The following is an 88928-nucleotide window of genomic DNA, read 5'->3' on the forward strand; positions in this document are numbered from 1 at the left end:
TTACAGTTTTTAATCTATTATTTACGTAATTAAGCACATTTTAAAGGATGCCTAGCGCATCCTTTTTAACATATTTCATGTTCTTGTTGGTCATTACATCCCCAAAATGCATTCAGGGTCAGACGTCGTCCTGTTACATTTAATGACTCAAGCCTTGTGCGTTCGGGCCAATCTTGCGCGGCAGTTAATGCTACTTATTATCGAGTAATGCCTGGGCTTCTTGTTGCCAAGTAGTAAACCCTCTGATTTTTTCAAACGGTTTTAACGACTCAGTCTTACTTGCTGGAATGTTGGCTAGATCTTCAAGGCTGGTAAAACCTGCATCAGCAAGCTTTTGCTGGATCACCGGACCAATACCCTTTATTGAAGCAATAGTTGGTGCCTTTTGCAGTGTTTTTGACTTTGTTGTTTTTGCTACCGTTTTTGATTTTTCGGTGCTCTTATCATCCACTTTAACCGTGGCTTTTTTCGAGGTTTTTTTTGTCGGCTTTACAACATTATTAGCTTTCAGATGAAGCTTTTCAACCAGTTCTGTTGGCAATTGGCCAATTATTTTATCTTGTGCTTTGTGCACAGACTTCATTCGTCCGTCAAACTCATTGTGCAACTGAGCCAATTTTTTATGGTAGTTTTTATCAATTTTTTTAATTAACTTACCTGCAGTTTTGCCTGTATCTTTACTCAAGGCTTTAACCTGAGACCGTAGTTCGTCGACTTGCTTTTGTAGTTCTTTTTGGCCCGACTTCAGCTTGGCATTGATGTCTTCAAGCATGCTTTTGTCTTTTACTTTGTCACTTTTCACTTTCTTTTTTGCTGGATCTTGATTTTTTTTTGACACTTTAATATTCTCCAAAGCTATATGAGTCCAAGGACTTCGATTGTTAATCTCGATACAAAGATAGCCTATGTTTGCTTTACCTGCCTAGGCTAAGACAAATCTAAATGACTTTCTTACTTTTGTCCTTTGCTTGGCGATGCAAAAGCAACACGACTGTGGGCCAATACAATGTAGTCTACCGACAAACAATATGCATAATTTTGTCACCAGTCAATTACGTTTTAATTTAGCACTGAATTATTGTATGCGATCGTATTAACGTTTAACTTGACCAAGTAATTCCGAATCAAATGGTTGACCGCATATTAGTTCAACTTCAATTGTTGTGTCTCCCTCATTTACGATTTTGTTGCCGCACCTTAGAAAACATCGGCTTTGAGAATGGTCGAGCTGATAGAAAATAATGCAATAACGATTAGAAGTTTAAAGCTATAGCTGTTTTTCATAGATATTCCATCTTATGTTGATTGATGAAATGTAATAGATATCTCAGACCTTTTTCAACTCAGTCCAGTCTATCCACTATAGCGGTATGCAGATTCTACTCATACCTTCGCTTAATACTAAGTTCAACCGTTGCAATTACATGAATATTAGCGCTTATATCTTGTTCCTGTGTATCTTGTTTAGCCTCAGCGCTATATTCATCTTGTGCTAGCTGAGTCTGTATTAAAAAACCCATTTTTGATGCTTTAACATTCATCGCGTTACGTAGTAATTGTTTAGCCTGTTGCAGCGTTTCTGCCTCTTTTTGTACTTTCACCAATACTGGCGCACCGTGATGATGTTCGACCAATATGGCATCAATACCTTGGTTTCTATGCACCGGATTATAAGCAATATCCGCTAAGCATTGTAACGCTTGTATATTTGCGTTTTCAAAAGCCTTACGGCCTTTTTGCATTAACGTAGATTGGGTTTTAACTGGCTTATCTAGTCTTGTTTGCGACAGTTCGATAGCATCTTCTGACTGGTCGATACCAATGTATTTTCTGTTCGCTAAACTTGCTGCTACGCAGGTCGTTCCGCTGCCACAAAAAGGGTCTAATACAAGGTCATTTTGATTAGTAACAAGTGCAATAATTCGTTCCAATAGCAGCAACGGTTTTTGGGTTGGGTATCCCACCCGCTCTCTTGCCTTTGGATTCAGGTAAGGAATATCCCAAACGTCACTTAAGGGCACACCTTGCTTGGCATCGGCCTGTTTAATACTACCTTGTTCGTCGCGAGCGTAGATAGATTTGTTGTGCTTATCGCGGGTTCGTCTTTGCAATATTTGGTCGAGATTGGTTGCCTCTGAATAAGGCATAAAAACTTTGTTGAAGGTAAAGTCGTGCGTTTTACTATAAAAGTAGATGTTTTGATGGCTTGGCAAAAGCCCTTTTTTAGCATTGGACCAGCGTTTGTATTGCCATATAATTTCCGATTGGAAATACTCAGAGCCAAACACATCATCAAGCACACCTCGAACAATATGATTAGCCATTTTGTCACAGTGCACAAAGATACTGCCTGTATCTTTTAATAAATCTCGCATTTTTAGGATCCGTTGGTGCAAAAACTCAGCATAGCTAGACTTTTGCTTCCAAGTATCATCAAAACTAAATTCTTTGGTCCGCTGCCGATTTTTAAGCTTGTGTTTACGCTCAGTAAAAAACGGGGGGTCTAAATAAATCAAATCAACCGATGAATTGGCAATTTCATTCATTTTTTGTAGACAGTCACCTAGCAATAACTGGTTGGTCGTGGTGGTCATTGTAGGTGAAGTTCTCCGCTGGTCCAAAAGATGTAACGCTACGCAAGACACATGTTACCCATGGGCCTGATATACAAGCAAGCATTTTAAAAAGTTGTTTATGCAAAATTAACTCACTATGATGGAAGAATGAAAACAAGTTGGAACGCAGCTTTATGAAGCCTAGGTTAATGAAATTTGAAGTGCTCATTGCAAGCAACGTTGGTGTCACTTTCAACAAGAGGTGTGTAAGTTATTAATAACTCAATCACTGATAATCCGAATAGTCCGCCGCAAGGGGGTAATAAATTCACAGGATGGCTTGGTGACTCACTGCTCAGTATCACCGGCTGGAAGTTCGAAGGAGAATTACCACAGCACCCTAAACTGGTGTTAGCTATTGCACCACACACCTCAAACTGGGATTTCTTTTTAGGTGTCACCTTGTTGTTTGCCCTGCGAATCAAAATCCGTTTTTTAGGAAAGCACAGCATTTTTGTACCCGTGGTCAAACAGTTGCTTGAATTAATTGGGGGCATACCTGTTAACCGAAAATCAGCTCGCGGTGTGGTTGGTGAAGTAGTGAGTCAATTCAATGCACAAGAGAAAATGGTTTTAGCGGTTGCTCCTGAGGGAACTCGTTCTCCTAAATTTCCTTGGAAAACCGGTTTTTTAGCCATTGCACATCAAGCAAAGGCCCACATTATATTAATTGGCTTTGATTATGAGCGCAAACGCATTGTGTTTGGGCCTGTATTTTTGAGTCAAGGTAATTTCGAGAACGACATGCAAAAGGTATATGGTTTTTTCTCTACAATCACTGCCAAGTACCCTGAAAATGTGGTTTTTCCGAAAGACAGGTAATGCTATGAAAAAGGGCTTCAATTGAAGCCCTCAAAAATTGGCCACCAGAACTTACTTAGACGGATTAATTAGGAATTTTTCACCCGTCTTCTTTGCATTATAGCGCGCAATATTTGCAGGCTGCATAGCCTCTTCTAAGCTAATTTCGTCACTAAAATCGAGCGCAAAAGTAGTGTTGATTTCATCGGCCACTCGTTTATGCATAGCCACTACTTGGGTAATTTCTAACTTACCTAAGAAACGCATTAGCAACCATCCGCCAATTCCCCAAGTCATGCCATACGCTCGGTTTAAGACACTCGGCGAGAAGTCCAGTCCACCGTAAATATAAACTTGTTTATTTTGCGCTGAACCATAGGTATTAAAGCCCGTTGCGTCTTTACTTCCAACCGCTTCCATTGCCGTTAAAATATCGCTCACTACCGTACCGCCACCAATTGCGTCAAACGCGAGCGTCGCACCCGTCGCATTGATGGCTTTGTATAAATCCTTCTGAAAGTTTTCAGCGCTTGAATTAACAACATACTTTGCACCCAACGCTTCCAACATATCGACTTGTTCTTGTTTACGAACAATGTTTACCAAATCAACCCCGGCTTGAATGCATATTTTATTCAGCATAATGCCCAAGCTCGACGCTGCCGCAGTATGCACTAATGCCTGATGACCTTCTTGACGCATCGTCTCAACCATACTGAGGGCAGTTAGTGGATTGACAAAAGACGATGCCGCCTGTCTTGGCGTTGTACCTTCATTATGCACAATGCAAGCTTGAACTGGTACACAGCAATATTCGGTATAGGTAGCACCTGAAAGGACGGCAACCGTTTTACCAATTAACGCTTGGGCCTGAGGGCTATCACCAGCGGCGACGACAGTTCCCGCACCTTCATTACCGATTGGTAATGTTTGATCTAGGCGTGGTTTTACTTTTGATAACATACCTTTATGTAACGGTGCTTTAAGTGTTTTACCGTCATCAGAAAAGCTCGCTGCACGTAAGTCAGCTGGACCAAACATTGGCCACATATCGGATGGGTTAATCGGTGCAGCTTCAATTTTAACAACAACTTCGTGAGGTTTTGGCTTAGGTACATCAACTTCTACTAATGAGAATGAAAGTTCACCCTTGGATGAAATGGTACTAAATAGCTGTTTTGATTTGGTCATTTGAATTTTCCTTTTAAACGTTGTTAAGCCGGTTGTTGTTTACTAGTGATAAAGCTTCTTTTTGAAGAGTGCAGCTTGTGGCTGTTTATATTTATAGCCATATTGACGCTGTATTCATCACCCTTTTCACAAAAATAAGGCACAGAAATGCGCTGATATCGTAGTAAAAAAATAACATGCTGAAATGGCGCTGGCTAGTCAAACAAAATGTTATATGACTATCACCAAAATCAATTTCAATACTGAACTTTATAACGCTGCGTAATTGGTGAATGATTTATAAAGCCTTGACTAAGCAGGGCACTATTTTACACTGAGGGAATGCTTCCTTCAGAACGTTTAAGTCTAATGTCATCATTAAAAGTAAAGTTTTCTAAAGAATATCTTGTGGTCGCACAAAACGTCTCAGGAAGAAATTTGAACGTACCCGTGTATAAGTTTGTCAGCAATGTGCCCGGCCCCAAAGTGTATATCCAAAGTTCAATACACGGTGCCGAAGTTCAAGGAAACGTGGTCCTGCTTCATCTTCTCAAAGAACTCCAAGGTGCGCCACTGCGAGGAGAAGTTACGTTGGTTCCCAACTGCAACCCAGTCGGTAGTAATTTAAAGTCAGGAGAGTATACATTGGGGCGTTTCGATCCGGTTAACGGCCAAAACTGGAATAGAGCCTACCACTACAATAAAGAATTAATTTCTGAATTTGCCGATAAAATAAATCCTGATATGGATATCAGTGAATTGAAGCAAGAATATCGCAGCAGACTGAGAGTGTCGATTGAAGAAAGGTTAAACAATGAATGGGGACTGGGACTGGCCGAGTGTTTAAACCTAAAATTGCAACTCATGGCACTAGAAGCGGATATCGTTTTAGATCTTCACAACGGACCTGTTTCTACTCGACATATTTATGTTCCTGAGTATGCCAGAGAATCAGCTAAATATTTCAATATTCCGCATGTAATCTTAATTAATAACGTATTTTCTGGGGCTTTAGATGAAGCCACATTTTGTCCTTGGTGGTGTTTAACGGAGTCCTTGATAGAGCGCTTTCCTGATTCCGAGTGGGACTTTGGGATTGAAGCGTTTACAGTTGAAATGGGTTCTCAAGAAGTCATCGATTTTGATGCCGGCAAGGCCGATTCCAAAGGGATCCTTTCATACTTATCATACAAAAAATGTTTTGAAACGCCCTTACAAAAGCCCGAAAATATAACACGTTATGGCGTCTATCTAAGAGACTATAAGATAATGTACAGCCGTTTTGGTGGGATGGTCGAATATGTAGCAAAGCCAGGGCAGTTTATTAAAAAAGGTGAATTGATGGCGCAAGTGCTTAACATTGATTTACTTGATGATGAGCAAGCCATTAGTTTTGTCAAAGCACCATGTGATTTAATACCCATATTGCACTTTCCATCGGCCAGTGTGCTAGGTGGCACACAATTGTATAAGTGTTTTACCAATTACTTTGAAATTTAATTTTAAGCAAATGAACCCAGCTATTATTCTGCCTAATTAGCGTCTAAGAACCGACGTTAATGCGTTAACGCAGTAATCGACATTCTTTCTATTGCTGCCATGTCCCATTAAGCCTATACGCCAAGCTTTTCCAGCTAGTTCACCTAAACCGGCACCTATTTCTAGATCGAATTCATTGAGTAATTGAGCTCGGGTTTTAGCATCTTCAACCCCATCAGGAATACCAACCAAATTAAGCTGCGGTAAGCGGTAGGTTTCTTCAACTATAAACTCAAGACCTATATTTTCTAGGCCCGCTTTAAGTGCCAAGTGCATATCAGCATGACGCTGCCAAGCTGCTTGTAACCCCTCCTCGTGCAAAATCCGTAACGATTCATGCAAGGCATATATGCTATTTACGGGCGCAGTATGGTGGTAGGCACGCTTTCCGCCTTGACCCCAGTAGGCCATAACGAGCTCCATATCTAAGAACCAACTTTGCACCTTGGTTTTACGGTTTTTAATAACATCAACGGCTTGTTGGCTAAATGAAATAGGAGATAAACCAGGTACACAAGATAGGCATTTTTGCGTGCCTGAATAAATAGCATCTACTTGCCATCCGTCTACGTCAAGGTCAATACCGCCTAGAGATGTCACCGCATCGACTATGGTCAAGCAGTCGTATTGCTTTGCCAATGCGCACATAGCCTTTGCATCGTTACGCACACCGGTTGATGTTTCTGCATGCACAAAAGCAACGGCTTTGGCATCAGGATTGGCTTTTAGGGCGTCTTCCAATTTATGCAGGTCTGTTGGCTTACCCCAATTGTCTTGCACCATAACGGCGGTTGCACCACAACGTATAGCGTTTTGCTGCATACGGCCACCAAACACCCCGTTTTGGCACACTATTACTTTGTCGCCAGGTTCTAATAGATTAACAAATACAGATTCCATTCCAGCAGAGCCAGGAGCAGAAACAGGCATTGTTAGCTGGTTTTCAGTTTGAAAAGCGTATTGTAGTAATAATTTCACTTCATCCATTAATTGGATAAATGCAGGATCTAAGTGCCCAACCGTTGGACGAGATAGTGCGTTTAATATACGAGGGTCGACATCTGAAGGGCCCGGACCCATCAATGTTCTGAAAGGTGGAATAAAAGTAGTAAATTGGGCTTTCATAAATAACCTACACCTTATTTTTTAATGTATGAACCATGTTACCTTGATCCTCTTATCTAACAAGGTCTTGATAGCCGGAATAAACAAAATGAATAGTAACTTAGCAAAAATAGTTGGCAGTCAATCAGTGATCATTTATGGTCTAGGTATAATTATTGACAATAACAGCCAGCATGTAAAAAGAGGCCATTAAGCCGCCTTGGATGCATACAAACAGTTTAGGGATAGTAATAATAATGAAGCTAAGCATTAATGCAAAGGCAGCAAGGCATACTGCAAAAAAACCACAAACGTCTTTAACATATTCAATTATAGGAAGTTTACTTTTACTAAGCGCCGCATTTTCTGCGAGTGTACTACACGCAAAAGAAGCACAGCCCGCAGCTTCTGTTAGCAAAGAGCTAAACGGTATCGCACATCCTCACTTTCAAGCAGAGGATATTTTTGAGCTTGAGTACGCGGCTGATCCTCAAGTGTCACCGAACGGCCAAGATATTATTTACGTGCGACGATCAAATGACATTATGACCGACAGCACTCGCTCCAGCTTATGGATTGTTGATGCTAATGGTGAAAGCCATCGTCCCATTGTTTCCTCACAAAAGAATCATTATTCTCCTCGCTGGTCGCCCAACGGTAAACGTCTAGCGTTCGTTTCCGATTCAGAAGGAAAACCACAACTTTATGTGCGATGGATGGACACGGGTCAAACAGCCCTAGTTACCAACGTAGCCTCTTCCCCATCATCTATTGCTTGGGCACCCGATGGTAAAAGTATTGCGTTTACCATGAATGTTAAGTCGGACGAAAAACCATTTAAAGTGAACATGCCAGAAAAACCTAAAGGTGCGCAGTGGGCAGAACCATTTGAATATATTACCAAAGCAAGATATCAAGCAGATGGTCAAGGTGTGCTTGATCCGGTATTCACACAAATCTTCGTTGTTCCTGCGGAAGGCGGCACGGCTCGACAGCTGTCATCAGGCAACTACCATCATCGCGGTTCACTGAGCTGGGCAACTGATAGTCAACAGATCTACTTTTCAGCTAATCGTTCAGATAACTGGGAATATGAACCTGGTGAATCGGATATTTTTGCCCTCGATATGAACCGAAAATTCACTCAGTTAACCAAGGCTGCTGGCAGTGAAAACAATCCGAAGGTGTCCCCTAACGGCGAATACATAGCTTACTCAAAACGAGATGATAAAAAGTTAGCCTATCGCAATACCTATCTACATGTAATGGAAGTCAGTGGTGAAAATGATCGTAATTTGTCGGCTAACGTCGATAGTTCACTGTCTAATTTTCATTGGAAAGATAGCGCCGGGCTTTACTACCAGCAAATGCTCAGAGGTATTACACAAATTGATTTTGTAACGCTGTCGACTGCAAAGCATAACAAGGTAACTGCTGGCCTTGGCGGTACAACACTGGGAAGACCATATACTAGTGGCACTTTTGATTATGCCAGCGGTACTTTTGCCTTCACCAAAGGAAGGCACGACCGCCCTGCCGATATTTATGCGCTGCAAGGCAAAAAGCAAAAACAACTAACCCAATTGAATGAAGATTTATTAGGGCATAAAACATTGGGTGCTATTAACGAGTTTACTTACGCATCGTCAATAGACGGTGAAGAAATTCATGGTTGGTATATCTTGCCACCTGACTATGACAACACTAAAAAGTATCCTTTAATTACTGAAATTCACGGTGGTCCGCATTTGGCATATGGCCCTCACTTTTCTGCTGAGTTACAGCGCATGGCTGCAGAAGGTTATATCGTATTTTATAATAACCATCGAGGAAGCACTGGCTATGGCGAGCGTTTCGCCCTTTTGTTGCAAAACAAATATTCATCAAAATATGACTTTTCTGATCACATGTCAGGGATCGATGCGCTAATTGATAAAGGCTTAGTTGCTCCTGAAAAGCTATACATTACCGGGGGCTCTGCTGGCGGCATTGCTGCCGCTTATGCGATTGGATTGACTGACCGATTCAACGCAGCAGTAGTGGCTAAACCTGTTATTAATTGGTTGTCTAAAGTACTTACAGCCGACAGTGGTATATATCAAATTCCGTATCAATTCCCGGGCTTGCCATGGGAAGAAGTTGAGCATTATTGGGAACGGTCACCGCTGTCGTTAGTGGGTAATGTAGCCACGCCAACAATGTTAATAGTAGGGGTAGAAGATAAACGCACGCCCATGTCTGAAGCAGAGCAATATTATCAAGCACTCAAGCTTCTAAAGGTCGATACCGTGTTGGTTAAGGTGCCCGGTTCGTCACATAGTATAGCGAGCAAACCTTCACGCTTAGTGGCTAAAGTGGAGAATATTTTAGCTTGGTTTAAGAAGTATGAATAAGCGATATCTACGTATTTATACTTCGCTGGCCGCAATTGCGAAGTAGCTAGGGTCCGTAGCTGACTCAATTTATACATGTCTTGTATTATTCTTGGGTATAGAACAAGTATCTTGTGTATTTTTTCAACGCGGTGTAATGTTAAAAACTGGAAGAATTGTTGCCAACTTAAACACACTAAAAATTCGTTGTTGAGGCTTGATTGGCTTGTTGAATTTTTACTAATGTGTATAAACGTAACATCAATGAGCGCTATTTGCACCTGGGGGAGTCATTAACTTAATGTTAAGATACACCGCTCCAAAACCAATATTCAACTTGCTAGTACTCCTATTCATGCTGGTTCCCAGTCATGTGTTTGCTGAAACTAGTCACGTGTTGCGTCTTCTAGTTTGGGAAGGCTATGCGCCTGAGGCACAACGTGAACAATTTATACAACATATAAAAGATAAATATTCGGTTCAGCTTACTCTCAAGGTAGAGTACATCGCAGAAGCTGAGGATGGTTTTGAGGCTCTACGTTTAAAAAAGACGGACATCGTCAGTCCTGCGCACAACAGGATCAATGATAAACGCTTTCGAATGATTGACTCAGGGCTGTTGCTTCCTTTAAATCTAGATAATTTACCTAATTACAAAGAACTTAACCCGTCCTTCAAGCAGTTAAATCACTTAGTCAAAGATGGCGTACATTATGGTCTGCCATTTGCGTGGGGGCCTTACGGCTTAGTATACAATACTGAGATGTTTGATAAAGCGCCTGATAGCTGGAACGTGCTATGGGAACCAAAGTATCGCGGACAATATAGTATTGCTGATTATGGCGAGATTAATGTCTATCTGACAGCGTTAGCAATGGGCTATAGCGCCGCTGCTTTGGCTGATTTTGAACAACTAAATAACCCCGCATTTAAAACCAAACTCGCAGCGTTGGTGCGCAATACACAATCACTTTGGGTAGGAGTCGATACCGCAGACGATCTGCAACACAAAGCCTTAGGGTCCTCATGGGGTTTTGCACTACCTGGATTAAAACAACGAGGTGAAGTTTGGAAATGGGCTCATCCTAAAGAAGGCGTGCCGGGCTGGATTGATAATCACGTTTTGAGTAGGGAGTTGGCCTATAACCCCGTGTTAAAACGCATAGCAGAAGAATGGCTTAACTTTACCATTAGTGCCGAATTTCAAGCTCAGGTGCTAGTGCAAGGTTTAAGCACTAACCCTGTCAATATGAGAACGGTCGAATCTGCGACAACGGAGCAAAAACAAGGCTTTTACGCAAAATCGCTAAATGATCCTGAGGCAGTTATCGTCTTGATGCCTGAACTCGACCGTAAAACTCGCAACGGGATTGATAATTTATGGAATAAAGCGCTGAAGAAACGGCAAGTCGAGAGCGAGGGTAGCCATAAAAAATGACAATCAGCAAACGTCCGTTTACTGATAGCCTTTCATATACACTGGCTAAAAATTGTATTCTGGTCACTCTAATTGTTGGCTTTTTACTCAGCTTTCTGCAAATAGGTCTTGACTACCTTCGTGAGCAGGACGCTATGGAGAAATTTGCAACAGAAATTTTGGCCGCTAATCAGTTTGCCGCTGCTGACGCTTCCTTTCACTTAGACTCACCCGCGGCAGAAGAAGTAGCTAAAGGGATTCTGCAATATCACTATATCACATCCGTTAGTATCACTAATGAATCGCATGAAATACTCGCTCAACGCAGTTCTCACTTAGCTACCGATAAAAAGCATACTCAGAAATATGACATATTTGGTGAGATTAAGGAGTTTAATCACGTTCTATATTCGGCGACCGGAGAGAACATTGGTAACTTAAGCATTTACATAGATCCGGCTTTAGCCTCTGAAGGCTTCGTAGACCGTTCGCTATTGGTGCTCATTTCGGGTTTGGTACGAAATATATTAATGGCCTTCATTCTTGTTTTTGTCTTCTATCTTATCGTTACGAAAAAGGTTATCGCTGTCAGTTCTGCCCTCAAAGATTTAGATCCAAGCAACCCCGGTAATAATCATATACCTGTGCTCAATGTTAAAAAGAAAAATGAACTAGACGATTTAGGGGAAGGTATTAATCGAATGTTGAGGATTATGTCTAGTGACATTCAGGAGCGTGAACGACGAGAGCAGGATCTTTATACTAGCCAAAAAGAACTGACCTACCAAGCTAATCATGACGCATTGACTGGTTTAGTTAATCGCCGAGGATTTGAAATTTTATTAAATCAGGCGATGCAAAGTAAACAGCCTGAGTTTGTTTTCTGTTACGTCGATCTCGATCAGTTTAAGATCATTAATGACACCTGTGGGCATATAGCGGGTGACGAATTATTACGCCAAATTGGGCATCTACTCAACAGTCATATTCGAAGCAACGACGTATTAGCGCGATTGGGCGGGGATGAATTTGGTATTTTAATGCAGTCTTGCAATATCAAGGACGTCGGTTTAATCGCGCAAAAACTGATTGATCAAATTGGTCAGTATAGATTTTTTTGGGAAGGAAAATCCTTTGCAATTACGGCAAGCATTGGTATCGCGTCACTGACTCAAACAATTAAAAACACCACCGATTTACTGCGTGATGCAGATATTGCGTGTTATACGGCGAAAGATGCTGGTAGAAATTGTTTTCGCATTTATCAGGAAGGCAAATCGGACACATCGCGGCTGCATGGCGACATGGAATGGGTGAATAAAATTAATCACGCCCTAGAAAACAATGACTTCTGCCTTTACGCTCAAAAGATTGTACCTAACATAACAACAACTGAAACGGGCCTTCACTATGAAGTGCTTTTGCGCATGCTTGATGATAATGGGGGGATTATCCCACCCAACGCTTTTCTGCCGGCGGCAGAACGTTATCATCTAATGACCAAAATTGATAAATGGGTGATTGAACATCAATTCGAATATTTATTTATGCACCCAGAGCATCTTGCAGAACTGGAACTTTGTTCAATTAACATATCCGGTCCGTCGTTAACAGCGCCTGAGTTTCAGCAAACAGTAATCGATAAACTTCTGTATTATAAAATTCCGGCTGCCAAAATCTGCTTTGAGATAACAGAAACAGTGGCTATCTCCAATCTTACTGACGCCATCGCCTTTATTGATGCAATGCATGAGAAAGGCTGCCGCTTTGCTCTCGATGATTTTGGTACTGGATTATCCTCATTCGCTTACTTAAAATACCTACCAGTTGATTATTTAAAAATTGATGGTGTTTTTATTAAAGGTATCGTCGAGGACCCTATTGATTATGCTATGGTCAAGTCAATTCATGAAGTGGCGACAGTGATGGGTAAAAAGACGGTGGCAGAATTTGTCGAGAACAGTGATATCGAATTAAAATTAAAAGAAATTGGGGTTCATTATTCACAAGGATACGGTATTGCTAGACCTTGTCCGATAGCAGAATTAGCCGGCAATATGTGACGATCAATGAACCTAATGCAAAGACTGCTTCGGATTGCCAAATAGCACTTTAAATTTCGCCTTAGGGCCTCTTGCACTGAGAACACCTCTACCTAAGTAAATCCACTGATGAAATGTAATTGTAAGTGGGTTATTACTATTTATCTGCTCGACAATGCCGTATTTACAAGGTTCTGTTAGTTTTTCCTCAGTAAAAGTACCAAATAATTTATCCCAAATTATAAGGACTCCTGCGAAGTTTTTGTCGATGTAGTCCGAGTTAATAGCATGATGCACTCTATGATGTGAAGGCGTATTAAATACTTTTTCAAACCAGCCTAGCTTATTCACTATTTGTGTGTGAACAAAAAATTGATACGCCAAATTAAGCGCTACCACGGTAAATACAGTAATGGGATCAAAGCCTATTAATATCATGGGTAGCCAAAACAACCACATACCCGCGATCGGATACATTAAGCTTTGCCTAAAGGCGGTGCTAAAATTCATTTTTGTCGAGCTGTGATGGACGACATGCGCAGCCCATAGCCAATGGATATGGTGCGATGCTTTATGAAACCAATAATATAAAAAGTCTTGCACTATAAATGCGCTCATAACGGTTATGGCAGACAGTTCTATATCAAATAATCGATAATCGTGAAGCCAATAAAAAAACGGCATTAGCAAAAGCAACGCAATTGCGTCAGACGCTTGGTGCATAAGCGCAAGCACGCTATTCGCCATACTGTCCTTGATATCGTAATAGTGTCTATGCTTAATAAATTCATACGTCACAAAAAGAATAAAGATAGGACTAAGGGCGAGTAAAATAATCTCGATAGTCATGCAAGCTCCTCTTCAAACCAAATAGCTACTATGCGCATCATCGGTGCCAATAATTTGCTCTTAAATTTGGCGCTAAGCATATTGATCTCCATAGTAACGCTGTTATTACCTTTAATCTTACCTACATCTTGTCTTTTAATGACTAACAATCGCAGATTAAAAAAGTCATGTGATTTCTCATTACCGAAAAAGATATCTCTCACTTTTGGAAGTATGGTCAGGATATGCTGTTTTGAGCGTGTTGACATCGTACTTGCAACCGTGATTATTTGATAATGCTACTAGTATATAAAAATATTGCGTGGCAAACTTGTGATAACACGACCATTTTTTAGCTTTAGGCGACAAATGAGCACGCTTGCGGATCATTATTTTTCCAGTAGTCTTGATTACTTAGACACTTTGGGCCTCGACAGCCGGAAAGTGTTAGTGGCTATTAATTTTCATGAGTACAATAATGAACAGCCACGACAGCTTGCGCCTCGAATTAGTTTACGTAGCTATAATGCACTACTTGATTATGCAAAATACAGTTTAAATGAGCCTTTATTCGGTTTTAAACTTGGTCAGCAAATTCGTACCGCTGATTTCGGTGTACTGGGATATTTAATAGAATCGAGTGATAACTTAGCAAGTGCGATTTCAGCTCTTCTTACTTACGATAGTTTGGTGGCTGATATAGGAAAGGCCCAATTTGAACAGCAAGCTGATATTGCTATTATCCGATGGCTACCGGACCCAAACTGCAGTCCGCAGGTTATTTTACGTAACATGACTGCGTGGGTTAGCGTTATTCGTCAACTATTAAACACGCAGTTATCACCTAGTCGCATTTGTTTCACACAAGCATGGCCCGAGGCTGAAACAACAATACTAGCCAACTGGTTTAATTGTCCAATTGAAACCAATGCTCAATATAACCAAATTGTATTCCCTAGCAGCTATTTAACACAGGCTTTTAGAACTGATAACGCTCAAATTAACCTTGCACTTAAACAGATATCAGAGCAACAACTGTCTCGTTTTAAAAGCCAGCAATTAGTCACTGAAAAGATTAACCATTTATTAATGGCTAAAAACGAATTGGACGATTGCACATTAATACGTGTAGCAAGTGCATTGAACATGACTCCTCGAACCTTGCAGCGCCGCTTAAAACAAGAACAAATATCCTTTGCTAACTTACTAGAGCGTGAACGAAAAAGACGATCGCTACTGTATATTGGAAAATACCCTTTGAGCACAACAGCAATAAAATTAGGATTTAATGACCAAAGCTCGTTTAATCGTGCATTTAAACGTTGGTATGGACATAGCCCTTCTCACTATTTAAAAAATAAACTGATGACTATAAAACCGTTATAATAAGTCATTACGGGGCACAGATGCACACTGCTAATACGCAAATAAACAAGGCCATAGATTGCAAAAGCCGATTACTTAGCTAAACGTAAATTTACACGACTACGACGTTATCCATCGCTTGCGCCTTATAGCGCTCGAACAAAGCGGTAACATCTGGATTAGGCTGGGTTAATTTTTTTTCATTTAAAAAGTCTGGATTGTAAAGCTTTGAATATGAACGCTCACCTAAATCACAAGCAAAGGTTACTATCGTTTTACCAGGGCCTGATGCAGCTGCCGCACGAAGCGCTCCGGCAACATTAAGCGCTGAACTACTGCCAAGCACAATACCATCATTGGCCGCCAAATAATGTGCAACGGTAATTAAATCAGAATCGGGTAAGTTGACCGCATAATCAATTTTGGCCTGACGGAAATTATCGACGGTGCGCATAATACCGATGCCCTCAGTAAATGAGCCACCTTGCGACTTGTATTCGTTATCTTTTAGAAAATTATATATCCCAGAGCCATCCGGATCAACAAGCCAAACTTTGATGTTCTCATTTTGCTGTTTAAGGTAGTCTGAACTTCCCCCAATGGTTCCACCGGTGCCGCAAACGGATACAAACACATCGATTTTGCCTTCAGTTTGTTGCCAAATTTCGGGTCCTGTATGCAGGTAATGAGCGCGATAATTACTTAAGTTTTCAAATTGATTTGCCCACCAATAATTTATATTTTCTTCACCAATGCGTTTAGCCGTATGATAAAAATGCGCTGGATTTTTAAATGGGCAAGGATCGACTAACAGTAACTGTGCACCATGCAGGCTAATTAAGCGTTCTTTTTCGATGGTTTGGCCTTTTGGCATTACCACTTGAAGATTATACCCAAGCGCCTTAGCCACGATTGCAAGTCCAATACCAGTGTTGCCAGCGGTGCCTTCCACTATTGTCATGCCTGGCTTTAAATCGCCTTTTTCTTGGGCATCTAACACCATTTGCAGGGCAGCTCTGTCTTTAATTGAACCACCTGGGTTTTGATATTCGCATTTTACGTAAATATTGCAGCCGGTGAGTGCTGATAGTGATTCTATTTTAAGTAGGTCTGTATTGCCCACCATCTCAGTTAAATTGTTTGCACGCATCACGACGTCACCTCAGTTCAATATGTACAGGCAAGTTAACACATTAAACCATGAATGATAAACACGATTTCACACCTATTTAAGCCGCATTTTAAGCCGTATTATCCTAAGAAAATTAACGATTTATTATTGGTCTCAAACGTTACTGTCCGATCACGCCAATATTTAAACGCATCAACAAATTAGTATGCTATTTATTCACCCGGATGATATTCACGCACGGTATTTTTTTTAATATCTTCTGCATAAAAATACACATCTCTTAATTTTCCAGCTGCATAAAGTGGTGCTTGATCATTAAAATGCGGACTTGCGGGATCACCACTTTGGCCACCTGCGGAAATCGCCTTTGCTTTGACCTTATCACCAAATTCAACTACAGCGACAAAACTATTACCGCGTGTTCCATATATACGTTTGGTATCATTGAATGTACGCTGACCATACGCAGCTAATGATCCCCATCTAGCAGAAGTAAAGCCAACCGGAATACTTGGTGCAGCATCGTCAAAGGGTTGAACAATGTCACCTGTTAAACGCTGAAATCTATTTATCTGGCCCCAAGGCGTTTCTGCGCTGCCAAAATCAGCTATCAGCTTTGCCTTTGCTTCAGATAATGTTAGTACACCAATTTGAGCGGTATACTCAGCTACATACTGACTAAAACTAAGACCCCGATCTGCGGCATTGATTCTCGCGGTTTCATTATCGCCAGCTTTACGTCTGAGCTCTTGGCCCCAAAATACCGCCAGTGATGTTGCTTTTGAGTCGACGCCTGAGCGATGATCCCATGCTCTAAGCAGCGCGATCTGGTCCGCAAGGTCTGCAACTGGAGCAGCATCATACGCTTTGTATAACACCGGCAGCAAAACAGTAAAGGCAGTTAAGTGATCGCTATAGGCTGCCTCAGCCAAACTATCAAGAGTAAAGCCTTGCTTACCGTCGAGTACCTCAATAGCGTGAATACCACGATAATTCTCTGGAAAATTTTCCATATACTTGGGATAGTCTTCAGCTTTGGGACTGTATTTTGGCCCTGCCATCATCCATGGCCAGTTATTGGTATTATTTAAATAACCACTTTTTGGATTAAGACCACTAACGGTTTCTTCGAGTGTGTGCACACCTTTCCAATCTGTATCGGGGTTGCTGCCATCGACCGGTTTTGTCCAGTCAAATGAAGGATCTCGGCGAGGAATAAAATTGCCATGAAAATAGGCAATATTGCCTTCTGCATCGGCAAACAGCGTGTTATTTGAGGAATTGGTATGTAACCGCATCTTCTCTTTGTAGTCGGCGTAGTTTTTGGTTTTTGTGCGACCATAAGACTGCTTTAGTGCGTCAATTGGATTCTGCATTAACGCAACACTGACCCATTTACCATCGAGCTCTCTAACGATAGGGCCGCGGTGGCTATAATAAACTGTAAGCGTTTTTGAGCTTTGTCCCTTTTCGGTTTTATACGGCAAGTTAATTTTTCTTTCGCGTAGTTTTTTCCAGCTATTACCGTGTTTATAATAATGCCCATCTTTACGTTGTTCGACAGTTTCAAGATACTCATCAATGAAATCAGCCCCACTGGAAGTATGCATCCAGCCTGTATTTTCATTAAAGCCCTGATAGATAAAGAATTGCCCCCAAGTAACTGCACCATAAGCATTCAATCCTTCATCGCTGCGCATATGCACTTCAGCGCGGAAATAAAATGAGGTGTGTGGATTAATAAGTAGCAGTGCCTTACCATTTTTGGTGTTTTTCGGTGCGATAGCAATACCATTCGACCCTCGTGGCTCTGTATTAGGGTCTTGAGTGAGTGCAGTAATAACCGCGTCGCCTTTACGTTGACCATAGAAACTTTCAAGCGCCTCTATATTGATGCTTTCGATATCGCCACCAATACTACCTTCAGTGAAAGCCAATGCCATCCAAGGCTCAAAGTGCTTGAGCACTTTGGGAGTGACATCAGGATGAGTGTATAGGTAGTAGTTCAGACCATCCGCCCACGCATTCATCAGTTTTTGCAGATAAGCAGGGCTCTCGCTATACTTCTTTTGCATGTCGACAGGGTCGATATACAGCTTCATGCGAAGGTCACGATATAGCTGACTTTCACCCTCTGATTCAGCTAGGCGGCCCATGGCATTAAGGTAATTGAGTTCAATACGGTTGAAATCATCTTCAGCCTGCGCGTATATCATGCCAAAAACCGCATTAGCGTCAGTTTTGCCATACACATGAGGAATGCCCCATGTGTCACGAGTAATGATGACTTCACCAGCCTGCTGCTGCCACCGCGGCAGATCGCTAGTGTCTGCTACAGAGGCAGAACTGGAAAATACCAAGACCATTATCACAACAAACGATTTCATGCACACTGACCTTTTTTTAGATTTGAGCAACTATATCCGCACCAGCTATTGCTGTAAAGATATGCCTTTAAAGGGCTTTCTTGCGGATATTTTGGCGCTCAGGTGTTAAATTCTGGGTTCATCGTTTTATTCAGCTGGGATTTTCGGACTAATCGACGTTTGTGCACGCAAAAAATCCGCATAAAATACAATAAGTATTTGCATACCGTGTGCATTTATTAGCATACTAATATTATATTTTATACGCTAGGCTGCATTCAAACATGGGTTCCAAAACGATCATTCAAGGTAAATTAATCCACGTCCTCTTTGTTTTTATCCTATCTCATTTTGCACTTAACGTGCACGCTGAGCAGCGGGTAAGTGAACAAGCTCAAACCCGCACGTCCGACTCAGTTGTCGCGCTAACAATGCAAAACATTGCTGGCAATATAGACAAACGAATATCAAGCATGAAAATGTTAGCAAATACCATCGCCAATGACACCCACATTCAAGCATGGGTGAATAACGGATTTGCACCAGCAGATGAAATTATATTACTCAATAAATTAGGTTATTTAGTTAACGAATACGAATTAACAAGTGCTTCCTTTGCCGACATCAACAGCAATAGATATTGGAACCACGAAGGTTTTTTACGAGTTTTGGTACCAGAAATTGATACTTGGTATTTTGCTTACCTAAAAAGTAACGAACAAAATCTAATTAGTGTTTATCACGACCAAAATAATAAACGCGTCGATCTTTATGTTAACTATCGGCAGGACGATGGGAATGGCCTCTCGGGTATTGCGACTTCATTTGAGGGTGTTGTTGATATGTTAGCGAAATCATCACTGAATGAGGATGGTAAGCTGTTCATTGTTGATAGCACAGGTAAAATACAGGTGCATTGTGACCCCAAAGTTGCAGGCAAAGTTACGTTGCAACAGTTGTATTCAGAGGCAAGTGCAAAGACTCTGCTTACACCTCAACCATTCAACTATGTCGATAGCACAACAAGCAAAAAACAGTATTTAGTATCAAGCTATTTGGTATCGAGCTATATCCCGAGTATGAATTGGTTTGTGGTTGCGCAAATAGAAGGTGGATAGAAGGTGGCTACAAGGTGGATAGAAGGTGGCTACAAGGTGGCTACAAGGTGGATAGAAGGTGAATTGTATTAAACGAGGCATAAACATGTCATTATTATAGCGTAAATTATTATTCTGTTAATACCCGTTAGCACCTATAAATGCCCATAAATAAGAGCGAAGATATCGATATGCAAAAAACACTGGTGCTCACCGGCGGTAGTTCAGGGATTGGCTCAGCAATTGCTGCTAAGTTTGAAGCCAATGGCTTTACTGTGTTTAATTTAGATATTCAGCCCGGGGTGCATGGTCAATTTATTGAATGCGACGTTAGAAATCATGATGCTGTGTGTCATATTATTACTGATATCGCGAGCAAACATAGCATTAACGTACTTATATGCAATGCAGGTAAGCATGTTTCTGCCAATATTGAAGCAACCTCTGAAGCTGACTTGTTAGCCCTGTTTAATCTAAACGTGAAGGGTGCATTTTCAGCAACGCAAGCAGTTTTGCCTGCAATGAAATCCGGTGGCGGCGTGATCCTTTATGTCGCCTCTGAGCAGGCGCTTGTAGCAAAAACAAATTCCTTCGCATATAACTTAAGCAAACACGCATTAGCGTCCATGGCAAAAACGACGGCTGTGGATTATGCGAAATTCAATATTCGTGCAAATGCATTGTGCCCCGGAACAATAGAAACGCCGCTATATCACAATGCGATTGATCGATATTGTGAGCAAAGTGGTGCTGATAAAAACGCAGTTCATGCGCACGAAGCAGCACTGCAACCCCTGGGTCGCATTGGCCAACCTGAAGAAGTGGCCGCGATGGCTTATTTCTTAGCATCAGATGATGCTAGTTTTGTGACCGGCAGTTTGCAAGTCATCGATGGCGGCTATACGGCGGCTTAATGAATGAAAATTATTATTGATCCGCACGTCCATTTGTTTGATTTAGAACAGGGTCAATATGACTGGCTAAAGCCTGAGTTTCCTCCTCAATGGTTGGATAAAAACAACATTTGTAATAGCTATAATGATACCGACTTACAACAGCAGACAGCATTTTCAATTGCTGGGTATGTTCATATTGAAGCGGGTTTTGACAATAAAAACGGTCATCGTGAACTCACAAATGTGGAGAACAGAGCAAGTCTGCCACAACGCTCAATCGGCTTTATCGATATTACGCTTGCACCCAAAGAGTTTATCATTGAACTGGATAATCAATGGCAACACCACAGCGCGGCGGGTATTCGACATATAGTAGAAGCGATGGACGTGATCGAAAATTCGACAGACCTATATAAGCACGATGCCAAATCCGCAAATGATCTTGCTACAACAACGTTGTTAGGAAATAAAAATTCGTTTATAAATTTAGGTGCTTTAGAAAAACGTAATGGTATATTTGAGCTGCAATGCGATGTTAACAATCGCCAGCTAGTAGTGCAGATTTTTAGTTTTTTTCAGCATCTTCCAAATTTACAGTTGGTACTAAATCACGCGGGCTTTGCGCCACCAGCATCAGACCTTGATGGGCAGCCTAACTCGGCCTTTAGTGACTGGAAAATAAACAGTCAGTTATTGGCACGTTTGCCTAATATCGCGGTAAAATGTTCGGGCTTTGAAATGCTCGAACGGGGTTATAAGAAAAGCCAAATACACGCTGTGTTAGCGCACTGTATTGATGTGTTTGGTCATGCCAATGTCATGCTCGCGAGCAACTTTCCGCTATGTGAGTTGGCGTTCAATTACGACGATTATTGGCAACGGATTTTTTCAGTACTTGAGCAAATGATTGCACACGGTTTATTAGATGCCAAGCATGAAAAAGCGCTGTACTTTGACAACGCTTTTCGTATTTATGAGTTCAGCAAAACTAACTTATCGCTAGCTACAAATAGTGACTAAAAACGAGCCCGCTACTTCACAGTAATGTGTGGCGAACGCTTCACAACATCATCATTTAATTCAATACCAATACCCGGTAAATCAGGCACTTTAAATTTACCATTAACCGGTTGGTAATCTTGAATACACAGTTCTCTGTTCCATGACTTAATTGCGTAAGTATGATGTTCGTGAATTAAAAAATTAGGAATAGCGGCTTCTAATTGTAATGCCGCCGCGGTTGCTACAGGGCCACCGCAAACGTGTGCTTGCACTCGAATGTCGTACACATCGGCATAGTCACAGACTTTTTTAGCTTCGGTAAAGCCGCCACATAATCCAACATCAGGTTGCAATACATCAATACTCTGATCTTCAAAGTAGGGACGCACATCCCAGCGATGGTATAAACGTTCGCCACCGGCAATAGGTACTTTTACATTCTGAGATACTTTTTTATGTACCGCAGAATTTAAATAATTCACGGGTTCTTCAAACATCATGCAACCCACTTCTTCAACTATGGAGCCCATTTGAATAGCAGAGGCACATCCCATCAGTGAATGCGCTTCAAAAATAATATCGACGTCGTCACCCACTTCTTTACGAATAGCACGCATCCGGTCACCAAACAGCTTCATTTGTTTTGGTGTAAATAGCTTGGTCCGATCATAACTTGAGTCACCGTTAGCATCGTACACAATAGGGTCAACTTTAACCGCATCATAGCCTTCTGCTATTGCTTTACTGGCGGCTCGCGCGTAATCGTCGGGGGTTAGCATTTTAACGCAGTCTTGGCTCCAATCAAACTGTAATTGGCTAGCATAAGTACGCAGGTCATCATTGGTTTTGCCGCCTAGTAGCTGATACACCGGCACGTTTAATGCTTTACCTTTGATGTCCCACAATGCGGTATCAATAGCGCTCATTGCTGCATATAAAACAGGACCACCGCCCAAACCCCAAAAACTTTCACGTAACATACGAGACCACAGCAACTCAGTTTTAAATGGGTCGAAACCAATCAAAACCGCTTCTACTATTTCCTTAATCATTGCTGCGGCAGCACTATGACCCCAATCATAAGCTAATCCAGCCTCACCAACGCCATGAATACCCTCGTCGGTATGCACGCGTACAAAAACAGGATGCCAAGATGGGCGCTCAGGACAATGAATATCAAAAATTTCTACGTGGGTTATTTTCATTTTTAGGTCTCACAATAAGTTACTTATTGAACGCGATTTTGACTATTATGGTAGCCAAATAGCGCTCGCGTTAATCATTATCTGGTTTTATAAATCAAACTCGGGATAAGCACGTTTTACTCTTCGCATCATCGCTGGCCATGCTTTTTGTCCGCCAGTTAAACCCGTGTGCACAATATTAGCTTGTGCTTGAATACCATCGATTGTGGATTGATGCACTGTTGTTAGCCGATTGTTGGTGTTCTGCATTTTGACTTGTATTTCACAGGCGCGAAGCAAGTCATACATATGCATGAAAGCGTCACCGATAGTATTTCCCAGCGTTAATGCGCCATGGTTTCGAAGCAACATAAAGTTGGCGGTACCTAAGTTAGCTTGTAAGCGTTTGACCTCATCCGGGTTCACCGCCAAGCCTTCATAATTATGGTAACTCATACTGGCCAATGCAAAAGCCGAGTATTGGCTATAAGGTTGCAAGCCTTCGATGTCACTCGCAACAGCAATAGCATCAGCGTGATGGAGATGCAAAACACATTGCGCTTCAGGACGCGCTATATGCACGGCACTGTGAATTGTAAAGCCTGCTGGATTAATTGAGAATGGTGATCCTTTATCAATCACATTACCTTCAATATCAATTTTGACTAGGTTAGACGCCGTTACTTCTTCAAAAGCGAGGCCAAACGCATTGATGAGTAAGTCTTCCGTACCGGGTACACGCGCTGACACATGGGTGTGAATCAAGTCGTCCCAACCGTGCAAAACTAATAGCCGGTAGCAGGCTGCTAACGCTACCCTTGTTTGCCATTCTTGGGATGACACTTTACCTTTTAAATCAATTTGGGGGATGTCGTACATAGCACTTAATTAGGTTGCGTAAATCATGTATTTAAATAATAGCATGCAGATTGTAACGGGATCATTCTTTTAGCAAATTCTTAAGAAGTCTAGTGTATTGCATAAACTGCAATTCAATGAGGATCGTTTGCAATCTGAGCACAGAACTAGTGCTTTATACTGCAGTTACTGCCTGGGGATATTTGCAACTTCGACCCTGTTTTTTCCATTTTTCTTGGCGCTATACAATGCCTTATCGGCTTCGTCAATGAGGTCTTCAATACGATTTACCTTGCTCGTTATGCGTTCTGCAACACCAAAGCTTGCGGTCAACGTTATCGGAGGATGAGCCCCCACAACTGATTTCTGGTTAAGTCCCTCGCAAAGTCGTCTAGTCATAATTTCAGCTTCAACTAAGTCAGTATTTGGCAGTAATATTAATATCTCTTCGCCACCGTAGCGAGCCACAATATCGTCTTTACGCAGCCCACTATTGGCTAAATAATCAGCGACAAACTTAAGACAGCCATCGCCGACTCCATGCCCATATTGATCGTTTACCTTCTTAAAATTATCAATATCCATCATGATAACTGCGAGCGGAAGTTGTCGCTCTCGGGTCTGTTTGAACTGCGCGGTAGAGTATTCATCTAATGTTTGTCGGTTAAACAATCCAGTCAAATGGTCAATTTTAGAAAGCTGTTTTATTTTGTTGCTTTGCTGCTCTAAATCAAGCGCTTTAGTTTCCAGCATTTGATTGCGAACCGACAACTCTTCTGTTTTAAGATTAATTTCTTTCTGCAGATTATTGGTTAAGTGCTCTGCTGTTTGCAACGCACCAAGGTAATGCGATGCATGAATTTGAGATTGCACGAAGAAGAATATAAACAGCCCATATTCAGTAATAAACAAATTATATTGACTAGAATAGGTAGCATATATGTCATTACACACTGCAAGTAATAGGGGCAACAGACTCATCATTAAAGATCGAGAGCCAGGCATTTTTTGGATAATCCCATTGCTAACAATCAGCAGAATGCTTGCCGCAATAAATAATAATATCGATTGGTATACAAGCAAATAGAGCATCACTATTTGCATGGGTAATAGCCAAGTAGCCAAGATAGTGATTATCAATATGCCATAATTTACTTGTACAAACTGCACATCACCTTTAAACGGACAAAGATTCGCAAAGAAATGCACCGCCGCTATTGCTGGCCAAATAATTAAGACGTATTCAAGTTTAGAAATAGTAAAAAATAGCGCAGGGTCTCCTATGAACACGTAAAAATAGTCGGAAGCAACTAAGCCTCGCATTAATCCTGCAAAGCCTAATATTACTAACAAAAGTAGTGTTTTTTCCTTTGGTCGTTGAGCATAAAAAATTAAATTTTGCATAACCACAAAAACACCAACACCAACGATTAATATTCTAATCGCCAAGTCGATGTAGATACTTCGGCTTGCTTGCTCATGTTCTTGTATCACTGGGACCGCGAATAAACCAGCACGGACAGACGTATGACTGGACAAGTAAATAACAAGGGTGCCTTTGTTACTATCAGTCGGTAAATCTAAGATTGTGGTTCTGTAGCGTTGTTCTTGGTCCAGGCCATCTTTGGATATTTTACCTGAATTGCCAAGATAGCGACTGCTTCCATCTGCGTTTACCCACCAAGCTTGCCATGCATCACTGACACTGCGCATATGAATAGCGGGTTGCTCAAACACTCCCTCTAGCCCATCTATTTCAAGAAGATAAGTGCCATAACCATATACAAATGGCTGTGTGTTGTGCACATCCTTTTCAACGATATTTTCTAAAAAATCTAGTTTCCGGATAATTCTGATTGGATATTTATGGCTATCTAACTCATTTAAGGGCAACCATTCGCCCCAGTAAAAACCCCAGGGGCCGTCCAGTTTAACGTCACCGTCTTGATACTGCTGAGATACGTTAATAGTAGGAATAGATTGCGCGCTAGCATGAACACAGAGGGTTGTATTAACAGAAATAGCCAAACAAACTAAGAGCACACGCACCAAAAGGCATTGTTTGCTGAAAAATGTGGCTTTTTGAGGCATAAATTATTCTTAGTGTACTGCTAAAAATCGGGATAGTTAGGAGAGTAAACGTAATACTTGCCGTATGCAACAAACGTAAAATCACTCAAATAATCTACGATTGCCAGAGCGCAAAGTTGATGCCGCTCTTTTATTTAAGACCGGGACGATAACGGCGCTCTACCTGCTTTTCTAACTCAGCGCGTTGAAACAACACGCGCCGTTCTTGTTGTGCAACAAACATCTCCATTTGGTCATTGTAGTGCACCGAATTGCTGTCCTTTGTAGCCGAACCATACTGATGGATGGCGTCACTTTGAACCACTCCATTTTTATCCCAAGACACGAACATCATAAAGCCGTCGCCAGCAATGTTTTCAATTTGTCCATTTTGGTCCATTTCCTGACCATAAACCGCACGCAAAATATCAGGCCCGCCACTCATTGGCAGATTCTTTTCACCTCGTTTTAAACGATATACGTCACCATAAGGTGGTGTATAACTGCCGTGATATTTGACTAATACAGCGACCGCTTTTTTGAAGGCTTGCGTGATTTTGTGCATCTCTACTGGTTTGCCATTGGCTTTTTGTATAGGAGCCATCGTCAGCACCGCTAGAGCCGCTTCATGATTATCTTGGTGAGTTGAGAGGTTCCAACTGCGCAATGCATCCAGAGCGCCTAATTCAATTTGGCTTAAGTCGACGCTTTGTTGTTGCGCTAGCCATTTATGGAATACCGTGATTTGATAAGAGTTTGGATGATAGAACAAGTCATATTTCACTTCCTTAAAAAGTCCCTTAGATATCTTCTTTACGCCTTTTAATTTTTCCTCAATTTGTAACGCACGGTTAGTCACAAAGGTCTCAATTCCCATCGACTCAGGGTATTGGCTTTCTTGCGCATCATCATCGCCATCAGTCGCTAGCCAAGGTGTGTTGTTGGCATTATAAACTAGCCCAGAACTCGGATTGACTGTTTTTGGCATAGCAGAAAAGTCATGAAATTCAGTCCAAATTAAATCCGAACGATCACCCGGTAGAATTCTATCCCATTGCCATCCATCGATGCGCTTGGGGAACTTTGCGTTATAATAGTGTGCGATATTGCCGGCTTTATCTGCATATACAAAGTTAATACTGGGCATGCTATTTAATTTCAAAGCCGCTTCAAATTGTTCTTTATTAGTGGCTTTGTTTGCCGCAAACATAAACTCTAAAGTACCCACTTCGTTCATACCGGACCAGCGCAGTGCAAATGAACCTCTCTTGGTTGCCATCACCGGCCCATGCTCGGATATATTAATTTCTTTTTTTACAGTCCATCTCAACGGACCGAATAACTTTATGGTCATTTTAGCCACTTTTGTTTTAAACGTTTTCCACTGTCCATCTAGGAGATATTGATTTTCGTTATCAGGGTTGATAGTTAATTGATAAATATCCACTAAATCAGGCTTATTCACTGTGTTAGCCCAACCCAAATGATCATTGTGGCCATGAATAATTACCGGTGCACCAGGGAAAGTAGAACCCACCATGTTCCATCCCTCCTCACTGTGCAAACGCGCCTCATACCAAGCAACTGGGCCAGAGAGAGGTTGGTGACTATTGATTAATAAATGCGTGAGCCCGTCTTCTGAACGATGTGGAGCGACAGCAATACCTTGACTACCAATGGGCAATGCGTTGGTGGGTTGCCAAATAAGTGCATTTTGCGACTTAGCAACCTCGGGCGGCACTGCAAGGTTAACTAAATCACTTAGTATCTGGTCAAAGCCATAAAACATCGGCATTTTAAACGTAAAGCCCGCGATAATATCTTTGCCTGTCGCGGGTAAAAAGTAGCGGCTGACATGTTGTGGGTTCTGAGCTGCATATAGGTTCACACCATCCGCATAGGCTTGTGCGATTTGTTTGATCTTTTCTGGTACTTGCCTCTCATAATTTGCGTTGACGGCATCCCAGACACCCATAAATTGAACCACGAAATCGGTCTCTGTAGCCTGATATCCTATTTCAGCAGCCAATGTACCCCGCGTTGCAAGTAACACGGATTGAAGCGTTTCAAAATCGTCTTCACTTTGTACATAGCCCAATCCAAATGCAGTATCGATATCCCTGTTGCCGTAAATATGAGGAATTCCGAGCCCGTCGCGCATGACTTCAACATCATACTTTGTGGCCTTAGCTATGTACGCGCGAGTGTCAGGCATACTTGGCAGTGTTAGGTAAGCAATGCAGAAAACACAAGCAATGACCGATACCAATATATACCCGAACCATTTTAGTGAGATGTATTTCATTGATGAGTACTTTTCTTGATAGATAATTTATAGGCTTGAGAGCACTTTAACAGCCTTCAAGTCACAAAGGCTAAAATAAGGTAACAAGACATAGTTACCTTGTGATTAGATTGCAGAAAAGTAATATCATACTTAGCATCTGGACGTATTAACCAGCGAACTATGGGCACAACTTTACAATCAAAAAAGTCCTACCCATAAAATAGTCGGCGTATTATTAATCCATTACCTTAACGTCAACTCTTCAACACCCATGTTATACAATACAAAACCGTAAATATCAGCATACTGCTCAATGGTTTTGCTAATAGGTGTTCCTGCACCGTGACCTGCATCAGTTTCAATGCGAATAAGTACTGGATTATCACCTTCTTGGAATTCCTGCAGTACCGCAGCAAACTTGAATGAATGTGCCGGTACGACTCGGTCATCATGATCCGCAGTAGTGATCATCGTTGCAGGGTATTTTTTACCTGCTTTCACATTATGAACCGGTGAATAAGCTTTTATGTAATTGTACATTTCTCGGCTTTGCTCAGCGGTGCCATAATCGTAAGCCCAGCCAGCGCCGGCGGTGAATGTGTGGTAGCGCAACATGTCCAATACACCAACAGCTGGTAACACAACTTTGGCAAGGTCTGGACGTTGAGTCATTACTGCGCCAACTAACAAACCGCCGTTAGAGCCGCCGCGTAAAGCAAGATAACTACTGCTTGTATACTTGTTATCAATAAGATATTCAGCAGCGGCAATAAAGTCATCAAATACGTTTTGCTTTTGCATTTGTGTACCCGCTTTATGCCATGCTTTGCCGTACTCACCGCCGCCGCGAATATTGGGAACAGCGTAAACACCGCCCAATTCAAGCCAAGCTGCAAGCGTAGGACTAAAGCTCGGTGTTAGGCTAATGTTAAAGCCACCGTAGCCGTAGAGCATTGTTGGGTTTTTACCATTCAGCTCGGTATCTTTGTGATATGTGATGATCATAGGCACATGAGTGCCGTCTTTGGACTTATAAAAAACTTGTTTTGAAACAAATTTAGACGCATCAAACTTTGATGCCGGCTTGTTAAACAGCATCGACTCACCCGTTGCAATATCTAGGGCGTAAATAGTCGTTGGGGTAATGTAATTACTGAATGTGTAATAACTGGTGTTTGCATCGAACTTATCGCCGTTCATGCTGACGGAGCCGATGTCTGGCAGTTCAATTGTGCGCAGTTTTTTGCCTTCTAAATTGTATTGATAAACCTTAGAAATCGCATCCACCATATATTCTGCAAAAATATACCCGCCGGCACTGCTTGGCGACAACACATTGGTCGTTTCGGGGATCAGATCTTTCCAATTCTCGACACTCGGCGCCTTCGCATTTACCACAACAACTTTGCTATTAAGCGCATTGTGATTAGTTGTTAAGTAAAGGCTGTCACCTTTATTAGTAAGCATCGAAACGTCGTTGTCAGTGGTCTCAATAACTGTTTTCCAACCCGCATTTGGATTTGAAAGGTCTTTTAAAAATGCGCGATTACCCGAGGTTGAGTTTGCCGCAGATACCAATAAAAAGCGATCATCCTCACTGACTTGAGCACCAATATAACGGTGTTTTTCAACATCAGTATGACCGTATATCTTGAGATCATCCGCTTGGGGCGTTCCAATTTTGTGATAATAAAGCTTGTGCTGATCGGTTTTTTGACTTAACTCAGAACCCGCCGGTTTGTCATAACTGCAGTAATAAATACCTTCATTTTTGTACCATGACAAGCCGCTAAATTTAACGTTTATCAAGGTGTCGCTAAGTAACTCTGTAGTGTCGGTGTTAATAACATAAACTTGGCGCCAGTCGCTACCGCCAGTAGACGTTTGATAAGCTGCTGTGGAACCATCAGCAGAGAATGACAAACCCGCTAGCGATATCGTGCCGTCATCGCTAAATTTGTTAGGGTCAATAAAAACGGTCGCATCACCGCCGCCTTTTGAACGATAAACAAGGCTTTGATTTTGTAAGCCATCATTTTTATAAAAATACGTGTACTCGCCTTCAGTGAAAGGGGCAGATACGCGCTCATAATCTAGTAAGTCACGCACAACTTTGGCAATTTCTTCACGGTAAGAAATGTTTTCTAAATAAGCCTGTGTGGTTTCATTTTGTGTGTCTACCCATGCTTCAGTTTCTGCACTGCGGTCGTCTTCTAGCCAGCGATATGGATCTGCAACTTGATCATCAAAATAAGTATCAACGACGTCTCCTTTTGCCGTGATAGGGTAATCAACAGTAATAATTTTATATGCTTTTTGTACTACTTCAGACACTTTGGCTTCCTCTAATTTTGGCTAACAAGCCATTAATGTTACTGTGACTGTGGCGGCAACTGCCATTGTCATTGCCAACACCTCTTTGCTTATTGTTTTCAAAAACGATAATGCGCGCGAAAAGCTGAAACTTTTCATCTCTCATTTGCGATTTTAATTAATGCTTGCTGAAACACTTCAGCAGGCTGTCCACCGCTGATCAAGTGTTTATTGTTGACAATGACCGCCGGCACAGATTGCACTCCCGCACTCTGATATTGTTGCTGTAATTGGCGAACGTCTGCTGTAAATCGATCCGACTGCAATACTTTTTTAGCGCCGGCAACATCTAAACCAACACTATTAGCTGTTTTTAAAAGCTGCTCATGGGCGCTTGGATTGCCATTGTTTTTGAAATACAAATCAAACAATGCCAGCTTTAATTCAGTCTGCTTACCCTGAGTTTTGGCCCAGTGTAATAAACGATGCGCATCAAACGTATTATAAATGCGACCACCCCCTCTGTTACCAAATGCATAGCCAACGTCGAGTCCGCGCTGCCTAATAGCGTCTCGATTTTGTTCTGCTTGTTGCTCAGAAATTTGATATTTTTGAGTTAAATGCTCGTTTATTTCCTGCCCTTCGGGTGGCATTTGTGGATTCAGTTCAAAGGGTTGCCATTCGATACTTGCCGTAATATCTGGCGCTACTTCTTTTAAGGCTGCTTGCAGTGCTTTAAAACCGATAATGCACCATGGGCAGGATATATCGGACACAATATCTATCTTTAATTCAGTCGCCATTCTTAATTATCCTTTTCAGTTGTGGATCTTGGACGGTAATAGCAAACACTTATCGAACGATGTCTAAAAGCGCCTTAAACTTATCATCTTTACAGTCTTTTATCATTTCAAACAGGCACATTTCAGTGCTAGTGATGCCCACATCCTTGCTTAGCAATTTGGTAATGGCAGCCTGTTTGTTGGTATCTTCCCGCGAACCTATGCTGTCGACAACGACTTCAATTGACTTACCCATTTGTTTTAAGCCCATCGCAGTTTGGTATACACAAACATGCGCTTCGATGCCACAAATTAGCCAATGTTTAACCCCTACTTTGTTAATTTTCTCAACAAAACGAGGGCTTGCGCAAGCATCAAATGTGTATTTTTTAATGCAAGGATAACTATTTAATAAGGGCCTGATCTCGGATGCTGTTTTGCCTAACTTTTCGGGATTCTGTTCAAGCACTAAGATTGGTAACTCCAGTAAGATGCAGCCTTTAATCAACTTGGCTACATTCTGAAACATCATCTCGCTATTGTGCACAAGATGCGACAATTTACCTTGAACATCGACGACAATAAGACCGGTATCATTTTTATCTAACATCGTATTCTCAATCAAAAAGAAATGAACATAGCTTAGTATATCGCTGTTTTTTTGTCACATTAGATACGCCTTAGATATTAATTGCACAGTAAACACGAAATAGACGAATATTTGATAAGCGAGCATTTGATAAAATAGCATTTGATAAGCTAGCATTTGATAAGCTAACGATGCGTAATCTATGTTAACTAGTTTACGTAATATTTATCAATGTTGTTTGAGAGTGCGCTACCATTACAATTACGCTGCGCAAGCAACAAAGCCAACACAAAATGAGTAATTACATGACAAGCTATTTCGCCAAGCGACTATTTGACGGTCTGCGAATGCATGACAACATGCACTTAGACGTCAGCAAAGGTATCATTTGCAGTATCAAAAAAGCTCACTCCACTCACTTAAAAGCAGATGTAAAGCTAGATGGGTTGGTGTGTGCTGGTTTTATCGATACTCAAGTTAATGGCGGTGGTGGGGTTTTGTTCAATCATGAACCCTCACTTGAAACCCTGGTTGCGATGCTGCAAGGCCATTCGAAATATGGCACAACGGGCATGTTACCAACCCTAATAACGGATAGCAGTGAGGTGATGAAAACAGCAGCCAATGCTGTTGCCGAGGCTATAGCTAAACCCATATCTGGTATCTTGGGAATTCACTTTGAAGGACCGAATTTAAGTAAGGTAAAGCGCGGCATTCATCCGAGCAAGCATGTCAGAACAATCAGTGATATCGATTTAGCCACGTTTACACGCAGTGATATCGGTCGGGTTTTAGTGACTCTTGCACCAGAAAATGTATCACCCGATGTGATCACCGACCTTGTTAACCAAGGTGTTATTGTTTCGTTGGGCCATACGGGCGCAAATAGTGATCAAGCACTTAGGGCGATTGAGGCCGGCGCAACTTGTATCACCCACTTATTCAATGCTATGTCAGGGTTAACAGCAAGGGAGCCTGGACTGATTAACATTGCGTTAAGCGATTTACGCGTAACCGCAGGATTGATTGCCGACTTGCACCATGTCCACCCGCAGAACTGCGCCCTAGCCTACCAATGCATTGGTGCTGAGCGTTTAATGTTGGTAACTGATGCAATGGCACATGTGGGGTCCGATCTGCAAACTTTGGCATGGCTGAATTCAACCATCACCAAAACGGCCGGCAAATTGACATTGGATGACGGCAGTCTCGCCGGTTCGTGTTTAGACATGAACAGTGCAGTAAGAAATATGTATTCTTTGCTGAAGCAACACACCAGATGGACCGACGCAAATGATCTGCTAGGAGATGTGCTCAACATGGCGAGCCAGGTTCCAGCCCGCCTGTTGGGTATTCAAGATAGAGGAAAGTTACTTAGCGGAAATAAAGCTGACTTCGTGTTACTTGACGACGATATGCGTATGAAAGGATGCTGGATACACGGAGAAAAAGTGTCAGGCAATTGACTCACATAATCTTGCTAATGATAGCGGACGTTCATTTAACGCTGAATATCCGCTTTTGCATCAACTGCTTTTTATAACCTGATTTTCATAAACTGATTTTCATAAAGTGCTTTTCATAAAGTGCTTTCATGAACAACTTTTGCTGAACTACTTCTCGCCCAACCATTCCACTCTGAATAAATCTCGACGTTTGTCCAAATAGTTGCGCACCGAGCCTTCATTCTGAAGCTTTGTTAGTTTGTCAAAATCAAGGTCAACAATGAGCGTCATTTCAGTATTTGGTGTCGTTTCAGATACAATGGCGTCATGCGGAAAAGCAAAATCAGAGGGTGAGAATACTGCTGTTTGGGCATACTGAATATCCACATTATCCACTTGTGGTAAGTTTCCTACGCTGCCCGCAATAGCCACATAACATTCATTTTCAATCGCCCTAGCTTGCGCACATCGACGCACCCGCAGGTAGCCATTTTTGGTGTCCGTCCAAAAAGGGACGAACAACACTTGAATATCTTGTTCGGATAGCAATCGCGCTAATTCAGGAAATTCAACGTCGTAACAAATCAGAATACCAATTTTACCAAAATCAGTATTAAACGATTGCAACTTGTTGCCCCCCTTCATTATCCATTCTTTCTTCTCATGGGGCGTTAATTGCAGTTTATATTGGCTTTCAATTTTGCCATCACGGTGGCATAAATACGCAACGTTAAACAGCTCATCATCTTCAACAACAGGCATTGAACCGGCAATGATGTTGATATTGTAGGATACCGATAAACGCGAGATAGCGGTTAAAATTTCTTCTGTATATTCAGCTAAATGCCAAATAGCATCAATTGAACTTTCACCATCACTCAAGCCCATTAGCGGTGCATTGAAAAACTCAGGAAACAAAGCGACATCACACTTATAGTCAGATAATGCGTCAACAAAATATTCTACTTGTTGCAGTAGCGCTTCTACGTTCTCAAAGTAACGCATTTGCCATTGCACACAACCTACTCTCGCCGATGAACGCTTACCGCCTAACAAGTTTGGCTTCTCAGCATCGAAGTACATATTGTGCCACTGCAATAAGGTGGCATAACCTAACGAGTCTTTATCCTCGGGCAAATACGCCTTCATGACCTGTTTTACGTCAAATCCGTTGGACAATTGAAAAGTCAAAATAGGATCGAAAATATCTTTCGATTTAACTTGTTCGATATACTCATACGGTGTCAGTTCTTTTGCATATTGAATGTAGTTTGGAATACGACCACCGGCCATAATCGAGCGCAAATTCAAATTACGCACTAACTCTTTGCGCGCCTCGTACAAGCGACGACCTAAACGCAAGCCTCGATATTCTGGCGACACAAAAACATCAACACCATACAACACGTCACCATTTGGATCGTGCGTAGTGATATAAGCGTCACCGGTTATTTCTTCGTAGGTATGCTTGTCACCAAATTGTTCATAATCAACAATAACTGACAACGCAACCGCAACAACTTTGCCTTTGTCATCAATGCAGATTTGCCCATCGGGGAAGGTAGAAATTTGGGCTTTAAACTGCTTGAAAGGAAGCGTACCACCCACTCGCTGATATATCGCGTCCTGCAGCTCCCTGATATCGTCATAATCGTCTAATGTAAGGTGTCTAAGCTCTAGTAAGTGCTCACCTTCTTCATTTGAATTTACTGGTTCTCTGGTTGGCATGTGATCCTCAAAAAAATACCGATGTCAACAATGACACCAACAGTTTATCAGGTATTGGTCGCTTTAATAGTCGAAGTTTAGATTTACCAAACTCGATTCGAATTGATGCTCTGGCCTTCATCACCGCGATCAGCGTAGGCCGAACACGCCTTCTATTTCTTCCAAAGAACGTCCTTTGGTTTCTGGCAGCATTTTATATATTAATACAAAGCCGACGATCGCTAAGAGGCCATAAATCAAGAATGTAATGGCTGTACCCAAATTGGCCAACTCCCAGGGAAACAATAATTGCACACTGAAGCTAACAGCACTATTGACTGCACCAATACAGGCAATACCGACGCCGCGCAGCCTATTAGGTAGAATTTCTGCAAGCAGCACCCACATCACAGGGCCAAGTGAGACGGCAAAAGAGGCAACAAACCCCAATATACCAATCAATACGATAACTGAATTGATTGTCACTGCGGCCTCAATTAACACAGATTGATGTTCACGTGCATCATCTTCACCGAGCAACTCGATAGTCGCGTTTTTAAAGCTGACGTCATTTGAAAAAGTTTTCCCTAAAATAGGCATTAGTTTACTTCGGTGATCTGGACTTTCAATAGACTGAATAGAAGATTCGGTAAGCTGGTAGCTTGCATTGTGAAAACCGTAGGAGGCGATGGACATACTAATGAACACACCGGCAAGACCAATCAACATTAATGGTTTCCGGCCTAATTTATCAATTAATAGCATGGCGACAATGGTAAATACAACGTTGATAACCCCAACCCAAATGGCCTGCGAAAATGCGGCATTTTGACCAACGCCACTTTGCTCAAAAATACTTGGCGCATAAAAATAAATGGCATTTACACCGGTAGCTTGTTGGCAAATTGCCACCACTAAACCAACTAATAAGACAAATCGCATTTTTTTAGAAAATAAACTTTTAAGTAAATTGAATATAGAGTCTACTTTACCTTGCGCAGCGACATTGCGGTCTGCTTTGATTTCTTCAATAAAATTATCGGCCTGCTCACTCGTCATTGATGGCGCAGTCGCGTTTTTTCCATTAAGCATTAAGAGGACAGATTTGGCCTGAGTTTCGCGATTATTTAAAGCAAGCCATCGAGGGCTCTCAGGAATAGTAAACAACAGCGCAAAAAATATAGATGCAGGAATAATTTCAAAACCCAGCATCCAGCGCCAGACATTGTCCTCGATGCCTAAGGCACTGACCCATGCAGCCGGATTACTCGACAATTGTAATAGATAATAGTTAACAAAATAAGCAACCGAGAGTCCAATAACAATGTTGAGTTGGTTAATAGAAATCATTTTGCCACGTATTTTTGCTGGCGAAATTTCGGCTATATAGATAGGAGCAACAACCAAGGATGCAAAGGCAATCCCGCCTATAATTCGAGCCGTAACTAACATGCTGTAGCTAACCGCTAATGCAGAAAAAATAGCTGACACCACATACAAAAAAGCAATCGCGATAATGACCTTTTTACGACCAAACATGTCCGCAAAAAAACCAGCAAACAAAGAGCCAAATAAGGCACCAAGTGTAGGCGAACTGACCACAAAACCTTGCTGCCAGTCATTCAATTTGAATTCAGTTGTTACAAAGCCAATCACACCAGAAATAACCGATGCATCAAAGCCAAAGACGAAGCCTCCCAGTGCAACGACAATCGCGAAATAAACACTTTTTGACATTAAATTAGCTCTCTTTTACGGCTTTTATTTTTATTTAGTCAGACCAATACTGGCTATTCGCGAGCTGTATCTGACGTTGATTATCTGTTGGTCGCTACTTATTTAAATACGATTTTCACGAAGCTTGCAGCTATTAGCCCCGCTCGCCTTTGGATTGTAACCCCGATTAAGCCAATTAGTAACCATAGATGCACAGCTCCGCCGCCTGATCCAGACGCAGTAGGAGGTTCTTGTGGCGCTGGAACAACAACAGCACAACCGGTGCTATCTACCTGTGTACCCGCAGCCGTGCCCGGGCATTGATCATCAGCATCAAGAACGCCATCACCATCACTGTCGACTGACGTCTCGGTATTGTTACCAAAAAAGATATTATCTAAAAATACCGTGCCATTACCTTCTATTTTTAATTGAAAGACCTCGGTTAAATCCACAATACTCGAATAAGTGCTGAGCGGTATGACCAGACTTTGCCAAGACTGCTGGGCGACATCAACGTCAAAAGAGGTTTCAACTGGCCCTGGACTGATAATAAAGATTTTCAATGCCGTGGCGTTTTGTGTCCAATAATCCAGATAGATATTATCAAAGGCAGAAACATCCTGTTTATTATTACCAAAATCAGTACCTTGATAATCCAATGTCGCGTACTTTAGTACGTTATCTCCTTGAATTTGCTCTTGAGTTACGATTGTTCCTTGTTCCCAGTCAGGATTAAAGTCCACACCTTCAATATTTTGATAGCTATCGCTAAATAATGAAATAACCTCATTTTGCGGATTTATTGGTGTCGGTGCGGCTTCTTCCGGCGCGGTAATAAATTGGCAGCCCGTTGCATCAACGTCAGCATTTGGAGGTGTATTTGGACATTGGTCCAAACTATTAACAACCCCATCGTTGTCATCGTCTAGCGCCACTGGTGTGCTTTCATTACATTGCTGCCATTCGTTTGCATCACTAGCAACGCAATGAGCGACGTAGTCTATTTCCATGGTCGCAGTATTTAATTGAGGATCAACATTGCCACCTAATGAACCACCTATCGCTACGTTTAATAGAACAAACATCGGCTCTTCATATTGAGAACAATTTGATAAATCGTGCTGAGCTACAATATTGTTATCCATAAAAAAAGTAATTTCATCGGCAGTCCATTCAATACCATATGTATGAAAGGCCAATACATCAGAGGCACCACCAGGGTAAGTAGGCCGAACTTCACCACCGCAATCACCGACATTGAAGAAATTGGTGATGTAACGATCGCCTGAGTTGGCATACCACTCCCAAACATCTATTTCACCAGCACCCAGGTTGGGCCAATTAACGTTATCGTTATCACCTTTGATAGGGTCTTCTGCAATCCGGTTTTCTAACATCCAAAATGCGGGCCAAGTACCCCCTCTTAATTCCAAAAAGCGAAGTCGAGTTTCAATACGGCCATATAAAAATTCAGCTTTGTCTTTGCTGTTAATCCGACCAGACGTCCAAGAACGACTCACCCCATTTTGACCAGGACAGTTAATATTTTGTCTGCGGGCAGTAATTTTAAGTGTGCCGTCTGACACTTCAAAGTTACGTTGGGCGGAGGTTTCGTCATCGGTGTAACATTGAATTTCATTATTGTAATTGGCTTGAATTTGCGCTGTCCAATTATTCCAATTTACGCCTTCACCGTCGAAACGCTCTATCCAAGAAACCTCCCAACCAGCTTGGCTTTGTGCCAACGGCATGAAGCAAAAAGCAGCCAAAACAGCTGCTTTGCTTACGTGTTTTTTAGTCAATTGTTGGATCAAATTCACAATATCCATGTTCAGAACTCCCAAGATTTATACGCTTGTTCGCTAGGTGCATGTAGCATATATAACAGCCTTGTATAATACGTTATTTAACAATTTATTTACAAGCGGCTTGGGGTGAAGTGGACTTTTAGTAAGACGAGTGAAGCCTGACCTTTGAAGTGCCTTTTGTCACACCCTTTTTGTCACACCCTCTTTGTCACAGCCTCTTTGTCACAGCCTCCTTGTCACAGCCTCCTTGTCACAGCCTCCTTGTCACACCCTCTTTGTCACGACGTACGCAATGTTAACGAATACCGATATTGTTTACGCTCAAGTAGATACTCTTTATGCGTACTAGGACTCCATGAATCATCACCACCCACCCCCATGTGCTGGTGATCTATGTGTAGGTGAATAACGTCATCTTGCACCAACTCATTGGTATGTTTGCTAGTTGTTAAGGTATTTTGTGAATATGCACTAGCGGCAAATAAAAACGCACCCTGCACTTGTAGATTATTGACTTCAAGTTGCTGGCAATCGCTGCGTAAGCCATTATCTGTTGGGAAAATATACCCTGTGTGAAGCTCATTCAAGGCCAAACTATATTGTCCAAAACGTGCAGCCGCTTTACGATCTGGATAGTTTTCAAATGGTCCTAAGCCTAACCAGCTAACCTGCGAGTGGGGCCCTCTGTTGACAGCTAAACTGACCCCAATACGAGGCAGTGGCGGAAGGGCTTCATTTAAGCGCACATCAATATCTATAGTAACAACACCCAAGGTATTAATGTTGTAAATCCACTGCGTTTGCGCTTGCATTGCACTTTTACCTTGCTGCTCATATTCATAATCGAACACACAAGTGACGCGCACATCGTCGCTGGATGATACCGCCTTAATTTGTCGACATGTGCGTTGCCACTTGCCTATGCCCGCGAGCAACCAACGAGTTTGCCACGCATTTGGGTCAAGGTTATCAACCTCACTGACCCCAATGTCGTTATCCAGCGGTGCTCGATAAAAGTTATCCTGTAAACCTTTGGCAATAACCAACTGATTGGCGTGTTCCCATTTGTCTATCAAGCCCGTTTTACGGTTAAAATTGATTATAAAATTAGCCCCTTGGACAGCAATTGCTTGTTCACCATCATTCACCTTTAATGGTATTTGTGAACCGCCTGATTCCACTAGTGGCTGAGTCGGTAGTTTGCTAAAACTCAAGCTGTTTGCCAGGCTCAAGCTGTTTACCAAGCTCAAGCTGTTTACCAAGCTAAACTGTTCTGTTGCCAGCACATGACCCGCTTGCGCAAAACTGCAATCGTTGAGCAGTTCTATATCGATATTGATATGATACTGCTTCCCCGCTGTAAACTCTGAATTGGGTGCGATATCAATAATCACACTGCTCTGAGGGGCAATATTAAGCACGACACTAGCTTGTTCAATTTCAAGGCCGTTTTGCATGAGTCGCCAAATCAGCTTTTCATTGTCGGTGCTCCTAAACACATAATCGCTGAATACACTGAGGCTGTAATGATTGTGATTTTGCGAAAGTTGATCCGGCGCTTTCGCTACTTTCGGCACGAGCGTAAATTGCAGGTGTTGCTGGCTATATTTAGCTTCATACAAAGAGGGGTGTGCAGTGCGATCAGGGAACAATAATCCGTTGATGCAGAACTGACGATCGTTAACATCATCACCAAAATCGCCACCGTAGGCCCAATAGTGAGTGCCGTTTTCATCGATTTTGGATAGTCCTTGGTCAACCCAATCCCAGATGAAGCCGCCTTGCAAACGCGGGTAGTCTCTAAAGGCTTGCCAATAATCGTCAAAATTTCCGAGACTATTGCCCATTGCATGCGCGTACTCACATAAAATAAGTGGGCGTGTTTCCCCCGGTAGACTCAGCCATTTCTTGATTGAGTATTTAGGCACTGCATCGTCTATTACATCGGTATCAACTCGAGAATACATAGGACAAATAATATCCGTCGCTGAGGTGTTCGCTCCGCCACCTTCGTATTGCACAGGACGGGAGGGATCGAAACTTTTTGACCAGGCATACATCGCATTATGGGTTGTGCCATAACCACATTCATTGCCCAATGACCAAATGATAATTGATGCATGGTTCTTATCGCGCTCAACCATCTGTGTATAGCGTGACATAAAAGCGCCAGTCCATTGTGGAGAAGATGCTAAACGCCCCATCGGAAACATACCATGGGTTTCGATATTGGCTTCGTCGACAACGTATAAGCCTAATTCATCACACAACTCATACCAACGCGGGTGATTTGGGTAATGCGCAGTGCGCACAGCGTTGAAATTATTTTGCTTCATCAACTTGATATCAGCAAGCATATCAGCTTCATTCACTACATGGCCGTTTTGTGGATGATGTTCGTGTCGATTTACACCGCGTATTAATATTGGCTTGCCATTGACGCAAAGCTGACCGTTATCAATTGCTACTTTCCTGAAGCCAATATCGTAGGCTTCGACATCAAGGATAATGCCTTTGTCATCTTGCAAACTTACCACGCAGCGATATAAATTAGGAGTTTCAGCGCTCCACTTTTTGGGGTTTTGAATGGCGATATTATGGAATACAATATCCTCCCAACCGCCTTTTTCATCGATGCGTTTATTGTTTGTGCTTTGCGTTTGTGACTCGCAAATAGCAGAATCACCATCAAATACTTGTACGCTGACGGTGTGATTTTTGAGATGCGCTAGTGCAACTCCAGCGGGGGGTTGAATCGCTGTTTTCAGCTGGAGTGTCGCATCGCGATAACAAGCGTCTAAGTCTGTTACAACAAAAACATCGCGAATATAAGTTTGCGGTTTTGTGAGCAAGACCACATCACGAAAAATACCACTTAGCCACCACATATCTTGGTCTTCAAGATAACTACCATCGCTCCAACGAATAACCATTGCCGAGATACGGTTTTTGCCAGCAATGAGGAAGGAACTTAAATCAAACTCACTGGGCAGACGGCTGTCTTGTGAATAACCGACCCACTGGCCATTGCACCACAGATGAAATGCCGAATTTACGCCTTCAAAAATAATATGATTACGCTGGGATAGCTGCTCAGTCGCTATATTAAACTCTGTGCGATACAGGCCCGTCGGATTATCGCTTGGCACAAAAGGAGGATCCACCGCAAAAGGATACTTTACATTGCAATAAATCGGCTTATCAAAACCTTGAAGCTGCCAGTTTGAAGGTACGTTTATCGTTTGCCAGTCATCAACAAACTCGGCGAGTAATGAGTCATCCACATCTTCAGGCTTAGCAATCAATTTAAAATCCCACTGGCCATTTAATAACTGTTTTTGCGGGTGTTGTTTTTGACGAGCATCCGCAACAGTTTTATAACCATTAAGTGGACTGTGAGCTTTCTCTTGATTAACTTGCACCGACAAGGGAGATTCCCAGTCGCGACGTTGAAGAATATGTTGCAGTGACGTCATGATACTCCTTTCTGCTATTGCGGATTCTTTTTGTACGAGTTGATTGCGTGCGACTTTTGCTTTTCGGTTTTTGATAAAACGAAAATAGGGAGGCCCCACAACACCAACACGGCGCACTTCATAGTAATTACTGATGCGCTTCTAAATATAGCTAAATGTTAACCCTTAGGTTATGCTTAAATCTATCTTATTTTTATCCAAAACTCTCATTTTTACTTATGCAAAATACGCTTAAAGACATTTTAGATATTGGTCCTAACTGTTATGAACGCTTCATAGAATCTGCCACCTTGGCAGAAATCAAGCCTTTGGAAATCGAATTAGCAGGTTGTTCAAACTTATCAGGAAGATATTGCGTTGCGCGTACAACACCACCTGATCACACTTTATTTTACACCCTAAGTGGGCAAGGCAAATTAACCACACTTTATAAACAATATGATCTGACACCGAATACATTGGCCATTTTGCCAGCAAGGCAAGCCTTTGCTGTGAGTATAGCGGCTAAGCATTGGGACATTTGTTGGATCAACCTTGCCAACACGGCATGCTGGGAACATGCAGCGTTAAGCGAAGCGCTGGTGTTAGAAAATCAAAAATTCGAACCACTGCACCTCGCCATGGAATTATTATACGCCGAGCCTAGCGCTACTTTGCGTGCAGGTGTGATGCCAATACTTAGCCATTATCTGCACCTACCGTTTAAAGGGCAAACACAACAAGAGCACGCACAAAAAGCCTCTGATGATCGCCTACAAAAGCTGTTTCAAGAAATCGAAAAACGCCTGCAGTTTGATTGGACCATTGATGCTATGTGTAATCATATTCACTATTCATCACCGCATTTGCATCGTTTATGCCAAGCGAAGTTTGGTAACAGTCCAGTACAACAACTAATTCATTTGCGTATACAGCGAGCCAAAACGTTGTTATTAAATACGTCCTGGCCTATCTCTCATATTGCGAGTTATGTGGGTTATCCAAATATCTTTAATTTTTCAAAACGCTTTAAAAAATCCGTTGGGTTATCACCTAGTGGGTTTAGGCATGGTTAGAACTTAATCTCAGCTAGGTATGACGTAGCGTTGGCGGAGAAACAAAATAACTTTGTGCACAATAAAAACCTTCGCCAATTATGGCAACTCCAATGCCACAATTGTTACTCTTCAAGAGGTCGCTTCAAGAAGTCGCTTCAAAAGAAGCGGTTCATCTGCTTTTCCCCTGAAGCCGAGTGGCAGGTCATTATGTCGGCAAGAGGACGCCATGTTGAGTGATCACTGCGCACTTAATCACAACGCTGGTCGGCGATAACAGTAAATATATCTACAATACAACACAGGAGGATGCAGACATTAGCTGGATTCTACTGGGCTGGGACCAAGATATCGGTATTTTGCCCAACCCGATGTATAGTTCTTGGAACTCAGTCACTAAACAGTCATCTGCGTCGCTTCGAAAACGAAGTCTGTTCTCAAAGCGATCAAAGCGGTAAAAGACGCTGCACCGCTAATGTTAGAAATCAAAGATGATCAGGCCAACTCGGTGGAAATCAAAAATTAATAGTTAGAACACTAATATTATTTTACGTATTAAATGTTCTCCATTGGATGTGCTTAAAAAGCAATCCATGACCGATCCTGAAAATGCTTATTTTTTAACCAGCATTAACAGTGAGTATCATGAAGTATCTATTAGGTCATATTAGGGCCTTAAAAATGTCTTTCAATAGGCTTTTTAAAAACTATTAAAGTCATATAAAATAAGGCTTATAAAAGGTTTTATAATTCATAATATGAGTTCTCAATCAACGTATCAAAAGGATCCCATTCATGGTTTTATTGAGCGGAAAATTAAGCAAAGTTGATTTTAATTGAACGTTCAATTAACATAACTGCGGTTGGCATATTATTCCCACACATTAAGAACGTTTACTAAAATACATTGAACAGGAACTTTTATGAAACCTCATTTGCCTATGAAGCAAAGCGTGATCGCACTATCTGTATTATCAGCAATATCTGTAACCTCCCTGTCCGCTATCGCGGAAGAAAGTAACGAACAGCGAGCGGATACCGAACAAAAAAAAATAGAAACTATTCAAGTTACCGGCCGCAGCCTTTCTTATGCAAACAGCACCGTATCATCGGAAATGAAAAAACAGCAAACTCCTATGACCAGCGCACTATCAATTATCGATAACCTGCCTGGTGTATTAGTGAACGAAGGCGACCCCTTTGGATCAGACGAATGGTCAACCAGTATTTCCATGCGTGGGTTTCAACTCGATCTTGCATCTCAGCAAATTGGTATGACTGTCGATGGGATTTCCAATGGCAACTCCAACTACGGCGGTGGTACAAAAGCCAGCCGTTATATCGATACCGAAAATTTACGCAGTATTGAAGTATCTCAAGGTACAGCCGACATAAGCTCTCGTTCTAACGAAGCGCTAGGCGGCACGCTTGATTTTACAACAATACGCCCTAGTTTCGACGAAAAACTAACCGTCAGTACGACTCTTGGTGAATACAACGCACGCAAATTTTACACGCGTTACGATACGGGAGAGATTGCGCAAGACACATTTGCATGGGTGTCAATATCAACGCAGCAAAATGATGACTATATGGACGGTTCAATAACTAACTCACGGGATCATGCTGAGGGTAAAATAATCAGTCGCATTGGCGACGTCGATTTAACTGGTTATTTGAGCTACGACGATGCTGTAGAATTTACTTATCAGCGGGTTTATGGCCTTGAGCAATATGCACAAGACCCTAATTGGGATGGCCTCATCAAAAACTTTACGGGCGTGCCGTATCAAGACCAAGCGTTACGTAAGACTTGGGGTACTGAACGTGAAAACCTTTTTGGTTATTTACAAGCAGACTTTATGCTCAGCGAAGTTAAGGTTAGTACCAACGTTTATTATCATAAAAACAAAGGTATGGGTAAATGGATGCCTTATTATATGGCCGACGTCACAGATGACGGCGCAGGCAATCCGCACTCCGAGCTAGATACTTCGACCACAGCCTTCGGCGGCTCATCAGCGGGCAGTATCTATTTTGTTAATCGTGACGGTCAATCGTTGTCACCTAACGAGGGCTGTGTCAGTTCTATCGGCTACCCTTATGGCGGTGGCGGACCTGAAATCGATCCTGGTTGCTATGAACAAGGTGCTATGCCAGTCAGTTCAAATCGTCATAGTAATTATAGTAAAGAGCGTTACGGCGTAAACGCCGACTTAATTTGGAACACCACGATTGCGGGTATGCCAAATACGGTGCGCGGTGGTTTATGGTATGAAGATTATCAGCGCGATGAAAACCGTAGCTGGCATAAAACCATCGACGCGGCAACTGGCCCACGTTATGAGAACACCCCTTACTGGATCCAGTATAGTCGAGAGTTTCCAGTCGAGACTCTGATGTATTATATTGAAAACGAGATAGATGCGGGTTTTGCTAAATTTCGCTTAGGTGCTAAGAAATTCAACGTTGACGTTACTAAGGAAGATCAGTTTACACCAGCAAATAACTTGAACGTGTCATCTGACTCAGACGCCTTAATATCGGCTGGATTTGTTGCCCCTTTACCCTTGCGCGGCTTGGAAGTATTTGGTGGTTACGCTGAGAACTTTGCTGCAATAAAAGATGGTGTTTTAGAGCGTGACGACACTGACGTGAGCCAAATAGAGCCGGAAACAGCGGATAACATCGATTTTGGTCTGCGTTATTCTACACCTGGTTTTAACGCCAGCTTGACCTATTACAACATAAAGTTTGAAAACCGGATCACGTTTATCAGTAATGAAGACGTCGACGGCATCGACTTCTTAGAAGCAGCTGCCGGCGGATACGTTAACGACGGAGGTGTCGAGTCAGATGGTATCGAAGCATCTTTAGACTATAGACTGACCGATAGTCTGGGTGTTTATATTTCTTATACTAAAAACGACTCTACGTATACCGACAAAGGCTTCCTTGGCAACACCGTATTAGGAAGTGCTCAGGATATGGCCGTGGTCAGCTTTGATTATACCAAAGGCGATTTTTATGCCGGTTTTAGCACAAAATATGTTGGTGAACGTTATTTAGATCAAGCCAATACGCAGGAAACTGACTCTTATGTAGTGAGTGACTTGTACCTGGGTAAAACAGCATATGAATTTGCTGGAGCCATTGAAAGTATGGAGCTAAGCTTCACAATAAACAATGTCTTTGACAAAAACTACCTTGGCACAATTGCGCCTAACGCAGCTTGGATAGGTGCACCGAGAACGGCAACATTTAACGCCAAGTTCGTAATGTAAAAAGCGTAATGTAAAAAGTGTAATGTAAAAAGCGTAATGTAAAAAGCGTAATGTAAAAAGCGTAATGTAAAAAGCGTGGCAAAGGCCACATGCAGTAACAACTGTATGTGGCTACTTCACTAGCATAATAAGGTAAAAAAACGCATGTTTAAATTATTAGCAATTTGCACATTACTTTTCACCACTGCGGTCTCGGCTGGTGCACCAAGTCGTATTTTATTTGGTTCGTGCTCGCATCAAGATAAAGATATTCCAATTTTTAGTAGTATTGTTGATGATGAACCTGAGGTTTTTATCTTTCTTGGAGATAACGTCTACGGCGATACTGAGGATATGTCAGCACTGCAGGATAAATATGACAAACTGGGCGCAAAACCCGGCTTTAAAAAGTTAAAAGCACAGGCTGAGTTAATCGCCATTTGGGATGATCATGATTTCGGTGCTAACGATGCAGGTAAAGATTATCCAAAGAAAGAAGCCTCTCGCCAAATTATGCTTAATTTCTGGGATGAGCCTGAGAATTCGCCGCGTAGAACCAGAGAAGATGGTATTTATACCTCCTATCAATATGGAGAAGGCGATGAAAGTATCCACGTGATTTTACCTGATCTTCGCTGGAACCGAGATGACATTACTCATGTAACAACTGAAGAATATACCAACGTCCGCGAACCTAAGAACATGGGACCTTACAGCGTTCACAGCGATCCAAACGCCAGTATGATTGGAGAAAAACAATGGCTGTGGCTTGAACAAGAACTTAAAAAACCTGCTCGCATAAAAGTGATAGGATCTAGCCTGCAGCTTTTAGCTGACTTTACGGGCTGGGAATCTTGGGCAAATTTTCCCGCGGACCGGCAGCGTTTGTTTTCGCTTATTAAAAAATATAATGTGAATGGGGTGGTATTAATAAGTGGTGATACTCATTGGGGTGAAGTCAGCTACTATGATGAAGACCTAGATTATCCATTATGGGAAATCACCTCGTCTGGTTTGACCCAGGAATGGAAAAACGTGAGTCCAAACAAACACCGCATCGGCAATTTTACCAGTAAGGTTAACTACGGTGCGCTGAATGTTGATTGGGGAAAAGACGATCCCGTCGTCACTTTAGGCCTTTACGATGTGGCCGGCGACGTGCTTAACGAACATCGGTTCAGGCTATCAACGCTGGAACCTTATTAATAAATTAATCATGTGAGAAAGGAATGCCAAAAGTAGGAATGGAGTCAATGCGTCGTCAACAACTGATTGATGCGACGATTGATGTTGTTGCTGAAGTCGGCTTAAAAGGCGCGACTATAAATCTTATTGCAAAGCGAGCAGGGATGTCGTCTGGCATTATTAGTCATTATTTTGGTAGTAAACAGGCATTGATTGAAGCTTCTGTTCGGTATCTGCTTTCTCAACTTAAAATAGAGTATTCGCCAGATAACCCGTATGACCGGCTAATGAAGATTGTTGACCTGAATTTTTCAGGCATACAAAAGGCCGATTCTAGTACTAAGACCTGGTTAAGTTTTTGGGGACAGTCTATGCATGATCCCAACTTATATCGTCTACAAGAGATAAATAAACGTCGTCTTGTGAGTAATTTACGATACAGCTTTAAACAATTATTAGATCCTAAAACGGCGCACGATGCTGCCGAAGTCACCGCTGCATTAATCGATGGTTTTTGGTTGCGCTGTGCATTAAGTCGGGCCAATCAAGAAAAATTCAGCCTAGCGAAAGGATACTGTAAAAAATACATCAACAGTGTACTGGAACAACCCACTGTTATTTAAAAACTTACCAACACCAATCGGAGTTATCGTTGCCTTCTACATTACTTAAAAACTTTATTCATGGTCGCCATGTCGACAACAATGATAACGCCTTTTTTGACGTTATCAATCCTAGCACGGGACAAGTAATCTACGCTGTTGAAACAGCAGGTGAAACGCTCTTAGAACAAACCGTAAAAAGTGCCCAGGAAGGCTTTAAAATCTGGTCTAAAACGCCGGCTATAGAGCGCGCTAGGATACTGCAACGAGCCGCAGCGATACTCAGAGAGCGCAACGATGAACTAGCCAAAATCGAAGTACTCGACACCGGAAAGCCATGGCAAGAAGCAGTAGAGGTTGATGTCCAGACCGGTGCAGACGCAATTGAGTACTTTGCTAATTTATCCACCTCAGTGATGGGCGAACAGCAAAGCGTCGGTAATGATTTCTTTTATACCAGACACGAACCACTGGGCGTGTGTTTAGGAATAGGGGCGTGGAACTACCCTTTGCAAATAGCATGTTGGAAGGCCGCGGCAGCATTAGCGGCAGGTAATAGTATGATTTTCAAGCCATCTGAAGAAACGCCTCGCAGTGCCAGCCTATTGGCTGAAATATTTATTCAAGCCGGCGTGCCCGAAGGCGTATTTAATGTCATCCAGGGAGACGGGGTCGTTGGCAACTATCTGGTTCAGCATCCGGCAATCGCTAAAGTATCCTTAACCGGCGAAGTCGGAACTGGCAAAAAAGTCATGGCTGCAGCTGCAGGCACACTGAAAACGGTAACCATGGAACTCGGCGGTAAGTCGCCATTAATCGTATTTGAAGATGCCGACATTGATGAGGCTGTAACGGGCGCCATGCTGGCGAACTTTTATACGCAGGGTGAAGTTTGTACTAATGGAACGCGGGTTTTTGTGCACAAAGATTGTTATGCCACCTTCATGGAACGCCTGTTGGTGCGTACCCGAGATAATATCCGTGTCGGCGATCCATTAGACCCAACAACCAACTTAGGCGCACTGATTTCCAACAGTCATATGCAAAAAGTATTGGAATACATTGAGTCAGGCAAAAATGAGGGCGCAACGCTGGCCTTCGGCGGTGAACGTATTAAACCACCGGGCTGTGAAAACGGTTATTTCGTGGGGCCAACCATCTTCACCGATTGTAATGACGATATGCGTATTATTCGCGAAGAAATTTTTGGACCGGTCATGTCTGTAATGACATTTGACACCGAAGAAGAAGTAATCCAACGCGCCAATGATACTATTTACGGGCTTGCTGCCGGTATTTTCTGTCAGGACTTACGCCGTGCCCACCGAGTGATAGCGCAATTGGAAGCGGGCATTTGCTGGATTAATGCATATGGCAACTCCCCTGTAGAGATGCCGGTAGGTGGTTATAAGCAGTCCGGTATTGGTCGTGAAAATGGGATAGAAGGTTTCAAGTCATACACGCAGACTAAATCAATTTATGTCGGCATGGAAAAACTTGAAGGTCCGTTCTAATGTCGTCTAATATCACTGATAACTTCGACTATATTATTGTGGGAGCGGGATCAGCCGGCTGTGTGCTGGCTAACCGCTTGACCGAAGATGCCGCTATTTCGGTATTATTACTGGAAACCGGCGGCTCAGACCGCAGCATCTTTATTCAGATGCCGACGGCTTTATCGATCCCAATGAATAGCAAAAAATATGCTTGGCAATTTCATTCCCAACCAGAACCTTTTCTGAATAATCGTGAAATGCACTGCCCGCGAGGCAAAGTCTTGGGTGGCTCTTCGTCTATTAACGGGATGGTGTACGTGCGTGGTCATGCACAGGATTTCGATGAATGGCAGACTCATGGCGCAGAAAACTGGGATTATCAGCATTGTTTACCTTACTTTAAAAAAGCCGAAGACTGGGCTTTTGGCACTGATGATTATCGTTCTGAAGGCGGATTGTTAGCGGTTAATAACGGCAACAATATGCAAAATCCCTTGTATCAAGCATTTGTCAACGCCGGAGTAGATGCCGGCTATATGGCAACCAAGGATTACAATGGTTATCAGCAGGAAGGCTTCGGTGCTATGCACATGACGGTTAAAAAAGGGGTAAGGTGGTCAACTGCTAACGCGTATTTACGACCGGCTATGCAACGACCTAATTTGACCGTGAAAACCGGTATTCAGGTGACTAAAGTGTTACTGGAAGGTAAGCAGGCGGTGGGTGTTGAATTAGTTGAAGGCGACAACAAAACCCAAATATTGGTTAATAAAGAAGTGATATTAAGTGCTGGCCCTATCGGTTCGCCGCATATTTTACAGTTATCCGGTATTGGCCGCACTGAGACTCTTTCGGCGGCGGGTATTGCAACCCAGCATGAACTCCCTGGCGTGGGCGAAAACCTGCAAGATCACCTTGAATTTTACTTTCAGTACAAATGTAAACAGCCTATCACGCTAAACAGTCAGTTAGGCCCATTAAGCAAGCTAGCCATTGGTGTCCGTTGGATTTTATTTAAGACCGGATTAGGGGCAACTAACCACTTTGAGTCCTGCGGTTTCATTCGTTCTAAAGAAGGTGTTGAGTGGCCAGACTTACAATATCACTTCCTACCCGCGGCCATGCGTTACGATGGTAAAAAGGCGTTTAACGGCCATGGTTTCCAGTTACATATTGGACACAATAAGCCAAAAAGCCGCGGCTCAGTAAAAATACAAAATTCTGATGCGCTTACCCCACCCCGTATTCAATTTAATTATTTGCAGCATACAGATGACATTGAGGCATTTCGCGCCTGTGTTAGGTTATCGCGTGAGATTATTGCACAACCCGCCATGGATGATTATCGAGGTGATGAGATCCAGCCCGGCGCCGACATTGTTACTGATGCGCAAATCGATGCATTCGTGCGCGAGACAGTTGAAAGCGCTTATCATCCTTGCGGTACTTGCCGTATGGGCGCTGCTGATGATGAGATGGCCGTGATTGATGCAGAAATGCAAGTACGTGGTTTACAGGGTCTGCGTATTGTCGATTCGTCAGTTTTTCCTACCGCGCCCAACGGTAACCTCAATGGCCCAACGATGATGGTTGCTGAGCGAGCCGCCGATATTATAAAGCAGCAAGTGTTACCCCCAACCGATGTTGCTGTTTATAAAGACCCACAATGGCAACAGCGTCAGCGCGGCGGGCAGATAAAGCGGGATCTGACGTGTTAACGCTGGTCAGCATAGGGATGCTGTTTTTTATGGCTATGGTGGTGTTTATTTTAGCCCGCTGGGGTAATCTCAAGCTTAATGGCCGCTACCCCGTTTCGACGCTTACCTTTGTTGCCATATTGTTTACATCGGGCCTTGATGTGGGGCTGATTATGTTCCCACTGACGGAGTTTCCGGTGTATGCCGATATCCAAAAAAACAGTGAATACGCTTTTACTAACCCATTGGCGATTGAATTTGGCTTCTGGGGCTTCCTAGTCTGGGCAATCTATTTTGTCACTTGCTTTTACTTTTGCGCAATTGAGCCTAAAGTTAAGTTTTTTGAAATTCCTCTGGTTAAGTGGAGCAACAACATTGTCATTATCGGCACCTGCGCCTTTACTGCTCATCTATTGTTTGCCAACTTAAGCTGGTATTTACCTGAGATCGCCGCTGGTGATGGCTTTCCTTGGTACTACGCACTCATTGTCGGTGCCACTATTTTATTTTCAGTTTACTCAAGTACGGATATCAAGTTTGTTAAAATTCTAAGTTTGTCGTCAGGTGGCTTGTTTTTTGCTCTCATTATCGGACTTGGTGGCGTTGCGTTGCTGTCTGACAAGGTGTCAGCTTCGGACTATCTGAGCACCCTGCCACTACTGACTAACTACTTCGCACATTTAGACCGATTTATATTACCGATCAATGACTATCACGCATTTTATTTGTTTTGGTGGTTTGCCTGGAGCATCATGATTGGCCAATTTACTGCCCGTTTTGTCGGCAATATGAGCACACTTAAATTGTTTTTATGCATGCTTATCTGGCCGTCCCTTTCAATCGGACTGTGGTTTAGTGTGCTGTACGTATTCCATTTAAAAGGCTTGCAGACGTCTGGGTTTATCAATCTGGCTATGGTTTTCGTGGGTATTGTTTTTGTGATTAATTCCCTCGACTCGTTAATCCGCTTGTACTCCGATAATATGAACTTAACTGTCGCGCGTTTTGGTAGGTACAAATACATAGGCTTACACGCCTTTTTAATGATGCTGCTGACCGTCCTATTTAGCCTGCAATTTATTAAGATCCAATGGGTTGGCGCTTTGGTTATTGGCATTAGCTTATGTTGTTTTATGTATATTTTACTTGGCAAAAATCAGCAACCTTTACCCAAAACAAAAGCCTTGGTCTCTTTGCCGAGCAACAGAAAATGAGTTAGCGTAAACGTGCCTGGTGGGACTGATTTTTAATTATTTATTAGTTTTGATTGGGCAGATTTATTAGGGCAGACTTGAGGCGTTTAATATCCATGGGCATGTTTCCCATTGCATCCAGTGTAACGTTGTGCAAAGCATTAGAAATAACACGATTGACGATGTTCCAATTCTCTTTTAATTCACAACTACTCGCAATTTGACAGTCACCGCCGTCCGACTTCGCGCATTCAGTTAGTGCTATCGGCCCGTCAATGGCTTCTATAATTTGTGCGATGGATATTTGTTCCGGTTTACTACTCAGTTTATAGCCACCATGAGGGCCTCTAACTGAGGTTACTAAGTCGCTATGAGTCAGAGATCGCATTAATTTACGCATCGTTGGTAGAGACAAGCTAGTCATCTCACATAAGCGCTCTTGCGTAATTAGTTGCTCACAACTGCGCATTTTAAATACCACTAGCAGCGCATAATCTGCCATGCGGCTAATTCTTATCATGAAAGACTCCCTCAAAAAACATATGATTCTTATTTAAGCACTTACAAAAAATATAGTATACCCCACTGGTGTTACTTTTTACTCCAGAATAAAAGCTCACTTTGCTATTTTTTGCACTGTATATCAAACCGCTATTATCAGTAATCCTATGGTGTCGCTAGCCTCACTGAATAACAAAAGCAATACCAATAAATACTAATTTAGTATCGTATTGATTATTACTATTTTGTAGGGTAACATACATTACTAAATTGGTATCATTAATAGCGTTAGAGTCTTACTAAGTTAAATCAAAATCATAGGAGTGGCGACATAACTCAGCACTATTTACTTTTCAAATTACTTTTCAAACTTATATAAAGAGAGTTGATCACTATGAGCGATAACACTGTTATTGATGAGCGTATTAATTCCAAATACGAAGCTGGTTTTATCACCGATGTTGAAATGCAGACATTTGATCCTGGATTAAATGAAAATGTCATTAGAAAAATATCAGCGAAAAAAAATGAACCCGAGTTTATGTTGGAATGGCGCCTAGATGCCTATCGACAATGGTTAGAGATGGAGCGTCCAGCATGGGCACAAGTTAATTATCCAGAAATTGACTTTGACGCCATTGCCTACTACTCAAGCCCGAAAAGCCAAGAAGATGCGCCTAAAAGTTTGGCCGAAGTTGACCCTGAATTGCTACGAACCTATGAAAAATTAGGGATCCCGTTGCATGAGCAAGAGGCTCTGGCCGGTGTTGCCGTTGATATCGTATTTGATAGTGTGTCTATCATCACCACTTTTAAAGAAAAGCTGGCTGAGTCAGGCGTAATTTTCTGTTCACTTTCAGAAGCAGTCATCGAACACCCAGAATTAATTAAAAAATACCTGGGCTCTGTGGTCCCGGTCAACGATAACTTCTATGCGGCACTGAACTGCGCTGTCTTCAGTGACGGCTCGTTTGTCTATATTCCCAAAGGCGTTAAATGTCCCATGGAATTGTCTACCTATTTCCGGATCAATGAAATGAACACTGGACAGTTTGAACGGACCTTGATTATTGCTGATGAGGGTAGCTATGTGAGCTATCTTGAGGGTTGCACCGCACCATCGCGTGACGAAAACCAACTGCATGGAGCCGTGGTTGAGTTAGTCGCTCTGAAAGGCGCACAAATCAAATATTCGACCGTACAAAATTGGTATCCTGGTGACGAAAACGGTAAAGGTGGTATCTATAATTTTGTGACCAAACGCGGTATCTGCCACGACGATGCAAAAGTATCGTGGACTCAAGTAGAAACCGGTTCTGCAATTACATGGAAGTATCCAAGCGTTGTATTACTCGGTGATAATAGCGTCGGTGAATTTTACTCAGTCGCCCTAACGCGCAACGCACAGCAGGCTGACACTGGGACAAAAATGATTCACCTTGGTCGTAATACTCGCAGCACAATTATTTCGAAAGGTATTTCAGCGGGCAAAGGGTCCAACTCATACCGTGGATTGGTTAATATTTCGCCAAGAGCAGAAGGTGCACGCAATTTTACTCAATGTGATTCACTACTCATTGGTGATAAATGCTCCGCTAATACGTTCCCCTATATTGTAAGCAAAAATCCAAGTGCAATAGTCGAACATGAAGCAACAACATCAAAAGTCAGTGACGACCAGTTATTCCTATGCCAACAACGCGGTATAGATCCTGAAAAAGCAGTATCAATGATTGTTAATGGTTTTTGTAAATCAGTTTTCAAAGAACTACCGATGGAATTCGCCATGGAGGCTGGAAAACTGTTAGAGGTAAGCTTAGAGGGCTCTGTCGGATAGTAATCTGAGCAAGACCAAGGCAAATTCATGATACAAATGTCAGTTATAGCAACACGCTGATAAAGACTTTACTAGAATATATAAAAGGTACCAGATGCTAAACATTACAAATTTAAAAGCTAACGTTGATGGCAAAGAGATCCTCAAAGGCTTAAATATTGACGTTAAACCAGGTGAAGTGCACGCAATTATGGGGCCCAATGGAAGCGGTAAGAGTACATTATCCAATGTACTCGCAGGTCGTGATAAATACGAAGCAACCGCTGGAACCATTACTTTTGGAGGCAAGGACTTATTGGCTCTAGAGCCTGAAGATCGCGCTCGCGAAGGCATTTTTCTTGCCTTTCAATATCCGGTTGAAATCCCTGGCGTGAGCAATCTTGAATTTTTAAAAACATCTCTTGAATGTCTGCATGCTTATCAAAATAAACCGCTTTTAAGTGCTGTTGAATTTCTGAAACTGGCTCGTGAGAAATGCAAGCTGGTTGATTTACATACCGACTTTCTTAAGCGCGGAGTCAATGAAGGCTTCTCAGGTGGTGAGAAAAAACGTAACGAAATTATGCAAATGCTCATGTTAGAGCCAAAGCTGTGTCTTCTTGACGAAACCGACTCAGGTTTAGATATCGATGCACTCAAAGTTGTGGCCGATGGTATCAATACCTTACGCAGCCCGGACCGTGCTTTTATCTTGATCACTCACTACCAGCGCTTGTTAGATTACGTTCAGCCTGATTTCGTGCATGTATTGTCCGACGGTCAGATTGTTAAATCTGGTGGCAGTGAGCTGGCATTAGAATTAGAGGAAAAAGGCTACAGTTGGTTAGAAAGTGGAACTGAGCAATCAGCAAATCCACTTAAGGTTTAACAATGAATAATCTAAAGCTAGTAACAAATGACTTCAGCGGCGCGCAACGATCTCGTAAAAATCCGTGGTTGCAAGGAATTCGTGATGCGGCAAGCGAGCGCTTAAGAGTACTCCAATTACCAACGCGAAAAACTGAAGATTGGAAATATCTGAAGCTTGAGAAATTGTTAGCTAATGACCAACTTGACGCGCAAAGCATGCAAGAACTCGATTCGAAAAGTGTAGAGGATATCGATGAATTACTTGCGCAGTCTTTTATCGACGGCCTTGACGCGTATCGCCTGGTTTTTGTGAATGGCGTGTTCGTTAGTCAATTGTCACAACATGATAGCAACCCTTATAGTGTTTTGTTCTCTGCAGCTAGCAAAGCTCAGCAACAATTAATTGTAGATCACCTAGATACCAGTCATAACTATTATCATGACTATTTTTCTAGTCTAAACAGCGCACAACTTGAAGACGGTTTGCTGATCAATATTCCGAAGGATTGTGCTGTTGACAAGCCCTTTTACATTGTCAACCTGACGATAGGTGAACAGCCAAAAACCAGTATGATGCGATTGCTAGTTATTGCTGAAACAGGCAGTACGGCGACCATAATCGAACATGAAGATGCGCCATTAAAGCATACAGGAATGGTTAATACTGTGATTGAATGTTTTGTTAATGACCACGCACATATCACGCATAGCCGTCTGCAACTGGATGAGAGTGTGACGAGTATATGCAGTCATCGTGTAAGACAAGGCGCTCATAGTACTTACCAACAACATCAAATTAGCCTAGCCTCAAAACTAAAGCGTAACGATCTTACGGTGGCCTTGCGAGGTGAATATGCGAGTGCGGATATCCGAGGTAGTTTCTACGGTCGCCACCAGCAAAGTATCGATAACCACACTTGCATGGAACATATTGTACCTAATTGCACCAGCAATGAGGTCTTTCGAGGTCTGGTAGACAACGAAGCCAATGCTGTGTTCAATGGCCGTATTCATATTCATCCCGACGCCCAAAAAACATTAGCCGAACTGAGTAATAAAAATTTATTACTGTCAGATTTCGCCACCATTAATACTAAACCCGAACTGGAAATTTACGCTGACGATGTGAGATGTTCGCATGGCGCCACAGTAGGTCAGATTGATAATGAGGCATTGTTCTATTTACAATCTAGGGGCGTACCAAAGGTCGAGGCTAAACGAATATTAAGTCTCGCTTTTATAGCCGAAATAGTAAATCAGCTAACCGACGATAATGTGCGAGATTTTGTTTCACAACGTTCATCTAGCTTGTTTGCCACATTGCAGCCCGAAGGAGCACAATGACGATGTCCAGTATAACGCCGATTACTAAGAACCAGCAATTTAATGTGGACAAGATCCGACAAGATTTTCCCTTATTAAATCAGAAGATTAAAGGTAAACCTCTCGTCTATTTAGACAACGCGGCAACAACCCAGAAACCACAGGTTGTGATTGATGCATTGAGCCAATTTTATGCCAATAGCAATTCCAATGTGCATCGAGGTGCACATTCCTTAAGTGATCATGCAACCGAGCTTTTTGAGAAGGCTCGAAATAACGTACAACACTTTATTAATGCAAAGTTTAGCCATCAAATAATTTGGACCAAAGGCACAACTGAAGCAATTAACATGATCGCGAGTGGACTAGCCCAAAGTCATTTAAAGCCAGGCGATGAAATTATTATTTCAACAATGGAGCATCATGCCAACATTGTGCCTTGGCAAGTAGCTGCGCAGCGAAGTGGCGCGAAACTGATTGTTGCGCCCATAAATGAAAAAGGCGAGCTGAATTTTCCAGTTTATAAGACACTACTCAATGAAAAAACCGCCATTGTAGCCATGACGCATGTGTCCAACACATTAGGCACTATTAATGATGTTAAGGAAATCGTTCACTGTGCACAGCAAGTAGGTGCTATTACAGTAATAGACGGCGCACAAGCCATTGGTCATGATAGCGTCGATGTGCAGGATCTGGATTGTGATTTTTACGTGTTCTCAGGGCATAAGTTATTTGGCCCAACCGGTATCGGCGTATTGTACGGTAAAGAAGATCGTCTCGAGCAACTTCCCCCTTTTCAAACCGGTGGCGAAATGATTCAAACGGTCACGTTTCAAGAGGCTACATGGAATGCATTACCCTATAAATTCGAAGCGGGCACGCCAAATATTGCAGGTGCGATAGGACTATCAGCAGCCATCGATTACCTCAGTGGCATTGATCGCGCAGGTGCGATAGCACACGAACACCGATTAATGAACTATTGCATAGAGTTGGCTCAGGATATGGACGATATTAGACTCTATGGTACCGCGCAGAACAAGATGGCTATTTTCTCCTTTCTACTGGGTGATGCGCATCCAAGCGATGTTGGTACGCTGCTCAATCAACAAGGTATTGCCGTGCGAACGGGTCATCATTGCACGATGCCGCTGATGAATGAACTGGGTATTCCAGGCACGGTGCGCGCATCGTTTTCTCTGTATAACACGGAAGAAGAAGTGGCAATGTTATTTGCAGCTTTAACTAAAGCTAAAACCTTCTTATAACTCAAAAATGACGATAAAAAAGGTAATTTTATTATGAGCGTAATGACGTTTGATCCGACTAAGCCCAGCGTCACGTTGAGTGACAGCGCACGTACTTTCTTGTCTCAAAAAATCGAAAATAAGCAGGCCGATGGCCTTTGTTTTTCAGTCAAGAAAAGTGGCTGTAATGGTTTTAGATATGTGTTGGATTTTATTGACAAACCCAGTACCGAAGCGGATTTAGTTATTATTAATGACGATAAATTGAAACTGTACATTACAGTAGAAGCCTTACCCTATGTGAATGGTACTGAGATTGATTGTGTTACTGAAGGATTGAACAAAGTCATCAAGTTCATTAATCCCAATAGCTCAACTGAATGCGGCTGCGGTGAAAGTTTTGGGATCTAACCACTTAATCCAATAAAATTAAAGAAGGCTATGGAAAATAAAATAATTGTAGTGAATAGAGAGTGCCCAGCGCTATTAGTGCCAGACGGAATTTCTATCACCATTAAGAAAGACACATTTGTAACTCTGACCCAATCATTAGGTGGCGCATATACCGTGCTTGTTAACGGTAATATGGCACGAGTTGATGGTACTGATGCTGATGCGCTTGGGTTTGAGCCAATTATCTTAGAATTTGATAACTCAGGTGATGACACTGTTGTTGAAGGTAATGTTTGGAAAGCCTTGGCTGCTGTTTACGACCCAGAACTACCCGTTAGCATTGTTGACTTAGGTTTAATATATGATTGTAAAATTGAAGGTAGTACGGTCGTGATTTCCATGACATTAACGGCACCAGGCTGCGGCATGGGACCGGTATTAGTAGAAGATGTCAAATACAAAGTTGGCCTAGTACCCAACGTGGATAATGTAAAAGTGAACCTTGTACTTGAGCCGGCATGGAGTCGAGAAATGATGACGGAAGAAGCACAACTTGAGATGGGGTTATTTTGATGAATAAACTGGCTATTCCGGCTTTATCCAACGGCCCTTTTGGCACTGAAATTAAATCTACAGATATCGCAGATACACTGAGCTTTTTCGATGATTGGGAAGACCGTTACCGTTATATAATAGACCTCGGTAAAGAGCTTACTACACTACCCACTTCTTGTAGAACTGATGAGAATCTTATTATCGGCTGTCAAAGTCAGGTATGGCTGGTTTGCGAATACGACAAAACAAATAATCTTCTTTTTATGGCAGTCGACAGTGAAGCCCTCATTGTAAAAGGACTCGCTGCTATCGTCCTAAGTGCATTTAATAAAAAAACACCGCAGCAAATTACGGATTTTAATATCGACGCTTTCTTCACCGATATTGATTTATTCAACCATTTGAGTTCGATGCGTGGCAACGGTTTGCGTGCCATGGTCAGTAAAATTTTATACCTAGCCAAAAATTATGGCTAAGTCACATTTTGATTAACCGCTTAGTAGGAGCAATACATGGACATCATGAGTGAGATTGAAGAACACATTAATAACAATGCCGTCATCCTTTTTATGAAAGGTACGCCAGAGCAACCACGTTGCGGATTCTCTGCCACAGCAGTAAAAGCCTTAATAGCTTGTGGTGAACCCTTTTCTTTTATTGATATTTTGGCTAATCCAGAAATTAGAGCGGCATTGCCAGCCTACGGAGATTGGCCAACCTTTCCCCAAGTATGGGCAAATGGTGAGTTGGTCGGGGGCGGTGATATAGTAAACGAACTGAATCAAAGTGGAGAGTTAAAAGAAATTATCTTAGAGGCGCTAAAAAGTGCTCAGATAAAAAACGTACTGGTAGACCCCGCGCCAATAAAACAATAGCAAGCTTCTTAAATTATTAGGAAAACCACACACATCCGAATAGGAATAAGCACGTGAATATTAATGAGAAAATTCAAGATATCATTACAAATAAGATATCTGACGCCCAAGTTACCGTTAGAAATATGGGCGGCGGACATTTCAACCTCGTTGTAACAACTCAAGAATTTATTGGCAAAAACACCTTAGCTAAACACAAGTTGGTGCTGTCTGCCATTGCGCCACTAATGTCGGGACCAGGTGCACCAGTGCATGCCATTGATACCTTGGAAACTATGTTGCCAACCGCATAATCAAGCTGTCTCAATGTATGATTATCAAATTGACTAGACGCATCGAGTATCAACAGGATCCACCAATATCATGACTACTGTAAAACAATCAAAATATGTCGCTGGCGAAAAGCTTCGTAATGCTGATAAGTTAGCTTTTATCCCAGTAAAAATCGTTACCAGCGAGAAAGAAACCACATTAAAAAAGCCGAGCTGGTTAAAAATAAAATTACCCAGTAACACGGCTAAAGTAGATCAAATCAAACAAGCTATGCGCAAGCATAATCTAAGTTCAGTTTGCGAAGAAGCCTCTTGCCCTAATCTACACGAATGCTTTAACCACGGAACCGCTACGTTTATGATCCTTGGCGCTATTTGTACTCGTCGCTGTCCATTCTGTGATGTAGCGCATGGCAGACCCTTACCAGTCAGCGCTGAAGAACCTCAGAAATTGGCAGCAACAATACGTGATATGAAATTAAAGTATGTGGTCATTACCTCAGTCGATCGCGATGACCTTCGTGATGGCGGAGCTCAGCACTTTGTTGACTGCATTAATGCGATACGCAGAGAAGTACCCAGTATAAAAATAGAAATTTTGGTGCCTGATTTTAAGGGTCGGATGGACAAAGCACTGGACATTTTAAGCACCGCTCCGCCGGATGTATTTAATCATAACTTGGAGACAGCTCCACATATGTACCGTGAAGTTCGACCAGGGGCTAATTATAAAAATTCATTGGAATTGCTACGTCGTTTTAAAGTAACCCATCCACAAGTAGCCACAAAATCGGGGCTGATGTTAGGTCTTGGTGAGACTATTGAGGAAATTACAGACGTATTAAAAGACTTGCGTGAACATAATGTAGAGATGCTCACTTTAGGACAATACTTGCAACCAAGTAAGCATCACCTTCCGGTTAAACGCTATGTTCCCCCCGTTGAGTTTGATCAACTTGGTGTCATTGCAAGAGAGCTTGGGTTTACCCATGCTGCATCTGGTCCACTAGTGCGTTCAAGCTACCATGCAGATCTGCAAGCGGCAGGTAAACAGATAAAGTAGTAAGGCTTAGGTCATTGCTTTTATGACATGCAGTCTAATTTCTAATAACGTTAGCGGTGCAACCTGTGTCACTTCTGGGGGAAGAGACACAAGAAAGTGCTTCGCGACTAGGTACTATTTTAAAATCCCTATTGTGACATAGGTTAACGCGCTGATATCCCCAATTGAATTTTCATCTATTGCCTATTATCCGCGTTGATGTACGCTATTTATGCTGATCGACTAGTATAATATTACCATCGGGGTCGGTCATCATAAAATTTGCCGGACCTTTGCTATTTTCACCAATCAATTGGCCACAGTCGATGCCCTTGTTACCAAGCATTTTTTGTAAATATCTAACGTCAATATAATCGTCAATGTTTTCACCATTGGCATCCCAACCTGGATTAAAGGTCAGCATGTTTTCCTTTAATATGCCTTCAAATAAACCAATAGCTTGATTATCTTGGTCTTTCATTATTAGCCACTTTTGATCTATATGTCCGCCCATTTGGCTAAATCCTAATTTCTCATAAAATGCTTTTGAGACCTCAATATCAGCAACTTTTAAACTCAAAGACAGTAAACCTAATTTCATAATTGCATTCTTTATTTTGATAAAATTCTTAACTCTTAGCATAACAGATTTAGGCGCAAATTTGCTTTCGTCCTGCGTAAACTTTTAATCAATTCAATATTGTACTCACATATATTATTTATGAATAAAAAGGTACTTGTTTTATCATCCGTGTGGCCTTAAATTTACAGTTAGTTTATTTTTAAATATAATAATTGGATAACAAGCTATGAAAGCGCAGTCAATTCTAGAGACTATCGGTAATACCCCGCATATTAAAGTTCAACGTTTGTTTGGAGACAAGCAAAACGTGTGGATTAAAAGTGAGCGATCGAACCCAGGTGGTTCAATCAAAGATCGTATTGCATTGTCAATGATTGAAGCCGCGGAAAAAGACGGTTCATTAAAGCCCGGTTCAATTATTATCGAGGCAACCTCGGGTAATACAGGTGTGGGTCTGGCGATGGTGGCGGCAGTAAAAGGCTACAAATTAATATTGGTGATGCCAGAAAGCATGTCGGTAGAACGCCGTCGCTTAATGTTGGCCTACGGCGCAACGTTTGCATTAACACCAAAGGAAAAGGGCATGAACGGGGCAATTGCTAAAGCACAAGCGCTAGTGGCCGAAACTCCGAACTCGTGGATGCCGCAACAGTTTGAAAACCCAGCCAACATAGATGTGCATGTTGAGTATACCTCACAAGAAATCCTTGCCGATTTCCCCGATGGTTTAGATGCAATTGTAACCGGCGTAGGCACGGGCGGCCACATTACCGGTTGTGCGCGAGCCCTTAAAAAAATATGGCCACAACTAAAAATATTTGCTGTAGAGCCATTAGCATCACCTGTGATTTCAGGTGGCGACCCTAGCCCACATCCTATTCAAGGTATTGGTGCAGGCTTTATTCCTAAAAACTTAGACGTTACACTTTTAGACGGCATTATTAAAGTCGATGGCGACGATGCAAAAGACATGGCAAGACGCTCCGCAACTGAAGAAGGTATGTTAGTCGGTATTTCATCGGGTGCAACTTTAGCGGCTATTAGTCAGGTGTTACCCACGCTAGCTGCAGGCGCAAAGGTGCTAGGGTTTAATTATGATACCGGTGAGCGTTATTTATCTATAGATGGATTTTTACCGCAAGAATAGTTATACGTTCCGAAATCGATCATCCATTTCCCTGCTGTGTCAGCATAGTTGTCGCCTCATTTTTTTTAATAAATGGGCACAATTATGCTGGCGCATTCAGAAGATTCAAAATTACAGACGGATTTCAGCAATGAACTAGCCGTCCTCTGCCCGCTTAACAATCTCCGGCCAGTATTAACAGGAGGAGCTTCAATCCTCGATGAAAAATTACTTGTGGTAGACAATACATCTTTAAGCCTCAACGATATTCATTATAGAGTGTTGCCTTTTCTTTATCCCGATAACCTTCTTTACATTTATGGTGTCCATCAAGGTATTAAAGGCAGTCCAAATATTCGTGGGAAGGCGTATACCGCGAGCAACGTAAAAAAAAGCCTATTGGACAATGCACGTGAATTTGTAAATTCCAATAGAGGCACACAGTTTAATGGTGGAGCGGGAGTTGTGCGCGTTTCCAGTTTCTACGAAAGAAACGCCAGTCTGTTTCAAGACTTTGAAAACGACATTAAATCACATCTTTTGAAATACGCCGATGGTTCTGTCGACGAGTTCATTAAATCAGCCTCAACGTTCAAAGCAGACATAAATAACTGGCATATTACCGACCTATACGGAAGTATCAGGCGCAGAGACTACGGCGTTAATATAAACGGAATGCGATTAGCAAAAAGTAATAAATTCTCTATGGAACAAAGAAACCTGCTTGTTGCTCTTATGAGAGTGAGAGCCATTAACTTTGGTGAAGGCACAGTTTCGGTGACCGATTTACCTTCTAATGAAGAAACCACAACCGAAAAAGAGGATAACAAAGAGAGTCAATAGGACTGTGTAACAATACTGCCGTTCAAATTCGGGGAGTCGTGCTTGTGTAAACAAACATGAGGCAAAATGAAAATCAAAACGTGGTCAGAGCACCGTGCTGAGATGCACCACGAAGACCACCGAGAATGGCATGGCAACGGGCCGATCGTTGCGATAACGTTATTCTTAATTCGTCGGTCATAGGGCTAGGGCCAGAAACAGAAGCTTGGTATTCAAAGTGCTGTATCGAGAATCATCATTAAAACAAACCCAATGATAAGCCCACCCGTTGCCCAGCTTTCATGCCCAGCGCGATGGGATTCAGGAATGATTTCATGACTGATCACAAACAGCATTGCACCTGCAGCGATCGCTAACCCCCAGGGGAGAAGATGAGCCGAAAGGCCTATCAATGCGACGCCTAACAGGGCCGCTACAGGCTCCACCAGACCAGAAAGAGCACCAATGCCAATCGCTAATCCTTTGCTGTAACCAACGCTCATCAAGGCCAACGCAACCACAAAGCCTTCGGGAATATCCTGTATCGCAATACCCACCGCCAGTGCCTTTGCACCCACCAGATCCGGGCCCGCAAATGAAACACCAATCGCCATGCCTTCAGGAAAGTTGTGCAACACAATTGCCATGACAAAAAGCCAGACCCGCTTGAGCCTCGTTGCCTGCTCGATATTGACCTCAGATCGTGCGCCGCCTTCAAGGCCTTTGACAAAATGCTCATGAGGCACAACCCGCTCAATCATCAGCAAACCCAAAGCGCCCAGTATGATGCCACCGCCAACAATCCCCCCAGCCAGCCAGGAACCTGCGCCCTGATCAGCGGCAGTTTCCAGTGCCGGGATAATCAATGAAAACGACGTTGCTGCCAGCATAACCCCGGCGCCAAAGCCCATAAGCGTATCGATAAGACGCTGCGAAAGCTCGCGCGTCAAAATAGCAGGGATCGTACCCAGCGCCGTTGCCGCAGCGGCAAAAAGACCGCCCAGCAGCGCGCCTGTTATGTGCGGATCACCCGCAGCCAAACGCACGTATATGCCAGGCAACAACGCAACGAAACCGCCAATCATAATTGTCAAAACTACCCAGTATCGCAATGCCATAAACTCACCTTATGTTCATTATGTCGCCAATGTGGCGTCCTGCGCTGTAGCTAGAATCTGCGGATTTCCATTGTACTTGAGTTACTTCATTTGCACAAAACTCGGGAACCTCGCCCAGAGTGCTAAAAACGCTAACGAATCAGGCGGTAGGCCAGAGACTTGCAGGTTGTCAAGTAGAGTCTTTTTTGGTGCCGGGCACCGGCACCGCAGATACGAAAACGTCCCGCACAGTAAAAGGCTTATCAGATTGGCTATCTTTTTAAAAGTGATAGTAAAGCCAACTATTTACGTCATAGCTTGCGGCTATTAACACTATAATTTATGGTGACTCAAGGCCTAATGATGTATCAAACCAATTCGTTAAAACTGAGTTTTTGGTTGATAACGTGATTTCTTATGGCTCAATGACATGGTCTAATTGATTTCAAGTTTGAAGACGTCGACGTAATTGGCTATGATCCGTATATTGAGGGTGTCGTATCGAGATAATTAAGGAAATATTATGATTGTATCAATGATTGCGGCAATGGGAAAAAATCATGTGATTGGTAAAGACAATCAGATGATGTGGCACCTCCCACTAGAGTATAAGTACTTTAAAGAAACTACTTTGAACCATTGCATCATTACCGGACGTAAAAATTATGAGTCAATTGGAAGACCGTTGCCTGGTAGAACAAATATTATTGTTACTAGAGATACTGCACTTCAAATTGAAGGATGTATTGTCGTAAACTCTATTGATGCAGCACTAGAATACGCTAAATCAAAGGGAGAGACAGAGGCTTTTATTACAGGTGGCGGACAAATATATGAAGCCTCATTACCTTTAGTGGATAAAATTTATCTGACACTTGTTGATTTTTCCCCAGATGGTGATGTCTTCTTTCCTAAGTTTGATCAAGAAAAATATACGAAACTAGAAGTAGCTTGTATGCCTGTAGGTGAAAACAACTCAATTGCGTGGACAGCTTACACTTATACAAAATTATAGTACTCCTGTAGTCAACGCAATTTTAATTATCGCGATAAGTTATGCAGGAAAATGCTTATGCTATTTGGCAGCGTAGACCCAAAGCTGGTTTGATTATGCTTACAGACCGAGGCTCACAATGGCACTGTCAAGTTACCGACTTTTGATGAGCAGAACGGCAATTTAACTACTCAACCCAAATTTTGGACACGACTCGCTGCTTTCGTGTCTTTACATTTCTGAACTTATCTTAACGCCTCTTGCTGTCAGCAATTCTTCGATGTCACGAAAGCTACGTGTCAATCTATGATAAAGCCAATCATGCGGACTGCAATGAGATTAATCATGGCATTGCAGATGCTTTACGCGGCACCACAGTCTATGCCGGTTTTGATAATAAAAAAGCGAATATATAGGCCGCTTTGTGCACTTGAAAATTATTACTTAAAATGAGAAGGTACGCCCAACAGACAGAACGATACGCTCATCTGCAGTATCGATGTTTAAGCTAGTATTCTCGGCTGCAATTACAATATCAAAGCCGGCAAGACTGGTTTGATACGCTAAACGATAGTGCTTATATGATTTATTGCTACCGTCCCACGCAAATTTATTGCCATCGAGTGAATTTGAGATATCAAAGCTGGCACGTAGCATATGATTGGGTGCCAGTTCAATAGTATGGGCAAGCATCGAAATCACATGACCTGCACCAGTACCGAAATAATCCCAACTGTACCAAAAGTTAAGCTCTGTTTTGCCCAAATCACTGACATAGCCAAACTTCGAGTAGGCTTCAAAATAGTCGCCATCGCTTGAATTGCTTTGACCATGATAGCTGTAATAAGCAATACCATAGTCAACGCTTAAGGTATCGCTTAACTGGGCATATTTGCCAAAGTAAACATCCCATTCAAGATTAGTTTCATCACCAAAATCAACATTTGATGCCCACGTCCCCGCATACATACCGGTGTCATCAAATGAATAATCAAGGCTGCCCTGCAGTGCAGGATCGTTTTGGGTTTGGCTCACACCATTAAAGGTATAATCAGATAAGCCTTTAACAGTGGTTGACCAATCGGCTAATGTAGACTCTGAAAAAATTACCAATGGTAGTGCAACTGCAAATAATGTTTTTTGAGTTGTGATAATTTACTCCTTAGCTAAGGTCTTTTAGCTAGTTGATTTAATTTTTTTGTAGTCGAGCTTGTTGTCTTTAGGCGAGCTATCTATTTTGCGTACCGTTTTGGTTTTGCTAAAAGCAATGAATGCTGCGCAACCAAAAAATAACCCAATTACCAATGCGCCTACCCACTGAATTTTCAAAAATTCGAGTTTAAATAACAGGGTTAGCAATGAGAGAGCGACAACATTTAAAGCAACATATTTAAATTTACCTAAACGCTTAACGGTTATATTTAAGTTGTCGGTGTATAAACGAATAAGCGAATCGAGTGAATTGATCACAAACACGATACCCACAAAGGCCATCGCAAAGTTTTTCAAACCAGCGGTAGGAATATCCGCTTCGTGATATTGGAAAAGTACGCTAAACCAAATCGCAATGGGAATTGACGGAAAAATCAACATCGCAGCCAAAACCTGATAGGTTTTTAAGCCACCGACAAAACGCGAGGTAAATTGACCAATCATGATGCTCCATGCAAACCACCAAAATAAGTAAAACTCATGGTACTCGTTTAGCGGCAGCACAAATTCATTGAGATTGCCAAAGTAGCTGCCGATCAGCGCTAAATTATCGGTGAATGCTGACACTTTACTGTCACTGCCCGTAAACGCGCCAAGCCACATAAAGCCAATTAACAGCATAAATAACCAAGTGGTCGAGATACTTAAAAAACGCACGTATTTTATGTCGGTGCTTGAATACACAGAAAAGCATATCGCTGCCAACACAATTAAATAGAAGGTCGGAACAACTGATTCACCATCGCCAATGGTAGGTAGATACCAGGGCAGATTGGAGAGCAACAAATAGGCAGTAAAGGCACAAGTACCAATAATCACCACATTATTGAGAAATTTCACCCAGGGAATGTCGAAAAACTTCACCTTTGGTTCTATTACACAGAAATAAAAGCAGGTAACAAAGTAAAATCCCCAGATTAGAAAGCCCCAATAAGCAAATTCAATGGCCAATGGATTGGCAAACGCATACTCCGGGCTTGCTTTTACGTCTGCATAACCGGCAAACTCAGTAAGTGGAAACATAATCAAGCCAACATCTAAGCCTGAGGTAAATAAAATAGCAATAAAGGTAAAGGTTTTTACCGGCGTAACACCTACAACCCTCACATTTCCCCACTTAAATAAAATAAGAATAATAGACAGGAAGGTAAAAATAATCCCCGCATTAAGCCATATAGTCATAATTTTCTCCGCAAAATAAGTAATACTACTTCATCATTGCTCCGAATTTTTAGCCTCGCATTAACGCAGCACAAACAACTTATGCTGCTTGCCATTGCAAGTCCCGCAGCACAAATACACTGCAGGTAGCCGGATTAGATCTCTGCACTACGCTGCACAGTTCGCCAATCATCTGTCATGGCGACGCCTGCTTGTGATTTGCTAAGTGGTGGTTTGCCTAAAATGAGGTCCGCCGCTTTTTCTGCCAGCATAATGGTTGGTGCATTTAAGTTTCCGTTTGGTATGGTTGGAAAAATTGAAGAATCCACCACACGCAGGCCTGTAATACCGTGTACTTGAGTGTTTGAGTTAACCACCGCCGTATCGTCTTCACCCATTTTGCAAGAACACGAAGTATGATACGCACTCTCAACCGCTTGACGTACAAAGGCATCAATTTGCTCGTCTGTTTGTATTTCTTTACCTGGCTGAATCTCTTCGTCGCGATATTCATCAAACGCACTTTGCTCAATAATTTCACGGGTTAATCGTACGCAGGCTCTAAATCCTTCAATATCATCTTGATGTTGCAAGTAATTAAATTGAATTTTTGGCGCCACCGTTGGATCGATTGATACAATGGTCACTGCACCGCGGCTTTTTGGTTTGTTATGGCCGACATGCACTTGAAAACCATGCCCGGCAAAAGCACTTTTGCCATCATAACGCATCGCTGCGGGTAAAAAGTGATACTGAATATCGGGCCATTCAACCCCAGGTTTTGAGCGAATAAACGCGCAGGACTCAAAGTGATTAGTCGCGCCTAGGCCTTTGCGGGTTAATAACCAACGTAAACCGATCAAGCCTTTGGAAATCAAACCAAGTTTGCCATTTAAGGTAATTGGCTGCTTACACTTATATTGAAAGTAAAACTCCAGGTGGTCTTGCAGGTTTTGCCCAACGCCAGGTAAGTGATGTTTAACTTCAATACCAGCGGCCTTTAGTGTATCGCTATCCCCAATACCTGAAAGCTGTAATAAGTGCGGTGAGCCTATTGGTCCTGCACTTAACACAACCTCTTTATTGGCCTTGGCGGTTATTGTAGTGCCATTAACACGGTACTCAAGGCCAATGGCTTGTTTACCGTCAAGTAATACTTTTTCTGCCAAAGCACCGGTGACGATGCTTAAGTTGTTACGTGACTTAACTGGGTCAAGATACTCACGACTGGCAGAGCTGCGGACCCCATCTTTTACTGTCATATGCATGGGGCCAAAACCCTCTTGCTGAGCCGCATTGGGATCCTCAGTGGCACCATACCCTGCTTGCTGACCGGCTTTAATAAATACTTTGTACAGGGGGTTGGCCATTTCATTGCCATTATTAACCCCTAGCGGACCCTTATCACCACGATAAGTATTTTTGCCTAAATAAAACGCTTCCGCTTTTTGAAAATAGGGCAAACAAGATTGATAATCCCAACCCTCGGCACCGTGCTCTTGCCACTGGTCAAAATCTTTTGCGTGGCCGCGCACGTAAACCATGCCATTGATAGATGATGAGCCACCTAACACTTTGCCCCGAGGGCAATGCATTTTTCGCTTATCTAAATACGGCTCGGCTTCAGTATAAAACTGCCAGGCGTATTTATCCGTATTCATCGGTATCGATAAGGCCGTTGGCATTTTAATAAAAATGCTTTTATCGCTACCGCCCGTTTCGAGCAGTAAAACCTGTTTACTGCTGTCTTCAGATAATCGGTTGGCCAACACACAACCGGCTGAGCCGGCACCTACAACGATGTAATCATATGTTTGCGCAGTCATTAAAATGGACTCTCTATGTTGCTCATACCCACATAAATTGATTTGGTTTGGGTATAATGGTCAAGGGTTTCAATACCATTTTCGCGGCCAATGCCCGATTGTTTATAACCGCCTACTGGCATTTCTGCGGGTGAATTGCCGTAACTGTTGATCCAACAAATCCCTGCTTGCAGTTGGTGAATAACGCGGTGAGCACGTTTAATATCTTGGGTAAACACCCCAGCTGCTAAGCCCAGATGAGTGTCGTTAGCACGGCGAATGACATCGTCTTCGTCATCAAATACCAGCACGCTCATGACCGGGCCAAAGATCTCTTCTTTGACAATGGTCATGTCATCGGTACAGTCGACAAACACAGTCGGTGCCACAAAATAACCATTCGGTGCAGACGCGGGGCTCAATGTTTTACCCCCGGTTAAAAGTGTTGCGCCTTCGGCAATCCCTTTATTTATATAACCCATGACTAAATCATGATGATTTTTTGAAATAAGCGCACCAAAATTAACCTTAGAATCGAGGGGATCACCGGGGATAATGTTTTTTTCAGTGCGGGTTTTAAGCTCATCAATAAATTGCTGATAGACTTTTTTGTGAACGTAAATACGCGTACAGTTAGTGCAAATTTCGCCTTGGCTGTAAAAGTTACCCAGCATCGCCGCGCTAACCGCTTGCGACACATCGGCATCATCAAACACTAGTAGTGGTGATTTACCACCAAGCTCCATGGTGACAGCCTTAAGAGAGTCAGCTGCGTCGGCGACCACTTTTTTACCTGTTCCCACTTCACCGGTAAAGGATACTTTTTCGATATCCGGGTTTTGGGTAAGCCACTGGCCAACTTCAGCCGCGCCTTGCACGACGTTAAAAACACCAAGGGGTAAACCTGCCTCGGTAAAAATTTCAGCCAATTTAATAGCGCTTAATGGGGTTTCTTCTGAAGGCTTAAAAATAAGTGCATTACCCGCAGCAAGTGCAGGGCCTGACTTCCAACAGGCAATTTGCAATGGGTAGTTCCACGCACCAATACCGGCGCAAATACCTAGAGGTTCTTTGCGGGTATAGTAAAAATCTTCGTCTACCAATTGTTGCTGGCCAGTTTGTGCGGGGGCAAGCCCAGCAAAATATTCAATAACATCGGCGCCCGTTTTTACATCAACACACTGGGCCTCTTGCCAGGGTTTGCCGGTATCAAGCACTTCAATTTTTGCAAGTTCATCATTTCGCTCACGTAGCAAGGTTACGGCTTTTAATAAAATGCGGCTACGTTCAATCGGCGTCATGGCAGACCAAGCAGAAAAGCCTTGTTTAGCGCTTTGAATTGCGGCATTTAGAATAAAGCCATCAGCGACTTCAACATGATAAATCACCTCATCCGTGGCAGGGTTTTTAAGTGCAAACGTTTCACCACTTTGATTGGCTAAAAATTGACCATTAATAAAGTTTTGGTAAACAGGCGTCGTCATATTATGCTCCATACTGTTTGATGTGAATGTGGTCCCTGGCTTCACAAGCATAAGCTTGCAACTTGTCGATAGTGCGCAAATTGTTGACGCCTGTAGCAGAATCATCTCTTTTTTCGAAATCTTCCATATCCAACAACTGAATATGCGCCAAGGCGGCTGGATTAGCGTGATACCAATTGGTACTCATAAATTGAAGGACTATCTTTGACATGTTGCATAGACAGCAGTGAATGAATCCTCTCTTATTCAATATCAATATCAATATCGCCATCAGCGGCTACGGTGATATTTATATTTCGCGGACAAGCATATATAAAATTTTTCCCGTTTTTATAGCCTCAAGTTTAGTCATTTTCTTAAAATAGAGGTAAACCTCCGTTAGCTAGTGCTAATTAGCATGTTCATTTATACATAACCTGAATTCTGAATGAACATGGACTGTCATGGGTGGAGCGCTTGATGTGTATCCTAAAGTAGAAAGTAATTTTACGACATTAGGGATTCCCACACTCGAGTATCGGTTATCCCTAATTTCAAACAGGGTCGGCGCGCCGCAGTACAGGACTAAAATAAAAATGTATTTGGTTCGAACACCGCGAATATAGATTACGCACAATGGGATGTACAAAAATGAAGCTAGGTTTTGACACGCTTGCCTATGCACTTAACTAATTGCATTTAACAAGGATACGCAACCTCTTTTTATGGGTTATTTTGGATTCATTTTACGTAAAGCGCATCACTAAATAACTATAGTAGTTAACGATACTAAAAGAAGAAATAGTCGAATGTGTTGATTTAAGGTTTAACCCAACGTGTAGAGTTTACGATTTAATAAACATCAGCACACCTCGGCTTCGGAGGCACAGCGTAATCTATTTCTGATCGTTGCACTTGGGATGATTATTCTTTAGGTAAAGCACCGTTTATGGAACATCTTGGCGCCCTTGATTCAGTTTACAACGGGTGAATAGTGATCATCACAAAGCAATGATTGAAATGGGAGAGCTAGATCCGGTATCGGAAGACATGCTGATTGGTCAGTTAACTGATATGGAGCCGTTCCAATGGTTTATTCGTGCGCATCTTTAATCTTCTGACGGTCATTTACTCGCAGCCAACAAGCACACCAAGTCGGCTGCAGCGAAATCTGCACGTTCTTAATAGATGAGCTGCAGCTATTGCCCACTTTTATCTGATTCGTCATCGGCGTCCTCTTCCTCAGTGTCTTCATCTTCGACTTTTGGTGTACCATCAGAATTAAATTCGGCTATTGCTTCACCAGAGGACTCCCAGTGCTCTTTTTCTTCGTCAGTTGCTTTGGGCGAGAATAACCCCGTATAAGCATAGAAAATTCCGATCAGGGGTGCCGTCCAGCAGGCAAAAGCAAGGGGGATATACAAAAGATTTTCTATATTACCATCGGCAATACCAAGACCGAGAGCTGAAATTACAAATGCGCCACCCGCATTCCATGGAATTAGCGGAGACATTAATGTTCCGCCTTCTTCAATTCCGCGTGATAGATTCAACGTTGAATAACCCATACCACGATACACCGGTGAATACATTCTTCCCGGTAAAGCGATGGATAAGTAGGGGTCGCCAGCTACTAGGTTAGTTGCAAACGCGGTTCCAATAGCTGCGGTTTGAGTGCCAGCAAAACTACTGATTTTACTCTTAATAGCATTAATAATCGTTTTCAGACAGCCTGTTTTCTCAAGCGCTCCGCCAAAGCCTAAAGCAATCAATATTAAGGAAATTGTCCACATCATGGATTGAATACCGCCTCGATTTAACAGGTTGTCAATTTCTCCAATACCGGTGTTTATTGAATAGCCATTGTTCGCAAAATCAAAAATTGATTGTAGACTCTGACCCTGAACAATCATTGCTGTTGCCCCACCCGCTAAAACGCCGGCGAATAGTGATGGCATGGGGGGATATTTTTTTATAGCTAAGCCCATCACAATCAAAGCTGGCAATAATACCCATCCTGAAATATAAAAATTTTCATCTAAGGCATTAGTGATGTCGTTGATTTTTTCAAATGAAATGCTTTGGGTGTCGATGACGAAGAATCCAACTAGCAAATATACTATAAGAGCGATCAGCATAGCTGGGATAGTAGTTGCCATCATATTTTTTATATGAGAAAAAACATCGGTTCCAGTGACTGCAGGGGCCAAATTAGTTGTATCGGAAAGTGGCGAAATTTTATCACCAAAAAATGCACCTGAAACGACAGCGCCAGCAGTCCAATATGCAGGAATATCGAAGCCTTCTCCAATTCCCATTAAGGCCAAACCAACAGTACCTACACTCGCCCAGCTAGTGCCCAGAGATAGGGAAACTACGGCGCAAATTCCCATGCCAGCAGCCAAGAATAGTTCAGGCGACAGTACTTTTAAGCCGAAATAAATAATACTTGGTACCGTACCGCTGGCAATCCAAACTCCAATGATCATCCCAACCGTTATTAAAACGGATACGGAAGGTAAAGCGACGTGAATAACGTGAAAAATGCCTTTCTCTATACCCTTCCAATTCAGTCCTAGCTTAATACCAACAACACTAGTTATGGCTAAGCCAATGGCAAGAGGAATATGTGGTTCGAAAACACCAAAGTAAAAAATTTGCGTCCCAAGAATTAGCAGCGTTAACACAACGGGAGTCAAAGCAAGTAATAAGCCTGGTTTTGCACTCTCTGACAGTTTCATTTAAATACCTCATGTTTGCTATTCATAAATTTCAGCAACGAAAAGTTATCGGTATGCTTGCCTCTCCATTAATTATCGACAGCCTTACATTCTCCCTACAAGGAAATATGCCAAGAAGCTAGGATTAAAAGTCGACCACAGTTCTAATGTCCAGACAGGAGTCCTGCAAAACAATTAATCGAGCGAGTGCCGTAATCGCAATAAATAAAACACATTCGTCAATGAAAGAAAATTTGTGATCGGACCAAGTTGGGACAAATGTTTCTTTAAAAACGTTATTGATAGAAACATTTCGACCAAGTACAAAACCGTGAAGTAATATTGCATGAAATTTACGTTGAATAATAGTCTGTCAATGGCGGCACTATTCGTGCACCAAATTTAAAGTATCAGTTTAACTGGTCAACGCACTGCGTTGGTTAAATCGTACTGCTGGTTACCATAGTGTAACGTTTTTCTCATTCTTTCGTTTAGTTGTCTAGCGACAAGGCTTAACTTCGGTTGAGAATTCATATTTAGACTCGTATATAAATCAGAAATATGACATGTTTTACAAGGGTTTGACTGGCTCAAGAATACTCTAAACATAATTACCTGCTCCAAAAAAACAACCTCAAAGCAATCGAAATATACTGCGATGTTGTTTGTAACTGCGTATCAGAAACACAGTTTACCTCTGAGTAAACGTTGACGTTATTTGAGACTCCTATTATTTCAATGTGGAAAACCCCTATCAAAAAGTAGTGCTGTTAACACTAGTAAAAACCAGTTAGTCATAATGTGAACCCAAAAATCTCTACGTAGTTTCCACAATTTGGTATGGATACCCCTAATTGAGCTTATCGAATGCAATATATATATTGGGCACACTAATTTTTTTTACACGGGGGGATGATCATGAAAGTACGACTCACTAATGATTTCAAATACATAAAAACTGGCTATTTAGACATCACCATTCGGCCGATTCATAGGAGTGCTTGCGACCATGACGTGGGCAAGTTTGTTCCGCGTTCAGCATCAGTTCGAAGCCACCTTCTGGGAACAGAATTTCGTTGCGCAAAAGTTTCGAGTCAGTGCACCTAGCGCCCTGAGACGAGCACAAAAAACGGCTGGTTTCCTTAAGGGAGGTTCACGCCGGCTTAGAAACCAAGAGCCACCTCTAAGACAAAAAGAGAATAATAATTTTTTGAAATTAATAATTGAAAGGTGAATAGGATGATCAAAATATTAGGGCTGTTCATTGCTTTTTTGGGTCTACCAATGTCAGTTGGCGGTATTTATCTTTGGTGGCTTGGAGGCTCTGTTTATTATGCTCTGGCTGGCTCCATGCTAGTTGCATCCGGTTGGTTGATATTCAGGCAACGATTTATTGGTGTTTGGCTTTACATCGTGACCTATATAATCACGATTATTTGGTCATTTTGGGAAGCCGATGGTCAGGTTTGGGCTTTGCTTCCTCGCTTGTTTGGTTTGTCATTGGTGTTAGTTCTACTGCTGCCACTCAGTGCAAAAATGCAACACAGCCCACTGAAATTAAAACAGTCTTATGGATTAGCGTCATTAGTGTTGATCTCCATGTGCCTGGTGGGTGGTTTTTATGGTTCAAATAAGCCTGTCAGCGCGTCAGTAATTGCAGCAGACACATCATCTTACGATACAGATCCATCGCTACATAAAGTAGGTGCTGATTGGCCAGCTTATGGCGGCACTTATGCAGCAAGACGCAGTTCTCCGTTGCAACAAATCAACACTAATAACATCAGAAGTTTAGAACGAGCTTGGATATTTCACACCGGAGATATGCCAGAAGGTGACCCATCACAAAGCAAATATGCCGCAGAAACTACGCCGCTTAAAATCGGTGACCTACTGTATTTATGCACTGCGACAAACACCTTGATTGCGCTTGATGCCAATAATGGTCAACAAGTTTGGCGTCATAACCCAGATGTGAAAAAAACATTTATACCCTATAGCGCTTCTTGCAGAGGGGTTGCTTACTACGACGATGGCAGCCACAGTGGCAAGGCTTGTGAGAAACGCATTATTGAGGGCACTTTAGATGGTCGTTTGATTGCTGTTGATGCAATGACGGGAGAACGGTGCATGGATTTTGCCAATGCTGGTGCTGCCGACATTACCATTGGTATGGGTGAAGTTGAACCCGGTATGGTTGCCATGACATCGGCTCCCACCATCATCAAAGGTGTAGTGGTCACCGGCCACCAAGTCAAAGACGGGGTAAGTATCGACGCGCCATCAGGCGTATTACAAGGCTTTGATGCGTTATCAGGTGAACACTTGTGGGCGTGGGATATGGGTCAAGCTAATTTAACCGACAGACCAAATACGGGCAGCTTCACTCGTGGTACACCCAATATGTGGACTACCGCTTCTGGCGATGAAGAATTAGGCTTAGTTTATATGCCTATGGGCAATTCAGCCGGTGACTACCTGAGTTCTAAGCGCTCGGCAGCAGAGGTTCGTTATTCAACCGCTTTAGTGGCAATTGATGTATTAACGGGTAAACCAGTTTGGCACTTTCGCGCTGTGGATATCGATGTGTGGGACTATGACCTAGGTTCACAAGCCACTTTGGTTGACTTCCCCACCAATAATGGCACAACACCGGCTTTGATTTTACCCACTAAACAAGGCGACATTTACGTGTTAGATCGCCTCACCGGAAAACCGTTGACGGAGGTGATTCGAAAAGCGGCTCCTAATCGCGGTGTTGAGCCAAGTGAGAGGGCAAAAACGCAACCCTTTTCCGGTTTTCATACGCTAGCAAAACCGCCATTAACTGAACGTGATATGTGGGGCATGTCACCGATTGATCAAATGCTTTGCCGCATTCAATTTCGACAAGCTAGCTATGCTGGTATATACACCCCTCCCACCACTAAGCAGCCTTGGATTCAATACCCAGGTTATAACGGAGGGTCAGACTGGGGAGGTGTGGCGGTTGACACCAAACAACGCATCATTGTAGCTAATTACAATGACATACCCAATTACAACAGACTGATTCCCAGAGCCGAAACTGACGAGCTATTGCTATCTCAAAAAGCCGGCTCACATGCGGCATTAGCACCACAAAAAGGTGCACCCTATGGCATTGATGTCAACGCAGGGTGGCGCATGCCCTTCACTCAGCTGTTGTGCAAAGAACCGCCGTATGGCGGGATCAGGGCGATTAACTTAGATACTGGTGAGCAATTGTGGGACCGGCCATTAGGAACAGCCCGACGCAATGGACCCTTTGGCATTCCTTCGATGCTGCCATTCAATATTGGCACTCCAAACAATGGCGGCGCCGTAATTACCGCTGGCGGTTTGATCTTCATAGCTGCTGCAACAGATGACTTAATCAGGGCCATTGATATAAACACCGGTGAAACACTGTGGCAAGATATCTTGCCTGCTGGTGGACAGGCTACTCCGATGACTTACGAACACCAAGGCAAGCAGTATGTGGTGATCATGGCTGGCGGGCATCACTTTATGAACACACCGATTGGTGATGCGTTGATTGCTTATGCGCTACCCGACTAATAACAAGGCTGATTTAATTATCGGATTAAGTCCCCTTTGTCGCACTGGAATGGCTTTATTATTAGTGTTATGCCAGTGGCAGCTGTTCCGGTTGTTATTTTCTCGAAGGACTAAACGTAAACTTATTAACCGAAAGGCGAATTGATTTGAGCTTAAAAATTAATAAGAAGGATCGTGAGCATGCTCCACTAGAGCACGGTTTTTTAAAGGTATCTTCACCTGTGGAGGTCTTTATTGACAGCCAAGTGGTTACAGGAATAGCGCTATTTGTTTCTGTCATAATCGCTATGGTATTAGTTAACTTTGGATGGCAACAAACCTATGCTGCGCTAAACGCGATGAGATTAACCGTTTCCCTTGGCGATTGGGAAATAAGCCACTCTATACATTATTGGATAAATGATGGATTAATGGTGTTGTTTTTTTTCATTTTGGGTTTAGAAATAAAATATGAAATTTTGGTCGGTGCGCTCAGTAACATTAAAGATGCCGGATTGGTGATTGCGATGGCATTGGGTGGAATGCTATTACCCGCGCTTATTTATATATCCATCATTTGGTATGGTAATTCTGATGCTTATCAAGGTTGGGGCATACCCATGGCGACAGATGCAGCATTTGCGATCAGCATTCTGACGCTTTTAGGCGCAAAAGCACCGCGCGCAATTTTCGTAATCCTGACAGGCTTAGCCATTGTAGATGATATGGGAGCTGTGGCAGTTATTAGCCTTTTTTATACTGAGCAGATTGTTGGCGAGTCACTTGCTTGGGCTGGTCTCACATTACTATCAATACTCTTAATGAACCTTTTAGGGATAAGAAAACCTATTTTTTACTTAGCCGGTGGCATTTTGCTGTGGTGGTTCATTCTTCAATCGGGTGTTCATGCCACAACGGCGGGTATTCTGGCTGCCATGATGGTGCCTACGCAACCACATGCTAATAAAATTTGGTTTCGAAAAAAAATGGAAAATGTCATTGAAAATTTTCAAGAAATGGATGACCCGCACAAATCCATTATAGAGAATGGAAAGCAACACGCCCTTGCTGAAGAGGCTGAGGATATTGCTAAGCTATCCACCGCACCAATTTTACGTTGGGGCTCCACTCTAGATAAGCCTGTGAGCCTAATTATTTTACCTTTATTCGCGTTTTTAAATGCGGGGGTCATGTTACCCACTGCAATTCCAAAAGTAGCCGATGCTTTGATTACGCTGGCAATAATGCTCGCGTTGGTTTTAGGAAAAGGCATTGGCATAAGCCTTTTTGCTTGGCTAGGTTTGAAAATGGGCTTAGTAAGACTGCCCTCCAGTGTGTGCTTTTCTCAAATAGTTGGGGTCGGTTTTTTAGCCGGAGTCGGGTTTACAATGTCTTTGTTTATTTCTGTGTTGGCGTTCGAAGGGCAAGCTGAATTAATTGAACAAGCAAAGCTAGGGATATTATTGGGCTCATTAATCGCAGGTATTTTGGGAGTGCTTATTTTGCTATTTTCTTCGAAAAATTGAATAAGTAGTCGACTTAGTTTTAATTTTTAAACAACCAAAAGTAGCTCAAAGGTACATTTGAGTATTGGTAGCTGTCGTATTTGTTTAAAACTCAACTGAGGTTTAATAGTAACAACAATAGGACAAATCAAAGACGAAAATTATCAAAAAAATGGCGTATTCAGCGGGGTAATATTCAATTATCAGCCATAACTGAATAAGGAGAAAATAATGAAAAAGTTAGCAAAGTTATATCGCATGCATACGAGTGAACATATCTGTCCGTATGGGCTTCGCTCGAAAGACTTACTTCAAAGACAGGGTTTTGACGTAGAGGATAACAAACTGACCTCTCGCAAAGAAACCGACAAATTTAAGAAAGAGCACAATGTCGAAACAACACCTCAAACGTTTATAGAGGGTGAGCGCGAGGGTGGTTATGATGCGCTAAGAGACTATTTTGATATGGAACCTGCGGGTCAAACAGGCACTACTTACACGCCTATTTTAGCAATTTTCGCGGTTGCGTTTTTAATGGCAATAGCGATAGCCTTTGCTTATACAGAAAGTATCAGCTTAATAAAGATAATCGAACTCTTTGTCGCATTCAGCATGACCGTATTAGCTATTCAAAAGCTGAGAGACCTCTACACGTTTGCAAATTCGTTTATTACTTATGATCTGCTCGCAATGCGCAATTTACGCTACGCGTATGTTTACCCATTTGCAGAACTGTTTGTAGGTGTCGGAATGCTCGCTTCGTTATCAGGTTTCATCGTTGGTCCTATGTCACTATTCATCGGGACAGTTGGTGCAATTTCAGTATTTAAAGCCGTGTACATTGATAAGCGTAAACTGAAATGTGCCTGTGTGGGAGGTGATAGTAACGTCCCCCTTGGTTTTGCATCGCTTACCGAAAATTTATTTATGATTGCGGCAGGTGCATGGATGCTAGCGAAAGGGCTCGGAGCAGGTTAATGAACAAAAAATTGAGTGAACTTGGTTTACACGAGGAAAATAGCATTATGAATTCAGAATCTGGTGTTCTTCACACCTACTGGCAAAAAACAAAGGTTAGATACCCTTTTACCCCGACGAAGAGGATAACCTTAATATTTACGGCATGTTTGAGCCTGTTATTGTTAACGGGCTGCACGGACAATCCGGATCAGTCCCTATCAAACTCTTCTCAAAAGGGTAAAGAGCAAACGCGGGAGCGTCCTTTAAAGATAGTAAATGTCATGACGATAGAACCACAAATAATATCCATGAATAACGAATTACCCGGCCGTGTAGAGGCCTTCAAGACAGCAGAAATTCGTCCTCAAGTGAGCGGTATTATTCTATCGCGTTTTTTTGAAGAAGGTAGCCTTGTTGAAGAAGGTCAGCAACTCTACCAGATTGATCCGGCAAGATATGAGGCAGATTATCAAAGCACAAATGCGAGTTTGCAAAATATTAAAGCAGAACGGGAGCTTGCCCTTGCATTACAGAGCCGCTATCTAAGCCTGATAAAAACCAACGCCGTAAGTGAGCAAGAGCTTGATAGCGCTAAGGCAAGTGTGGCACAAGCCGAAGCCGCTGTTGCTCTCGCGCGGGCTGAGGTGAAAACAGCAAAAATCAACCTTGACTACACTAAGGTTTATGCACCCATTTCAGGATATATTAGTCCATCGACAGTGACCGACGGTGCTCTCGTTACTGCGCAACAACAAGCAGCTTTAGCAACAATTAGACAACTTGACCCAGTTTACGTCGACTTGTCTCAGTCGGCGGCCGGTGCAAAGACTTTGCAGCAAAGTTTAATGACCAGTCGCATGACAAAAGGCGAAGATGCCATGTTTGAGGTAACCCTTTTATTTGGCAATAACGATTTTGTCTATCCCCACAAAGGCAGTCTGTATGCTACTGATTTAGCCATAGATGAAAACACCGGTACGATTCGGTTGAGGTCTGTGTTTCCAAACCCAAATGCGGCTTTATTACCTGGCATGTTCGTGCGTGGAAGCATCGAGGAAATAGGGATTCAAGAAACAATCATAGTGCCGCAAAAAGCCGTCAGTATAGAGGCTGATGGCTCAAAGACGGTTTGGATTGTTGATGCTAATAATATAGCAAGCAAGCGTGCAGTGGTCACCAACAGCACTTACAAAAATAATTGGGTAATCAAAAGCGGCCTTAAAACGGGAGATACCGTTATTGTAGTGGGGACAATGATGTTGCAGCAAGGCTCCAAAGTTGCTCCTAAAAACATCAAATCGAAAGATTCAAATAATATGTCCTCTGGAGCAACGACATCTGATGACCGCACTACGGCCGATGCTGAAAATAATAAAACAGGCTCAAATTAATGATATCTAAATTTTTTATCGACAGACCAATTTTTGCATGGGTTATTGCCATCGTTATTATAGGCTTAGGCTCTTTGGCTATTACATCACTGCCGGTTGAACAATATCCAAATATAGCCGCACCTAAGATATCAATATCGGTCACTTATCCAGGCGCATCAGCGCAAACACTAGAAAACACGGTGACACAAGTAATTGAGCAAAGTCTGACTGGTATCGATAATTTACGTTATATCCAATCGCAAAGTTCCTCTTCAGGACGTGCAACTATCAACCTTACTTTTGAGCCGGGAACTGACGCTGATATCGCGCAGGTACAAACACAAAATAAAGTATCGCAAGCAGAGTCATCTCTTCCTCAAGCCGTCCAGCGGCTGGGCGTTGCTGTCAGAAAAGCGGGAAGCAGTTACGCCCTTATCGTTAGTTTTTATTCAACGGATGATTCATATGGACGAAATGAAATCTCTGACTTCTTGGCGTCTAACCTTGAAGAACCACTCAGCCGGATAGATGGCGTGGGGCAAATTAGGACATTCGGCCCTGAGCATGCCATGCGTATCTGGCTCAATCCACAATTAATGAACAATCTCAACATCACAACACGAGATGTTATTAATGCCGTTCAGGAGCAAAATGTACAACTAGCGACCGGTCAAATTGGCGGAGCGCCCAGTGTTGAAGGTCAGCAGCTCAACGCTACAATTACGTCGCAGTCATTACTTGAAACCGTAGCAGAATTCGAAGCAATTTTACTAACAGTTAATCAGGATGGCTCCCAAGCAACCTTAGGTGATGTTGCCCGCGTTGAAATTGGTGCGGAAAGTTACAGTGTCATTGGACGCTACAATCGCCAGCCTGCATCAGGAATTGCCATCGAGTTGACTCCTAATGCGAATGCTTTACAAACCGTTCAAGCGGTTAAAGACAGAATTCAAGAATTTAGCGACATCATTCCTGAGCAATTAGAAATCGCCTATCCTTTAGATATTTCACCTTTTGTGGAAGCGTCAATTTATGAAGTAATTAAAACGCTGTTGATTGCTGTCATATTGGTTATTTTAGTCCTTTACGCATTTTTACAAACATCGCGTGCGACTTTTATCCCAACAGTGGCGATACCCGTTGTGTTGCTCGGGACGTTTGCGTTTCTTTATGCTTTTGGTTACTCAATAAATATTCTCACATTATTCGCCCTTGTATTAGCCATTGGTATGTTGGTTGATGATGCGATAGTGGTTACCGAAAACATCGAAAACAAATTGGAAAATGATCCGAATATGACGCCAAAGGATGCTTCAGTTAAGGCGATGAAAGAAATTTCAGGGGCGCTTATTGGAACAACGGTTGTCATATGGGCAGTGTTTATTCCGATTACATTCTTTGAAGGTTCAACAGGCGTAATATATCGACAATTTGCGGTGACTATTTCTGTAGCAATGGGCATTTCGCTTTTTATCGCGCTGACTCTCTCCCCATCGTTGTGCGCCATCGTTCTAAAACAAGGTAAAACGGAAAAGAAAACAGGATTTTTTGGCTTGTTCAATCGGGGCTTTAAAAAATTGAAGGGAGGACATGAAAATTTATTAGTGAAGTTATTGGCAAGTCGAATTGTTTTACCGTTAGTTTTCTTAGCGATGATTGCGGTTACCGTTGGTGTATTTGTTAAAATACCCACTTCGTTTTTGCCAGATGAGGATCAGGGACGCATGTTCACCCTCGTTAGTGGGCCTGTAAGTTCAACATTGCAACAAACCGTTGAGAAAAACAAGCAAATCGAGGACTTCTATTTAGAGCAGACAAACGGTGCGGTTGAAGGAATATTCACTGCCGCTGGTTTCAGCTTTTCTGGTAACAGTCAAAACGTAGGTATCGGTTTTATCAAAATGAAACCTTGGGCGCAGCGCGGAGAAAGTCAAAGCGTCTTCCGGATCAGCGAACAAGCGGGCAAGGCACTGTCAACTGTGCCAGACGCCATGATCATTCCAATTGTGCCGCCCGCAGTAGCAGCGCTAGGAAACTCAAGTGGTTTTGAATTTCAACTAGTCGATAGGGCAGGTTTGGGACAAGGCGCGCTTAATGATGCAATGCAACAATTCATTCGAGAGGCAAATAAAAGCGGTCTGCTCAATAGGGTTCGTTTCAACGGACTGCCGCCTAGTCCACAATATGATATTGATATCGATTCCGCAAAAGCGCGAGCACTCGGTGTGCCAATTGCAACAATTAATCAAACTTTAAGCACCGCTCTGGGTGGTTCTTATATCAACGATTTCATAGAAAACGGCCGCATAAAGAAAGTATACGCGCAAGCGGACGCTGAGTATCGGATGTCGCCAACTGATATAGAACGATGGCACGTGCGCAATGCATCGGGTGGAATGGTGCCTCTGTCAACGTTTGGATCAGGTGAATGGACATACGGCCCATCCAAGCTAACGCGGTTCAATGGGAAATCATCCCGTGAAGTTCAAGGTGAAGCAGCAAAAGGCGTCAGTTCAGGTGAGGCTCTCAATCAGGTCTCAAAATTGGTTGGAAATTTGCCAAAAGGAATTGGTTTACAGTGGACCGGACTATCGTATGAAGAGAAACAATCGGGTGGTCAGGCATGGATAGTTTATATGATTTCAATAATAGCTGTGTTTCTTGCATTGGCGGCTTTATATGAGAGCTGGACAATTCCTTTGGCGATTATGTTAACTGTGCCACTGGGTATATTTGGTGCGGTTCTAGCAACGTGGGGGACAGGACAAGCTAATGATGTGTATTTTCAGGTAGGTTTATTAATGACGATTGCTTTGGCTGCCAAAAATGCAATTTTGATTATTGAGTTTGCAAAAACTAACCTTGAGGAAGGCATGAGTGTTTATGATTCTGCGGTAACTGCCGCGAAGCAGAGACTTCGCCCTATTCTGATGACGTCATTGACATTTATTTTGGGCGTTATGCCGTTGGCATTTGCTTCGGGGCCTGGCTCGGGTGCACAGAATGCAATATCAATTGGCGTACTGGGTGGTATTACGGCCACAACAATATTGGTTTTATTTTTCGCGCCATTCTTCTTTATTTGGGTCATGCGCCTATTTAAGACTGAAGAGCTAAAAAGTGACCGTCAAAGTTAGAGCAAAAATTAAATTGTAATTAACTTATGTAATTGCAAAACATTATTTAAAAAAAATATTGAGGTGAAGCACATGCTTTTTAATAATTCAAACATCACGGAGTCTCCTATTCGTCAAAAAATTCGCGAGTTCTATCGTATTGATGAAAGTGTTGCGGTAGAGCATATTTTACCCTTGGCAGAAGTTAACGATGATGCTGCAAGCAGGGCGTGGGAAAAGGCCCGTAAAATGTCCCTAAAAATACGTAGAGACGAATCAGGAAACGGTGCGATAGATGCCTTACTGGCAGAATACACATTATCAAGTGAAGAAGGTGTGGTGTTGATGTGTTTAGCTGAAGCCTTATTACGTGTACCAGATAAGCAAACTCAAGATGCCCTAATTAGTGACAAAATATCTAAAGGGCAGTGGAACAGTCATATAGGCAGCAGTGATTCACTATTCGTTAATGCCTCATCTTGGGGGTTATTAGTGACCGGAAAGATGGTTGACTATGCTGATGAACGCGAAAAAGATAGTTTTGGTTTATTGAAGAAGGTTATTGGTCGATTAGGTGAGCCTGTCATTCGTAAAGCAATGAACTACGCCATGCAAATTATGGGAGAGCAGTTTGTTATTGGCGAAACTATTAAAGATGCAACTGATCATGCTACCAAGAAAGAGCGGCAAGGCTTCGTATATTCTTACGACATGCTAGGTGAAGGTGCGCGAACCATGGTCGACGCTGAAAAGTATTTTAAAGCTTATCAAGTTGCCATAGATACCATTGGCGCAGTTGCTCGTGCGTCGGGTAAGAACGACCCTCGCAAAGTGCCTGGTATTTCAGTTAAGCTTTCTGCTATTCATCCTCGTTACGAATTTGCACAAAAAGAACGGATAATGGCTGAAGCTGCTCCCAAACTTAAAGCACTTTGTTTGCAAGCCAAAAGCTACAATATTGGGTTAACTGTTGATGCGGAAGAATCTGAGCGGTTAGATATATCCCTTGATGTTATTGAGGCGGTATTTAGTGACGATGAGTTAGCAGGTTGGAATGGCTTTTCGATGGCCCTGCAATCTTATCAAAAACGCGCCATTTTTATAGTTGACTGGTTACGTGAACTAACCATGCGTGTTGACCGAAAAATAATGGTCCGCTTAGTAAAAGGTGCTTATTGGGATACTCAGATTAAAAACAGCCAAAAAGGGGGGTATCCGCATTTTCCGGTATTCACTCGCAAGGCTTCTACTGATGTATCTTATCTCGCCTGTGCGAAAAAATTATTAGAATATAGAGATACTATTTTTCCACAGTTTGCTACGCATAATGCTTATACTGTCGCGACTATTCTTGAACTGGCGGGCAACGACAAAACAAGTTTTGAATTTCAATGCCTATATGGCATGGGTGGCTCGTTATATGATCAAGTTGTTACCAATGAAAATGTTCAATGTCGCGTCTACGCTCCGGTTGGTCCTCATAAAGAGCTACTCGCCTATTTAGTTCGTCGTTTGTTAGAAAATGGTGCTAACTCTTCTTTTGTTAACGCCATTATTGATGAGTCACAACCGGTCGAATCTTTACTTCGCGATCCCATTGAAAAAATGCATCGCTTAAAAGACAAATATAACGGCCAAATAATCAAACCCATCGCGTTATACCATGATGAAAAAGGTGTCGGTCGAGATAATTCCAAGGGCCTAGATTTAACAGATATCAATACAGTAAGCCCTTTAAAAACATCACTGGATAACTGGCTTATGGATAACTTGTTCTCTGAAGATGATGCGCCAGAGGGGTCTGTCGCTATTAGAAACCCAGCAAAGCAGAGTGAAATTATTGGCTTTCAACGACATCACAGCAACGATGAAATGCTCGCGATGATCGAAACAGCTCAAAACGCATTTGCTTCATGGTCACAAACACCTGTATCTGAACGCGCGTCCTTATTATGCCGTGTTGCCGATGTTCTTGAACATCATATCGACGAGTTAATTGCCTTATGCATCAAAGAAGCAGGGAAAACCGCACAAGATGGTATTGATGAAGTCAAAGAGGCGGTTGATTTTTGTCGCTATTATGCACAACAAGCGATTGAACTTGCAGAAGATGATCGTTTAGAAGCCCGTGGTGTGATGTTATGTATCAGCCCTTGGAACTTCCCGTTAGCTATATTTATAGGGCAAGTGACTGCTGCAATTGCTACTGGTAATACGGTGTTAGCTAAACCAGCCGAGCAAACAAGTTTAATTGCATTGCGCGCTATTGAACTAATGACATCTGTTGGATTACCACATGGCGTTGTACAAGCAGTTATTGCGCGGGGCAGCGATGTGGGTAGTGTTATTATTCCTAATGCACGTATTCAAGCGGTTATTTTTACTGGTTCTATTAAAACAGCGACTATAATTTCGCAAACATTGGCTGATAGAGGCGGCGATCAAGTGCCCTTTATTGCTGAGACGGGTGGACAAAACTGTATGTTAGTTGACTCTACCGCCCTGCCTGAACAAGTCGTTGATGATGTTATTTCTTCAGGATTTCAATCTGCAGGTCAACGCTGTTCCGCACTTCGAGTGTTATTTTTACAAGAAGATATTGCTGATAATGTTATTACAATGCTTAAAGGCGCATTAGCAGAATTGCATGTGGGTAACCCAGAAAATCTACGTACTGACGTAGGTCCTGTCATTGATCAAAAAGCGCTAGATTCACTCAATGCTCACAGTGACTATATGAAAACTCATGGTCAGCTATTATACCAATGCGATATTTCTGATGAGATAACAAATGAAATAGCAGATAACGAACATTTCTTTTTTGCGCCGCGACTTTATGAAATAGAGAATATTAACGCGCTGAAGCAGGAAGTATTTGGTCCTTGTGTTCATATTGTTCGCTTTAAAGGCGATGAAATAGAAAAAGTCATTGATGATATTAACGGCACAGGTTTTGGCTTAACTATGGGTATCCATACCCGCATTGAACAGCGAGCCATAAAGCTGGCTAAGCTATCACGAGCAGGTAACGTGTATATAAATCGCAATATGATTGGCGCTATTGTGGGTGTGCAACCTTTTGGTGGCCGTGGTCTTTCAGGTACAGGACCAAAAGCAGGTGGACCATATTATTTAACGCGTTTAGTTAAAGAAATAACAACACCCGGTGCCAAGGAACTCAATTTATTACCACAGCAAACTGAAGCCTCAAACAGCGATGCGGAAGCGGTATTATTTATGGACCGAGCTAGTACCGCAGAAAAAATCTGGCGCTTGAGCGAGTTAAATACCCGTATATCTTGCGTTAGCGAAGTATTAGCAAAAATAGCTCATATCGATATCATTGATAATTTAGCAGACGATTTAACGCAGACTCTAGAAGCGGCGCGCTCGCAATTAATTGATATTAAAAAACACTTGAAGGAACCAGCCGTTTTACCGGGTCCAACAGGCGAGTCTAATATTCTATATTTAGAAAATCGTGGCAACATCATCTGTTTTGCTGACGAAAATGTTACTTTTCACTTTTGGTTGCTTTCTGTCGTAACGGCTTTGGCAACTGGTAATACCGTGATCTCGGTTGTTTCTGATTTGTTTTATGATGAAGCAATCGCTTTTAGAGATGAACTTATTGCAACAGGGGAAGATGAAAATATTTTTCAAATTGCCCGGTTATGCCATTTAACAGCGTTGCTGGCACAGCCTGGATTATCAGGTGTTGTTGTTGATAGTCATTGCGACCGTAAACATTATATCAGTGAGAAATTAGCAGAGCGTGAAGGTGCAATTTTACCTGTAATCAGTTCAAAATATTTTGATAATTTGATTCAACGATTATTAACAGAAAAAGCTATCAGTATTAATACCACCGCTACTGGTGGTAATACGTCACTCATGACCTTAGATGAAGAAGATGAAGGATAAAGGAGCGGTTGGTTTTGAATACTAACGTTCTCAGCGAAGCCGTCGCGTCTACATCCTGCTTTTTGTCAGATAACTAATTATCAAATTTTTAGGGAGCCATTAATGAGTTTTAAGCATTTATCAGCCAACAAGTTAGCCCTTAGCCTAGCGGTTACCAA

66 protein-coding genes and 1 pseudogene are annotated in these 88928 nt (G+C 42.4%); 37 read left to right on the forward strand and 30 right to left on the reverse strand.

The window, feature by feature from the left end; translation table 11 throughout:
* Positions 1–190: 190 nt before the first annotated feature.
* The 3 genes from CXF81_RS04590 to CXF81_RS04600 all read right to left on the reverse strand — a co-directional run bounded on the left by CXF81_RS04590 (position 191) and on the right by CXF81_RS04600 (position 2594).
* Positions 191–838: a hypothetical protein gene (locus CXF81_RS04590; protein WP_101180198.1), complete on the reverse strand. Its 648-nt coding sequence runs from the start codon at positions 836–838 to the stop codon at positions 191–193.
* Between the two features lie 255 nt (positions 839–1093).
* On the reverse strand, positions 1094–1243 hold the full coding sequence (locus CXF81_RS20610) for a DUF2845 domain-containing protein (protein WP_101180258.1): 150 nt from the start codon (positions 1241–1243) through the stop codon (positions 1094–1096).
* 136 nt (positions 1244–1379) lie between these two features.
* Positions 1380–2594, reverse strand: a complete 1215-nt coding sequence (locus CXF81_RS04600) for a site-specific DNA-methyltransferase (RefSeq protein WP_101180199.1) — start codon at positions 2592–2594, stop codon at positions 1380–1382.
* A 369-nt stretch (positions 2595–2963) separates the two neighbouring features.
* Between CXF81_RS04600 and CXF81_RS04605 the strand changes: the two genes are divergently transcribed.
* Entirely contained in the window at positions 2964–3437 is a 474-nt protein-coding gene (locus CXF81_RS04605) for a 1-acyl-sn-glycerol-3-phosphate acyltransferase (RefSeq protein WP_101180200.1), read from the forward strand.
* Between the two features lie 51 nt (positions 3438–3488).
* Here CXF81_RS04605 and CXF81_RS04610 read toward each other — a convergent pair whose 3' ends face one another.
* The gene (locus CXF81_RS04610; RefSeq protein WP_101180201.1) at positions 3489–4607 is read right to left on the reverse strand and encodes a zinc-binding dehydrogenase; all 1119 of its coding nucleotides are present in this window, start codon (positions 4605–4607) and stop codon (positions 3489–3491) included.
* 348 nt (positions 4608–4955) lie between these two features.
* Here CXF81_RS04610 and CXF81_RS04615 point away from each other — a divergent pair, with 348 nt between their 5' ends.
* The gene (locus CXF81_RS04615; RefSeq protein ID WP_101180202.1) at positions 4956–6086 is read left to right on the forward strand and encodes a succinylglutamate desuccinylase/aspartoacylase family protein; all 1131 of its coding nucleotides are present in this window, start codon (positions 4956–4958) and stop codon (positions 6084–6086) included.
* 36 nt (positions 6087–6122) lie between these two features.
* Here the strand turns inward: CXF81_RS04615 and CXF81_RS04620 are convergent, their stop codons facing one another.
* Positions 6123–7250 (reverse strand): alanine--glyoxylate aminotransferase family protein, encoded by a 1128-nt coding sequence (locus tag CXF81_RS04620; RefSeq protein WP_101180203.1) that lies wholly within the window; start codon positions 7248–7250, stop codon positions 6123–6125.
* Positions 7251–7486: 236 nt separating this feature from the next.
* On the opposite strand from CXF81_RS04620, the gene CXF81_RS04625 reads away from it, so the two are divergent.
* The 3 genes from CXF81_RS04625 (at position 7487) to CXF81_RS04635 (ending at position 13081) form a co-directional block, all read left to right on the forward strand.
* Positions 7487–9622, forward strand: a complete 2136-nt coding sequence (locus tag CXF81_RS04625; RefSeq protein ID WP_101180204.1) for a S9 family peptidase — start codon at positions 7487–7489, stop codon at positions 9620–9622.
* A gap of 280 nt (positions 9623–9902) precedes the next feature.
* Positions 9903–11039 (forward strand): PotD/PotF family extracellular solute-binding protein, encoded by a 1137-nt coding sequence (locus CXF81_RS04630; RefSeq protein ID WP_101180205.1) that lies wholly within the window; start codon positions 9903–9905, stop codon positions 11037–11039.
* Positions 11036–13081 (forward strand): EAL domain-containing protein, encoded by a 2046-nt coding sequence (locus CXF81_RS04635; RefSeq protein WP_101180206.1) that lies wholly within the window; start codon positions 11036–11038, stop codon positions 13079–13081. The genes CXF81_RS04630 and CXF81_RS04635 overlap by 4 nt, the downstream gene beginning before the upstream one ends.
* 12 nt (positions 13082–13093) lie before the next feature.
* Here CXF81_RS04635 and CXF81_RS04640 read toward each other — a convergent pair whose 3' ends face one another.
* Together CXF81_RS04640 and CXF81_RS04645 are read right to left on the reverse strand one after the other, a co-directional pair.
* Positions 13094–13909 (reverse strand): sterol desaturase family protein, encoded by an 816-nt coding sequence (locus CXF81_RS04640; protein WP_101180207.1) that lies wholly within the window; start codon positions 13907–13909, stop codon positions 13094–13096.
* A complete protein-coding gene (locus CXF81_RS04645) occupies positions 13906–14157 on the reverse strand; it encodes a hypothetical protein (protein WP_101180208.1) in 252 nt (83 codons plus the stop codon). The genes CXF81_RS04640 and CXF81_RS04645 overlap by 4 nt, the downstream gene beginning before the upstream one ends.
* A 100-nt stretch (positions 14158–14257) precedes the next feature.
* On the opposite strand from CXF81_RS04645, the gene CXF81_RS04650 reads away from it, so the two are divergent.
* On the forward strand, positions 14258–15274 hold the full coding sequence (locus CXF81_RS04650) for an AraC family transcriptional regulator (protein ID WP_101180209.1): 1017 nt from the start codon (positions 14258–14260) through the stop codon (positions 15272–15274).
* 91 nt (positions 15275–15365) lie between these two features.
* Here the strand turns inward: CXF81_RS04650 and CXF81_RS04655 are convergent, their stop codons facing one another.
* Both CXF81_RS04655 and CXF81_RS04660 read right to left on the reverse strand, forming a co-directional pair.
* Positions 15366–16403, reverse strand: a complete 1038-nt coding sequence (locus CXF81_RS04655; protein WP_101180210.1) for a cysteine synthase A — start codon at positions 16401–16403, stop codon at positions 15366–15368.
* Positions 16404–16597: 194 nt separating this feature from the next.
* On the reverse strand, positions 16598–18772 hold the full coding sequence (locus CXF81_RS04660; RefSeq protein ID WP_101180211.1) for a penicillin acylase family protein: 2175 nt from the start codon (positions 18770–18772) through the stop codon (positions 16598–16600).
* Between the two features lie 263 nt (positions 18773–19035).
* Here CXF81_RS04660 and CXF81_RS04665 point away from each other — a divergent pair, with 263 nt between their 5' ends.
* The 3 genes from CXF81_RS04665 to CXF81_RS04675 all read left to right on the forward strand — a co-directional run bounded on the left by CXF81_RS04665 (position 19036) and on the right by CXF81_RS04675 (position 21764).
* Positions 19036–19869 (forward strand): cache domain-containing protein, encoded by an 834-nt coding sequence (locus CXF81_RS04665; protein WP_101180212.1) that lies wholly within the window; start codon positions 19036–19038, stop codon positions 19867–19869.
* A 140-nt stretch (positions 19870–20009) separates the two neighbouring features.
* Complete coding sequence (locus tag CXF81_RS04670) at positions 20010–20762, forward strand: SDR family NAD(P)-dependent oxidoreductase (protein ID WP_232771779.1); 753 nt, start codon at positions 20010–20012, stop codon at positions 20760–20762.
* 3 nt (positions 20763–20765) lie between these two features.
* A complete protein-coding gene (locus tag CXF81_RS04675) occupies positions 20766–21764 on the forward strand; it encodes an amidohydrolase (RefSeq protein ID WP_101180213.1) in 999 nt (332 codons plus the stop codon).
* Positions 21765–21775: 11 nt separating this feature from the next.
* On the opposite strand, the gene CXF81_RS04680 is transcribed toward CXF81_RS04675, so the two are convergent.
* The 8 genes from CXF81_RS04680 to CXF81_RS20615 form a co-directional block, all read right to left on the reverse strand.
* On the reverse strand, positions 21776–22951 hold the full coding sequence (locus CXF81_RS04680; protein WP_101180214.1) for a mandelate racemase/muconate lactonizing enzyme family protein: 1176 nt from the start codon (positions 22949–22951) through the stop codon (positions 21776–21778).
* Between the two features lie 87 nt (positions 22952–23038).
* A complete protein-coding gene (locus CXF81_RS04685; protein ID WP_101180215.1) occupies positions 23039–23809 on the reverse strand; it encodes a class II aldolase/adducin family protein in 771 nt (256 codons plus the stop codon).
* A gap of 165 nt (positions 23810–23974) precedes the next feature.
* On the reverse strand, positions 23975–25879 hold the full coding sequence (locus CXF81_RS04690; protein ID WP_101180216.1) for a GGDEF domain-containing protein: 1905 nt from the start codon (positions 25877–25879) through the stop codon (positions 23975–23977).
* Positions 25880–26009: 130 nt separating this feature from the next.
* Positions 26010–28163 carry a penicillin acylase family protein gene (locus CXF81_RS04695; RefSeq protein ID WP_101180217.1) on the reverse strand — a complete coding sequence of 718 codons (2154 nt, stop codon included), beginning with the start codon at positions 28161–28163 and terminating at the stop codon, positions 26010–26012.
* Between the two features lie 225 nt (positions 28164–28388).
* Entirely contained in the window at positions 28389–30479 is a 2091-nt protein-coding gene (locus CXF81_RS04700) for a prolyl oligopeptidase family protein (RefSeq protein ID WP_101180218.1), read from the reverse strand.
* Positions 30480–30613: 134 nt separating this feature from the next.
* Positions 30614–31261: a DsbA family oxidoreductase gene (locus tag CXF81_RS04705; RefSeq protein ID WP_101180219.1), complete on the reverse strand. Its 648-nt coding sequence runs from the start codon at positions 31259–31261 to the stop codon at positions 30614–30616.
* Positions 31262–31310: 49 nt separating this feature from the next.
* Positions 31311–31850 carry an isochorismatase family protein gene (locus tag CXF81_RS04710; RefSeq protein ID WP_101180220.1) on the reverse strand — a complete coding sequence of 180 codons (540 nt, stop codon included), beginning with the start codon at positions 31848–31850 and terminating at the stop codon, positions 31311–31313.
* Between the two features lie 70 nt (positions 31851–31920).
* Positions 31921–32022, reverse strand: a complete 102-nt coding sequence (locus CXF81_RS20615) for a pentapeptide repeat-containing protein (protein ID WP_101180260.1) — start codon at positions 32020–32022, stop codon at positions 31921–31923.
* 112 nt (positions 32023–32134) lie between these two features.
* Here CXF81_RS20615 and nagA point away from each other — a divergent pair, with 112 nt between their 5' ends.
* Complete coding sequence (gene nagA, locus CXF81_RS04720) at positions 32135–33295, forward strand: N-acetylglucosamine-6-phosphate deacetylase (protein ID WP_101180221.1); 1161 nt, start codon at positions 32135–32137, stop codon at positions 33293–33295.
* 147 nt (positions 33296–33442) lie between these two features.
* On the opposite strand, the gene CXF81_RS04725 is transcribed toward nagA, so the two are convergent.
* The 4 genes from CXF81_RS04725 to CXF81_RS04740 form a co-directional block, all read right to left on the reverse strand.
* Positions 33443–35002, reverse strand: coding sequence for a bifunctional GNAT family N-acetyltransferase/carbon-nitrogen hydrolase family protein (locus CXF81_RS04725; RefSeq protein WP_101180222.1), 1560 nt, complete (start codon positions 35000–35002; stop codon positions 33443–33445).
* Positions 35003–35131: 129 nt separating this feature from the next.
* Positions 35132–36718 (reverse strand): sugar porter family MFS transporter, encoded by a 1587-nt coding sequence (locus CXF81_RS04730; RefSeq protein WP_101180223.1) that lies wholly within the window; start codon positions 36716–36718, stop codon positions 35132–35134.
* 98 nt (positions 36719–36816) lie between these two features.
* Complete coding sequence (locus CXF81_RS04735; RefSeq protein WP_101180224.1) at positions 36817–38529, reverse strand: family 16 glycosylhydrolase; 1713 nt, start codon at positions 38527–38529, stop codon at positions 36817–36819.
* A 257-nt stretch (positions 38530–38786) separates the two neighbouring features.
* Complete coding sequence (locus CXF81_RS04740) at positions 38787–41984, reverse strand: beta-galactosidase (protein ID WP_101180225.1); 3198 nt, start codon at positions 41982–41984, stop codon at positions 38787–38789.
* Between the two features lie 218 nt (positions 41985–42202).
* Here CXF81_RS04740 and CXF81_RS04745 point away from each other — a divergent pair, with 218 nt between their 5' ends.
* From CXF81_RS04745 to CXF81_RS04775, 7 genes are all read left to right on the forward strand, one after another.
* On the forward strand, positions 42203–43039 hold the full coding sequence (locus tag CXF81_RS04745) for a helix-turn-helix transcriptional regulator (protein ID WP_101180261.1): 837 nt from the start codon (positions 42203–42205) through the stop codon (positions 43037–43039).
* 902 nt (positions 43040–43941) lie between these two features.
* Positions 43942–46302 carry a TonB-dependent receptor domain-containing protein gene (locus CXF81_RS04750; protein WP_101180226.1) on the forward strand — a complete coding sequence of 787 codons (2361 nt, stop codon included), beginning with the start codon at positions 43942–43944 and terminating at the stop codon, positions 46300–46302.
* A gap of 144 nt (positions 46303–46446) precedes the next feature.
* A complete protein-coding gene (locus CXF81_RS04755; protein ID WP_101180227.1) occupies positions 46447–47487 on the forward strand; it encodes an alkaline phosphatase D family protein in 1041 nt (346 codons plus the stop codon).
* A 23-nt stretch (positions 47488–47510) separates the two neighbouring features.
* Positions 47511–48089, forward strand: a complete 579-nt coding sequence (gene betI, locus CXF81_RS04760) for a transcriptional regulator BetI (protein WP_101180228.1) — start codon at positions 47511–47513, stop codon at positions 48087–48089.
* 29 nt (positions 48090–48118) lie between these two features.
* Positions 48119–49582, forward strand: a complete 1464-nt coding sequence (gene betB, locus CXF81_RS04765; protein ID WP_101180229.1) for a betaine-aldehyde dehydrogenase — start codon at positions 48119–48121, stop codon at positions 49580–49582.
* Positions 49582–51282 (forward strand): choline dehydrogenase, encoded by a 1701-nt coding sequence (gene betA, locus CXF81_RS04770; RefSeq protein ID WP_101180230.1) that lies wholly within the window; start codon positions 49582–49584, stop codon positions 51280–51282. Before betB (CXF81_RS04765) ends, betA (CXF81_RS04770) begins: the two co-directional genes overlap by 1 nt.
* Positions 51231–52475: a BCCT family transporter gene (locus CXF81_RS04775; protein ID WP_232771780.1), complete on the forward strand. Its 1245-nt coding sequence runs from the start codon at positions 51231–51233 to the stop codon at positions 52473–52475. The genes betA (CXF81_RS04770) and CXF81_RS04775 overlap by 52 nt, the downstream gene beginning before the upstream one ends.
* A 43-nt stretch (positions 52476–52518) precedes the next feature.
* Here the strand turns inward: CXF81_RS04775 and CXF81_RS04780 are convergent, their stop codons facing one another.
* Positions 52519–52974 (reverse strand): SUF system Fe-S cluster assembly regulator, encoded by a 456-nt coding sequence (locus CXF81_RS04780; protein WP_101180231.1) that lies wholly within the window; start codon positions 52972–52974, stop codon positions 52519–52521.
* Between the two features lie 375 nt (positions 52975–53349).
* Between CXF81_RS04780 and sufB the strand changes: the two genes are divergently transcribed.
* The 10 genes from sufB (at position 53350) to lipA (ending at position 61372) form a co-directional block, all read left to right on the forward strand.
* Complete coding sequence (gene sufB / locus CXF81_RS04785; protein ID WP_101180232.1) at positions 53350–54792, forward strand: Fe-S cluster assembly protein SufB; 1443 nt, start codon at positions 53350–53352, stop codon at positions 54790–54792.
* 94 nt (positions 54793–54886) lie between these two features.
* Positions 54887–55660, forward strand: coding sequence for a Fe-S cluster assembly ATPase SufC (gene sufC, locus CXF81_RS04790; protein ID WP_101180233.1), 774 nt, complete (start codon positions 54887–54889; stop codon positions 55658–55660).
* Positions 55661–55662: 2 nt separating this feature from the next.
* Positions 55663–56985, forward strand: coding sequence for a Fe-S cluster assembly protein SufD (sufD, locus tag CXF81_RS04795; protein WP_101180234.1), 1323 nt, complete (start codon positions 55663–55665; stop codon positions 56983–56985).
* 2 nt (positions 56986–56987) lie between these two features.
* Entirely contained in the window at positions 56988–58235 is a 1248-nt protein-coding gene (locus CXF81_RS04800; protein ID WP_101180263.1) for an aminotransferase class V-fold PLP-dependent enzyme, read from the forward strand.
* A 33-nt stretch (positions 58236–58268) separates the two neighbouring features.
* The gene (locus CXF81_RS04805; protein ID WP_101180235.1) at positions 58269–58625 is read left to right on the forward strand and encodes an iron-sulfur cluster assembly accessory protein; all 357 of its coding nucleotides are present in this window, start codon (positions 58269–58271) and stop codon (positions 58623–58625) included.
* 30 nt (positions 58626–58655) lie between these two features.
* Positions 58656–59180, forward strand: coding sequence for a putative Fe-S cluster assembly protein SufT (sufT, locus tag CXF81_RS04810; RefSeq protein ID WP_101180236.1), 525 nt, complete (start codon positions 58656–58658; stop codon positions 59178–59180).
* Positions 59180–59638 (forward strand): SufE family protein, encoded by a 459-nt coding sequence (locus CXF81_RS04815; RefSeq protein WP_101180237.1) that lies wholly within the window; start codon positions 59180–59182, stop codon positions 59636–59638. The genes sufT and CXF81_RS04815 overlap by 1 nt, the downstream gene beginning before the upstream one ends.
* Before the next feature lie 36 nt (positions 59639–59674).
* Entirely contained in the window at positions 59675–60037 is a 363-nt protein-coding gene (grxD, locus tag CXF81_RS04820) for a Grx4 family monothiol glutaredoxin (RefSeq protein WP_101180238.1), read from the forward strand.
* Between the two features lie 53 nt (positions 60038–60090).
* Positions 60091–60330 carry a BolA/IbaG family iron-sulfur metabolism protein gene (locus tag CXF81_RS04825; RefSeq protein ID WP_101180239.1) on the forward strand — a complete coding sequence of 80 codons (240 nt, stop codon included), beginning with the start codon at positions 60091–60093 and terminating at the stop codon, positions 60328–60330.
* A gap of 70 nt (positions 60331–60400) precedes the next feature.
* Positions 60401–61372: a lipoyl synthase gene (gene lipA, locus CXF81_RS04830; RefSeq protein WP_101180240.1), complete on the forward strand. Its 972-nt coding sequence runs from the start codon at positions 60401–60403 to the stop codon at positions 61370–61372.
* 205 nt (positions 61373–61577) lie between these two features.
* On the opposite strand, the gene CXF81_RS04840 is transcribed toward lipA, so the two are convergent.
* Positions 61578–61952 carry a glyoxalase gene (locus CXF81_RS04840; protein WP_101180241.1) on the reverse strand — a complete coding sequence of 125 codons (375 nt, stop codon included), beginning with the start codon at positions 61950–61952 and terminating at the stop codon, positions 61578–61580.
* A gap of 208 nt (positions 61953–62160) precedes the next feature.
* Here CXF81_RS04840 and cysK point away from each other — a divergent pair, with 208 nt between their 5' ends.
* Both cysK and CXF81_RS04850 read left to right on the forward strand, forming a co-directional pair.
* Positions 62161–63081, forward strand: a complete 921-nt coding sequence (gene cysK / locus CXF81_RS04845; protein WP_101180242.1) for a cysteine synthase A — start codon at positions 62161–62163, stop codon at positions 63079–63081.
* Between the two features lie 84 nt (positions 63082–63165).
* Positions 63166–63903 carry a hypothetical protein gene (locus CXF81_RS04850; RefSeq protein WP_157825492.1) on the forward strand — a complete coding sequence of 246 codons (738 nt, stop codon included), beginning with the start codon at positions 63166–63168 and terminating at the stop codon, positions 63901–63903.
* 212 nt (positions 63904–64115) lie between these two features.
* Here CXF81_RS04850 and CXF81_RS04855 read toward each other — a convergent pair whose 3' ends face one another.
* On the reverse strand, positions 64116–65000 hold the full coding sequence (locus CXF81_RS04855; RefSeq protein ID WP_101180244.1) for a ZIP family metal transporter: 885 nt from the start codon (positions 64998–65000) through the stop codon (positions 64116–64118).
* A 502-nt stretch (positions 65001–65502) separates the two neighbouring features.
* Between CXF81_RS04855 and CXF81_RS04865 the strand changes: the two genes are divergently transcribed.
* A complete protein-coding gene (locus tag CXF81_RS04865; protein WP_101180245.1) occupies positions 65503–65994 on the forward strand; it encodes a dihydrofolate reductase in 492 nt (163 codons plus the stop codon).
* Between the two features lie 423 nt (positions 65995–66417).
* On the opposite strand, the gene CXF81_RS04870 is transcribed toward CXF81_RS04865, so the two are convergent.
* The 5 genes from CXF81_RS04870 to CXF81_RS04890 all read right to left on the reverse strand — a co-directional run bounded on the left by CXF81_RS04870 (position 66418) and on the right by CXF81_RS04890 (position 71822).
* A complete protein-coding gene (locus CXF81_RS04870) occupies positions 66418–67128 on the reverse strand; it encodes a TorF family putative porin (protein ID WP_101180246.1) in 711 nt (236 codons plus the stop codon).
* A 21-nt stretch (positions 67129–67149) separates the two neighbouring features.
* Positions 67150–68367, reverse strand: a complete 1218-nt coding sequence (locus CXF81_RS04875; RefSeq protein WP_101180247.1) for a BCCT family transporter — start codon at positions 68365–68367, stop codon at positions 67150–67152.
* 134 nt (positions 68368–68501) lie between these two features.
* Positions 68502–70172 (reverse strand): choline dehydrogenase, encoded by a 1671-nt coding sequence (gene betA, locus CXF81_RS04880; protein WP_101180248.1) that lies wholly within the window; start codon positions 70170–70172, stop codon positions 68502–68504.
* Complete coding sequence (gene betB, locus CXF81_RS04885; RefSeq protein WP_101180249.1) at positions 70172–71635, reverse strand: betaine-aldehyde dehydrogenase; 1464 nt, start codon at positions 71633–71635, stop codon at positions 70172–70174. The genes betA (CXF81_RS04880) and betB (CXF81_RS04885) overlap by 1 nt, the downstream gene beginning before the upstream one ends.
* A gap of 1 nt (position 71636) precedes the next feature.
* The gene (locus tag CXF81_RS04890) at positions 71637–71822 is read right to left on the reverse strand and encodes a hypothetical protein (protein WP_101180250.1); all 186 of its coding nucleotides are present in this window, start codon (positions 71820–71822) and stop codon (positions 71637–71639) included.
* A gap of 687 nt (positions 71823–72509) precedes the next feature.
* On the opposite strand from CXF81_RS04890, the pseudogene CXF81_RS04895 reads away from it, so the two are divergent.
* Positions 72510–72727 (forward strand): annotated as a pseudogene (locus CXF81_RS04895) (DNA starvation/stationary phase protection protein); the annotation flags it as partial.
* Positions 72728–72813: 86 nt separating this feature from the next.
* Here the strand turns inward: CXF81_RS04895 and nhaC are convergent.
* The gene (nhaC, locus tag CXF81_RS04900) at positions 72814–74355 is read right to left on the reverse strand and encodes a Na+/H+ antiporter NhaC (protein WP_101180251.1); all 1542 of its coding nucleotides are present in this window, start codon (positions 74353–74355) and stop codon (positions 72814–72816) included.
* A 1218-nt stretch (positions 74356–75573) separates the two neighbouring features.
* Here nhaC and CXF81_RS04910 point away from each other — a divergent pair.
* The 6 genes from CXF81_RS04910 to putA all read left to right on the forward strand — a co-directional run bounded on the left by CXF81_RS04910 (position 75574) and on the right by putA (position 88770).
* Positions 75574–77913 carry a membrane-bound PQQ-dependent dehydrogenase, glucose/quinate/shikimate family gene (locus tag CXF81_RS04910; protein WP_101180253.1) on the forward strand — a complete coding sequence of 780 codons (2340 nt, stop codon included), beginning with the start codon at positions 75574–75576 and terminating at the stop codon, positions 77911–77913.
* A gap of 146 nt (positions 77914–78059) precedes the next feature.
* Positions 78060–79418 (forward strand): Na+/H+ antiporter NhaA, encoded by a 1359-nt coding sequence (gene nhaA, locus CXF81_RS04915; RefSeq protein WP_101180254.1) that lies wholly within the window; start codon positions 78060–78062, stop codon positions 79416–79418.
* A gap of 210 nt (positions 79419–79628) precedes the next feature.
* Complete coding sequence (locus tag CXF81_RS04920) at positions 79629–80375, forward strand: MauE/DoxX family redox-associated membrane protein (RefSeq protein WP_101180255.1); 747 nt, start codon at positions 79629–79631, stop codon at positions 80373–80375.
* Complete coding sequence (locus CXF81_RS04925; RefSeq protein WP_232771781.1) at positions 80375–81748, forward strand: efflux RND transporter periplasmic adaptor subunit; 1374 nt, start codon at positions 80375–80377, stop codon at positions 81746–81748. Before CXF81_RS04920 ends, CXF81_RS04925 begins: the two co-directional genes overlap by 1 nt.
* On the forward strand, positions 81748–84867 hold the full coding sequence (locus CXF81_RS04930; RefSeq protein WP_101180256.1) for an efflux RND transporter permease subunit: 3120 nt from the start codon (positions 81748–81750) through the stop codon (positions 84865–84867). Before CXF81_RS04925 ends, CXF81_RS04930 begins: the two co-directional genes overlap by 1 nt.
* 72 nt (positions 84868–84939) lie before the next feature.
* Positions 84940–88770, forward strand: a complete 3831-nt coding sequence (gene putA / locus CXF81_RS04935) for a bifunctional proline dehydrogenase/L-glutamate gamma-semialdehyde dehydrogenase PutA (protein ID WP_101180257.1) — start codon at positions 84940–84942, stop codon at positions 88768–88770.
* The last annotated feature ends 158 nt before the right edge of the window (positions 88771–88928 follow it).

Origin of the sequence: Glaciecola sp. 33A (assembly GCF_002836745.1) — a bacterium.
In the GTDB taxonomy this organism is placed as follows: Bacteria; Pseudomonadota; Gammaproteobacteria; order Enterobacterales; family Alteromonadaceae; genus Glaciecola.

Bases quoted from the DNA above. Each gene is read 5' to 3' on its own strand.
- CXF81_RS04815 (WP_101180237.1), top strand. From the start codon at position 59,180: ATGAATAAACTGGCTATTCCGGCTTTATCCAACGGCCCTTTTGGCACT.
- betI (WP_101180228.1), top strand. From the start codon at position 47,511: ATGCCAAAAGTAGGAATGGAGTCAATGCGTCGTCAACAACTGATTGAT.
- putA (WP_101180257.1), top strand. From the start codon at position 84,940: ATGCTTTTTAATAATTCAAACATCACGGAGTCTCCTATTCGTCAAAAA.
- CXF81_RS04655 (WP_101180210.1), bottom strand. From the start codon at position 16,403: ATGCGTGCAAACAATTTAACTGAGATGGTGGGCAATACAGACCTACTT.
- CXF81_RS04600 (WP_101180199.1), bottom strand. From the start codon at position 2,594: ATGACCACCACGACCAACCAGTTATTGCTAGGTGACTGTCTACAAAAA.
- CXF81_RS04620 (WP_101180203.1), bottom strand. From the start codon at position 7,250: ATGAAAGCCCAATTTACTACTTTTATTCCACCTTTCAGAACATTGATG.
- CXF81_RS04685 (WP_101180215.1), bottom strand. From the start codon at position 23,809: ATGTACGACATCCCCCAAATTGATTTAAAAGGTAAAGTGTCATCCCAA.
- CXF81_RS04775 (WP_232771780.1), top strand. From the start codon at position 51,231: ATGGCAACAGCGTCAGCGCGGCGGGCAGATAAAGCGGGATCTGACGTG.
- betB (WP_101180249.1), bottom strand. From the start codon at position 71,635: ATGACGACGCCTGTTTACCAAAACTTTATTAATGGTCAATTTTTAGCC.
- CXF81_RS04615 (WP_101180202.1), top strand. From the start codon at position 4,956: ATGTCATCATTAAAAGTAAAGTTTTCTAAAGAATATCTTGTGGTCGCA.
- CXF81_RS04725 (WP_101180222.1), bottom strand. From the start codon at position 35,002: ATGCCAACCAGAGAACCAGTAAATTCAAATGAAGAAGGTGAGCACTTA.
- CXF81_RS04750 (WP_101180226.1), top strand. From the start codon at position 43,942: ATGAAACCTCATTTGCCTATGAAGCAAAGCGTGATCGCACTATCTGTA.
- CXF81_RS04635 (WP_101180206.1), top strand. From the start codon at position 11,036: ATGACAATCAGCAAACGTCCGTTTACTGATAGCCTTTCATATACACTG.
- CXF81_RS04875 (WP_101180247.1), bottom strand. From the start codon at position 68,367: ATGACTATATGGCTTAATGCGGGGATTATTTTTACCTTCCTGTCTATT.
- betA (WP_101180248.1), bottom strand. From the start codon at position 70,172: ATGACTGCGCAAACATATGATTACATCGTTGTAGGTGCCGGCTCAGCC.
- lipA (WP_101180240.1), top strand. From the start codon at position 60,401: ATGACTACTGTAAAACAATCAAAATATGTCGCTGGCGAAAAGCTTCGT.
- CXF81_RS04910 (WP_101180253.1), top strand. From the start codon at position 75,574: ATGATCAAAATATTAGGGCTGTTCATTGCTTTTTTGGGTCTACCAATG.
- sufD (WP_101180234.1), top strand. From the start codon at position 55,663: ATGAATAATCTAAAGCTAGTAACAAATGACTTCAGCGGCGCGCAACGA.
- CXF81_RS04680 (WP_101180214.1), bottom strand. From the start codon at position 22,951: ATGAAAATAACCCACGTAGAAATTTTTGATATTCATTGTCCTGAGCGC.
- CXF81_RS04740 (WP_101180225.1), bottom strand. From the start codon at position 41,984: ATGACGTCACTGCAACATATTCTTCAACGTCGCGACTGGGAATCTCCC.
- CXF81_RS04660 (WP_101180211.1), bottom strand. From the start codon at position 18,772: ATGAAATCGTTTGTTGTGATAATGGTCTTGGTATTTTCCAGTTCTGCC.
- CXF81_RS04695 (WP_101180217.1), bottom strand. From the start codon at position 28,163: ATGAAATACATCTCACTAAAATGGTTCGGGTATATATTGGTATCGGTC.
- CXF81_RS04705 (WP_101180219.1), bottom strand. From the start codon at position 31,261: ATGGCGACTGAATTAAAGATAGATATTGTGTCCGATATATCCTGCCCA.
- CXF81_RS04630 (WP_101180205.1), top strand. From the start codon at position 9,903: ATGTTAAGATACACCGCTCCAAAACCAATATTCAACTTGCTAGTACTC.
- CXF81_RS04640 (WP_101180207.1), bottom strand. From the start codon at position 13,909: ATGACTATCGAGATTATTTTACTCGCCCTTAGTCCTATCTTTATTCTT.
- CXF81_RS04690 (WP_101180216.1), bottom strand. From the start codon at position 25,879: ATGCCTCAAAAAGCCACATTTTTCAGCAAACAATGCCTTTTGGTGCGT.
- CXF81_RS04930 (WP_101180256.1), top strand. From the start codon at position 81,748: ATGATATCTAAATTTTTTATCGACAGACCAATTTTTGCATGGGTTATT.
- CXF81_RS04855 (WP_101180244.1), bottom strand. From the start codon at position 65,000: ATGGCATTGCGATACTGGGTAGTTTTGACAATTATGATTGGCGGTTTC.
- CXF81_RS04730 (WP_101180223.1), bottom strand. From the start codon at position 36,718: ATGTCAAAAAGTGTTTATTTCGCGATTGTCGTTGCACTGGGAGGCTTC.
- sufT (WP_101180236.1), top strand. From the start codon at position 58,656: ATGGAAAATAAAATAATTGTAGTGAATAGAGAGTGCCCAGCGCTATTA.
- nhaC (WP_101180251.1), bottom strand. From the start codon at position 74,355: ATGAAACTGTCAGAGAGTGCAAAACCAGGCTTATTACTTGCTTTGACT.
- cysK (WP_101180242.1), top strand. From the start codon at position 62,161: ATGAAAGCGCAGTCAATTCTAGAGACTATCGGTAATACCCCGCATATT.
- sufB (WP_101180232.1), top strand. From the start codon at position 53,350: ATGAGCGATAACACTGTTATTGATGAGCGTATTAATTCCAAATACGAA.
- CXF81_RS04865 (WP_101180245.1), top strand. From the start codon at position 65,503: ATGATTGTATCAATGATTGCGGCAATGGGAAAAAATCATGTGATTGGT.
- CXF81_RS04745 (WP_101180261.1), top strand. From the start codon at position 42,203: ATGCAAAATACGCTTAAAGACATTTTAGATATTGGTCCTAACTGTTAT.
- CXF81_RS04755 (WP_101180227.1), top strand. From the start codon at position 46,447: ATGTTTAAATTATTAGCAATTTGCACATTACTTTTCACCACTGCGGTC.
- CXF81_RS04735 (WP_101180224.1), bottom strand. From the start codon at position 38,529: ATGGATATTGTGAATTTGATCCAACAATTGACTAAAAAACACGTAAGC.
- CXF81_RS04610 (WP_101180201.1), bottom strand. From the start codon at position 4,607: ATGACCAAATCAAAACAGCTATTTAGTACCATTTCATCCAAGGGTGAA.
- grxD (WP_101180238.1), top strand. From the start codon at position 59,675: ATGGACATCATGAGTGAGATTGAAGAACACATTAATAACAATGCCGTC.
- CXF81_RS04645 (WP_101180208.1), bottom strand. From the start codon at position 14,157: ATGTCAACACGCTCAAAACAGCATATCCTGACCATACTTCCAAAAGTG.
- CXF81_RS04650 (WP_101180209.1), top strand. From the start codon at position 14,258: ATGAGCACGCTTGCGGATCATTATTTTTCCAGTAGTCTTGATTACTTA.
- CXF81_RS04675 (WP_101180213.1), top strand. From the start codon at position 20,766: ATGAAAATTATTATTGATCCGCACGTCCATTTGTTTGATTTAGAACAG.
- CXF81_RS04805 (WP_101180235.1), top strand. From the start codon at position 58,269: ATGAGCGTAATGACGTTTGATCCGACTAAGCCCAGCGTCACGTTGAGT.
- CXF81_RS04665 (WP_101180212.1), top strand. From the start codon at position 19,036: ATGGGTTCCAAAACGATCATTCAAGGTAAATTAATCCACGTCCTCTTT.
- CXF81_RS04780 (WP_101180231.1), bottom strand. From the start codon at position 52,974: ATGATAAGAATTAGCCGCATGGCAGATTATGCGCTGCTAGTGGTATTT.
- CXF81_RS04710 (WP_101180220.1), bottom strand. From the start codon at position 31,850: ATGTTAGATAAAAATGATACCGGTCTTATTGTCGTCGATGTTCAAGGT.
- sufC (WP_101180233.1), top strand. From the start codon at position 54,887: ATGCTAAACATTACAAATTTAAAAGCTAACGTTGATGGCAAAGAGATC.
- betA (WP_101180230.1), top strand. From the start codon at position 49,582: ATGTCGTCTAATATCACTGATAACTTCGACTATATTATTGTGGGAGCG.
- nagA (WP_101180221.1), top strand. From the start codon at position 32,135: ATGACAAGCTATTTCGCCAAGCGACTATTTGACGGTCTGCGAATGCAT.
- CXF81_RS04850 (WP_157825492.1), top strand. From the start codon at position 63,166: ATGCTGGCGCATTCAGAAGATTCAAAATTACAGACGGATTTCAGCAAT.
- CXF81_RS04670 (WP_232771779.1), top strand. From the start codon at position 20,010: ATGCCCATAAATAAGAGCGAAGATATCGATATGCAAAAAACACTGGTG.
- CXF81_RS04925 (WP_232771781.1), top strand. From the start codon at position 80,375: ATGAACAAAAAATTGAGTGAACTTGGTTTACACGAGGAAAATAGCATT.
- CXF81_RS04800 (WP_101180263.1), top strand. From the start codon at position 56,988: ATGTCCAGTATAACGCCGATTACTAAGAACCAGCAATTTAATGTGGAC.
- CXF81_RS04840 (WP_101180241.1), bottom strand. From the start codon at position 61,952: ATGAAATTAGGTTTACTGTCTTTGAGTTTAAAAGTTGCTGATATTGAG.
- CXF81_RS04920 (WP_101180255.1), top strand. From the start codon at position 79,629: ATGAAAAAGTTAGCAAAGTTATATCGCATGCATACGAGTGAACATATC.
- CXF81_RS04890 (WP_101180250.1), bottom strand. From the start codon at position 71,822: ATGAGTACCAATTGGTATCACGCTAATCCAGCCGCCTTGGCGCATATT.
- CXF81_RS04625 (WP_101180204.1), top strand. From the start codon at position 7,487: ATGAAGCTAAGCATTAATGCAAAGGCAGCAAGGCATACTGCAAAAAAA.